This is a genomic window from Vibrio hepatarius, assembly GCF_011806575.1.
Taxonomy (GTDB): domain Bacteria; phylum Pseudomonadota; class Gammaproteobacteria; order Enterobacterales; family Vibrionaceae; genus Vibrio; species Vibrio hepatarius_A.
Window position 1 is genome coordinate 1 of record NZ_JAATOO010000003.1, and the last position, 115343, is coordinate 115343.

105 protein-coding genes (1 of these 105 running past the window's edge) are annotated in these 115343 nt (G+C 44.1%); 54 read left to right on the top strand and 51 right to left on the bottom strand.

All coding sequences use genetic code 11. The features are described 5' to 3' along the window. Nucleotides 1-843: iron-containing alcohol dehydrogenase (locus HCZ42_RS02695; RefSeq protein ID WP_167419229.1), on the bottom strand; the 843-nt coding region annotated here is incomplete at its 3' end. Nucleotides 844-1006: 163 nt separating this feature from the next. Here HCZ42_RS02695 and HCZ42_RS02700 point away from each other — a divergent pair. Then, complete coding sequence (locus tag HCZ42_RS02700) at nucleotides 1007-1894, top strand: AraC family transcriptional regulator (protein WP_167419230.1); 888 nt, start codon at nucleotides 1007-1009, stop codon at nucleotides 1892-1894. 200 nt (nucleotides 1895-2094) lie between these two features. On the opposite strand, the gene glgC is transcribed toward HCZ42_RS02700, so the two are convergent. From glgC to fruB, 5 genes are all read right to left on the bottom strand, one after another. Further along, on the bottom strand, nucleotides 2095-3330 hold the full coding sequence (glgC, locus tag HCZ42_RS02705) for a glucose-1-phosphate adenylyltransferase (protein WP_167419421.1): 1236 nt from the start codon (nucleotides 3328-3330) through the stop codon (nucleotides 2095-2097). Between the two features lie 136 nt (nucleotides 3331-3466). Next, nucleotides 3467-5368, bottom strand: a complete 1902-nt coding sequence (locus HCZ42_RS02710) for a sensor domain-containing diguanylate cyclase (protein WP_167419231.1) — start codon at nucleotides 5366-5368, stop codon at nucleotides 3467-3469. A gap of 313 nt (nucleotides 5369-5681) precedes the next feature. Beyond that, a complete protein-coding gene (gene fruA, locus HCZ42_RS02715) occupies nucleotides 5682-7418 on the bottom strand; it encodes a PTS fructose transporter subunit IIBC (RefSeq protein ID WP_167419232.1) in 1737 nt (578 codons plus the stop codon). 19 nt (nucleotides 7419-7437) lie between these two features. After that, a complete protein-coding gene (gene pfkB / locus HCZ42_RS02720; RefSeq protein WP_167419233.1) occupies nucleotides 7438-8412 on the bottom strand; it encodes a 1-phosphofructokinase in 975 nt (324 codons plus the stop codon). A 10-nt stretch (nucleotides 8413-8422) separates the two neighbouring features. Beyond that, on the bottom strand, nucleotides 8423-9556 hold the full coding sequence (fruB, locus tag HCZ42_RS02725; protein WP_167419234.1) for a fused PTS fructose transporter subunit IIA/HPr protein: 1134 nt from the start codon (nucleotides 9554-9556) through the stop codon (nucleotides 8423-8425). Between the two features lie 294 nt (nucleotides 9557-9850). On the opposite strand from fruB, the gene cra reads away from it, so the two are divergent. Beyond that, entirely contained in the window at nucleotides 9851-10831 is a 981-nt protein-coding gene (cra, locus tag HCZ42_RS02730) for a catabolite repressor/activator (RefSeq protein ID WP_167419235.1), read from the top strand. Between the two features lie 31 nt (nucleotides 10832-10862). Here cra and HCZ42_RS02735 read toward each other — a convergent pair whose 3' ends face one another. Together HCZ42_RS02735 and HCZ42_RS02740 are read right to left on the bottom strand one after the other, a co-directional pair. Then, nucleotides 10863-11381, bottom strand: coding sequence for a hypothetical protein (locus HCZ42_RS02735; RefSeq protein ID WP_167419236.1), 519 nt, complete (start codon nucleotides 11379-11381; stop codon nucleotides 10863-10865). Nucleotides 11382-11474: 93 nt separating this feature from the next. Then, complete coding sequence (locus HCZ42_RS02740; protein WP_167419237.1) at nucleotides 11475-11837, bottom strand: YgiW/YdeI family stress tolerance OB fold protein; 363 nt, start codon at nucleotides 11835-11837, stop codon at nucleotides 11475-11477. Nucleotides 11838-12007: 170 nt separating this feature from the next. On the opposite strand from HCZ42_RS02740, the gene HCZ42_RS02745 reads away from it, so the two are divergent. The 4 genes from HCZ42_RS02745 to modC are packed head-to-tail and all read left to right on the top strand — an operon-like array spanning nucleotide 12008 to nucleotide 16024. After that, nucleotides 12008-13468, top strand: coding sequence for a cobyric acid synthase (locus HCZ42_RS02745; RefSeq protein WP_175579379.1), 1461 nt, complete (start codon nucleotides 12008-12010; stop codon nucleotides 13466-13468). A gap of 7 nt (nucleotides 13469-13475) precedes the next feature. Continuing rightward, on the top strand, nucleotides 13476-14222 hold the full coding sequence (gene modA, locus HCZ42_RS02750; RefSeq protein WP_167419238.1) for a molybdate ABC transporter substrate-binding protein: 747 nt from the start codon (nucleotides 13476-13478) through the stop codon (nucleotides 14220-14222). A gap of 1 nt (nucleotide 14223) precedes the next feature. Beyond that, nucleotides 14224-14919 (top strand): molybdate ABC transporter permease subunit, encoded by a 696-nt coding sequence (gene modB, locus HCZ42_RS02755; RefSeq protein ID WP_167419239.1) that lies wholly within the window; start codon nucleotides 14224-14226, stop codon nucleotides 14917-14919. A 1-nt stretch (nucleotide 14920) separates the two neighbouring features. Continuing rightward, complete coding sequence (modC, locus tag HCZ42_RS02760; protein WP_167419240.1) at nucleotides 14921-16024, top strand: molybdenum ABC transporter ATP-binding protein ModC; 1104 nt, start codon at nucleotides 14921-14923, stop codon at nucleotides 16022-16024. 38 nt (nucleotides 16025-16062) lie between these two features. Here the strand turns inward: modC and HCZ42_RS02765 are convergent, their stop codons facing one another. Then, nucleotides 16063-16500 (bottom strand): DUF3069 domain-containing protein, encoded by a 438-nt coding sequence (locus HCZ42_RS02765; RefSeq protein ID WP_053407632.1) that lies wholly within the window; start codon nucleotides 16498-16500, stop codon nucleotides 16063-16065. Between the two features lie 145 nt (nucleotides 16501-16645). Between HCZ42_RS02765 and HCZ42_RS02770 the strand changes: the two genes are divergently transcribed. Both HCZ42_RS02770 and HCZ42_RS02775 read left to right on the top strand, forming a co-directional pair. Next, complete coding sequence (locus HCZ42_RS02770) at nucleotides 16646-17599, top strand: GGDEF domain-containing response regulator (protein WP_167419423.1); 954 nt, start codon at nucleotides 16646-16648, stop codon at nucleotides 17597-17599. Between the two features lie 45 nt (nucleotides 17600-17644). Next, a complete protein-coding gene (locus tag HCZ42_RS02775; RefSeq protein WP_167419241.1) occupies nucleotides 17645-18634 on the top strand; it encodes a Solitary outer membrane autotransporter beta-barrel domain in 990 nt (329 codons plus the stop codon). Here HCZ42_RS02775 and HCZ42_RS02780 read toward each other — a convergent pair. Continuing rightward, complete coding sequence (locus tag HCZ42_RS02780; RefSeq protein ID WP_167419242.1) at nucleotides 18631-19866, bottom strand: GGDEF domain-containing protein; 1236 nt, start codon at nucleotides 19864-19866, stop codon at nucleotides 18631-18633. The two genes, HCZ42_RS02775 and HCZ42_RS02780, sit on opposite strands and share 4 nt — an antisense overlap. A 196-nt stretch (nucleotides 19867-20062) precedes the next feature. Here HCZ42_RS02780 and HCZ42_RS02785 point away from each other — a divergent pair, with 196 nt between their 5' ends. The 10 genes from HCZ42_RS02785 (at nucleotide 20063) to HCZ42_RS02830 (ending at nucleotide 30728) form a co-directional block, all read left to right on the top strand. Next, a complete protein-coding gene (locus HCZ42_RS02785) occupies nucleotides 20063-20431 on the top strand; it encodes a late competence development ComFB family protein (RefSeq protein ID WP_167419424.1) in 369 nt (122 codons plus the stop codon). Nucleotides 20432-20440: 9 nt separating this feature from the next. After that, a complete protein-coding gene (locus tag HCZ42_RS02790) occupies nucleotides 20441-20722 on the top strand; it encodes an HlyU family transcriptional regulator (RefSeq protein ID WP_167419243.1) in 282 nt (93 codons plus the stop codon). 300 nt (nucleotides 20723-21022) lie between these two features. After that, nucleotides 21023-22570: a Re/Si-specific NAD(P)(+) transhydrogenase subunit alpha gene (locus tag HCZ42_RS02795; RefSeq protein ID WP_167419244.1), complete on the top strand. Its 1548-nt coding sequence runs from the start codon at nucleotides 21023-21025 to the stop codon at nucleotides 22568-22570. 11 nt (nucleotides 22571-22581) lie between these two features. Next, nucleotides 22582-23958, top strand: coding sequence for a Re/Si-specific NAD(P)(+) transhydrogenase subunit beta (pntB, locus tag HCZ42_RS02800; RefSeq protein ID WP_167419245.1), 1377 nt, complete (start codon nucleotides 22582-22584; stop codon nucleotides 23956-23958). A gap of 186 nt (nucleotides 23959-24144) precedes the next feature. After that, nucleotides 24145-25557, top strand: a complete 1413-nt coding sequence (gene vxrA, locus HCZ42_RS02805) for a sensor histidine kinase VxrA (protein ID WP_167419246.1) — start codon at nucleotides 24145-24147, stop codon at nucleotides 25555-25557. Beyond that, nucleotides 25532-26191 (top strand): response regulator transcription factor VxrB, encoded by a 660-nt coding sequence (gene vxrB / locus HCZ42_RS02810; protein WP_053407639.1) that lies wholly within the window; start codon nucleotides 25532-25534, stop codon nucleotides 26189-26191. The genes vxrA and vxrB overlap by 26 nt, the downstream gene beginning before the upstream one ends. Next, a complete protein-coding gene (locus HCZ42_RS02815; RefSeq protein WP_167419247.1) occupies nucleotides 26191-27063 on the top strand; it encodes a DUF2861 family protein in 873 nt (290 codons plus the stop codon). The genes vxrB and HCZ42_RS02815 overlap by 1 nt, the downstream gene beginning before the upstream one ends. A 59-nt stretch (nucleotides 27064-27122) precedes the next feature. Then, nucleotides 27123-28262 (top strand): conjugal transfer protein TraF, encoded by a 1140-nt coding sequence (locus HCZ42_RS02820; RefSeq protein WP_167419248.1) that lies wholly within the window; start codon nucleotides 27123-27125, stop codon nucleotides 28260-28262. 68 nt (nucleotides 28263-28330) lie between these two features. Continuing rightward, nucleotides 28331-28483 carry a YoaH family protein gene (locus HCZ42_RS02825; protein WP_167419249.1) on the top strand — a complete coding sequence of 51 codons (153 nt, stop codon included), beginning with the start codon at nucleotides 28331-28333 and terminating at the stop codon, nucleotides 28481-28483. Between the two features lie 1528 nt (nucleotides 28484-30011). Next, the gene (locus tag HCZ42_RS02830; protein WP_167419250.1) at nucleotides 30012-30728 is read left to right on the top strand and encodes a hypothetical protein; all 717 of its coding nucleotides are present in this window, start codon (nucleotides 30012-30014) and stop codon (nucleotides 30726-30728) included. Between the two features lie 664 nt (nucleotides 30729-31392). Here HCZ42_RS02830 and yciH read toward each other — a convergent pair. Beyond that, nucleotides 31393-31704 carry a stress response translation initiation inhibitor YciH gene (yciH, locus tag HCZ42_RS02835; protein WP_167419251.1) on the bottom strand — a complete coding sequence of 104 codons (312 nt, stop codon included), beginning with the start codon at nucleotides 31702-31704 and terminating at the stop codon, nucleotides 31393-31395. Between the two features lie 6 nt (nucleotides 31705-31710). Next, nucleotides 31711-32091 carry a DUF3319 domain-containing protein gene (locus tag HCZ42_RS02840; RefSeq protein WP_167419252.1) on the bottom strand — a complete coding sequence of 127 codons (381 nt, stop codon included), beginning with the start codon at nucleotides 32089-32091 and terminating at the stop codon, nucleotides 31711-31713. A gap of 98 nt (nucleotides 32092-32189) precedes the next feature. Here HCZ42_RS02840 and HCZ42_RS02845 point away from each other — a divergent pair, with 98 nt between their 5' ends. Further along, nucleotides 32190-33146, top strand: a complete 957-nt coding sequence (locus HCZ42_RS02845; RefSeq protein WP_167419253.1) for a tyrosine-type recombinase/integrase — start codon at nucleotides 32190-32192, stop codon at nucleotides 33144-33146. Here the strand turns inward: HCZ42_RS02845 and HCZ42_RS02850 are convergent. Together HCZ42_RS02850 and HCZ42_RS02855 are read right to left on the bottom strand one after the other, a co-directional pair. Continuing rightward, nucleotides 33143-34135: a D-alanine--D-alanine ligase gene (locus HCZ42_RS02850; RefSeq protein WP_167419254.1), complete on the bottom strand. Its 993-nt coding sequence runs from the start codon at nucleotides 34133-34135 to the stop codon at nucleotides 33143-33145. The two genes, HCZ42_RS02845 and HCZ42_RS02850, sit on opposite strands and share 4 nt — an antisense overlap. Before the next feature lie 154 nt (nucleotides 34136-34289). Beyond that, nucleotides 34290-34865, bottom strand: a complete 576-nt coding sequence (locus HCZ42_RS02855; protein WP_167419255.1) for an SPOR domain-containing protein — start codon at nucleotides 34863-34865, stop codon at nucleotides 34290-34292. Between the two features lie 217 nt (nucleotides 34866-35082). On the opposite strand from HCZ42_RS02855, the gene HCZ42_RS02860 reads away from it, so the two are divergent. Next, the gene (locus HCZ42_RS02860; RefSeq protein ID WP_167419256.1) at nucleotides 35083-37767 is read left to right on the top strand and encodes a bifunctional acetate--CoA ligase family protein/GNAT family N-acetyltransferase; all 2685 of its coding nucleotides are present in this window, start codon (nucleotides 35083-35085) and stop codon (nucleotides 37765-37767) included. Nucleotides 37768-37809: 42 nt separating this feature from the next. Here HCZ42_RS02860 and HCZ42_RS02865 read toward each other — a convergent pair whose 3' ends face one another. Then, nucleotides 37810-38706 carry a LysR family transcriptional regulator gene (locus HCZ42_RS02865; RefSeq protein WP_167419257.1) on the bottom strand — a complete coding sequence of 299 codons (897 nt, stop codon included), beginning with the start codon at nucleotides 38704-38706 and terminating at the stop codon, nucleotides 37810-37812. A 244-nt stretch (nucleotides 38707-38950) separates the two neighbouring features. Here HCZ42_RS02865 and HCZ42_RS02870 point away from each other — a divergent pair, with 244 nt between their 5' ends. Next, complete coding sequence (locus tag HCZ42_RS02870; RefSeq protein ID WP_167419258.1) at nucleotides 38951-41137, top strand: TonB-dependent hemoglobin/transferrin/lactoferrin family receptor; 2187 nt, start codon at nucleotides 38951-38953, stop codon at nucleotides 41135-41137. Nucleotides 41138-41551: 414 nt separating this feature from the next. Here HCZ42_RS02870 and HCZ42_RS02875 read toward each other — a convergent pair whose 3' ends face one another. From HCZ42_RS02875 to HCZ42_RS02890, 4 genes are all read right to left on the bottom strand, one after another. Further along, nucleotides 41552-41803, bottom strand: coding sequence for a hypothetical protein (locus tag HCZ42_RS02875; RefSeq protein ID WP_167419259.1), 252 nt, complete (start codon nucleotides 41801-41803; stop codon nucleotides 41552-41554). Between the two features lie 12 nt (nucleotides 41804-41815). Beyond that, nucleotides 41816-43513, bottom strand: a complete 1698-nt coding sequence (locus HCZ42_RS02880; RefSeq protein WP_167419260.1) for an SgrR family transcriptional regulator — start codon at nucleotides 43511-43513, stop codon at nucleotides 41816-41818. 65 nt (nucleotides 43514-43578) lie between these two features. Further along, nucleotides 43579-43812: a DUF3389 domain-containing protein gene (locus HCZ42_RS02885; RefSeq protein ID WP_167419261.1), complete on the bottom strand. Its 234-nt coding sequence runs from the start codon at nucleotides 43810-43812 to the stop codon at nucleotides 43579-43581. After that, nucleotides 43812-44264 carry a hotdog fold thioesterase gene (locus HCZ42_RS02890; RefSeq protein WP_167419262.1) on the bottom strand — a complete coding sequence of 151 codons (453 nt, stop codon included), beginning with the start codon at nucleotides 44262-44264 and terminating at the stop codon, nucleotides 43812-43814. Before HCZ42_RS02890 ends, HCZ42_RS02885 begins: the two co-directional genes overlap by 1 nt. A gap of 84 nt (nucleotides 44265-44348) precedes the next feature. Here HCZ42_RS02890 and HCZ42_RS02895 point away from each other — a divergent pair, with 84 nt between their 5' ends. Further along, nucleotides 44349-45137 (top strand): M48 family metallopeptidase, encoded by a 789-nt coding sequence (locus HCZ42_RS02895; RefSeq protein ID WP_167419263.1) that lies wholly within the window; start codon nucleotides 44349-44351, stop codon nucleotides 45135-45137. 36 nt (nucleotides 45138-45173) lie between these two features. Here the strand turns inward: HCZ42_RS02895 and HCZ42_RS02900 are convergent, their stop codons facing one another. After that, nucleotides 45174-46256: a site-2 protease family protein gene (locus HCZ42_RS02900; RefSeq protein ID WP_167419264.1), complete on the bottom strand. Its 1083-nt coding sequence runs from the start codon at nucleotides 46254-46256 to the stop codon at nucleotides 45174-45176. Nucleotides 46257-46517: 261 nt separating this feature from the next. Between HCZ42_RS02900 and HCZ42_RS02905 the strand changes: the two genes are divergently transcribed. After that, a complete protein-coding gene (locus HCZ42_RS02905; RefSeq protein WP_167419265.1) occupies nucleotides 46518-47075 on the top strand; it encodes a PhnA domain-containing protein in 558 nt (185 codons plus the stop codon). Nucleotides 47076-47237: 162 nt separating this feature from the next. Here HCZ42_RS02905 and HCZ42_RS02910 read toward each other — a convergent pair whose 3' ends face one another. From HCZ42_RS02910 to HCZ42_RS02920, 3 genes are all read right to left on the bottom strand, one after another. Further along, on the bottom strand, nucleotides 47238-47426 hold the full coding sequence (locus HCZ42_RS02910; protein ID WP_053407670.1) for a hypothetical protein: 189 nt from the start codon (nucleotides 47424-47426) through the stop codon (nucleotides 47238-47240). 277 nt (nucleotides 47427-47703) lie between these two features. Continuing rightward, nucleotides 47704-48672, bottom strand: coding sequence for a TerC/Alx family metal homeostasis membrane protein (locus HCZ42_RS02915; protein WP_167419266.1), 969 nt, complete (start codon nucleotides 48670-48672; stop codon nucleotides 47704-47706). Nucleotides 48673-49070: 398 nt separating this feature from the next. Beyond that, the gene (locus HCZ42_RS02920) at nucleotides 49071-50837 is read right to left on the bottom strand and encodes a bifunctional metallophosphatase/5'-nucleotidase (RefSeq protein WP_167419267.1); all 1767 of its coding nucleotides are present in this window, start codon (nucleotides 50835-50837) and stop codon (nucleotides 49071-49073) included. 230 nt (nucleotides 50838-51067) lie between these two features. Between HCZ42_RS02920 and HCZ42_RS02925 the strand changes: the two genes are divergently transcribed. Further along, the gene (locus HCZ42_RS02925) at nucleotides 51068-52699 is read left to right on the top strand and encodes an ATP-dependent endonuclease (RefSeq protein ID WP_167419268.1); all 1632 of its coding nucleotides are present in this window, start codon (nucleotides 51068-51070) and stop codon (nucleotides 52697-52699) included. 69 nt (nucleotides 52700-52768) lie between these two features. On the opposite strand, the gene HCZ42_RS02930 is transcribed toward HCZ42_RS02925, so the two are convergent. After that, complete coding sequence (locus tag HCZ42_RS02930) at nucleotides 52769-53254, bottom strand: DUF1097 domain-containing protein (protein WP_167419269.1); 486 nt, start codon at nucleotides 53252-53254, stop codon at nucleotides 52769-52771. 183 nt (nucleotides 53255-53437) lie between these two features. Further along, nucleotides 53438-54343 (bottom strand): LysR substrate-binding domain-containing protein, encoded by a 906-nt coding sequence (locus HCZ42_RS02935; RefSeq protein ID WP_167419270.1) that lies wholly within the window; start codon nucleotides 54341-54343, stop codon nucleotides 53438-53440. Nucleotides 54344-54596: 253 nt separating this feature from the next. Here HCZ42_RS02935 and focA point away from each other — a divergent pair, with 253 nt between their 5' ends. Then, a complete protein-coding gene (focA, locus tag HCZ42_RS02940; protein ID WP_167419271.1) occupies nucleotides 54597-56045 on the top strand; it encodes a formate transporter FocA in 1449 nt (482 codons plus the stop codon). Nucleotides 56046-56163: 118 nt separating this feature from the next. Here focA and HCZ42_RS02945 read toward each other — a convergent pair whose 3' ends face one another. The 3 genes from HCZ42_RS02945 to HCZ42_RS02955 all read right to left on the bottom strand — a co-directional run bounded on the left by HCZ42_RS02945 (nucleotide 56164) and on the right by HCZ42_RS02955 (nucleotide 57665). Then, a complete protein-coding gene (locus HCZ42_RS02945; RefSeq protein ID WP_167419272.1) occupies nucleotides 56164-56727 on the bottom strand; it encodes a YceI family protein in 564 nt (187 codons plus the stop codon). Next, nucleotides 56724-57263 (bottom strand): cytochrome b, encoded by a 540-nt coding sequence (locus HCZ42_RS02950; protein ID WP_167419273.1) that lies wholly within the window; start codon nucleotides 57261-57263, stop codon nucleotides 56724-56726. The genes HCZ42_RS02945 and HCZ42_RS02950 overlap by 4 nt, the downstream gene beginning before the upstream one ends. 153 nt (nucleotides 57264-57416) lie before the next feature. Continuing rightward, nucleotides 57417-57665, bottom strand: a complete 249-nt coding sequence (locus tag HCZ42_RS02955; protein ID WP_167419274.1) for a DUF2164 domain-containing protein — start codon at nucleotides 57663-57665, stop codon at nucleotides 57417-57419. A gap of 102 nt (nucleotides 57666-57767) precedes the next feature. On the opposite strand from HCZ42_RS02955, the gene HCZ42_RS02960 reads away from it, so the two are divergent. Beyond that, nucleotides 57768-58403 (top strand): hypothetical protein, encoded by a 636-nt coding sequence (locus HCZ42_RS02960; RefSeq protein ID WP_167419425.1) that lies wholly within the window; start codon nucleotides 57768-57770, stop codon nucleotides 58401-58403. A 30-nt stretch (nucleotides 58404-58433) separates the two neighbouring features. Here the strand turns inward: HCZ42_RS02960 and HCZ42_RS02965 are convergent, their stop codons facing one another. Further along, nucleotides 58434-59000: a pyridoxamine 5'-phosphate oxidase family protein gene (locus HCZ42_RS02965; RefSeq protein ID WP_167419275.1), complete on the bottom strand. Its 567-nt coding sequence runs from the start codon at nucleotides 58998-59000 to the stop codon at nucleotides 58434-58436. A gap of 413 nt (nucleotides 59001-59413) precedes the next feature. On the opposite strand from HCZ42_RS02965, the gene HCZ42_RS02970 reads away from it, so the two are divergent. The 3 genes from HCZ42_RS02970 (at nucleotide 59414) to dcuC (ending at nucleotide 62825) form a co-directional block, all read left to right on the top strand. Further along, nucleotides 59414-60202, top strand: a complete 789-nt coding sequence (locus HCZ42_RS02970; RefSeq protein ID WP_368484164.1) for a lipase family protein — start codon at nucleotides 59414-59416, stop codon at nucleotides 60200-60202. A gap of 215 nt (nucleotides 60203-60417) precedes the next feature. Further along, nucleotides 60418-61209 (top strand): EAL domain-containing protein, encoded by a 792-nt coding sequence (locus HCZ42_RS02975; RefSeq protein WP_167419277.1) that lies wholly within the window; start codon nucleotides 60418-60420, stop codon nucleotides 61207-61209. Nucleotides 61210-61457: 248 nt separating this feature from the next. Continuing rightward, nucleotides 61458-62825, top strand: coding sequence for an anaerobic C4-dicarboxylate transporter DcuC (gene dcuC, locus HCZ42_RS02980; protein ID WP_167419278.1), 1368 nt, complete (start codon nucleotides 61458-61460; stop codon nucleotides 62823-62825). Between the two features lie 80 nt (nucleotides 62826-62905). Here the strand turns inward: dcuC and HCZ42_RS02985 are convergent, their stop codons facing one another. Together HCZ42_RS02985 and narQ are read right to left on the bottom strand one after the other, a co-directional pair. Beyond that, a complete protein-coding gene (locus tag HCZ42_RS02985) occupies nucleotides 62906-63538 on the bottom strand; it encodes a response regulator (protein ID WP_167419279.1) in 633 nt (210 codons plus the stop codon). Further along, nucleotides 63525-65258 (bottom strand): nitrate/nitrite two-component system sensor histidine kinase NarQ, encoded by a 1734-nt coding sequence (narQ, locus tag HCZ42_RS02990; protein WP_167419280.1) that lies wholly within the window; start codon nucleotides 65256-65258, stop codon nucleotides 63525-63527. Before narQ ends, HCZ42_RS02985 begins: the two co-directional genes overlap by 14 nt. Before the next feature lie 241 nt (nucleotides 65259-65499). Between narQ and napF the strand changes: the two genes are divergently transcribed. The 6 genes from napF to HCZ42_RS03020 all read left to right on the top strand — a co-directional run bounded on the left by napF (nucleotide 65500) and on the right by HCZ42_RS03020 (nucleotide 70065). Next, on the top strand, nucleotides 65500-65994 hold the full coding sequence (gene napF / locus HCZ42_RS02995) for a ferredoxin-type protein NapF (RefSeq protein WP_167419281.1): 495 nt from the start codon (nucleotides 65500-65502) through the stop codon (nucleotides 65992-65994). A gap of 2 nt (nucleotides 65995-65996) precedes the next feature. Further along, nucleotides 65997-66308, top strand: a complete 312-nt coding sequence (locus HCZ42_RS03000) for a chaperone NapD (RefSeq protein ID WP_167419282.1) — start codon at nucleotides 65997-65999, stop codon at nucleotides 66306-66308. Continuing rightward, complete coding sequence (napA, locus tag HCZ42_RS03005; RefSeq protein ID WP_167419283.1) at nucleotides 66305-68794, top strand: periplasmic nitrate reductase subunit alpha; 2490 nt, start codon at nucleotides 66305-66307, stop codon at nucleotides 68792-68794. The genes HCZ42_RS03000 and napA overlap by 4 nt, the downstream gene beginning before the upstream one ends. 71 nt (nucleotides 68795-68865) lie before the next feature. Beyond that, on the top strand, nucleotides 68866-69321 hold the full coding sequence (locus HCZ42_RS03010) for a nitrate reductase cytochrome c-type subunit (protein WP_167419284.1): 456 nt from the start codon (nucleotides 68866-68868) through the stop codon (nucleotides 69319-69321). A 20-nt stretch (nucleotides 69322-69341) separates the two neighbouring features. Then, complete coding sequence (locus HCZ42_RS03015) at nucleotides 69342-69917, top strand: NapC/NirT family cytochrome c (protein WP_167419285.1); 576 nt, start codon at nucleotides 69342-69344, stop codon at nucleotides 69915-69917. 10 nt (nucleotides 69918-69927) lie between these two features. Next, nucleotides 69928-70065 carry a TIGR02808 family protein gene (locus HCZ42_RS03020; RefSeq protein ID WP_167419286.1) on the top strand — a complete coding sequence of 46 codons (138 nt, stop codon included), beginning with the start codon at nucleotides 69928-69930 and terminating at the stop codon, nucleotides 70063-70065. Nucleotides 70066-70144: 79 nt separating this feature from the next. Here HCZ42_RS03020 and galE read toward each other — a convergent pair whose 3' ends face one another. The 4 genes from galE to HCZ42_RS03040 all read right to left on the bottom strand — a co-directional run bounded on the left by galE (nucleotide 70145) and on the right by HCZ42_RS03040 (nucleotide 75727). Further along, nucleotides 70145-71161, bottom strand: coding sequence for a UDP-glucose 4-epimerase GalE (galE, locus tag HCZ42_RS03025; RefSeq protein ID WP_167419287.1), 1017 nt, complete (start codon nucleotides 71159-71161; stop codon nucleotides 70145-70147). 85 nt (nucleotides 71162-71246) lie between these two features. Next, the gene (locus HCZ42_RS03030) at nucleotides 71247-73211 is read right to left on the bottom strand and encodes a sensor domain-containing diguanylate cyclase (protein WP_167419288.1); all 1965 of its coding nucleotides are present in this window, start codon (nucleotides 73209-73211) and stop codon (nucleotides 71247-71249) included. Beyond that, nucleotides 73195-73698 carry a YfiR family protein gene (locus tag HCZ42_RS03035; RefSeq protein WP_167419289.1) on the bottom strand — a complete coding sequence of 168 codons (504 nt, stop codon included), beginning with the start codon at nucleotides 73696-73698 and terminating at the stop codon, nucleotides 73195-73197. Before HCZ42_RS03035 ends, HCZ42_RS03030 begins: the two co-directional genes overlap by 17 nt. Then, nucleotides 73688-75727 carry a TonB-dependent receptor plug domain-containing protein gene (locus tag HCZ42_RS03040; protein WP_254868881.1) on the bottom strand — a complete coding sequence of 680 codons (2040 nt, stop codon included), beginning with the start codon at nucleotides 75725-75727 and terminating at the stop codon, nucleotides 73688-73690. Before HCZ42_RS03040 ends, HCZ42_RS03035 begins: the two co-directional genes overlap by 11 nt. A 170-nt stretch (nucleotides 75728-75897) precedes the next feature. On the opposite strand from HCZ42_RS03040, the gene HCZ42_RS03045 reads away from it, so the two are divergent. The 3 genes from HCZ42_RS03045 to HCZ42_RS03055 are packed head-to-tail and all read left to right on the top strand — an operon-like array spanning nucleotide 75898 to nucleotide 78283. Then, nucleotides 75898-76644, top strand: coding sequence for a 5-oxoprolinase subunit PxpA (locus tag HCZ42_RS03045; protein ID WP_167419290.1), 747 nt, complete (start codon nucleotides 75898-75900; stop codon nucleotides 76642-76644). A 2-nt stretch (nucleotides 76645-76646) separates the two neighbouring features. Beyond that, nucleotides 76647-77354 (top strand): 5-oxoprolinase subunit B family protein, encoded by a 708-nt coding sequence (locus HCZ42_RS03050; RefSeq protein WP_167419291.1) that lies wholly within the window; start codon nucleotides 76647-76649, stop codon nucleotides 77352-77354. After that, nucleotides 77351-78283 carry a biotin-dependent carboxyltransferase family protein gene (locus HCZ42_RS03055; RefSeq protein WP_167419292.1) on the top strand — a complete coding sequence of 311 codons (933 nt, stop codon included), beginning with the start codon at nucleotides 77351-77353 and terminating at the stop codon, nucleotides 78281-78283. The genes HCZ42_RS03050 and HCZ42_RS03055 overlap by 4 nt, the downstream gene beginning before the upstream one ends. 40 nt (nucleotides 78284-78323) lie before the next feature. Here HCZ42_RS03055 and HCZ42_RS03060 read toward each other — a convergent pair whose 3' ends face one another. The 3 genes from HCZ42_RS03060 to HCZ42_RS03070 all read right to left on the bottom strand — a co-directional run bounded on the left by HCZ42_RS03060 (nucleotide 78324) and on the right by HCZ42_RS03070 (nucleotide 83200). Beyond that, nucleotides 78324-79772, bottom strand: a complete 1449-nt coding sequence (locus tag HCZ42_RS03060; RefSeq protein WP_167419293.1) for an FAD-dependent oxidoreductase — start codon at nucleotides 79770-79772, stop codon at nucleotides 78324-78326. 288 nt (nucleotides 79773-80060) lie between these two features. Then, entirely contained in the window at nucleotides 80061-82502 is a 2442-nt protein-coding gene (locus tag HCZ42_RS03065; RefSeq protein WP_167419294.1) for an ABC transporter permease, read from the bottom strand. Further along, nucleotides 82502-83200, bottom strand: a complete 699-nt coding sequence (locus HCZ42_RS03070; protein ID WP_439848981.1) for an ABC transporter ATP-binding protein — start codon at nucleotides 83198-83200, stop codon at nucleotides 82502-82504. The genes HCZ42_RS03065 and HCZ42_RS03070 overlap by 1 nt, the downstream gene beginning before the upstream one ends. Between HCZ42_RS03070 and HCZ42_RS03075 the strand changes: the two genes are divergently transcribed. From HCZ42_RS03075 to HCZ42_RS03105, 7 genes are all read left to right on the top strand, one after another. Further along, complete coding sequence (locus tag HCZ42_RS03075; RefSeq protein ID WP_167419296.1) at nucleotides 83175-83774, top strand: arylesterase; 600 nt, start codon at nucleotides 83175-83177, stop codon at nucleotides 83772-83774. The two genes, HCZ42_RS03070 and HCZ42_RS03075, sit on opposite strands and share 26 nt — an antisense overlap. Nucleotides 83775-83848: 74 nt before the next feature. Then, nucleotides 83849-85051 carry an enoyl-ACP reductase FabV gene (gene fabV / locus HCZ42_RS03080; protein WP_167419297.1) on the top strand — a complete coding sequence of 401 codons (1203 nt, stop codon included), beginning with the start codon at nucleotides 83849-83851 and terminating at the stop codon, nucleotides 85049-85051. Nucleotides 85052-85249: 198 nt separating this feature from the next. Then, nucleotides 85250-87163 carry a sensor domain-containing phosphodiesterase gene (locus tag HCZ42_RS03085; protein WP_167419298.1) on the top strand — a complete coding sequence of 638 codons (1914 nt, stop codon included), beginning with the start codon at nucleotides 85250-85252 and terminating at the stop codon, nucleotides 87161-87163. Nucleotides 87164-87293: 130 nt separating this feature from the next. Next, nucleotides 87294-88949: an ABC-ATPase domain-containing protein gene (locus HCZ42_RS03090; RefSeq protein ID WP_167419299.1), complete on the top strand. Its 1656-nt coding sequence runs from the start codon at nucleotides 87294-87296 to the stop codon at nucleotides 88947-88949. 242 nt (nucleotides 88950-89191) lie between these two features. Beyond that, nucleotides 89192-89869 carry a MarR family transcriptional regulator gene (locus tag HCZ42_RS03095; RefSeq protein WP_167419300.1) on the top strand — a complete coding sequence of 226 codons (678 nt, stop codon included), beginning with the start codon at nucleotides 89192-89194 and terminating at the stop codon, nucleotides 89867-89869. A 5-nt stretch (nucleotides 89870-89874) separates the two neighbouring features. Continuing rightward, nucleotides 89875-90651, top strand: a complete 777-nt coding sequence (locus HCZ42_RS03100; RefSeq protein ID WP_167419301.1) for a DUF3307 domain-containing protein — start codon at nucleotides 89875-89877, stop codon at nucleotides 90649-90651. A gap of 241 nt (nucleotides 90652-90892) precedes the next feature. Next, nucleotides 90893-93229, top strand: coding sequence for a tetratricopeptide repeat protein (locus tag HCZ42_RS03105; RefSeq protein WP_167419302.1), 2337 nt, complete (start codon nucleotides 90893-90895; stop codon nucleotides 93227-93229). A 1183-nt stretch (nucleotides 93230-94412) separates the two neighbouring features. Here the strand turns inward: HCZ42_RS03105 and HCZ42_RS03110 are convergent. From HCZ42_RS03110 to HCZ42_RS03120, 3 genes are read right to left on the bottom strand one after another with little or no spacing between them, the layout of a single operon-like run. After that, the gene (locus HCZ42_RS03110; protein ID WP_167419303.1) at nucleotides 94413-95210 is read right to left on the bottom strand and encodes a hypothetical protein; all 798 of its coding nucleotides are present in this window, start codon (nucleotides 95208-95210) and stop codon (nucleotides 94413-94415) included. A 3-nt stretch (nucleotides 95211-95213) separates the two neighbouring features. Next, on the bottom strand, nucleotides 95214-96425 hold the full coding sequence (locus tag HCZ42_RS03115; protein WP_167419304.1) for a hypothetical protein: 1212 nt from the start codon (nucleotides 96423-96425) through the stop codon (nucleotides 95214-95216). An 11-nt stretch (nucleotides 96426-96436) separates the two neighbouring features. Continuing rightward, entirely contained in the window at nucleotides 96437-97315 is an 879-nt protein-coding gene (locus HCZ42_RS03120; RefSeq protein WP_167419305.1) for a hypothetical protein, read from the bottom strand. Nucleotides 97316-98092: 777 nt separating this feature from the next. Here HCZ42_RS03120 and HCZ42_RS03125 point away from each other — a divergent pair. After that, complete coding sequence (locus HCZ42_RS03125) at nucleotides 98093-98464, top strand: hypothetical protein (RefSeq protein WP_167419306.1); 372 nt, start codon at nucleotides 98093-98095, stop codon at nucleotides 98462-98464. Nucleotides 98465-98663: 199 nt separating this feature from the next. Next, the gene (locus HCZ42_RS03130; protein ID WP_167419307.1) at nucleotides 98664-99617 is read left to right on the top strand and encodes a DMT family transporter; all 954 of its coding nucleotides are present in this window, start codon (nucleotides 98664-98666) and stop codon (nucleotides 99615-99617) included. 127 nt (nucleotides 99618-99744) lie between these two features. Here the strand turns inward: HCZ42_RS03130 and HCZ42_RS03135 are convergent, their stop codons facing one another. Beyond that, nucleotides 99745-100317 (bottom strand): DNA-J related domain-containing protein, encoded by a 573-nt coding sequence (locus tag HCZ42_RS03135; RefSeq protein WP_167419427.1) that lies wholly within the window; start codon nucleotides 100315-100317, stop codon nucleotides 99745-99747. A gap of 165 nt (nucleotides 100318-100482) precedes the next feature. Then, on the bottom strand, nucleotides 100483-101322 hold the full coding sequence (locus HCZ42_RS03140; RefSeq protein ID WP_167419308.1) for an isopenicillin N synthase family dioxygenase: 840 nt from the start codon (nucleotides 101320-101322) through the stop codon (nucleotides 100483-100485). Nucleotides 101323-101549: 227 nt separating this feature from the next. On the opposite strand from HCZ42_RS03140, the gene HCZ42_RS03145 reads away from it, so the two are divergent. Further along, on the top strand, nucleotides 101550-102161 hold the full coding sequence (locus tag HCZ42_RS03145) for a DUF2238 domain-containing protein (protein WP_167419309.1): 612 nt from the start codon (nucleotides 101550-101552) through the stop codon (nucleotides 102159-102161). On the opposite strand, the gene cutA is transcribed toward HCZ42_RS03145, so the two are convergent. Both cutA and helD read right to left on the bottom strand, forming a co-directional pair. Beyond that, nucleotides 102125-102445 carry a divalent-cation tolerance protein CutA gene (gene cutA, locus HCZ42_RS03150; RefSeq protein WP_167419310.1) on the bottom strand — a complete coding sequence of 107 codons (321 nt, stop codon included), beginning with the start codon at nucleotides 102443-102445 and terminating at the stop codon, nucleotides 102125-102127. The two genes, HCZ42_RS03145 and cutA, sit on opposite strands and share 37 nt — an antisense overlap. 13 nt (nucleotides 102446-102458) lie before the next feature. Then, entirely contained in the window at nucleotides 102459-104525 is a 2067-nt protein-coding gene (gene helD / locus HCZ42_RS03155) for a DNA helicase IV (RefSeq protein ID WP_167419311.1), read from the bottom strand. 199 nt (nucleotides 104526-104724) lie between these two features. Here helD and yccS point away from each other — a divergent pair, with 199 nt between their 5' ends. The 4 genes from yccS (at nucleotide 104725) to HCZ42_RS03175 (ending at nucleotide 108911) form a co-directional block, all read left to right on the top strand. Then, entirely contained in the window at nucleotides 104725-106887 is a 2163-nt protein-coding gene (yccS, locus tag HCZ42_RS03160; RefSeq protein ID WP_167419312.1) for a YccS family putative transporter, read from the top strand. 131 nt (nucleotides 106888-107018) lie between these two features. Next, nucleotides 107019-107228 (top strand): hypothetical protein, encoded by a 210-nt coding sequence (locus tag HCZ42_RS03165; RefSeq protein ID WP_167419228.1) that lies wholly within the window; start codon nucleotides 107019-107021, stop codon nucleotides 107226-107228. A gap of 55 nt (nucleotides 107229-107283) precedes the next feature. Continuing rightward, nucleotides 107284-107559, top strand: a complete 276-nt coding sequence (locus tag HCZ42_RS03170) for a hypothetical protein (protein ID WP_167419313.1) — start codon at nucleotides 107284-107286, stop codon at nucleotides 107557-107559. 92 nt (nucleotides 107560-107651) lie between these two features. Beyond that, a complete protein-coding gene (locus HCZ42_RS03175; RefSeq protein ID WP_167419314.1) occupies nucleotides 107652-108911 on the top strand; it encodes a hydroxymethylglutaryl-CoA reductase in 1260 nt (419 codons plus the stop codon). A 49-nt stretch (nucleotides 108912-108960) separates the two neighbouring features. Here HCZ42_RS03175 and luxQ read toward each other — a convergent pair whose 3' ends face one another. The 5 genes from luxQ to HCZ42_RS03200 form a co-directional block, all read right to left on the bottom strand. After that, complete coding sequence (gene luxQ / locus HCZ42_RS03180) at nucleotides 108961-111507, bottom strand: quorum-sensing autoinducer 2 sensor kinase/phosphatase LuxQ (protein ID WP_167419315.1); 2547 nt, start codon at nucleotides 111505-111507, stop codon at nucleotides 108961-108963. After that, a complete protein-coding gene (locus HCZ42_RS03185) occupies nucleotides 111507-112604 on the bottom strand; it encodes an autoinducer 2-binding periplasmic protein LuxP (protein WP_167419316.1) in 1098 nt (365 codons plus the stop codon). Before HCZ42_RS03185 ends, luxQ begins: the two co-directional genes overlap by 1 nt. Nucleotides 112605-112788: 184 nt before the next feature. After that, nucleotides 112789-113091, bottom strand: a complete 303-nt coding sequence (locus HCZ42_RS03190) for a GIY-YIG nuclease family protein (RefSeq protein ID WP_439848982.1) — start codon at nucleotides 113089-113091, stop codon at nucleotides 112789-112791. Further along, nucleotides 113091-113744: a YceH family protein gene (locus HCZ42_RS03195; protein ID WP_167419317.1), complete on the bottom strand. Its 654-nt coding sequence runs from the start codon at nucleotides 113742-113744 to the stop codon at nucleotides 113091-113093. The genes HCZ42_RS03190 and HCZ42_RS03195 overlap by 1 nt, the downstream gene beginning before the upstream one ends. 32 nt (nucleotides 113745-113776) lie before the next feature. Next, on the bottom strand, nucleotides 113777-113971 hold the full coding sequence (locus tag HCZ42_RS03200) for a hypothetical protein (protein ID WP_167419318.1): 195 nt from the start codon (nucleotides 113969-113971) through the stop codon (nucleotides 113777-113779). A gap of 189 nt (nucleotides 113972-114160) precedes the next feature. On the opposite strand from HCZ42_RS03200, the gene HCZ42_RS03205 reads away from it, so the two are divergent. Both HCZ42_RS03205 and HCZ42_RS03210 read left to right on the top strand, forming a co-directional pair. Next, entirely contained in the window at nucleotides 114161-114481 is a 321-nt protein-coding gene (locus HCZ42_RS03205) for a DUF496 family protein (protein ID WP_053407724.1), read from the top strand. 309 nt (nucleotides 114482-114790) lie between these two features. Continuing rightward, nucleotides 114791-115036 (top strand): YgjV family protein, encoded by a 246-nt coding sequence (locus HCZ42_RS03210; RefSeq protein ID WP_053407725.1) that lies wholly within the window; start codon nucleotides 114791-114793, stop codon nucleotides 115034-115036. Between the two features lie 86 nt (nucleotides 115037-115122). Here HCZ42_RS03210 and HCZ42_RS03215 read toward each other — a convergent pair whose 3' ends face one another. After that, nucleotides 115123-115343, bottom strand: the 3' portion of a protein-coding gene (locus HCZ42_RS03215; RefSeq protein ID WP_167419319.1) for an OmpA family protein. Its footprint extends 403 nt past the window's final position; 221 of the gene's 624 nt are visible here — the last part of the coding sequence; its start codon lies off the right edge, out of view — the gene reads right to left on this strand; it ends in the stop codon at nucleotides 115123-115125.

The window sequence follows — 115343 nt, forward strand, 5'->3', positions numbered from 1 at the left end:
AGCTAGCGAACGTGCGTGGTCAACGCCCCACAGTGCGGTAAACTCGTGACCGATCATGTGTGTTGCCCAGTCATGGGGTACGCCGCTACCAATCAAGCCATTTAGTGCTTGGTTAGCTGACCACATTAGGTTTGCACGCCATTCATCGCTATCACGTTCAGCAAAGGATTCGCCCAGTGTTTTTAGTGTACGAAGTAAGGTTTCAGCGTAGCCATCTTGAACCATTCCGCCATGCGGTAGGGTAATGTACTGCTCACACACGTGCACCCAAGCGTCGACAACGCCATTAAGTAACTGCTTTTCTGGTAGCGTTTTCATTACATCTGGGTCAAGTACCGCGAACTTAGGCTGTACGAACGGAGACATGAACGGAAGTTTGTCTTGAGTTTCCGCTTTTGTAATCACCGCACCCATGTTTGATTCTGAACCTGTCGCTGGCAGCGTAAGAATGGCGCCTAGTGCAACCGCATCGCTTACTTGGTGTGCGCCAGTGAGGATATCCCAGCCATCACCTTCGTATTTTGCTGCTGCGGCAACATACTTTGAACCGTCAATGACTGAACCTCCGCCAACAGCAAGAACAAAGTCAACATTCTGCTCTTTTACGATCGCAACCGCTTTGTCTAGCGTCTCTTTGGTTGGGTTTGGTTCAATACCACTGAATTCTACCCATTCTACACCTTCGAGTGCTTTTGCAACTTGGTCGTAAACGCCGTTTCGTTTGATAGAGCCACCGCCGTAGGTAACGAGTACTTTTTTAGCACCAGCAATAGCTTGAGTAATTGAAGAGATTTGACCTTGGCCAAAGAAGATCTGAGTAGGATTAACGTAAGTAAATTGCATTGTTGTTCCTCTTGCTTCCTAGTGCTGTTCACTAATACATGAACAGTGTTTATCTTATGGAGTGCATAATACTATCTAAAAATGCATAATCGAACGTCAATTCCTCCAATGTTATTGCCTATTTCTACAAATTTATTACTATTAGTGCACTAACGGAGGCAGTATGACCCTAGCGCAACTTTTACAACAGTACGTCGATTATCAGCAATTGCATCAGCTTGAAGGTATTTATCAAACGCCAATTGACGGCGTATGGTTCTATCGTAGTAGCCGTGGCAATGAGCGCAAACCTTTCATTTACCAATCAGGCATTATCCTGTTAGGTCAGGGCAGTAAAAATATCTACATTGGTAATCAACCTGTCCACTACGGCCCGAATGATTACCTAGTTGTGGGGGTGCCGATGCCTTTGGAATGTGAAGCGATCGCAGAAAATGGCGAACCATTGCTTGGACTGTCGATCGATATTGATCCACAGGTATTACATCGCCAAGTGCATAAACTCGAATCATTGGGTTACAAGCCAGATAAATCGAGCAATGAACAGCGATGCGGTTTGAAGTCAGTTCGCATGGAAGCAAGTGTGCTTGATGTGAGCAAGCGTTTGGTTCAGGCTTTGTGTAATCCTTACGAAACCGCATTGCTAGCTGATGCTCTCAAAGAGGAACTGGTTTACCGTGCTTTGACCAGTGATGAAGGGCATATCTTGTTCGATTTGGCGCACCATGAAGGCCATTATGCCCGCGTAGCGAAAGCGCTAGAAAAAGTACACCGAGAATACGCGGGGAACTTATCCGTTCAAGAGCTGGCCCAAGAAGCCAACATGAGTGCATCTGCATTCCACAATGCATTCAGAGAAGTGACGTTGGAATCACCGATCCAATACATCAAGAAAGTCAGGCTCAACAAAGCAAAAGAGTTGATCCATTTAGAAGGAAAGAAGGTCAACGATGCAGCGCGTTTGGTTGGCTATAACAGCTCCTCACAGTTCTCACGCGAGTACAAACGCCATTTCAATGAGACACCACGCGGCTTAAAGTTGGCGAGTTGATCGCGAAGGTAGGGAAAAGAGGAAAAATCGCTTTACAAAATTACTGTTTTATTCGGATGAAACCTCGTTCATACTGTCCGAGTAGTTAACCACTTAGAAGTCGAACCACTAATTTTGGTTACTATACCCCTATAGGAGATCTAGTCAGTCTCTTAAAAAAGCCTCTAAACAGCAATGTGTAGAGGCTTTTTATCTTTTATCTAGCTACATCCAAATTGATAGCTTTCCGGTACCACCACAACACCTTTTTCAGAAATGTGGAACCGTTTTGCATCAGCAACAAGATCAAGACCAATCTGTGTATGGGGCGGTATACGAACGTGTTTATCGATGATGCAGTTCACCAATTGAGAACCTTCACCAACATGAACATCGTCGAATAAGATACTGTCAACAATGGTTGCACCATCGTGGATCCTAACATTCGGTGATACGACCGAATGCTGCACTGAGCCTCCAGAATTCACCACGCCATCAGCGATAATAGAATTAATAAATATCCCTTCATTTCCCGTTTCAGAAGAGACAGTACGCGCTGGTGGACATTGATGCTCGTAAGTGCGAATCGCCCAGTCAGCCTGATATAAGTTCATTGGCGGAACAGGCTCCAGTAAGTCCATATTTGCATCGTAGAATGAATCAATCGTCCCCACATCACGCCAATAACAATCTTTCGCGACACGTCCTTTGTCGTTACAAAAATCGTATGCGTAGACTCCGTGAGATTTGATTAGCTCAGGAATGATGTCTTTACCAAAGTCATGTGAAGATTCGGGGTTGTTTGCATCATTATGGAGCGCTTCTTGGAGTACCTGACAACTGAATATGTAAATCCCCATGGAAGCTAAGCTACGGTCTGGTTGACCAGGGACAGAAGGTGGATCTTTGGGTTTTTCGATAAATGAGGTAATACGGCCAGTTTCATCGGTGTCGAGCACACCAAACTGTGTTGCTTCCTTTCGATCGACGTTCATGCAGGCGATCGTTAAATCGGCTTGATTGGCTTTGTGCTCCTGTAGCATTACCTCATAATCCATGCGATAGATATGGTCGCCAGACAATACAACCACGTATTCAGCATCACTTCGCGAAAGCAACCATAAATTATGATAGATGGCGTCAGCCGTACCTTCATACCATTTACCACCGCCACGCATTTGCGGCGGGACAACAGTAATAAATTCGCCGAGTTCAGGGTTGAAGATTGACCAACCATTACGCAAGTGTTTTTGTAGAGAGTGCGATTTGTATTGAGTCAACACTAAAATACGTCGAAGACCAGAGCGCAAGCAGTTGGTGAGAGTAAAGTCGATGATTCGGTATTTACCACCAAAGGGAACGGCAGGTTTGGCGCGGTCGTCAGTGAGTGGGCTAAGGCGAGATCCCATACCTCCGGCGAGAACTATGGTAAGGGTGTTTTGCATGCTAATCTCCATATGGTGCGGTTTGTCCATATCAGAGTAGTACAAGAATTACGCCATGTTGTAACCACACGGTTTTAAAGGGGTTGCACTGATTATGTGTAAAAGCAGGCTCAGTATTGGTGCATAACAAATTACATATGCACTAAAATCATGCAATCGAGTTTGCTTCCACTGATGCCATTACATTAACTTGGTTACGACCAAGTGTTTTGGACTCATATAGTGCGATGTCTGCACGCTTATAACTGTCACCCGGCTTGCTGCAAATATCCGTCACACCACCACTGACAGTGATCTTCAGATCGCTTTCGGCGTTCACTGCAATACGTAATCGGTTTACCACGATCTCCGCTTCATCTAACGGAGTATGAGGCATGATGATAGCGAACTCTTCACCACCAATTCGCGCAATAATATCGGTTTCACGCAGGTGAGTGGAGAGGGTTTGTGCAACTTCACCAATGACTTTGTCACCAATGTCGTGCCCATATTTGTCGTTGATACGCTTGAAGTGATCAATATCGATTAGAGCGAGCGAAACGTGTTCACTGTCTGGATAGCGTTTAATTCGTTGGCTATGAGCTACCATCTCAGTATCAAACTTGCGGCGGTTCCACAGGCCACTGAGTGGATCTTTTTCACTGAGCTCTCTCAGCTGATCTTCGAGCTCTTTACGGTGTGAAATGTCAATGAATGACGCAACGTAAAATTGAATAGTACCTTGTTTATCCGTTACCGTTTGGATACGAAGAATTTCTGTAATCAAGGAACCATCACGGCGCTTGTTTACCACTTCACCTTCCCATATTCCTTTTGTTTCCAACGCTTTCCACATATTCATATAGAATTCTTGGTTATGGCGTCCTGAAGAGAATATCGTAGGCTGCTTTCCTTTCACTTGATCGAGAGTGTAGCCGCTGGATTTAGTGAATTGTTCATTGACTTGAATGATACGGTTATTGTGGTCTGTAATCACAACCGCAGACATTCCGTTCATCGCTGCACGGGCAATTTTACTCGCCATGCTGTTTTTCTCGTGGTTGTAATTCCAAGTCACGAAAGAGAAGGTAATCAGAGCAATAATAATGAGCAGAAACACCGCTTGAGTATTGAGCTCGCTACGCTCTTCATCTGCGATTGGTCGGATATCGCTCAAATCCGATTCAAGTACAAAGATCAACGGTTCTTTCGTTGAAGTATGGGTGATATCAGTTTTGATAAACGAGTACCAAGAGCCACCTTCTTTTACCGTTCCCGAGCTAGCTAATTGGATTCTGCGCCATAGGTTAGGGTACTGTTTGTTTAGACTGTACTCTTTATGTTCATCAATAATATTGCCTAATATACGCGTACCGTCATTTGGTAAAATATAGTAACCGTTACCACTAAATATTGTCGGTAAGTTATTGGTATTGCGTTTGTAAGCGAGAGATTTATATATACGCTTTAAATCGAGATTAGCGACAAAGTAACCTTGTCGTTTGCCGTCCAATTCGATTGGAACAATAACGCGATAACCTAACGTTAACGGATAAACGATTTGTCCTCGTTCTGATTCTAAATCGATACCGTATGTGCCAACTTGGTTTCTTTTCAATGATTGCGCATAAGCAAAATACTTGCGATCCCCCTTGTATTGGAGGTCGAATGGGGCAACGATTTCGGAACGTAATTCACTAGTATTAACGCGAATCTTTTCCATACCTTGGCTGTCAATGAATCGCAATTGCGAATAAACACCTTGAGTCTTAGCAATAAGTAGCCAAAGGTAGCTTACATTTTGCAGGTTCTCTTGTGTTGGGTTGAGGATCGCTTGATGCAACAAACCATTATTGGACAAAGAGCTTGCGGCGGTAATTATCTGGTCCAGTGAGACTTGCAACTCGGCTTTAGCGTATTCGAGTTTATGGATATTGTTCTGCTCAACAGTCTGCAGCGCACGCTTATCTATCTTGGCGTGCTCGTTGAGGAAATATAGTGTAGGTACACACGCTAACACCGCGAAAGTAACAATAAACTGGAGACAAACTCTGTAGCGTGTTGAAGACATTGAGTGCAAGTTAAGCCTAAGTTGTAATAAGTTAAATGGTTAATGTTGTTGCGTTATTGTAGTTGTATGGGTCGATATTCATAGCGACCTCGAATTGTGCCGCTTACGGTAACCTAAACTTATGCATTGAATCCAGTACTTATCACGACAAACTTATATTTAATCTTCTTTACGTTGCCAAGGTATATATTCTGAATGAAAGTCACAAATTTAATTGCGTAAAAATATGCTTTACCTAACATCATTCGTCTACTTGCGTGAAACAAAAAAAGCACCTCAATGTTGAGGTGCTATTTTTGGATTTCAGTATGATTTACGCTTCCGTTTGCAACTGTTTTTGTTCGCTGCGTGATTTAAGGAATGCATAACCAAAGCCTGTCACAGCGGTACCTGCTGCAATTGCGACTAGGTACATGAGTACTGGTGTAATTGCGTTCGGGATAAGCAGTACAAACAAACCACCGTGTGGAGCCATCAATTTCGCGCCAAACAGCATAGATAATGCACCTGTTAGAGCACCACCTGCCATACATGCTGGAATCACACGCATTGGGTCTTTCGCCGCGAATGGGATAGCACCTTCAGAGATAAAGCATAAACCTAGCACAAATGACGCTTTACCTGCTTCACGTTCGCTTTGTTCAAACTTGTTCTTAGCAATAAAGGTCGCCAAACCCATACCTAGTGCCGGTACCATACCCGCCGCCATAATAGCTGCCATTGGTGCGTAGGTTTGTGAGGCCAGTAGACCAACACCAAATGCATACGCGGCTTTGTTCACTGGACCACCAAGGTCGAAACACATCATTGCGCCCAGTAGTACACCAAGCATTACCGCACTGTCAGAACCCATGTTGTTCAAGAAGTCAGTTAGACCGTTCATGATGCCAGAAACGGGGCCGCCAACGATGTAAATCATGACCAAGCCAGTAAATAGAGTGGCAACAAACGGAATGATCAAGATGGGTTTCAACGCTTCCATTGACTGTGGCAGCTGTACTTTGTCGGCGATAAGTTTGGCTGCGTAACCTGCGATGAAACCAGCAGCGATACCACCTAGGAAACCGGCACCTGTTGAACTCGCCAGCATGCCGCCGACTAAACCCGGAGCCAGACCCGGACGGTCAGCAATCGAAAAGGCAATGTAACCAGCGAGAACAGGAATCATAAGTGCAAAAGCAGAGCCACCACCGATGGTCATCAATGCCGCTGCCAATGTCCCTTCTTCTTTAAACGCTTCGATACCGAATACAAAGGATAGGGCGATGATCAAACCACCGGCAACCACTACTGGAAGCATGTGAGATACACCGGTCATCAAGTGTTTGTAAGCCCCTTTCTTCTCATCGTTGGCTGTTGAAGAGCTAGATCCGCCAGTGTGCTGATAAACGCTAGCTTGCTCGAATGCTTTGTCCATCTCTTCGGCCGTCTTTTTCAGTGCTGGGCCAGTTTTAGTACGGTACATCATTTTGCCGTTAAAGCGTTCAAGTGGTACTTCAATATCTGCTGCGATAATAACTAAGTCGGCTTCCGCAATTTCTTGGTCGGTCAGTTGGTTCTTCGCACCGACAGATCCACGAGTTTCAACTTTGATTTGATGACCACGACGTTTGCCTTCTTCTTCAAGAGCTTCAGCGGCCATAAACGTGTGAGCAACACCTGTAGGGCAGGCAGTAATCGCAACGATCTTTTTCGTCGCTGAGCCTTCCGCTGGTGCTTGCGCAACTTGCGTCGCTTCCGCCAATGTTTCCGCTTTCGCTGGTGCATTTTGTAGGAACGCGACAGCATCAGCAGTTACTTCAGAAATTGGGGCTTGGTAGACTTTCTTGCCGACAAAACGGGATGTATCAACCGGAGTATTTGTCGCAATAACAATACATTCAGCTTGTTCAATCTGGTCTTGAGTAAGAGCATTAGCGTTAACTACGCTAGATTGGCACTCAATAGATGCATTCCAACCAAGCTTGGCAGCTGCTTGTTCTAATAACCCCGCAGCGAGAATGCTGTTTGCTACGCCACTCGGGCAAGCGGTAATAATAGCGATATTCATAGTGATAACCTTCTGTTCCTTAGTTTGCTTTCACGTTCGTACTAGAGCAAATCTGTTTGACTTGAGTGTTTAGTTTGATCTCATCCAGCTCTTGTTGGCTGGTCAATCCAACGCCTACTTGGCTGACGGCCATTGCCGACAATGCCGTTGCAAAGCGTAATAAATCTGTTTTGGGTAGTGCTTGCATATGACCCCAACATAAACCTGCTACTAGGGTATCACCTGCGCCGACTGTACTAACCACGCTCATCTTTGGAGGCTGAGCTTGGAGCCATTCACCGTCGTTTAGCCACATCACTCCGTCAGCGCCCATTGAAACAACAATGTTCTCGATGCCATTTCCGGCTAAAGATTGAGCAGCGTCGCGACATGCTTCAAAAGAGCTGAGATCCTGACCGAGTAGATCACTCAGTTCTTCATCGTTGGGTTTAATCAACCAAGGTTGTGCTTCGATACCCGCTGCCAGAGCGGATTTGCTGCTATCAAATAAGACCTTTTTGCCTTGCTGGCGTAATTTACCGATCCACGAAGCGCAGAGCTCTGGTGTTACACCGTTTGGCAAGCTACCCGCGAGAACAAAATAATCGTGCTCTTCGGCTAGCTTAAAAAGCACTTTTTCGAAGCGCTCAACTTCTACAGGCGAGACCTGTACACCAGGGAAGTTGATATCACTAACCTGACCATCTTTCTCTACCAATTTGACATTGATTCGAGTTGCGCCTTCAACTTGAATGAATTCGTTGATTGCGCCAATTTCGTCAAATAGTTGATGAAATAGCTCTGGGTTGTCTTTACCTAGAAAACCAGTAACGGTAACTTGAGCACCCAAATCGCTGAGAACTTTAGCAACGTTAACGCCTTTACCGGCCGCATGTAGATTGCTGTTATTTACTAAGCTGACAGAGCCTACGTTGAGTTCGTCTAGGCTACCGGTCAGGTCAAGCGCCGGGTTCAGCGTGATGGTGACAACTTTGTTGGTTTTTACGCTTTGCATAACTTGCCCCTTAACCTTCACCGAGGCCAGATGCAATCGCATTACCGATTGATTCAAGCGCCAATGAGGCGTCTGGACCTTCGGCTGTGAATTGAAGCTGGTGACCATGTTTAACGCCTAATGCGATAACTTTCATTAAGCTCTTCGCATTCACGGTTTTACCGTCACCATCTAAGTTGGCAACACGAATGTTGGATTCAAACTTCTTCGCTTCTGCAACCAGCATTGCACCTGGGCGAGCGTGCAAGCCATGCGCATTTTTAATTTTAAATACCGCTTGGTTGCCAGTTTCTGAGTCTTGAGTTTCGACCTCTTCACCTTTCAATAGCGCCAGAAGCTGCTTTGTGTCTGCGCTAAGTAGTTTGTCTTGTTGGTTATCAAAAACAATTTTAGATAGTGTATTTAGCAAGACTTGGTGAGAACCATTACACGCTGCGAATGCAAATAGGGCACGTACAGGCTGCTGCTCATACGTGAACTCATCGACGCTTGAAACAAACGCAGCGCCACTACGAGAAACACTTTGATCGCTACCAACTAACCAAATACCTTTGCCTAGATGCGTCGGCGCTTTAGCAACCACATCGGCAACAAATGCACTGTCAACACAACCTGCGTTTTTCAACAAGCCAGATGCGACTGCGCTAAGTTGAACCATGTCGTTGGCAGGGAAGTTTAGCTGAACTAATGAAGCATCGAATTCCGCTTCGAGTTGTACGTCACCATTAAGCAGAGCAATGATCTCTTCAGCAGATTTAGAGTTACGTAGACGCTCTTCGACGCCATCAGCACCAAGAACTTTAGTCAATTGCTTCAGGATGCTTAAATGTTCATCTGATTTTGCAGCAATACCAATGGCGAGATAAACAACATTGCCATCACCCCAATCGACACCAGCAGGGAAGTGATGCACGGCTACGCCCGTTGTTTTCACCATTGAGCGCGTATCAGTTGTTCCGTGAGGAATAGCGATACCGTTACCCAAAAATGTAGAGTTTTGGTTTTCGCGATCTAACATGCCAGTGACATAAGCGTCTTCCACCAGCCCTTTTGAGCTAAGGCTTTTAGCAACGTTCTTAATTGCTTCGGTCTTATCGTTCGCAGATTGCGACAGAGTAATATCGTTTGTATTCAGCTTAAGCATGGTTCTTCTCCAGCTTTAGTTATTGGGTTGTTCTTTATTTAGTCTTAACAACTGAATCGATTCAGCAGTTAAGCAAATTAAAAGAATTCAGCGAAACCTTGACGAAAAATCCATATCTTAACGATTGGTTTTTAGCATAGTCCGAAATGGCGTATTAAGGTGACCTCGTTCAATTTTTCAGGTTTTGCTGAATCCTTTCAGCTTTAATACTGAATCGGTTCAGCATATAATTCAATTCAAGGTCGGATCTTTAATTGGTAATTATGATCCCGCGCACAGAACAAGGTTAATGATATGACACTAGACGAAGTGGCAAAGTTGGCTGGGGTTTCTAAAACCACTGCGAGCTATGTGATAAATGGGAAAGCGCAGAAGTACCGCATTAGCGAGCAAACACAGCGTAAAGTAATGGCCGTGGTGGACGAATATAACTACCGACCAGACTTAGCGGCTAGCACGTTAAGAGCAGGGCAGAGTCGTTCGTTTGGTTTGATTATTCCCGATTTGGAAAACACCAGTTACGCGCGTTTAGCCAAACTACTCGAACAAAACTCACGCTCCGCGGGCTACCAAATCCTGATTGGTTGCTCCGACGACAATCCAGATACGGAAAGAAGCGTCGTACAGGCATTAGTTAGCCGAAAAGTCGACGCTTTGTTTGTCGCCAGCGTGATCCCAGAAGCAAGCGACTTTTACTTGGAACTGCAAAAAAGCGGAACGCCAGTAATTGCTCTCGACCGTCCTTTAGACGATGAACACTTTTCTTGTGTTATTAGCGAAGACTTTGGTGCAGCGTACGATTTAACGCAATCATTATTGGGTGACAGCGTCACTAAAATTGGTCTGATCGGTGCGCTACCTAACCTAAATATATCGCGTGAACGCGAACTAGGCTTCAATTCAGCAGCGAATAAAGCGAATGTCGAAACAGTAATTGGCTATGGGAAGCACTTTAACCGCGAAGATGGCAAAGCGGTACTCGAGCGTTGGATTGAAGAGCAAACCGTACCAGATGCCATCGTTACGACCTCGTACACCTTGTTAGAAGGGGTGCTCGATGTGTTGTTAGAACAGCCTCAGCTGGTCAAAAAGCTTAAAATTGCTACTTTTGGTGACAATCGCTTACTCGATTTTCTACCCGTGAAAATTAACTCTTTACCGCAGCAGTTCGAATTGATTGCAGACAGTGCAATGGCGTTAGCGTTAAATGCAGCGTCAAAACGTTACCAGCCTGGCATCGAGCTAGTACCAAGGAAGATAGTTGTACGTCGTTAAGATAATAAAAAAGCGCCAAACGGCGCTTTTTTTAGTACTGGAATCGAACGGACATGGTTGCTTGCGGACCGTACAAACCGTTGTTTCGCATTTCTGCGGACAGTGATAACTGTTCGGTAGAATGGAAACGTACACCAGCGTGAACCACCGATGCATCGTCATTACGGCCAAGACGCCCGGTTGCTTCGATTTGGTCTGTTAACCATAAACGGACACCGATATTCATCTCTATCTGAGTATCGTTATCACGTTGTGAATCATCCGGAAAATCAACGTAGTGAAGCAGTAACTGCCCATAAACATCAGCAAACTGGTTTACAGGTCCATTAAAGCCGATGCCTGCAGCGATGTCTGAGTCGTCTTCAAACTGAGTGTCTATACGTGCGACTAGGTGAGAGTTCTGAGTAAGAAACATGCTGCCTTCAACACCGACCATTTCAGGGTTTACAGAGGTGCGGACTTCCATGAAGTTGTAGTTGAAGTTATTAGCGTTTGCGATTCCAGTGAAGCCAGCGCATGCAATAGCGCTGGCTATGATTAACTTTTTCAAAGCAGTCTCCGACTTGCATCAATTTTTTGACTGTTGGTTACAATGCAATATGCAAGCCAGAATACTAACGTAATATCAGATAATGAAACAGTTTTACAGGATTTGGATGTGCTCAACCTCAATTTCTGGCGTATTGCCGCCTTCATACTCACCAAATAGGCGTAATTTCTGCTTTTCGTCTAATGGTGCTTCAAGTTTGATGTCATCGTCTAACTCGACTTGGATCTCAGATTTACCGTCGCTCAGTATGAACGTATCGGCACTAATTTGACGGATTAGACGACCTTCCACAACAACGTCTTTTTCTGCGAAGTAGCTCGTGTCTTGGAGTAACGAATCAATGGTATCTAAGCTGACAGGTCCTTGATACTTAACCACATCTGACTGTTTGTCTGACGCATTTGCCAATGCCGATACCGAAATTAATGTTGCAGCAATAATTGGAAGCATTTTCATAAATTCACCTTTGCCTTTACTTACGTGTTGTTAGTTAGTGTCAGTGCTATTAAACAGCTTGCGCCTTGAACCCACAGTGAGTGAACTATTCATCTTCGATTCATTGTTGTGTATTGCACGTAACACGCTATCATCGGTCGTTATTCTCTTCTTAGATCATAAAGTTAATTATGCAGCCAACGACAAAAGCACTGATGGTGCAGGGAACGACCTCAGATGCCGGAAAAAGTGTATTAGTGGCAGCTTTATGCCGCGTGTTAGCACGTAAAGGTGTCAACGTGGCGCCGTTCAAACCTCAGAATATGGCTTTGAACAGTGCGGTGACTGCGGATGGTGGTGAAATTGGGCGCGCACAATATGTACAAGCGATGGCAGCAAACATTGAAGCCAGTGTCGATATGAACCCTGTTTTGTTGAAGCCAAACACCGATATGGGCGCCCAAGTGATTGTCCAAGGTAAAGCGGTGGCAGATATGAATGCGATTGGCTACCAAAGCTACAAAGAGTTTGCTTTACCTTTTGTTATGGACTCATTCCACAAGCTGCAGAACCAGTTTGATACCATTGTGATAGAAGGTGCTGGGAGCCCCGCAGAAGTCAACCTACGTGAAAACGATATCGCCAACATGGGATTTGCCGAAGAGGCGGATATTCCGGTGATCATAATTGCTGATATTGACAAAGGTGGCGTGTTTGCCCATTTGTACGGCACACTGGCACTACTATCTGAAAGTGAACAGAAACGTGTAATTGGTTTTGTGATCAACCGTTTTCGGGGTGATTTGAGCCTTCTCCAACCAGGCTTAGATTGGTTGGAACAAAAGACAAACAAACCGGTGATTGGCGTGCTGCCGTACCTACACGGGTTTGATCTAGAGGCGGAAGACGCCATCAATAGCTCACAAGTTACTCTAGGTGAAGCGAAGCTAAACGTCGTTGTTCCAGTTTTTCCGCGAATCAGCAACCACACCGATTTTGATATCTTGCGAAGCAATCCAGATATAAACCTGCGTTATGTTGGACCAGGAGAGCGTCTAGACCGTGCGGACCTGATCGTATTACCCGGTTCAAAATCGGTACGTAACGATCTCGCTCATTTGAGAGAACAAGGCTGGGATAAAGATGTCGCTCGCCATATCCGTTTAGGTGGAAAAGTCATGGGGATTTGTGGTGGATACCAAATGTTGGGTAAATCCATTTCCGATCCATTGGGTATTGAAGGTGAAGCAGGCCGCTCTGACGGGCTCGGCTACTTAGATTTAGTGACAGAACTTGCACCAGACAAAACGTTGACTAATGTTACCGGCACCATGATGTTGGCAGGCCAAGAAACCGAGGTCAAAGGCTATGAGATTCACGCTGGCGTAACACAAGTAAATGAACAGCCGTTAATAACATTGTGCAATGGTCAAACTGATGGCGCGATCAGTGATTGCAATCAAGTGATAGGGACCTATTTACATGGTATCTTTGATGCATCAGGTGTTCTGAACACGGTCGCTAACTGGGTGGTAGGTGACACTGTCACTAGTGCTAATCATGCGCAAAATCAGGAAGATGCGATTAATCGAATTGCAGATGCGGTCGAAGAACACCTCAACTTAAAACTGCTATGGCCTGAAATGGACTAACCACTTAATGAAAATACACAAATCGATACTCATCCCTGTATTGCTCGGTATCAGTTTCGCGTCAAACGCAAAAGAGAAACTCACTATTTACGCAGCGTCATCAATGACCAACGTAATAGCAGAGCTTGTTGAACAGTTTGAAAAACAGCAGGATGTGGATGTGACGACGGTGTTTGCTGGAAGTTCTTCGTTGGCTAGACAACTTGCACATGGCGCACCTGCCGATATATTCATTTCAGCCAATCGTAAATGGGTACAATACCTTGTTGAACAAGGTATTACCAAGAGTGACAATGTCACTAATATAGCATCAAATAGTTTAGTTGTGATCACAGCAAAACAGAATACAGAGCGTTTAAACCAAACCAATGCAGACTCATGGTTAAAGCTACTAGGTGACAGCCGACTAGCCATTGGTCAACCTGACGCGGTTCCTGCAGGAATGTACGCAAAAGAATCGCTGCAGAACATGAAACTGTGGGATACATTGAGTAAAAAATTGGCACCAACAAACAACGTACGTATTGCTTTGGCGCTTGTAGAACGACAAGAAGCAACCTTAGGTATCGTGTATCGAACTGATGCGCTGCTTAGCGACAACGTTGCTATCCTTACGACATTACCGGAATCGTCCTATCAGAAGATCTCTTATCCAATGGCGACTCTAAATGACAGAGAATTAACAAAAGCTTTCAACCAGTTTGTTGTTAGCCAAGCCGGTAAAGAAACTTTAGCTAAGTTTGGTTTTAACTAATATGTTCGATTTTCTAACAGACTATGAAACACAAGCTCTTTTACTGAGTTTGCGCGTCGCAACATACGCCATAGTTTGGCTCATTCCTTTGGGCGTCGGTATCGCTTGGGTGTTAGCGAAAAAAGAATTCATCGGTAAAAACCTGCTCGATAGCGTGATTCATTTGCCATTGGTACTGCCGCCCGTTGTGATTGGTTATTTGTTATTGATCTCAATGGGACGACAAGGCGTTTTAGGTAAATGGTTATACGACAGCTTAGGGATTGTATTCTCGTTCAATTGGAAAGGCGCGGTACTGGCTTGTATCGTCGTCGCATTGCCATTAATGGTTCGTTCCATTCGCCTGAGCCTTGAAAGTGTTGACCACAAACTCGAACAAGCGGCAGCAACACTTGGTGCCTCGCCAGTTAAAGTGTTTTTTACCATCACATTGCCTCTTGTTGTACCGGGTATCATCACCGGCACTATGTTGTCGTTTGCTCGCAGCCTTGGAGAGTTTGGTGCAACCATCAGTTTTGTTTCCAATATTCCAGGAGAAACGCAAACCATTCCTTTAGCAATGTACAGTTTTATCGAAACTCCAGGCTCGGAAACCGAAGCGATGCGTTTGTGCATCATATCGATTGTGATTGCATTAGCGTCGATGATGCTCTCTGAGTCGATGTCACGCTATACGCTCAAGCGTTTAAGAGGCTGATATGGCAGGAATACAAATACGTTACCAGCAGCAGCTAGGCACGCAATTCTTTGATATCGATCTAAAGCTACCAGCTAAAGGTATTTCAGCGATCTTTGGGCGCTCTGGTGCAGGAAAAACATCACTGATCAATGTTATCGCGGGTCTAAAAACGCCATCCAGTGGTGTTATCGATATCAATGGCCGCCATTTATTCGACTCTCAGGCTGGCATTGATGTTCCGGTCCATAAGCGAAACGTCGGTTATGTGTTCCAAGACGCCCGCTTGTTTCCCCATTTTAAGGTTAAAGGGAATCTGTTGTATGGTGCCGCTAAACTGGACCAAGCTTATTATCAACGGATCATTGAACTGTTGGCACTTGAACCATTGCTAAATCGCTACCCACATCAACTGTCTGGTGGAGAAAAGCAACGTGTGGCGATTGGCCGAGCTTTGCTATCTAAACCCGATATTTTATTGATGGACGAGCCACTCGCGTCATTAGATCTACCACGAAAAAGAGAAGTGTTGCCGTTTCTTGAGCAACTCGCACATAGCATTGAAGTGCCAATTATTTACGTATCTCATAGCCTCAATGAAGTGTTACGTTTGGCGCAGAACTTAGTCGTGATTGATAACGGTAAGGTAGCGGCCTGCGGAACACTGGAAGAAGTGTGGGCGTCGAATGAAATGAAGCCTTGGCAATCTTTCTCTGAGCGAAGCTCGCTGTTTGAAGCCCATGTTGTAAAGCACAATCACGAATACGCGCTTTCTCAAGTTCAATTGGCGCCAGAGGTAAACTTGTGGGTACAGAAGATTGAAGGGGAGCCGGGCAGCAGTGTGCGTTTGCAAGTTCGAGCCAATGACGTATCTTTAGTGCTTGATCCACCAAGCAGAACATCCATACGTAACGTGCTAAAAGGCGTGATATCCAATATAGAGGCACATAGCCACGGTGAGGATAAAAAGAGCGTCTCAGTAACCATTAAGCTCGCTGAAGGCTGTTTGCTTGTCGCGACCATAACTGGCTGGGCGTGTGACGACTTAGATCTTAAAGTCGGAATGGATGTGTTCACGCAAATTAAAGGCGTCAGTGTGACGCAAAAAGATATAGTCTTGTCTTAATAAAAAACGCCGCATCTCTGCGGCGTTTATCTTATTAGTTACTTCGCGAACACGTCAGTGAAGTCACGTTTTAAGATAGGATCACGGCGCGCTTTCTTGATTTGCTTAACCATGTCTTTCACACAGTTGTGAAGAACTTGGTCTAATAGCTGCGCACGGTACTCTTCTTTCTCTTCATCTGTCATGCCTTCTGGTAATTTTAGAGTTGGGAACTCTTCCATCACGTTGATGCCTGCAAATGCCTGACTTACTGAAATAAGTGCATGGAACTGCTCGAAGTTATCTAGAACGTTTTGAGCACTATTAGGTAGCTCTTCCCATGCTTCACGAACCGCTTCTTCTGAAACTTCGTGGATTGACGTTACCATGTAGTGCATCGCTTCCGGCACTTCATCAAATTCAATTACTTGGCGAAGTTCAGCAGAAACCGTAGCGAGGTCGACTGTTGGTTGTTCTGGTTGATTAACGTCAGACATTATCTATTTCTCTTAAAAGTTTGTATGTGTCGGCGCTATCGTAAAAAAATGGCGATAAATGTCAACCATGATTGGCTGATTCTACGGTGGTAGAGTATTATCCGACATATGCATTCAATTTAACAGAGAATAAATAAACAGTATGATGCAAGCGTCTGGATCATCGATGAAAATACTGCTAGTGGACGATGTCCAGCTAGAACGTATGCAGTTGGCTATTCGCCTAAAACAACTAGGTCATATTGTTGAGACTGCCTGTTCAGGCCATGAAGCACTGGCAATTTACTCTAAATTCGAGCCTGAAGTCATTCTTTTGGACGTTTCAATGCCAAATATGGATGGCTTTGAGTTGTCGGCTAGAATTCGTGCTATGTACCCAGAATGGGTTCCGATTATCTTCCTAAGTAGTCATCATGAACCGATGATGATCGCCAGTGCGATCGAGGCGGGTGGGGATGACTACCTAGTCAAGCCAGTGGATAAAATCGTTCTGAGATCAAAACTTATCGCGATGCAACGCATCGCGTTTATGCGGCGTGAGCTAAAGCAAAAAACACGGGCACTCGCTAAAGCAAATGAAGAGCTGGCTCGCTTGGCGCAAGAGGACGGATTAACTAAAGTAGCAAACCGTCGTTACATCGACCAAAAACTCCATGAGATGATCGCCACCAATGGGCGATATGGCCTACCGCTTAGTGTAATCCTACTCGATGTCGACCACTTCAAAGCGTACAACGATAACTACGGGCATATCGAAGGTGATAAGTGTTTGGTTTCAATTTCCAAAACGCTATCCGAACTGTTTGTACGTAGCAGTGAAGTAGTGGGACGGTATGGCGGTGAAGAGTTTATTATTTTGCTTAGCCACCCAAACCGAGAAAAACTAATAGAAGATGCGCAACGAGTAAAAGGAGCGCTTGAAGGACTTGCAATACCGCATAACTTCAGTGAAACTTCTTATTTAGTTACCGTGTCACAAGGGCTTCTCTTTATTGAGCCAACTGGTCATGAAACTACCGATGATATCTATTCTCGTGTAGATAAAGCACTGTATCGTGCTAAATTAGCAGGCAGGGACTGCTACGAGTTGGCAGACTAACGCCAATCGGTCTTATTTTTACGCTGACAATTACAAAAAACTTATATGAAGAAGCTTTTTCCTTCACGCTATATTGTTGTTTTATATTGCGGTTTGCCTGTTGTTGCTTTGGCAAAAGGGTATGACTCAGTTAGAACCTATGTAGAACAAACATTCGCTACCTCTATTGTCTTAACCGATAGTGACGTGTTTACTGTCGGCATTCATGATTTTGATCCAAATGAATGGTTCAGTCTGGAAAACGAAGCCATCGGTTCTGACGAATCGGTGTCTTTGCGCCAGCAAGTCGCTGTATCCACTTTGCCGTATTCATTTGAACTGAGTGACGAAAACGACCCACATAAGCACTCGATCTTTACTCGCTTCTCCGTTATCCGCTCGGAACAAGACTTTAGTTTAAGAGCACAAGACCCAGCGGATTATAACGACCAATACGTATTTGGCGCATTCGCCGCTTACCGATACCGCTATCAACTTACCGATGAATGGACATTAACCCCGGGCATTGGTCTGCATTTGCAATACTTCCGAAACGAACACGATTACAAAAGCGAATTTTCCCGCCAAGTCGCACGGCCTGTATTGGATGACGTGCTATTCAATACCGATGCATGGGCGCTGAGCTATGAGCCTCATATTGAAGCAAAATACACGAAGCCAACAAAATGGGGCAGTTGGAACTTTTCATCTGCGTTCCACTACTTTTATGGCACAGGTTGGGGGGAAGCGAACTTCGGTGATATTGGCAACCCAGAAGGCTGGTACACCGCCAATGGCATTGAAATGTACTACAACGTGACTCGTTGGGGACCAAGTGTACAGTCGGTTTACGCCAGCTTGAGAAGAATCGACTTGGGCGGCGACACGGACGAACCGTTGGATACGCCTCACTATTACGAAGGGTCAATCGGTTGGTTACTGACACCGCCGTTTGAATCGTCTTGGATAGACAACGTCGGCTTAGGGTTGAGTATCAACTACGGAAGCGCATTTAAAGGTGGCAGTATTGTTTTCTTCTTTAACCAAATCGATTAAGTAAAACAAACTTGGTTGCGTCCTTTTTGCTTGGCCAAATATAGCGCCACATCGGCACTCTTCATCGCTTGGTAAACATCTTTAGCTTTAGTGCTATCACAAACGCCAATACTGATCGTAATGTTGGTCACTTCACCTTTGCGTTGACCACTGCGCTTTTTCGCCCCCGCTTTCTCATCTTTAGGGCGATTGTCTACATCACGCAATACTAGATCATAGGCTTCAACGGACGCTCGAAGGTTTTCAAGATGTACTTTGGCTTGCTCCGCCGTTTTTCCTTTGAACAGAACCGTAAATTCCTCACCGCCGTATCGATAAATACGCGCACCACCGCCAACACGTTCCATTTGACTCGCGACCAAACGTAACACGTCATCACCTGTGTCATGCCCATAGGTATCATTAAACGACTTAAAGTGGTCAATATCGATCATCGCGATAGTGTAACGTTTACCTAAGTGACGGAGATCCGACTCCAACGCTAACCGTCCAGGTATATTGGTCAATTGGTCTTTAAACGCCAGTTCATGACTTGCAGAGAGCAAATAGGTAAGCATCAATACACCAGATAGTGAAAACATCATGCTGGAGATATGAGGAATGTTGAAAAAAATGAATGTCACTGAAGACAATAAACACGCGGAGTAGATGACAACGTCTGATATACGGTTTAAGCTCATAACAAACATAGCAAAAACCAACACCATAATTGATGAATACAACACGAGAATCAGTGGCAATTTCGAGACTGGTGGTACGACGAATAAGAATGTGTCGTTGATGTACTCAAAGCCACCCTCATAAAAGTGGGTCAAGATTAAGTAACACCACATTACGATACAGCCTAGTGTCATCAAATAAAGCACTAGGGACTTAATAAAAGTCGAATTGCGCTTGAAAACAAAGACTAATACTAAGGTAACAGGCAGCAATGCGGCCAATAACGACAGTTCTAAGATCGTCGTTCCAGTTGAAAGAGGTGATTGTAGTCTTTCTTGAATAAACCAGTAGGCTGTGAGCATTGCGCACGAGACCATAGCGATGTGGTTTTGTTTAAATGCATAAGAAAGCGCTAAGCAACAGAAAAACAGGACAAACGGCAAATTCGACAGAATACCAAAGTTAGACTTAGTAAAATCGATGATGGAATCAAGTCCAAGATAGACGAGCGCCAACAACAATAACGGTAACGTCAAACGAAACCAATTTGATGTGACGACAGAGAAAGACATTAGAATTAGCCTGAGAGTACTAGTAAATCGTTAATGTTAAGTTGTCTAGAATACTTTGATTTATTGAATTTCCAAGCTTTTTACTAAACTAACAATATAAATTTGAGTGTATGAATAATTTATGAACAAAATATGCTCAATGCCGATACTTACGTTCGTTTGTTTTTAGAATACTCTTGATAGGAACTATATGCGTATGCAAATTAGCGAAGATGTACATAACTACATGGAAACTTTGGTCGGTCAAGCACTTGCACAACCAGAGTTTAGTGATAGATTTGGCGATGAGCAGCTAGCAGACATGGCATGTATTGCATTAAATCAATTGAAGCCAGTTTACATTCGGCATGATGTTGATTTTCTTTCTTCGCTTCCTGAAAGCCGTTTAGTCGCCTTAAAGAATTCGGCTTTAACGGCGTTAGATGTCGCAAAAGAAATGATCATTAATGATTCGCGCAGTAATCGCGCCGACGTTCCGGCTGTTTTTACCAAACCTGAATTTGATGAAGATAAAGAGTTGGAATGGTACGAAACGCCGATTATACCGCGCACGACGAAACGATAAGGAGATATTGTGGGACTGTTTTCTCGCTTGTTTGGTAACAAAAACACTCAACCAGCCCAACTAGAGGCAGAGCCGATCGAATACAAAGGTTTCTTAATTTACCAAGAAGCCATTGGGGAAGGTGGGCAATTTCGAATCGCAGGGCGAATTACCAAAGAAATTGATGGGGAAGTAAAAACCCACAAATTTATACGCTCTGATCTGTTGCCAACACAAAGTGACGCAAACGAATTTATGCTGAAAAAAGCACAAATGTTCATCGATCAAATGGGCGATAGTATTTTTCAATAAGATACCTGACAAAGTTGACAAACATCATAATTTTAAGAGTCATTAGTCGTTATGCTGGTGGCTCTTTTTTCATGCGCGATGAGATAATCTATTGTTTTGATAACCGTTTGCTTTACTGGTTTGACCTCCGCGTAGTTCGTTAGGTCTTGTTTAAAACAGTTCTATAAGCAGAATGGTTCATTACCAACAGTTATATGTAATGATGATTTACCTATTTTTATATAGGTTGGTTTAAGTGTATAAAATTGTTTGGATAAAAAATCAAAATAATCATTGTTGCCAATAGTCAAGGAATAGCTAATGCAAATTGGTGTGCCAAAAGAAATACTCGCAGGTGAGACGCGAGTGGCTGCATCGCCAAAGTCGGTCGAGCAGTTATTGAAATTGGGTTTCGAGGTAAATATCGAAACCGGAGCGGGGGAATTAGCGAGTTTTGATGATGCGGCTTTTGAAGCTGCTGGTGCAAAAGTCGTGTCTAAAGATGAAGTCTGGGGTTCGGACCTGATTTTAAAAGTGAATGCCCCTTTAACTGAACCCGTAGACGAAATTGCACTACTCAAGGAAGGCGCGACATTAATCAGCTTTATCTGGCCAGCTCAGAATCCTGAATTAATGGAAAAACTGTCTAGCAAAAACATTAACGTGCTTGCGATGGACTCTGTACCGCGTATTTCTCGCGCGCAATCACTTGATGCTCTATCGTCAATGGCGAACATCGCGGGTTACCGCGCAGTTGTTGAAGCTGCACACGAATTCGGTCGCTTCTTTACTGGTCAAATCACGGCGGCAGGTAAAGTGCCACCAGCAAAAGTACTTATAGCGGGTGCTGGTGTGGCTGGTTTGGCTGCTATCGGTGCTGCTGGTAGCCTTGGTGCAATCGTTCGTGCGTTCGACGTTCGCCCTGAAGTAAAAGAGCAAGTTCAGTCGATGGGTGCTGAGTTTCTTGAAGTTGACTTCAAAGAAGACTCAGGCGCTGGCGATGGCTACGCAAAAGAAATGTCAGATGAATTCAACAAAAAAGCAGCTGAGCTTTATGCTGAGCAAGCAAAAGATGTTGATATCATCATTACCACCGCACTGATCCCTGGTCGTCCTGCGCCTAAATTGATCACAAAAGAAATGGTCGATTCAATGAAAGCGGGTAGCGTTATCGTTGATTTGGCTGCGGCTAACGGCGGTAACTGCGAATATACAGTAGCGGATAAAGTGATCACGACCGCCAACGGCGTTAAGATCATTGGCTACACCGATATGGTTGGTCGTCTACCAACACAATCATCTCAGCTATACGCAACTAACATCGTTAACTTGCTGAAACTACTTAGCAAAGAAAAAGATGGCAACATCAACATCGACTTTGAAGATGTGGTTCTACGTGGCGTAACTGTGGTTAAAGAAGGCGAGGTAACATGGCCGGCTCCACCGATTCAGGTATCTGCTCAACCAGAGCAAAAACCAGCTCAAGCGCAAGTTAAACCAGAGCCAAAAGTAGAAGAACCGACATCGCCAGCTAAGAAGATCGCAGCATTGGTTGTCGCTGTTGGTGCATTTGCATGGGTTGCGTCTGTTGCTCCGGCAGCGTTCTTGTCGCACTTCACTGTTTTTGTGCTCGCTTGTGTTGTTGGCTACTACGTGGTTTGGAACGTTACTCACGCTCTCCATACACCACTGATGTCTGTTACGAATGCGATTTCGGGCATTATCGTTGTTGGTGCGTTACTGCAAATTGGTCAAGGAAATGGCGTCGTGTCCTTCTTGTCTTTTATTGCCGTACTTATCGCAAGTATCAACATATTTGGTGGTTTCACCGTAACCAAGCGCATGCTTGAAATGTTCCGTAAAGATTAAGGAGTAACAAGATGTCTGCAGGATTAGTACAAGCAGCTTATATTGTTGCTGCATTATTCTTTATTTTAAGTCTGGCGGGATTATCAAAACAGGAATCTGCAAGGTCAGGTAACTATTATGGTATCGCGGGTATGGCGATCGCGTTGATCGCGACGATCTTTGGCCCAGATTCTCAAGGCTTAGTTTGGATCATCATTGCTATGGTGATCGGTGGTGGTATCGGTATCCATTTTGCGAAAAAAGTGGAAATGACCGAGATGCCTGAGCTTGTTGCAATTCTACACAGCTTTGTAGGTATGGCAGCGGTATTAGTTGGTTACAACAGCTACTTAGATGCGCCAGAAGTGGCTACACACGCAGAGCACGTTATCCACATGGTTGAAGTGTTCTTGGGTGTATTCATCGGTGCGGTGACCTTTACAGGTTCGGTAGTAGCGTTTGGTAAGCTGCGCGGCATTATTTCTTCGTCGCCGCTTAACCTTCCGCACAAACACAAAATGAACTTGGCTGCGATTGTCGTTTCAACACTGCTAATGATCTACTTCGTAAAAGCAGATGGCAGCATGTTTGCTCTGATCGTAATGACCTTGATTGCGTTTGCATTTGGTTACCATCTGGTTGCATCCATCGGCGGTGCAGATATGCCAGTTGTAGTTTCAATGCTTAACTCGTACTCAGGTTGGGCAGCAGCAGCAGCAGGTTTCATGTTGGCAAACGACCTACTGATTGTCACTGGTGCTCTAGTAGGCTCATCAGGTGCGATTCTTTCTTACATTATGTGTAAAGCAATGAACCGTTCATTTGTGAGTGTTATTGCTGGCGGTTTTGGCCAAGAAGTTGTGATTTCGGGCGACGTTGACCACGGTGAACACCGTGAAGCGTCTGCGGAAGAAGTCGCAGAAATGCTGAAGAACTCTAAATCAGTCATCATCACTCCGGGATACGGCATGGCAGTAGCGCAAGCTCAGTACCCAGTTCACGAGATCACTGAAAAGCTACGTGCTCAAGGCATCAATGTGCGCTTTGGTATCCACCCAGTAGCGGGTCGCTTACCAGGTCACATGAACGTACTGCTAGCTGAAGCGAAGGTACCGTACGATATCGTACTGGAAATGGACGAGATCAATGACGACTTCAGCGAAACCGACACTGTATTGGTTATCGGTGCTAATGACACTGTTAACCCAGCGGCGCAAGAAGACCCGAACAGCCCAATCGCAGGCATGCCTGTATTAGAAGTTTGGAACGCGAAAAACGTTATTGTCTTCAAGCGCTCAATGAATACAGGCTACGCCGGCGTACAAAACCCATTGTTCTTCAAAGAGAATACCCAAATGCTATTTGGGGATGCGAAGGATAGTGTAGACGCAATATCGAAAGCTCTGTAAACTCATTAATCTAACTTGAAGCCAGCATTTAGCTGGCTTCTTTTTTGTTAAAACATTATTGACACAGATATCACATTATAAATTTATATTTTTGGCATAATGTTTCGACTTTTACCTAACTCACTGATTTAGCGAATATTTGCATTGATTAAGGCTGCACTTAAATTAGTTTTCGTATGTTTCTCTATGGGAGTGGCTAGCGCGCATGCTGACTCTCTACCAGAACGCATCGACACGTTTATGGATTCATTTGATGAATCAGACTCGATCGTGTCATACGATATCCGAAACTTGCAGTCTGACTATCCAACGCGTTTGTTAACGCCAGAGTCAATGCTACCGCAAACTTCTGTCTACCCATTGCGCGATATTCAGAGGTTATATTCGCTAGCTCAGAGCTGTACTGGAAAATTACCGCTTAGTCCGTTGGTTACCGAACCGCTCGTGTTTACCCGAGCAATGTGTAACGGAAACAAACTAAGCGAAAAATGGTTTGCGAGAAGTGCACTTATCCACCCGGGTGGTGGTACATACGCTAGTCGTTATGCTGCGGTTCATCCCGACAGAAGCGAGCAGCTCACACAATACATGCACATCAAAGAGCGGCCAATGGCGACTGAAAATAGCCTATTAGGGCGACTTCAACGCATGAATGAAGAGACAGTTCTCGCGTTGATCGCTGGATCCAGCATGTTTTTGGAACGTAATGAACTGTGGCTACGGCAAAATGATAGCTACCTCATATATCCAGCTAAAGTTTGGTCTAAAAATGTCGATGAAGCTGGACTTCAGTTCACGTTGAGGAACGAATCCAATAGTTGCTTTGTCCAACGGGGAAATCTTTGTTGGGACGTAAAAGACAGTTCAGATATTCTGCGCGTGACCATGGTCGCGCTGGTGATTGCCAATATATTGTTGGTGATCGGATGGTCTGCTTATCGCTGGAATACCAAACGACAAGAGATGAGAAGTCGAATGCTCATCTTACAAATTCTCACGCACGAACTGCGTACGCCAATCGCCAGTTTGTCGTTGACCGTGGAAGGATTCAGAAGAGAATTCGAGAAACTACCCGAATCAGTATATGATGAGTTCCGTCGTCTATGTGAAGATTCACGTAGATTGCGACAACTGGCAGAAGCAAGTAAAGATTATTTGCAGTCAGATAGCAAACCCCTTGCCACAGAGTGGGTACCATCGGTGCAAGAGTGGTTGGAGTATAAAGTCGAGGAAGAGTTTTCTAACGACATCGACTTCATTATTAATAACGATATCGCTGCCAAGCTGAATGTATACTGGCTTGGTACCTGTATCGACAACTTGATACGCAACGCAGTGAAATACGGTGTGGCACCCGTGACGTTAGAAGTTATCACTTCTAATCAGATGATCACTGTAAAAGTTATTGACCAAGGCCACTTAACAAAGAAAGACTGGCGACAATTACGTAAGCCTTTCGTAAGTAAGAGTGGATTAGGATTAGGTTTAACAATCGTTGAATCGATGGTGACTCGCATGGGCGGTAAAATGTCGCTCATAGGACCACCAACAACGTTTATTTTGGAGATACCTTGTGAAACAGACACTGCTTCTCGTTGAAGATGATAAAAACTTAGCTGATGGCCTATTGGTCAGCCTTGAACAAGCGGGATACGAGTGCTTTCATTCAGAAACTATCGCGGATGTTGCCCAGTATTGGGACAAAGCAGATCTCGTTATTCTAGACCGTCAATTACCAGATGGTGATTCAGTTCAACACCTTCCAGAATGGAAAAAGCTAAAAGACGTTCCTGTTATTTTGCTGACTGCACTTGTGACAGTAAAAGACAAAGTAATGGGCTTAGATGCTGGTGCGAATGACTACTTAACTAAACCATTTGCAGAGGCAGAGCTGTTTGCTCGCGTCCGTGCACAACTACGTGCGCCAGAAAGCGAACTACAAGACGATTCAAAAGTGAAAACAGAGCATCTTGTGATCGACAAAGCAACACGCGAAGTTTTCTATAAAGAAGAATCAATCACGCTAACACGTACCGAATTCGATCTACTGTTGTTCCTAGCCAGCAACCTTGGTCGCGTATTTACTCGTGACGAACTATTGGATCATGTTTGGGGTTACAACCATTTCCCAACAACACGTACTGTTGATACCCACGTATTGCAGTTGCGTCAGAAGCTTCCTGGCTTAGAGATTGAAACTCTACGCGGTGTTGGCTACAAAATGAAAGCGTAATGGTAAAGAAGTACGTATTACTAGGTGCACTCGCAATGAGTGCACCTATATCAGCTCAAGATAGTCCTTGGTTTCAGAGTAATACACCTCTAACGCAAGCGCATAAGCACCTTCTCAATAATGATTTGCCGGCGATGTTTTCTTCGCTCGTCGAAGTGTGGCAGTTAGAGAAGAATCAAACTCTCGCTCCACATCTCAATGAGCTTTTTCTTCAGTCTTTACAAGTGGATTGCGGGAAGGGTTTAGATACTAAACCGTTGCCAAGCTGGCTCGATAGCGTCACTGTTCGTCGAACCGACATCCAAAGCCCGGGGCGAGATTCTTATCGCGCGACGATTAAAGTCGAGTCGCAAAAAGAACTGTCTGATGTCACCTTGACCAAATGGGTATCACGTTCCATTTCTTCTGATAATACGCTAACCTCAAATGCAATTGGTGACACCGTCACTGAGTATACTAAGCGTTACAACCTCAATAGTCGTTTGAAGATGGGGCTATATAGAATAGACGTCACCGCCGCAGACCAAACCTCTTGGAGTTCTTGGTTGGTATTAGGGGACCCTCAAGCAAAAGTCTCTGTAAGATGGCAATCCAAAGATAAATGGAAAGTGGAGAGAAACGCATTACTAAATCCACACTGTCCATTACCTAAGCTTGATACCTCTATTTATGACTACGTCGATGGGAAATACAATCGAGTTTGGAACAGCACTTACGAATCTGACTATCCAAACGCGATCGCTGCAAATACAGTCCCACCTGGACGCTATGTTTTAGCCGTTGCAGTGAACCATGTTCGGTGGCAAGGACCAATAATTGTTGAGCAATCCCAAATGATTAGCAAAACGTACGACGTTTCTCTAGAGGATTAACTAAATTTATTGGAGAATATGCCGATATAACTAAAAAATAACGCAAATTTGATATCGGCATGAAAAACTCAATTAAATTACTTCCAATCGCGCTGGCAATTACCGCATCGTCAGCAACCGCTGCAAACTACGCAGTTGAAGCCCGTGGTGACGCTATGGGTGGCGTAGGGGTTGTATCAGCAAACTTTCTCACCGCTCCTTTTTACAACCCAGCTCTCACTGCAATTTACCGTCGCAATGATGACATTGGCATGCTCTTACCAAGTATTGGTGGATCTTACACCGACGATGGTGAGCTAATTGATGGCATCGACGATGCGAGTGATTTGATCAAAGGGGCATCATCAGATCCATCGAAAGCCTCTCAACTGCAAACTACGCTAGATAATATGCGTGGTGACCAATTGAAAGTTGAGTTAGGCGCTGCCGCTGCATTTGCATTGCCAAACCGTTTTGTCGCTGCAAACTTGTTTGGTAAAGCGTATACAGAATCATTTGTTAGCCCGGAGATCCCAGATACCGGAGATACAATAGCAGACGCGAACAACAGCCGAGTTAGAGCAGTATCAGTTGGTGTTGCTGAAGTAGGCTTAGCGTTAGCCAAGTATCAAACCTTCCTTGGTCAACATATCGCGTTTGGCGTATCACCTAAAATCCAGCGTGTATACACTTATGTTTATGAAGCAAGTCTTGAAAGTTACGACATCAAAGACATTCGTGAAAATGACACGGGTGAAACGGTATTTAACTTAGACGCTGGTTTCGTTTGGTTCTACGGCCCATTGCGCGCAGGTATCTCTGCAACTAACCTAGTTGGTCGTGACATTGAAACTGAATCATTGCCATCAAATCCTACGAAAACGTACGCTTATGAATTGAGACCATCTTACACAGTTGGTTTTGGCTTAGTCGGTGATTACGCGACACTTAGCGTCGACTATGACCTTAATGAAGCGGAGCGCTATACAGATTTCGATGACAATACACAAATGATTCGAATCGGTGGTGAAATTGATATTCTACGTCAGTTGAAACTACGTGCCGGTTGGAAACGTAACCTCGCATATGATGATCTAGACGATACGTTGACCGCTGGTATCGGTTTGTCACCACTTAACTTATTCCAGTTAGATGTCGGTGCAAGTTATACCAACGAAAACTCAGCGGGTTTATACGTAAACTTCTTAACCAGCTATTAGAGCTGCGTCTAGCATTCAACTCTGTTTCGTACTATAGTCGGCTCCTAATTTGATTAGGAGCCTTTTTAATGTTTGACGATTTACCAACACTGAGCCATGAAGAGCAGCAGAAAGCTGTTGAGAAAATCCAGCAATTGATGTCGGAAGGGATCAGCACTGCGCAAGCAATAAAAATGGTCGCTGAAGAAATTCGAGCAAAAGCGGCTAGCAAACCAGAGTAGGGTAGCTAACCTCAGTTTCTTTTCTCCCAGTTTAAGGCGGGCAGTTGTGAAAACAACTGTCCGCTTTTTTGTCTTTTGAATTTGTTCTTAGAACGGCGCAGCTCTTATCTCTTTATGCATTATAACCATAATTCATCCTGTCATTAGTAGCAGAATGCACTAGTCCTAAAACTTAACAATCAACAAATCTAGGCGTTTTATACATTTCTGAAAGTTTTATGTAACCCAAAATTACCCATCACCGGAAAGGAAGAAACCCTTACTAAACAACTAGTTATGGTAGAGTTTTATGCTGACGAGGTTCTTGAATTGCCATCCGTTGTAATAAAATTACAAAACTGTAGTTCATGTCTGCAAGCGCTTACTTTCGTCTGGAGTATTATTCTGTGGTGTTGCAGTGTAACAATACAGGTTGAGTTTATACTTGGTGACTGCATGGCGTGAAGCTAATCGATCAAAAATGTATCTATGAAATTTAAGGCGGCTATATTGGTAGAAATGATGTAGTGACAATGTCACTTAATGAGTATTCTAAGGATTTTGCTAGATTCGAAATGCGACACTTATTAGTAGCCCAGATTCAACGAACAAATTTGAACCGCATAACTATTGGTGCTTGATTGTCCATACGAATCCACAAAAGTTAACCATGGCAATCGAAAGACTGAGACTAGTAAGTATTATTAAAGATTCTTATGCACCTGACCAATTAGGCATGGTTAACCAATGGAATTCACCAGATGAGGTCGCGGGAATCTAGGGGTCGAACCGTTTTATTGTCCAGTTAGAGGGGACTACAAAAACAGGGTATCTACCTGCAACCAAAACAAGCAAAAGTGGTATCACTATTGATTAGTGATTTGTTAGGTGCAAGATCATTGAAAGACTAAAAAGCTTTAGGCTTCGCTCAAGAACTAACTTATAAGCTCAGACCTTATTGTAGGAAAAGGCTTTCTATAAATTAGGCTGCTTTACAGCCTTAGCCACGTACCAAGCGTTCTTTTATGAACCGGTCTTAAACGCTTGTTACGTTGTTTTCTTAAGAAAAAGATAGCTTCATAATTTTTAGCCTTATCGTTATTTTCAAGTAAGTGGTTTTTAATTTTACAAATAATGTTTCTAAGATCATCAGAACCTATTTGATGTGATATTTTATCCGATAAATTATTCATTAATGCAGCAGGCTTTAATTATCCCCCTTTAAATGTAAGGGTAAACAGTACAATATATTAAATCAGACTCATAACCATCAATGCTTAACACAAGTAACAGGTATGTCGAATTGTTCTTAAACAATTGAATCGTCAAAATCTGCACAAATTCTTATTTCATATTTATCTTTAGTTTAGATTGAAAAATTATCGTAATCCTCAGAAAACCAACAGACATAGAGTTTGATACTTAAATCAGTTTTGAGTAGAACAATTATGATAATGCCCACAAATTCAATATGTAAGCACAAGAAAACTTGGGAAAAAAAGCAAACAAATTATACTAGTAAATATAAAGTATAGAATGAGGGAATGTTATGATTCTAAGGTTATTAACCACTCTGCCATTATTAGTGCTACTAGCAGGCTGTCCAATTGACGATGATAAAAGTTCGGGGATTAATTGTTGGGACATTAATATGAATCATGCAAATGATTTGGACGAAGATAAAAATGGTGACGGAGTATATGATACACAAGACTGTATTTCTCAACAAAGTGCGGTTTTTCAGAATCAAGATGCATTTTTTAATCACCAACATTTTTGTGAGGCATTTGCTGCTTTAGGTCAGTATCCAGACGGTTGTCCATCGATCACACATACGACACCAACTGGGACACTTACTATGATTACTACCGCTGTGCTATTTGACGATTCAAATAATGGGTATACCTCCTGTAACTACTCCCCGAGTAATGGGCCTCTAAGTCTTGAATATCGTCCAGACACTGGCTTAGCTTACTGGGTTCTGGAAGGTGGGTATACTGCAAATCGCGTGGTTTTATCCAGACAGGATGTGATAGAGAACAACAGTTGCGTCGATCTTTGTTCAAGTGATAATAAGTGTATAGCTTCATTTGCTCGCACTCACACCAATGAGTCGTTTGATTGTTTTACAATGTATCATTCCGATACTGTATCCGATTTTGAATCCTTGTGTGCTATAGATGAAGCAGGGAAACCAGGTACTGCGGCTCAATATTGCTTGTCTGGTTTGGGAGTTAATTCAAGGTGGAATTCAATATGCCCATAAGACGAATATGATTGAAAAAGAGTAGGAGAGTTAGCTCCTACTCCTAGATATCACTGTAGAGTCCGATCGATTTGCCATGACGACTCAAATGTTCTCGCGTTACCACCACTTGGTCAAAGATGGATTCGGTCTCGCTAAAGCGGAGATTGATTAATCGACCACTCTCATCGTCTATGAAGACCAGTAGGTATCATCAGGCTACATCCTTCTAACCAATCGTGGTGAGAGCCGTCAACTTTTATGAGTTCACCCAGGCAATCACAACGGTAACGAGGCTTATGAAGTTCGATAGCTTTTCTAATGCAAACATTTTGACTAAGTCGATGTTCATGTACGTCTGCTAAAACTTTAAATCGTTGAACGTCTCGGTCACTTATTGAAATTAGCATCGGTTTTGGTCCTCAAGCTAATGGAAATCCATTGAGCATAAGAGGACATTTCTAAGTTACCCAAACCGGACATTGCTAAATTTCCCTATCACCCTTAGTACGTATTATGTACGTTATGTTAAATGTAGTTCATTAATAAATAGAGCACATCGGTGCTCTATTCTATTGTTTGGTAAGTGCTGCGTTTATATGGTAATTCATTCAACATAAAGATTTACCATAAAATACCTAATAATCAGTTTGATAATCAGAGATTAACAAACCAATTGTTAGGTTTAGCCACCTGCAAGTTTTACTGTGAAACCTTTCTTTTCTAGGTGCGCTTTGATTTTCTCACGTGCATCACCTTGTATTTCAATGTTACCGTCTTTAACTGAACCACCGCAGCCACAAACTTTCTTCAATTCTGCCGCCATGAGTTTAAGCGGTGCGTCATCCAAATCTAAACCAGTGACTATACAAACGCCTTTGCCTTTACGGCCTTTGGTCTGACGCTGTATACGCACAATGCCATCGCCTTTAGGACGCTGTTGCTTTTCTTCTTCTGGTTTAATGCGACCCACATCGGTCGAATATACAAGACTCATATTAAATTACTTCTTTAGTTGCTGTTGTTCAGCTTTCTGCTTTGCGACTAAGTATGCCTCGATATGCTTTTGGATGGCAAGCTTGCCACCTTTAATTAACTTGCCGTTAAACATACAGTACCAACCGTTAGCTTCTCCAGTATCGTTCCTTATCGTAAAGCCGTTAAAGGTTTCCTGGGATCCCTTTGAAGCTTGTTGCCTCGATGCTTCTAAGGCACTGAACTCCTTTGGGTCGATCAGCGTCGCAGTATCACAAAACCAATCGATACTCTTCTTAACGGCTGCCAGACTCCCTGACAACACGTGTTGTTTTATTTGCACCTGCCAGATATCCGTTGAATTTCCAGCCGTTTTGAGGGTAAAACCTCTATAAGAAGCAGCAGCCATAATCGTTATTCTATTGGTATTATTTCTCTTAATAATAATTGTATCTAACTCATTATCAAGTATATTTGTACACGATAAGGTTGTTATAGTGCACTAAAATGCAAAAAAAGATACGTTTGATAACCAACGAAGCCGAAAAGAGTCAATATCTGAATCTATTTTCTAAAGAGATATCTGTCGAACAAATGGATGTTCTTACTGATGGACAGTATTCACGAAACTCTTTATTGGCAATGACAAAAGATTGGAATTTATTTGTTGAATTCTGTCAGAAAAAGTCTGTGCGCCCTCTTCCTGCCGCTGCGACAGCGATGCGCTTGTTTATCGAAAAAGAGTCTATATCAAGAAAGTACGCAACCATAAAGCGTTACGCGGTCACTATTGGTTTAATCCATCGTATACTCCAATTGGTTGACCCCAGCGCAAGCTCTTCTGTAAAGCTCGCTATATCAAAACTTAGGTTGGATAAAGCGGGAGACGCTAAGGCGACAGACGCTTTTGAAAAACAGCACCTTGAGCAGTTAACTAAACTACTTTCTGGTTCTGAACACCCGAGAGATATACGTAACTTAGCCATTTATCATCTTATGTTTGAGTGCCTTCTTAAGCGCGGTGAGCTTCGAGATCTAACTGAAGATAATTTATTGTTCGATGCTGAAGGTATTCAAGTGATGTTGGGTAGTCAAACCTATCCATTGTGTAAAACTGCCGAGCTCTGTTTGCGTAAATGGCTTGCACTTCGAAACCCTAATAGCCGCGTACTGTTCACTGCAATAAGCAAGTATGGCAATGTCGATGATCGTCGACTTGATGATTCTTCCATTTATCGAATTCTACGCAATGCGAGCGATAAACTTGGCTTAGATTTGAAGTTTTCTGGTCAATCACTGCGCGTAGGTGCCGCAAGAGAGTTGGCCAAACAAGGAACTAGAGTGAAGGATATTCAGCAGCAAGGCCGTTGGTTAAGCGCGGCAATGCCCTATTACTATGTCGGTAATAAGGCGTTAGCCAGCGCTGAACGTATGGTGTTTAAACGATTTAAACCCTGGAATTAAAGCGAGTTTCGTACACAGTCGGCCAAGAACTCAGAGAACTTATGTCCATTGTGCTCAAGCATTTTCGGGAACATTGAAATTGGCGTCATTCCCGGGAAGGTATTGACTTCGTTCAGGTAGATCTTTCCATCAGGCGTCAGGAAGAAGTCGATACGAGACAAATGACGCAAACGCATTTGCGTAAAGACTTTTTCCGAACTGGCACGAATAATCTCTTGCTGTTCTTCCGTCAGGTTCGTGGCTTCAACATCTGTTGTTGAATGGCTGGCTTCGCTGTATTTTTCTTCGTACGTGTAGAATGCGTCTTCAGGGGCTTTTATCTCGCCAGGCTTAGTAATGAACAGCTCGCCATTCAGTTGGTATGCTGCCACCTCAAGTTCACGAGGTTTTACCGCCTGTTCAACCAGCACTTGGTCTGAATAACTGAATGCATCATCAAGTGCTTTTTGAAGCAACGCTTCTTCAGATACCTTATAACAACCTACCGATGAGCCTTGTCGCGCAGCTTTAACAAATACGGTGCCCCATTTATCAAGCGCTTGCTTGCTACTTTCGAATGACTGCTGATTGTTTTCTGATAGAAAAATATAGGGCGTATTTGGGATGCCTAATGCGTCATACCAAAGTTTTGAAGTGATTTTGTTGAAGCTGTTGGTGCTTGCTTCTGGTCCACAGCCCAAATAAGGAATACCTGATAGCTCCAGCATCGATTGGATGTCACCCGTTTCACCTGGGTAACCGTGAATACAAGGTACAACAAAATCCAATTTGATCGACTCTTGTTCTGTGTTCAATGTACCACTGTTGGTATCTAGGTAGACAAGTTTACCTTCATTGGTATACCAGCCATCTTTCTTCATAGTCACTCGAACCACACTAAACTCTGGGGTCAGCTCGAGTTGTTGTTGAAGAAAATTAGCAGAAATTAGTGACACTTCGTGCTCAGCTGAGCCGCCACCACAAAGTAGTAAGATTGTCGTATTAGTCATTAAAAGATCTTTCCGTGATACAACAGGTGCATTGGTGCGGTTATGATAATAGAAAGCGGCGAAAGTTACACGGGTTTAGCGTGTTTACTCGTACAGGATCCTAATTAACCGGCCAATAAACAGACACTAAAAAGGGGCAAACGCCCCTTTTTAATTAATTGAGTTTGTTTAGCGATGGGTAGTCAGAGTTTTTGATCGTATCGATACTCTTAACAAATGGTTTCAAAGATTGGAAATCTTGTGGAAGTGAACCAATAGCTGCTTTCGCGTCTGCAGGTGTTGCGTAATCACCGTAAAGAACTGTGTACCACTTAGTCCCGTTTACGACTTTATAGTTTTCCCAAATTGGCTGTTCGTTTTGAGGCAGTTTACGTGCAAACTGCTCCACTTTAGCTTGTGAACCAACAGCAACGACTTGAATCGTGTAACCAAAGCGCGCGTTTGCTGACTTCTGTTTTTCTGTCGGAGGCGTGATTGCAACCGTCGGTTTCTTGCTAGGCGTCATCTTCACAACCTGTTTTTCAGGTTTTGGTGACATCTTAACGACTGTTGGCTGAACGTTGGTTTCAGTAATACCTTCCGAAACACCCTCTTGAGTAACAACAGGCTCAACAACTTTAGGTGCTTGGTAATCTTCGCGATAACTCTCAGAGCTAACATCTGTTACGTAATCACTTGAAACACAAGCGCTCAACAGGGCAGATAAGCCAACAATTGCTATTTTTTTCATGAAATCTTCGAATGCCTTAACTAGAAATTACTGTAAATCATGCCGTTAGACACGAGCAGAATCAACCCACCATTTTATAAATGTTCGGATACTCTGTGACACATAACACAAACTCGGCGTGTTCACTCGTGATCTGATTAAAACAACGTCAAATCTTTACAGCATTGTTGCCAGAGCTTAGTTACGATTGTGAGGTAAACCTCTCCGGAGCTCTTCTATGAATCAATTAGTCCAGTTACTAAAGCCTAAATCCGTCGCGGTTATCGGCGCATCATCAAAACCAATGCGAGCCGGTAATATCATTATGAAAAACTTACTGCACGGTGGATTTGAAGGTGTAATCATGCCCGTTACGCCCAATCATGAAGCAGTTTGTGGTGTACTCGCTTACCGCTCTGTTGCTGAGCTCCCTATCGTGCCTGATATTGCAATCATTTGTACTCACGCTAGCCGCAACGTTCAGATTTTTCATGACTTAGCGGCGAAGAAAGTCAAAGCCGCGATTGTTCTGTCTGCAGATATGCATTTCGCCATGGATAGCGGCGAAAGTATCCAAGACCATTGCCTTAAAATCGCTAAAGCCGCCAATATGAGAGTGCTTGGGCCAAATAGTCTTGGCATTGTGCTGCCTTGGGAAAACTTTAATGCCTCCTTTTCTCCCGTGACCGCACAGAAAGGCAAAATCGCTTTTATTTCACAGTCCGCGGCGATGTGTACCACCATTCTTGACTGGGCCAATGATAAAGATATTGGTTTTTCAGCGTTTGTTTCACTCGGCAATGCACTTGATATCGATTTTGCAGATTTACTTGATTACTTGAGTACTGATAGCCATACCTCTTCCCCCCTGCTTTACGTCGATACGATTACTGATGCAAGACGGTTTATGTCTGCTGCTCGCGCCGCATCTCGCAACCGACGTATTCTCGTGTTGAAAGGTGGCCGTACCGCAGCAGGTCGCAAAGCCGCGAAAGCACACACTGGTGGCAGTGACACACTGGACATCATTTACGACTCTGCGATTCGCCGAACTGGTATGTTAAGGGTAAAGAACTCTCACGAACTGTTTGCCGCGGTAGAAACACTCACCCACTCAGTACCACTGCGCGGTGAAAGATTAGCGATCATTACCAATGGCGGCGGCCCGGCGATCATGGCGGTGGATACTCTGCTAGAGCGCGGTGGCAAGCTCGCGACGCTTGCACCAGAAACGATTGACTCTTTGAGTGAAATACTGCCGAAAAGTTGGAGTCACAGCAACCCGATAGACATCGTTGGTGACGCCGACCATACGCGTTACATCAAAGCCCTGAATGCAGTTATGGATGCAGATTGTGCTGACGCGATCCTTATCATGCATAGCCCGTCTGCCGTCGCCCATTCAGAGCAGACCGCGCAAGCGATTGTCGATGCGATTAAGTCACACCCTAGATATAAACGCTTCAATATACTCACCAATTGGTCAGGTGAACAAACAGCCAAACCCGCACGACATATTCTTACTCAGGCAGGAATCCCAACCTATCGCACGCCAGAAAGTGCAGTTATCGCATTCATGCACTTGGTCGAGTATCGACGTAACCAAAAGCAGTTGATGGAAACACCAACAACCGCAGAACCAGTGCATATCGCTGAATTGAACGAAGCGAAAAAATGGATAGATGAAAAGCTACTGGACAAAGATACAGTATCGCTAGATACGCACCAAATTGGTCCATTCTTGAAGAACTTTAGCTTTAACGTTCTGCCCACTTGGATTGCGTCTGACGTCAGTGAAGCGGTACATGTTGCAGAGCAAATTGGCTATCCCGTTGCAGTAAAGCTGCGTTCACCAGACATTGCACACAAGTCTGATATTCAAGGTGTGATGCTGAATCTGCGTAATAGCGCAGAGGTGGCGAGTGCTGCCGAGTCTATTCTCGACCGAGCGAAGTTATTCTATCCTTCAGCAAACATCCACGGTCTGCTGGTTCAGGGGATGGCAAAACTTGCCGGTGGAGAAGAGCTGCGCATAAAGGTCAAAACGGATGAAACATTCGGTCCAGTCATCCTATTAGGACAAGGCGGCTCAGAGTGGGATGAATCGCTAGATGCAGCCTCAGCACTTCCACCACTCAATATGGCGCTTGCGCGCTATTTGATCGTCCGGGCTTTCAAGAAAGGCAAGATTCGACTGCAAAAACTACCCGTCCCGATGAACATTGATAGCCTGTCTGAGCTATTGGTACGCATTTCGCAGATGATAGTCGACTGTCCTCAAGTCCATGAACTGGATATTCATCCACTATTGGCAAATGGCAATGAATTTACCATCTTAGATGCAGATTTAATCCTCAAGCGTTATGAAGGTGATGCGCAAGAACGTCTCGCTATTCGCCCATACCCAGTCGAATACGAGCAGACTTTTACGTTAAAGACCGGCGACCAAGCGTTGCTACGCCCTATTCTTCCTGAAGATGAACCGTTACATGCAGAGTTTATTCGTAACGTTACCAAAGAAGATCTGTACAAACGCTTCTTTACCGACGTGGGGGAGTTTAACCATGAAGCGCTGGCCAATTTAACGCAGATCGATTATGACCGAGAAATGGCCTTTGTCGCGGTAATGCAGTCGCAACGAGGTACCGAAATCATAGGTGTCTCGCGCGCACTCATTAATCCAGAAAATACCGATGCGGAATTTGCAATTCTTATCCGTTCAGATTTAAAAGGCTACGGACTTGGTAAGATTTTGATGCAAAAGATCATCGACTACTGTCGTCAAAAAGGCACTAAGCAAATGTCAGGTATGACAATGCCGACGAACAGAGGCATGTTAACGCTGGCTCAAAAGATGGGCTTTAAGTTAGACGTGCAGTTTGAAGATGGTGTTGCTGATATGGTACTACCTCTCAACGAGTAAGCATAAACTGAACACAAATGGGGAGCCCAACGCTCCCCATTTTTATATCACTGAACTGTTCTTGAAGTTCTTTTTAAGATACTGAATACACCACGATTTCGCTTCACCAATCTTATTACGTTTCCAGGCGAGTATCACCTCTATCGGTTGCGCCTCTGATCCTGCGATTCGTTTGATTGTACCTTGTTCAATCAGTTTTTCTGCGCGCTCTCTTGGCAAGGTGCCGATTCCAAGCCCTTTTTCTAACGCGGCAACTTTGGCTGCGAAATTTGTCACAGTTAAACGTGGTTGCTTCTGTGTAATGTTCACGCTGATCGGCGGCTGCTCTCTAGCTGTATCTGCAATAGCGATAACTCGATATTTCGCTCTCGCGTCATCGTTAAATTCGCCAGAACGTTTATGAACGTAATGATCCGTTGCCGCGACCCAAACCATTTCCATAGAACCAATCGTTTCAGCTTTTACGTCATGCGGCAAAATATCCATCTTAGGGCAAATCAATAAGTCAGAACGTCCATCGTTTAATGACTCCCAGCAGCCTGCCAAAATTTCTTCTTGGAGCTTGATGCGTGTTGAGCTCAGTTTACCTAGTTCGTCCACCAAATTAAAAAAGTTCTCAATTGGAATGATGCCGTCAAACGCAAGCGTGATATCCAGCTCCCAACCGTTTGCCAGCAAACTGGCATCATTAACTAGCTTCTGTGTGGCGGAAAGAATGGTTCTTCCTCTTTCAAGGATTAGCTTTCCAGCATCCGTAAAATTAGCCTTATGACCAGAACGGTCGAAGATCATGATATCGAGATCTTGTTCTAGCTTCTGAATTTGATAACTCAGCGACGAAGGTGCCCTGTCTAGCTCGTTGGCAGCAGACGCGAAGCTGCCTCTTCTATCGATAGCATCGAGAATGTGTAATGCTTCTAATGTAATGGGGCTTTGCATATTTGCTCCTTATAGCCTCGACATCTATGTGACATTAATCACAAGAAAGAGAAATGCAGCAGTGCAATCAAGGCTACAAAACCATCATATATTTATGAATACTAAGGAAATTTCATCCTATCCTATATTTCTTAATATGTAAAAACACAACATCAACTCATGAGAATGATAGTAATTATCGTTTAGATCCAATAGAATCTGGGGCAAATGACAAGTCACCCTTTGGATTTAAGGTAATTATAAGATGTATAAACGCTCAATACTGTCCGCCTCAATCATTTTGGCTTTCGCACCCAACGCTCATGCTAAAGAGTATGCACTATTAGATGAAGTTGTGGTATCAGCTACACGTACTGAACAAAACAAGACTGATGTTTCAGCGTCGGTTGAATCAGTAACCTCGCAAGATATGGAAAAACGCCTTGCCAAAGGCTTGAAGGATGCCGTTCAATATACACCGGGTGTTCAAGCAACAAGCGCGGGACGCTTTGGCTTGTCCGGTTTCAACATTCGCGGCATGGATGGCGACCGTGTCCAAATTGTTGTCGATGGCGTAGCGCAGTCTACACCTTTTAATCCTGGCGGTGGCGGTACACAAGCCATTTATCCAAACATGGTTGAGATTGATACACTAAAAAGTATCGAAATCAATAAAGGTCCCTCCTCTACTCTTTATGGTTCAAATTCTCTAGGTGGAACTGTTGTCTTAACTACTAAAGATCCTGAAGATGTACTGAAAACTAATGGTGATGAACATCGTTTTGTTGTTAAAACTGGCTACACTTCTGAAGACGAGCAATTTAAGAACACCCTCACTTGGGCGATGCGCAAAGGCGACTTGGAAACGTTGCTTATCGGTACGTATGCCGACGGCAATGAAACCGAGACTTTTGGCGATGGCGACGATATTGAAGGTGACAATCGTGGACTAGAAAACCCAGCAGACAAGGACTTAAATAACGTACTCGCCAAAGCGTACTATCGAGTCAATGACGCACATCGCATCGGCTTGCTATTCGAACGTTACAACTACAAATACGATGAGAATCGGTTGAGCGCGAACTATATGCTCAGTATGGGACCGGCAGGCAGTTTTACATACGATGATGCTCAAAGCCATGACGAATCGAACCGCACACGTTACGGCATCAATCACGAATATCAGGCCAACAATGCTATATTCGATAAGCTTTTTTGGCAATTAAACTATCAGACCAGCGAAACCGTTAACAATAACACTTCTTACGTTGAAATTGTCGACCCGTTTAATCGCTTTGGTGGCAATTATATCGGAGACCGCTCTCGTTTACGCCAAGCGAAAGACGATAATGTCCAGCTAGATGTTCAGTTTGATAAGCTGCTTGATATATTAGGCTCGTCCCATGAACTAACCTATGGTGCGAACTACAAACATTCTGATTTTGAGCTGAATAACAAAGATATTTTCCACGATGACCCAAGCAAAAATAAGGCGGGCTCCACCACAATCCCTGACGCAAAAGTTGTCCAATGGGGCGTGTATCTACAAGACAATGCATTCTTGCTGAATGAAACGTTAGTCATTAATGCGGGTATCCGCTATGACAAGTTCGAAGCCGATCCATCAACAGATGAAGGTTTTACGTCTGAACACGTGAAGAACAACAATGATGCATTCACTGGTAAATTGGGTGCGGTCTATCATTTCAACAAAAACCTGAGTACTTTCGCGCAAGTAAGCCAAGGCTTTAAAGCGCCAACAGTTGAGCAGCTTTACTACGAATACGATACCGGAACTATTTTCGTACCGAACTCTGATTTAGAAGCGGAAAAGAGTACTTCTTATGAGATCGGTTTCCGTGGTCAAAATGAGCACGCCAAGTTTGAAGTAACGGGCTTTATCAACGATTACAAAGACTTCATCGATTCACAAGAGCTTGTCAGCAGCGATCCTAACAAAGATTCTGAAACACTAGTGAATAGAGACAAGGTTGAGATTCGCGGTGCTGAGTTCAGCTCCACTGTTTTACTTGATGGGGCTTTCGGCGCTCCAACAGGTACTTACACAAAACTGGCAGTGAGTTACGCAGAAGGTGAAGATAAGAAAACCGGTAAATATTTAGATTCAGTTGCGCCGCTAACCACAGTACTAGGTTTCGGTTACGACAACCTAGAGTACAACTTTGGTGGTTTGGCTAATGTTACATTGGTGGACAGCAAAGATAAGTGGTCAGACGACGATAATGTCTCAGCTAGCGGCTATGGCATCCTAGATTTAACTATGTATTACATGCCAGTAGAAGACTTAACCTTACGTGCTGGTCTATTTAACGCGTTCGACAGAAAATATTGGACATATAATGATTTAAGAAGCAAAGACAGCGATGACAACCTTGATTTCCATAGCCAACCAGGCAGAAATTGGGCAGTTACTGCTAGTTACGAATTCTAAGTCTATTAATCGAGAAGCCAGCGTCTAGCCGGCTTCTATTTTATTTGTCCAATCTCACGCAATAAAAAAGCTCCCATTCAAGGAGCTTTTAAGTCATTCATCAAAAAGAAAAGAAAAATTGGTATGAATGAGCGATTACTTAGCGCTTGCCATCTCTTTTTTAACCATTACGGCTGCAGCAACGATGAAAGCTACAATTAGAGCTAATTCCATGACGACCCTCAGTAAATTGTTGGAAAAACCGAATTGAAACTGCGGATATTCTAACACCTTTACAAAACAATGATAGCCGTTAACGAGATTTTTACGATTTTTATCGACTCAGATCAAAATCGCAGCTGTCACGTTCATTTTACACAAACTTCTTTAACCAACTTAGCGATAAATATATTAATAAGTTATGCTGTTTCACTATCACTTCATAGTGACTTTACCGCCAATGATTTTGTACGCTGGAGTACCACGAACTAAGGTGTCTCGAGCAAATTCTTGCCCACAGCTAGGGCACCTACAGCTTTCCGTGGTGTAATCTTCAACAATCCGTTCTTTAAAACATTTTACTAAGGCGCCTTTACCGCCCTTTCTGTACTTGAACAGTTGGCTTTTGCATTTAGCACAATAAATATCTACGGTCTTTGTAGGCTGCTTTTTGTTAGGTTTCGCCATGTTGTTACTTCCCTAACCTTCACTTTGGCTTGGCTTAACCCAAACCTGGCTGAAGTCAAACCAACCCAATGCATTACACTTGGCATTTTGCAACGATCCACATTGATCTTTGCTCACACCTAGCCAGCAATGGAACATAGGGATAATTTGCATCTTTTCAACTAGCGATTTACCCAAATCTTTCGCCGGAAAGTTGGAATTTTCTTCTGATTGCCACTGCTCGACCACTTTTGTCCAAAATTCGAAGTCTTCGTTCTTACTCAACAAAGAAATATCGCTGTAATTCAATAGCCAACCCGCAAGAGCATCGTCTCGGTTGTTAGCGATCCCCATCGGTTTTACCCAGATATCGATATCTTCAATATTTGGCGCTTCTAAGTCGTATTTGATTAGCTCAACCTCTAAATTGTCTTGCTTAAGCAACGTCTCGATGCACTTAACAAGCGTTGGAAACATTGGGTGTTGAGCGTGGTAAGCAACGGTCACTTTGCGGTAAGACGGCGGTGAGGTGTAACTCCCTTGACGAGTATGGTGATACCAACCCGGCTTCAAGCCATGCGCAGGTAACACACCAAGTTCGACAATTTTGTCTTGCGGTAGTTGCTGATAGAGGTTTAACGCCCCCAAACGTTGACTAAAGTAACTCGCCCAATCGTTAGATTTCGCCAAGCCACTCTTGCGGTTTAGCAATAGATACGTACAACCTGGGTCTAACTCGACATCGTCACTGAATGTGCCCGTCTTAGGCTTAATTGGATTCGAGATACTCGGAAACACCATGGATGAATGCACATCATCTATCACCCACACTTCGACACAATCCAGTAATGGTCTAAAGCCAAAGTAGTTATCAAATGCTCTTAATATCAGGCGTTTATCGTCATTTTGTGTAACTTTGTAAGGCCCAGTGCCAATAGGAAACTGATCATAATCGTCTCCACGTGCATTTTCAGGAAGCAGCACTTTAGCGCAAGATTCAGAAAGCAGCAGCGGCAGATGGAAATCCGAACGATCCAACAGAATATCAATTGTGTTGTGACCAGTGATTTGAATATCGTTGATGTGCGAAAACAACGGTTTCTGCTTGAGTTTAGACAAAGACGCAATCACGGTTTCTGGCGTGAGTAGATCGCCATTGTGGAATCGTACGGCTGGTCTTAGGTAGAAGCGCCAATGAGTAGCAGACAACCGATCCCAAGAATGCGCTAAATCGGGTTGGAGCTCCTCATTTTCATCCAAACGGGTTAAACCGCTGAATACTTGCCTAATGATGTGTTGCTCTGAACGTCGAACCAATTTAGTCGGATTTAACATGGAAAGCGGTCGATAGTAAGGCAAGCGAATCACTTGCAAACCTTCTTGATGCTGTACACCAAGATAGCTTTCAACAACTTGCGCCAGCTTTGCTGTGTCCTTATCTAACACTTTTAGCGCTTGACCAAGCTTCCCTTCTTCAAGGTATCGCCTTGCCAATGTTTCACTGACATCAGCGCGACTACGTTTAAAGATCAGCTCCGATAGTTTTCCTCGTCCTGGCGCGGGGTGCCATTCAATCCACCCTTCTTCTTCCATCTTGTTGAGTACGATGCGCGCATTACGTCGGGTACAAAACAGAATCTCGGTGATTTCTTCTAGCTGTACACCGCAATCTTGCCCTTGATAATGCTCAAACAAGGTTTCAAATTGAACACGAAGACGAGGACTACTCATAAAGGGGAAATCTCTTTAAATGGATATTTTGCTAAGTTTCCCTATTTAGAGCGGGGAATTCAAGGTTATTCCACTTTACAACCTATTTTCTGCGCAATTTCAGTTAATTGCTCAACATTGTCGAGTTTGATTGACCACTTAGTTTCGCTGCCGTTTGCCGCAATAACGTTTGCACCGCGACCAATCAGTTGTACTGCGTCAACCTGTGCTTGTAGCGTTACCATATGCTCACCCCTGAGTTTAATCACCACTTCATGGGGAGTGACAATGACTTTGCCAAACTTAAACTCGACCACCATTATTGAGTCGCCTTAAGTGATTGCTTGGCGTTGCGCTTCTTTTGTACAGAGATGGTTAAACGGCTGGTACAAACCAAACGTTCACGCTCATCAGTAATATTGATCTGCCAAACTTGCGTCGACACACCAAGATGGATTGGTGTTGCACGGCCAATCACTTTGCCCTCGCGCATTGAGCGCACATGGTTGGCGTTGATATCTAAGCCGACGCAATATGAATCTTCGTCCACACAGAAATTGGCCGCAACTGAACCTAATGTTTCAGCCAGCACAACCGATGCGCCACCATGAAGCATGCCCAGCGGTTGATGAGTAAAATGGCAAACTGGCATGGTTGCCTCAATGTAATTGTCACCAAAATCACTATAAATAATGTTTAAGTGTTCTATCAGCGTATTTTCAGAAGTGGCATTTAAGCGTCCTAAGTCGATTGATCGTTTCCAAATAGTCATCGTTATTCTCAATATGTTCGGGTACACCGCATTGTAACCTAATGCTATGATGAGAAAAATATCGAGGATGAAACGGAGAATTCGATGCGTAATTGGCTGAAATTGACAGTTGTAGCAGCTTCAATCGGTATTGCTGCTTGCAGCTCCTCTCCTACGGGTCGTAACCAATTACTGCTTTTCTCTGATCAAGACATGAGTAGTTTAGGCGCTCAATCTTTTGAACAGATGAAGCAAAAGCAGAAAGTAAATACAGACGCTAAGGTTAACGCGTATGTTCAGTGCGTAGCCAAGAGTGTGACTCAATACGTACCAGCACAGCCTGGCTTTACAAACTGGGAAGTGGTTGTGTTTGATAGTGACCAAGTCAACGCCTTCGCTCTCCCGGGTGGTAAGATTGGCGTATACACAGGTTTGCTCGAAGTAGCGAAGAACCAAGACCAACTCGCCACCGTTATTGGTCATGAGATTGCGCACGTGTTGGCAGATCACAGCAACGAGCGACTGTCTCAAACACAGCTTGCAAACACAGGTCTGCAAATCACCGGTGTGGTATTGGGTTCATCTGAATATGCGCAGTATCAAAGCGCGACAATGGCAGCACTTGGCTTAGGCATCCAATACGGCGTCTTACTTCCGTATGGTCGTACTCAGGAGTCCGAGGCGGACGTTGTTGGTTTGGAACTCATGGCGAAAGCTGGTTTCAATCCTAACGAAAGCATCAACTTGTGGAAAAACATGGCCGCGGCATCGGGTGGAAATAATCCTCCAGAGTTGCTATCGACTCACCCCTCTCACAGTACGCGCATTAAAGATCTTTCTGCCACAATCAGAAAGCTCCCAAATTACGGTACGCAGCGACCAAATTGCTCATAGCACATCAATAAGAAAGGGAGCTCATCGCTCCCTTTTTTATGTCCCTAGAATCAGTAACGGTAAACGCAGCAGTTGATCGCCAGTGCCCGCGAAATACCAAATGATACCAATCAACCCCGTTACCAACGCGATGTACCACACCGCAGATACAATCTGCCCATAACGGTCGAGTGGCAATAAGTGACTGTAATGACGTCCTCGCCATTCAAACACAATTTCTAATGTTCCCATGACTAACAAGAAACCAAACAGCGTCAGACCGAGTGAATAGCTAAGCGCGACACCACCGAGCGCAGCCAAAGTGCACAATACGATTCCGGCAACGCTGTTCATCGAGAAGCTGATGCTTTTCAACACATGCCCACCATCAAGTGGCAAAATTGGCAGCAAGTTGAAAAGATTGAGGAAAGCGTTAAACACCGCTAATCCAGCGAAAAACATCTCGCCAGTTACTAAGTAGGCGACCGTTAGAAGTAAAGACAATACGAAACCAAACATCGGCCCCATGATTGAAATGACCACATCTTGCCATCGGGTGTTGATTTTCTCATCACTTAGCGCGAGCCCACCTAAAAATGGTACTAAGTAAATGCCTTTGGTTTTCATCCCAAAGTACTTCATCGCTTTTACATGGCCATACTCATGAAAGATCAAACATGCCAATAAAGACAACGCAAACTGGAATGAGAACAACCAGGAATACGCCGCAAGGCTCGCCGATGCGAGTACCACTTTGATCAGCTTAGCGCTCTTGAGTGCTTTAAATCCTAGGGAGACGAGTCCGACAAGGCTAAAGCGTCGTTCTGTTGCAGGCGGTTGAAAAGGAACTTGTCGCTCGATATCTTTGCTATTGCGACTTCCCTGTTCAACCAATTGATCATTAAGCGTGGCTCGATATTCAATGAGAAACGGTTGCCAATCTAAGCTCGCCTCGAGTTTACAATGTAACTCTTCTTCTCCATTTAACAGCTTAAACTCATGAACGGAGTCTCTGCCGCGCTCTGAATCCGCATCAAGTTGCGAAACCAACTGATTATTCCAAAACAGTTGCTGCCAACCCGCCATCGAGGCCTCAAGCCTTAACGGTTTGCCCAAAAAATCAATAGACAGTAGTTCCAAGGTGTAACCTAAATATTTGTATTTCAATGTGTCAGATTATGCCGAGAGTACCGATTAAGGTAAAGAATTCTCTATTTAGTGACATTGTCACTCAGAGAAAACAAATCACGAAAATACAATATGTTACGTAGTTCAATGGCAGACAAACTCAAGCGCTAAGTTACCAGAAATCATGTTCTTAAGCCTCTACCCCCTTTATTTTTTGTGGATAAAGTGCATAATAGCGACCTTCATTTACACCCTATTATATGTGAGTCCTTTATGTCTTCTGAAGCTACAATGCTAGAACGCTGCGAATCTAAATGTGAACTATGTGCTGCTGATGCACCACTTACGGCATACGCAGTACCACCTCACAGCCACGTAACTGTTGATACAGCGATCATGGTCTGTGACAAGTGTCTAGGTGAAATCGAGGACCCGCAGGACATCAACCACTGGCGTTGCCTAAACGACAGCATGTGGAGCCAAGTACCAGCGGTACAAGTTACTGCATGGCGTCAGCTTACTCGTCTAAACAGCGAAAGCTGGGCTCAAGATTCTTTAGACATGATGTACATGGAAGAAGAGCAAATGAACTGGGCAATGCAAGGTATGTCTGCAGACGACAAACCATTCGATTGCAACGGCGTTGAACTGAAAAAAGGTGACGACGTAACGGTAATCAAAGACCTACCTGTTAAAGGCACTAACCAAGTGATTAAACAAGGTACCGTTATCCGTGGTATCAGCATTGGCAGCGATCCTAAGCTTGTTTCTGGTAAAGCAAACGGCGGCCAATCAATGTACGTAATCGCTGAGTACTGCCGTAAGAAGTAATCCTTACGTTTATCTTCCAAAAAGGGCACCATTTATTATGGTGCCCTTTTTGTTTGTATTGTATATCGCTTGGTTTTAGCTATTCTTGCCAACTTGCTGGTTAGCAGAGCAAAAAAAAGCGCCAACAACATTGTTAGCGCTTTTCAAAAATCAGTCTTTATATCAACGATATAGACCAATATCCTTTTGCATGTGACCAGACAAATCGTTCGCGTAGTACGCACGAGGTGTATTGTCAGTGAAAAGAATATCCAGTAGGTGTGCAATCAATCCTTTGAAAGAAACCGCGTAGGTTTTTTTATCCATAGAGATAGGAGTTTCGATAGCTCCCATTTGCATTACTTGCGCCATGATTGCCTCTCTATAAATCGCATGATTCGTTTCGATGGGCTAATAATAAGCAATATTTAATTGTGCAAAAAATGACAAAATTTGGTTATTCAGATTACTTTTTCTAATGAAACAATCAATTAACAACACCAAATTGCCATTATTCATTGAAACCGCAGTTTATTGACTAATTATCCAGAATGACTGAGATTAAATTTGATTTGAGGTAATCAACCCGATCTTGAGTCACATATTTTTTACAAAATTAGCACGTCAAAATCGGGTTGTTACTCGCAACTTAATTAGTTTGATTATCGCTACTTAGCGTGTCGACTTGTGTGATTCGACGTTGTTTTAGTATTGAAGCAATGACCGCGACAGTCATGGTAAGGATCAATACCGCTAATGAAACCAATGTAGGAATTTCCCACTCAGAACCGACTAGTAGCATCTTGATACCGATAAACACCATGATGAACGACAGCGCTGGTTTCAGATACAAAAACTTATCCATCATCCCTTGCAACACAAAGTACAGTGAACGCAAGCCCAACAACGCAAATACGTTTGCAGCTAACACGAGAAACGGCTCACGCGTAACTGCAAAAATTGCGGGGATAGAATCCAGAGCGAACATCACATCCATAAAAGCAATCACACCTATCACAATTGCCATTGGTGTCAGTAAGCGTTGGCCGCTTTGTACAACCATTAATGCGTTGCCACGGAAGTCGTCAGTTACGCTCGCCCACTTTCTGATGAGTTTTTCAGGTAATGGACTTACCTGTTCTTGCCCTTTATCAAGCGCTAAATGCACACCGGTCCAAATCAGAAACAGGGCAAATATGTACAACAACCAATGGTATTGAACCAATAGCTGCGCGCCCACTGCGATCAGAATCGCACGCAACACCAATGCGCCGATAACGCCTAATAGCAACGCTCTAGGACGCAAATGTTCAGGTACTGAGTATTGCGCGAAGATAATCGCGAATACAGATAAGTTATCGACGCTGAGTGACTTCTCGAGTAGATAACCTGTTAAGAACGATAAGGTCGCTTTCTCGGCGCTGTAACTGCTGTTTGGGGCATAGAAATCCCAATATAGATAGATAGTCGCAGCAAAACCGAACGCGAGTACAAACCAGAAGATACTCCATGCTGTCGCCCTTTTGAGCGTAATATTTCCGCCTCGGGTTTGCCAGATATCGATCAAAACCAAAGAAACGGTCAGCATAGCAAAACCAATGTAAGTAGTTAGGGTCATAATTCCTCCAAAGCAGAGGGATCGATAAGGAATGATAAGAACGATCCCGCCGCAAACAACACTGACTGCGTTCAAATGAACACAGACAAATTGATTACGTTGGTCTCGTCGAAGTACTGAAAACAGTGTCAGGACTTATACTTACCGGATAGATGAATATCTAACGAGATGACGATAAGTAAACCAGAGGCGACTACTCCCCAAACGATCCGCATCGTATTACTCTTAAGTAATTTCGTCCATAGAAAAATCAGAAAAGGAGCAACATTGCTCCTTTTCGTTATATGCCACTGATGGGAATCAAGTAGACCAGTGCGGACCACGCACCTATCCAACTGACTATCATGGCAATATCTGTCCAATCTTTACCCATACTTCCCCCATAACAATAAATACTGTTATTTCGAAGAAGAACCAGCAATCTTTGTGCCGTGTTGGCGTACTGAATCGTCTTCGCGGCGATTGAGTATATTTGGGTTGTCTTTGAGAAAATCAATAAAGCAATCGGCCATAGAAGCACAGGTAACAATACCTTCCCCTTTCATGTTGGTCATCGCTTCATAACCTTCTTTACCTTTCATGGTATACGCCGATGAGGTACCAACATAAAAGTGCGATTCTTCAACGGGTTGCCAACCTAAATCTGAGTCAAAGATCTGGAGATTGGTAATGCGCTTTCCAAGTGGCGCATCGTAGTTGTAGTCATAACTTAAGTTATAGGTATACGGATATGATCCATCACCTGTACCTTCTACACCGTTGTTCAGCGCATTATTAATCGCACCTTCTATTGATGCGGCAATGTCCTTACCCTGAAGTTCGTAGACGCCAATCGGTACTGCAAACGGCAGTAACTTACCGGCAATGTCCGCGACCGATACGTCACCAGCATTGAGTGAATTACGCACCCCACCTGCGTTATGAATAGCAAACTCAACTGGGTGACCATCTTTACGCATTCGGTAAGCAAACGACTCCGCGACTAAAGGTGCAAGTTCACTGCCCCCTTGTTCGTCCGGCACTCGCACATGCCGCAGCTTGCTATTCACTTCGGCAATTATGTCACGTTGTAACTTTCTAACTTGATTGGTGTACTTGTCGAGCAGTAACTGTTGCAGTTCTGGGTCTTTTTTACACACCAATACGTTCGGGTGTTGGTCGACGTATTCACGTGCAATCTTGTACGGGTTTTCATCACAAGATTCACTCATGCTAGCATGCAAGAAGATACGACGGCCAAGCAACAGCTCGTTCTTTCCGTTAAAGGAAATCACTTCGCCATCGGCAGAGAACTCAATATCACAATGCCCCATGCTCAACGCATGATAGCCCGCTTGCACAACATACGTACCGTTAATATGTACACCGTATGGGTCGTCTTTCGTCAACCCAAGGCCACTGAAATCACCTTGTAGTCTGTGGCTATGACCGCCAACAATCACACCTATACCAGCGACTTTTTCTGCAAACTCTAAGTCCGCTTCATAACCCATATGGCTGAGTAAGATAATTTTGTTTATCCCGGACTGGCGAATTGCGGCAACAGTTGATTTCGCGGTTGCTAATGCGTTGACAAATGGCGTATCAAAATCCGGATTGGAAATGTCCGCCATTTTATCGAGCGCTAAAGAGAAGATAGCAACCTCTTCACCGTCAACATTTTTCGTTATCCAACGAGCTGCTCGTCTCTCTGGCTCGTAGGAGTAAACCTTGGGGTTATCGCCTAGCTTGCATGTTTTGCGCTTATCTTCATTCGACAAGTCCCAGTTTCCGGCAAGCAAAGGGAAATTAATTCGTTTCGCAAACTGAGCGACAGGCAAATTGCCCATATCCAGTTCGTGGTTTCCAAGTGCCATCGCATCAATGCCAAGTTCATTTAGCATCACGGCATTCGCCTCGCCTTTAAACAAGGAAAAGTAAAGCGTGCCTTGGAAACAATCCCCAGCGTGTAAAAATAGAAACTCACTTCCTTGTTTTTGTGCGAGCTGCTTGAGTTGTTTCGTGCGGGTCGCAATGCGTGCAAAACCGCCCGCACTGACGTAAGGAGTCAATTCTTGATCGTGGACATGTAATGTCAGTTGAAGTGACGTTGGCTCGAAGTACGAGTGTGTGTCGTTAATGTGCGCCAGTTTGATTTTGACTGGCTTATTATTTTTATCTTTCATATTTTTTTCTCTCATCATTCGCACATCCTATCGCATCATGCATGACAAATTCATTAAATTTCACAAAATTGTTGTAACTCCAAATCTGTATACATAGATGAACATGACGTAAATCATATGCTTGGGCGTTTCACACCTGAGTAGCACAATGAGTTTGTGATGTAACCTTCTGCTTATTCGAGAGTTTTCTATTATGCTTAAAATTGAAGTAGTTCATTTGGAATCTTTATATGCTGTTAGAACGGATCGAAATTTCCGGTTTCCGCGGAATCAAAAGACTGTCAATTGCGTTCGACGAACTCACTACCCTGATTGGTGAAAACACCTGGGGTAAATCGTCATTGTTGGACGCACTATCCGTCGCGTTACCGGCCGAGGGCATTCCGTATCAATTTGAAATGACAGATTTTCACGTTGATTACTCGATATCACATCCGCAAACCCAACACCTTCAAATCGTTTTGAGTTTTCTTTCTACCGATAAACAAGAAATGCATTCGGGCAGATATCGGCGGATTAAACCTATCTGGACCAAAGATGACCAAAACGTTAGCCGCATTATTTATCGCTTAAGCGCAACTCGAACCGATTACGATATAGAAACCCACTACACATTTCTCGATAAAGACGGAAACCCACTCAGATTGCATCACTCGGAGAAGCTGGCACAAGAGTTGATCAGCTTGCACCCTGTCATTCGCTTGAAGGATTCTAGGCGTTTCGACCGCCCGTTTATCGATGACAACTCGGCCAATACTCGCATTGAGAAACGCATCAACAATACCTGCCGCCGTTTAATGGCCGTTCCGGGACACGTAAACAAAGGAGAAATGAAGAGCAGCCTAAACTCGATGGTGACGCTGGTGGATCACTATTTTTCATTCAAATCCAGCGCAAGAAAGAACCCACGTAAACAGCGTGACGGCATTTTTTACAACAGCGCTTCAAGCAACAAGAGCTTGTCTCAGGTATTTGCCGAAACCAACGACAAACAGACTCGCTTGCTGTTTATGGGGTTACTGAATGCCTATTTGCAGGCCAAAGGTCCGAATAAGCTTCGTCGTTGCGCACGCCCTATTTTGATCATTGAAGATCCTGAAGGACGTTTGCACCCAACCCACCTTGCCCGCGCCTGGAGTTTGTTGCAACTGCTACCGATGCAGAAAATACTTACGACCAACAGTGGACACTTGTTAAGTCAAGTACCGTTAAACTCCGTGCGTCGTTTAGTGCGTCAATCTGACCGTACAATTACGACTTATCTACCATCGCAAAAGTTCAGTCGTGATGAGCTTAGAAGAATTGGGTTCCATATTCGCTTCCACCGTTCTGGCGCTCTATTTGCCCGTTGTTGGCTACTCGTAGAAGGTGAAACCGAAGTGTGGTTGTTCAATGAGTTGGCCAACCAGTGTGGATATAACCTTGCCGCAGAAGGTGTTCAAATAATTGAGTTTGCCCAATCAGGACTGAAATCGTTAATCAAAGTAGCCAAAGCTTTTGGCATTGACTGGCACGTAGTGACCGATGGCGATGCTGCAGGGAAGAAATACGCAACCACAGTAAGAGGTCAGCTAGGACACGATCAAGAGCGTCATCGATTGACTGAGCTGCCTGATCACGATATTGAGCACTTTCTGTATAACCACGGTTTTGAACCTTTCTTTAAAGATATGGTTAAAGTCCCACTCGAGCACCCAATTCCGGCGAAAAAAGTCGTCGCTCGTGTACTTAAAAAGTTTGCTAAGCCAGACCTAGCACTCGCGATCGTATCTCACTGTGAGACAAAAGGCATGGATTGTATTCCAATCCTACTACGTTGGACACTCAAACGCGTCGTTACCATGGCTAATGGCAACACATAAAAAAGCGGCATTGACCATCAACGTCAATGCCGCGTATCAAACAGATACAAATCAATCGGGGGTTCACAATTAAGTACGAGTAGGAAGCTCACTACTTGATTGCGTTTGATTTGACTTTTGATGTAGCCATAAACCACTTGCTTTCATCGTGTAACCGAACACGCCACCCAAGATTAATGAAGGGATAACAAGTTGCCAGTTACCATCGGCAGCAAAAGTTGCACAACAGCCGATGAAAGTACCAGGAATGTAGCCAAGCCACGCTTTCTTAGCTTGAATACACATCATGAAAGAAACGATAGCAGTGATAACGTAACCCATGATTTCCAAAGAAACGAAACTCGATGCTTTGATGATCACCATTGCCCAGAACACACCAGTCATGTTGGTCATCAAACTTTCAGCTAGCCCTTTCAAACCACTGTTAGGTGATGCAAAGTAACTTGTGCATCCTAAGAATCCTGCCCAAGATAGCAATCCAAGTGAGATGGCAATCCATCCCCAAAGACCGGACAAAATACCTGTTGTGAGTGAAATAGCGACTAGTGTGCTCATAGTGTTACGCCTCATGTGATTCATACACATCGAAAGTACAAGGACGCATCATAGTGCTAAACGCAGCAAAGATCACAACTCAGATCACATAAAATAAGCAAAAACCCCATCAACAGTCACAAATTACGTGATGCAATCGATGTTTCAACAGATTTAGTTACTGAAGGTTTTCTAGATTGGTGATCAAAGTACCGTTGGCTTACCTTTCATCATCCGTAGCCCTTCTCGTTTAATGCATTCGATTAACGGGTTTTCGACCATGTCTGCGCGCCAGATGAATGACAGCGTACGTTCCATATTGAGATCTGGAACATTCAACGCCACCAATTGCCCGCTATCGATAAACCTTTCTACATCAAGATACGGCAAGCAAGTGAGATACTGACCATTGGCAACCATGCTCCTGATCACAGGTACGTGCTCGTATTCTCGCCACACATCTAGGTCTTCTATTAAATGATGAATGGAGCTATCAAAAATCTTGCGAGTGCCACTGCCGTGCTCTCTCAACACCCAGCGCGCTTGCTCAAGCTGCGCGAGACTAACCGTATTGTGCTTTGCAAACGGGTGGTGAGCTGCAGCAACCACCGTTAAATGGTCACGACACCAGACCTCTTGTTCGATTCGGTTATCGTCACAACGCCCTTCGATAATGCCGAGGTCGTATTTGTAATCAAGCACGCCCTGAATGACACTATCGGTACTTTTTACATTCAGCAGAATACGCAATTCTGGAAATGAATTATCAATAATACTGATAAGGTCTGGAACTAAATGTTCAGCTGGTGTTTGGCTAGCGCCAAGCTTTACGTTACCACTTAATAAATGCTGCTCGTAGAACCCCATTTCGATCTGTTGAGCGTCTTGTAACAGACGTTTCGCTTTTGGCCTGAGCCACATCCCCCAATGGGTAAGCGCCATCTGCTTACCTTGTCTCTCAAATAACGGTCGACCCAACATTTTTTCTAATTGTGCCAACGACATACTGGTTGCTGATTGAGTCAACGCCAGTTTATCCGCCGCCAAGCTAACACTGCCTGTATCCGCCACTGCGTCGAATACAGCTAATTGTTTTAGTGAGTATCTCATTCCACTTCAATCCTTGTTTTCGGACTTATTTTTCTTCTTGGGACTTGTTGTCGAATGTTTCGAATATAACCGACAAATACGCAAACCGTTTCATTTTAACGAGTGACATTGTTATATCAATATTTTTGATAAGGTTTTTAAAAATTATCAATTTTACCTGTAGCAACACGCGCCCTAATCTGGATTGGCAACGAGGGATTTCTTCTTGCAAACATAAGGAGGTAACTATGCATTTTCAGACCCGGGAGCATTTATGACTCAGGCTCAAGCGAACATTCAATATTTCTCACCAATGGAAATGATGGCTGAAGCAGAAAAGTTTGCGCTTAGTAAAGCGAAGAAAACAAGCTCGATGACTTTAAGCCTTGCTGTAATGGCTGGCGCATTCATTGGCCTAGCTTTTCTTTTCTACATTACCGTTACAACTGGCAGCGCAAACGCTGGATGGGGATTAAGCCGATTTGCAGGTGGCTTAGCATTCAGTATGGGCTTAATTCTCATCGTTATATGCGGTGGCGAGCTGTTTACAAGCTCCGTGTTAACCAGTATTGCCTGGGCAAACAAGCAGATCACTTTCGGCAAAATGCTCAAAACATGGGGCAAAGTTTACGTTGGTAACTTTATTGGCGCGATGTTATTGCTGGCCATTGTCACCGCTGCAGGTTTATACCAAATGGATAACGGGCAATGGGGTCTTAACGCGCTGAATATTGCACAGCACAAGCTCCACCACTCTGTCATTCAAGCGTTTGCTTTGGGCATTTTATGTAACCTTTTGGTTTGTCTAGCTATTTGGCTAACTTTCAGCAGCGCAAATGCAATGACCAAAGCGGTAATGACCATCCTACCCGTTGCGATGTTCGTATCCAGTGGATTTGAACACTGCGTAGCAAACATGTTCATGGTGCCACTAGGTATCGTCATTCAGACCTTTGCACCTGAAAGCTTTTGGAGTCAGGTTGGCGTCACCCAAGCGCAATACGCTGACCTCAATATTACGCAATTTGTTACCGCTAACTTAATACCGGTAACGCTAGGAAACATCGTCGGAGGCTCAGTACTGGTTGGCTTGGCTAACTGGAGCATCTACCGCCGTCCACAACTTAAAGCAGCATCACTTTCAACGATCACTACGACTACAAAATTAGCGTCAGTTAAGGAAACCACTATGAGCACTAACATTCTTGTTCAAGACATCATGAACCCAAATCCAATCACTCTAAGTGCAGACGTTCATACTCCTGCTGCGATTGATACATTGCTAGACAATCACATCATCAGCGCCCCCGTCGTTGACGTGGAAGGTCGCTTGGTGGGTTTCTTCTCGGCTCACGACGTGATGGTCGATTTGTGGTGCCAAGATTACTTGCCAGTAGCAGGACAGAAAGTGGTCGACTTAATGTCTCGTGACGTGGTGGCGATCGATGTCGCAGATAAGCTTATCGACGTCGCTGAGTTCTTATGCATCGATAAAGACCAGCTCTACCCAACAACCAGCGTTGGCATCGCAACACGCTTCAGCACTCTATCTTTAGAAGAAAGAGCTAAATCAATGCGCGTTAGCAAACCACATGTACTTCCAGTGCTAGATAACGGCAAATTGGTTGGGATTGTGACTCGTGAAAACGTATTAGCGGCACTAAGAACGGTTTACGGCGAACGTGTGTCTTTGGTTGAAGAAAAAGCACTAGAAACAGCGTAAACCGCACTCAACGACCGACGTAGTGTTTCACTCAGAATTTGGTCAGGAAATAAGTCGCTTGATCAAAAAAGCCCTCAACATCTGTTGAGGGCTTCTCTATATTTAGCAGTAACTTGTGTTACTTTTGCACGCCTTCTACGTGTAGTTCCATATCAACATAGCTAGATGAACCCATGACTGCGATGTTGAAGTCAGCAAGCTCTAGACGAGTTGTACCGTAGAAACCAGCACGTTGACCACCCCAAGGGTCTTGACCAGCACCGATGAACTCAGCATCGATAGTCACTGGCTTAGTCACGCCGTGTAGGTTCAAATCACCCATCACTTCAAGTTTACCGTCACCTTTATCTACAACTTTAGTGCTGGTAAACGTTGCTTTAGAGTACTTAGATGCATCAATAAAATCTGAGCTACGAATGTGCTTGTCACGCTCTGCATGGTTTGAGTCTAAGCTTGTAGTGTCTACATTTACTGTCACTTTAGAAGCCTCAACGTTTGCAGGATCGTAAGAAAACTCACCATCAAATTTGTTAAAGCGACCTTTGATAAAGCTGTAACCTAAGTGGCTTACTTTAAAGTTAACCGATGCGTGTGCACCTTTTGTATCAATCACGTAATCCGCTGCGCTTGCACCAAATGGCAGTGTCATTGCCAATGCTAGTCCAATTAACGTCTTTTTCATTTTGAAGCTCCTATCATTTTGCGTAGCGTGTTGTCTTTATTAATAAAGTGGTGTTTTAACGCAGCCAATGCATGTGCTGCCGCAATTAAAATCAATGCCCATGCAACGTAGAAATGTATTTCACCCGCTAAGTCAGCTTGGCCCTCAAAGAAAGCGCCTGCCCCCGGTACGGTAAACCACGTAAATACATCAATTCCACGACCATCTTCCGTTGAGATCAGGTAACCAGATACAAACAGAGCAACTAAAAGTAGATACATCAAAATGTGTGCAATCTTAGCGCCAGTTACTTCGTAAGGTTGGCCTTCAATCTTTGGTGACGGCGTCACATGTTTCCACACTATTCTGAACACGGTCAGAATAGCTAATAGAATTCCTATAGACTTATGCCAATGAGGTGCGGTGCGATACCATTCGCTGTAGTAGGACAAGTCCACCATCCACAATCCAACACCAAACATACCTATTACAACAACAGCAGATAACCAATGTATCGCTCGAGCAATAGGGTTATAGTTTTTTACTTCAGGTTTCATCGCAAGCTTTCCACAAATAAATGATTCTTCTTATCACTAAAGAATACCTAACACCCCATAGGTTTAACAGATTATTTACCAATCTTTACAAGGGTGACACTGCCGCAACCTGATGAAGTCGTTCAAAATTTTCGAAGGAACTTATATAAGAAGCTAAAAATCACTAATCTGTTCTATCTCATACAATTCATCTGCAATATCCATCATTTTACGTTGCATAACAATTTGAGCGTCGCTCAATCCCTTGTTATAAAAGGCGGGGGCAAATTTATCGACGATGAAATCAAGCAGAAAATCTGCGTCAAATTGACCAATTTCAACGTCTAATTCGTCTTCTAAATAGCCCTTTAACGCGTTGGACATCGCTTGTTTTTGTTGTGATGTAAATTCAATCTTGGACATAAACCATTAACTCTACGTGAATTTTCGGCAATTAAGTGTAACTGAACTTTACACTAGCATGATAACCTAAGCCTGCTTTATGCAGTCATGGAGATAATGAGATTGTTATTGGATGTGCTAATTCAAAGTGTGAATGAGTTTCAGGCAGATTGCATGAAACTGTGCGAAAAGCACTACCCAACCATACATAACAGAGGAATGAGCGAACACCATTTGGGTTTAGCGTTTGCTCGTCGTTTATCGCGCACGTTGAATGAATTTGGCCACGCCTACGAATACAAGCCTCTGGAAAGCATAAGCAGCGCCGAATACCCACATCACTATCGAGTAAGTTCTGAAATCGGTTCGGTTTGGATTCTTACTTCACATCTTGTTAGTGCGGGGTCTTCTTGTCGAAAAAAGCAGCTTAAAACGATTGCTCAATGGAAAGAAGAATATGGATTCGCTGTGCAACCGAATGATTTACTTTTAATGCTGACTGACCATTGGATTACCCGCAGTAAACAAAGCCGCGAGTTACTCCACTGGTGGACGGGACAACTGCCCGATGAAATTGATGACTACCGCACGCAAGGAATAAGCCTGTACGAAAGTGAGTCTCAGTTAGCGCTCTCGCTAGAACAACACTTTAACTTAAGTCCCTACTACGTAAAGTTTACTCATCCGCTTAAACGTGCGACCGACCAGCAAATGGTAAGAAAGTACATTCAGTTATTTTCAGTAGTACAACTCAGCTGATTGATTAAATCAAACCAATCAGCTTTGTGCTTACTTGGTTGATGCAAGCCCAGTGCGTTCAACGATTTCAGTGTCAAAGCCATCTAAGCTCTTTTGATTCCGTGTTTCCCAATACTCTTTAACACCGTCACGTCCGCGTTTATCTGCCCACTTAATGAGATCATCGCGTTCACCTTCATAGGCAAAATACGGAACAGACATACCGCATGATGCCTGCACTAACTCGATATCTAATATGAAGATCTGACGAGCGCCAGTATACGTTGGAAAGAGTTCAACATAGCGTTGCCATTCTGAATCACCTTCGTGTAACACCGTCGCATTGCCGTAGGCACGTAAAATCAACGGTGCACCTTCGAAGGCGCAAAACATGATCGTCATGCGAGCATTTCTAAGTACATGCGCAGCAGATTCATTGCCGCTGCCCGTTAAGTTAAGCCAGGCTATTTTCTTTGAATCAATGACTCTTAATGAATCACCACCTTTCGGGGATAAGTTTACTTTCCCACTTTCCGCTGCCGTCGCAACAAAATAGATATTTTGTTTATCGATAAACTCAATCTGTTTGTTAGTTAATTCTTCAAACGTTTTGCCCATGGTTGCTCTCCTTAGCCAAGATATATTATCCAAACAAAGCTACGTTCCAGTATCCTGCTTGATCGCATTCATTATATAACGCCAACTTGATTGAAATTGATACCGAGCTGATTAAAACCCCTGCGTTTTCTGAAAGAAATCGTAAATATTTCAGTTTTAACTAACAATTATATTCATTATCAGAAAGTAAGCATTCTCTTATGTGCCGTGCTAAGCACAAGTGAAAACAGGCGAGATGTTGTTATGTATCTAGGATAAAGTAATCAAATCATACAAAATAGAATTAGTTATAGTGCGCAAATGTCTAACTGGAGTGTGGAAATTATGCCTAGATAAATGGTGCTTGGATGTCATAGTGCTTTCATTTAACTGAGACATACTCGCTCAAATTAAGAGTAATGACCGTCGGTTCAGTGAAAAAACTAAAACGCTATCAATACGAAAGATATGCCGTTCTGTGCAATTTGGCTTATTCCCGTGTGTTAAAACAAACCCGTTACGGTTTCGCCCCCAATGGCCAACGCGTCATCCATAATCGCTATGGTAAACCGATGATTCGAGTCCTTTGGAGTAATGATAATGATGAAGTCATTGTTGTGATTAAGGGCTCTCATAACCCTGTCGATTGGTTACTCAATCTCGCGATGTGGCAGAAAAAATGTCACCAATTTGGCTTAAATTATTCAATTCACGCCGGTTTTCATTACTTACTTACCCAAGAGAGTATGCCGAGTCATAAGAGTGACCACTTAGGGCTCTCTGTTTATGAGCGTTTGCAAACCATACTGCTCACTCACATTGAACAAGGTAAAAGAATCACTTTTACTGGACACTCTTCCGGTGGTGCACTAGGCTGCGTACTTGCCGACGCACTTGAGAATAAATACCCCAAATCCATCAAACGCGTGGTGACCTTTGGACAACCCGCGTTTGGCGGTTTATCGCTGAGAAAACACTATCAACTGGCGCATAAAACCTTTCGAATATGCTGTGACCTCGACATCGTCACATTTTTGCCCCCTCTTGCAGGATTGTACCTACATACAGGAAAAATGCTTTGGCTATACAATGGACGAATATATGAAAACACTCCTACTCTTATTCGTCTAGGGCGATCATTAGCTTCATGGTTGATGAGGCCTTTCTCGTATCATTTGATGGAGAAATACATTAGAAATAAAGATTTTTTTGATGAACGCTAAATGACAATTATGGGACATTACTTCAGAAAATATTCCTTAGATCTAAGGCATTCTTAAATTACTCTATAAAACACATTGCAGTAGATAGTTGAAATATAACAACTCCTACACCAAATATGCCCTAGGCCATTTACGTATCTTATGTGAACACATCAGTTGATTCATATAATTATCAAATTGGGTTCCCAAATTTTCAGGAAGGTGTACCAACTAAGATGATTCTCAATACCCAAAGTCAGTTTGAAAGTTGTCTGTCCATCAACGACCAACAGCAGTACATTGCCGTCTACAATGGCCTCACGTTGAACAGCGTATTTCAACCCATACACGATACTCAACAAAGTATCGTCGGTGTTGAAGCGCTAGTACGTATATTCGATAGTAATCAACAACCTATCCGCCCAGACCTATTTTTTGGCTCTACTGAAGTGAGTGACAATGACAAAGTGAATGTCGAACGTCTAAGCCGCGTTATTCACATGCGCAACTTCGCCCGCTCAGTGCTTAGAGACAAGACATTGTTTTTGAATGTACTGCCTATTGCAGCAGAGAAATTGGCAATGGGTGATATTAAAAGCGGTTTACTTGTTCGTCGAGTGGAAGAGTTAAAACTCACACACTCTCAAATCGTTCTCGAGCTCATCGAGTTAGATACGCAAAACCCTGAGGTTCTCAACCGCGTTATGCACCAGTTCAAGCAACACGGTTTCAAAATTGCTGTTGATGACTTTGGTGTCAATGCCTCAACGATTGAGCGCGTTAAAGACATCACGCCGAATATCATTAAGTTTGATCGCTCGATGTTACTGGAATACTGCGATGGGATTACTAAACCTCTAAAATTCGCAATTGACCTCGCTAAAAGCATCGGGGCAAAAACTGTTATCGAAGGTTTGGAGACCGAGAAACAGCTTAGGGCGATCCAGCATCTCGATATCGATATGTACCAAGGATTTTACTTTGCGATGCCTACTCCACTCTCTGTAGATGTTGCATATATCAACTAGCGTAATCCTTTGGTTGTGCTCACTTCTACTGCTCCCAGTTAGCAGTTCCGTAAACACCTGTCGACATATTATTAACATCCACTTCGTGATTAAAATTCAACATTTATAACCACATTTCTTATTTAAACTAATTTATTGCTCTAGATCAGCAGAAGCTAATTTAGCACTCGTGCTACAAGACCATTTTTTGTAAATTCCTTTTCATACTTTGAAATACTTTTTACGAAATGTAACTTTTAGGACTTTATATGCTTGAGCTATTCATTGGTTTGGCCGTCACCATTGCTGTCGGCTATTTTATCGTTAAGGGTTATAAACCCGCTGGTGTGCTGTTGACCGCGGGTCTGATTCTATTAATTTTGACCGGTATTCTCGGTCACACCGTCCTACCTTCAAAAGTCGCGTCAACAGGTAACATGGTGACTGACTCCCTTGAGTACGTGAAATACATGCTTCAGTACCGTGGCGGCGGCTTGGGTATGCAGATCATGTTGCTATGTGGTTTTGCTTCGTACATGACACATATCGGCGCTAACAATGTTGTAGTTAAACAGTTTTCTAAACCCCTTTCCGTGATTAAATCGCCATACGTACTACTAGTTGCGGCATACATCGTTGCATGTTTGATGTCTTTGGCAGTTAGCTCGGCAACAGGTCTAGGCGTACTTTTGATGGCAACCTTGTTCCCAATGATGACTGCAATGGGTATCTCTCGCCCTGCTGCTGTTGCTGTGTGTGCTTCACCAGCGGCAATCATTCTGTCTCCAACTTCTGGCGACGTGGTAATCGCTGCTGAAAAATCAGGTATGGCGCTCGACGTTTTCGCCGTTCAAACCGTACTGCCTGTATCAATCTGCGCAATCGTTGTGATGTCTGCGGCGGCATTCTTCTGGAATAAGTACCTAGATAAGAAAGAAAACTCTCCAATGGAACGCATCGACGTTTCAGAGATTGAAGTAAAAGCGCCTGCGTACTACGCGGTTCTACCTTTCCTTCCAATCATCGGTGTTTTCCTATTTAACGGCCGTACTATTCCTGGCCTTTCACTAGATATCTACACCATCGTTGTACTGTCTATTGTACTAGGCGCACTAGTGGATTTCGTGACTAAACGCTTTAAAGGTAAAGAGACACTGGAAGACCTAGAATCTTGCTACGCGGGTATGGCTGACGCATTTAAAGGCGTGGTAATGCTATTGGTTGCGGCAGGTGTATTTGCTCAAGGTCTGATGTCTATCGGCGCGATTGATAACCTACTGCATTTAGCGGAAACAGCAGGCGCAGGCGGTATTGCTCTGATGCTTATCCTAACGGGCTTAACGGTTGCAGCAGCAATTGCGACGGGCTCAGGTAACGCACCATTCTACGCGTTCGTTGAACTGGCGCCTTCGTTGGCTGCGAAAATGGGATTAAACCCTGCGTTCCTAATCATCCCAATGCTTCAAGCATCTAACCTTGGCCGTACAGTATCACCGGTATCTGGTGTGATTGTGGCAACGTCTGGTATGGCTAAGATCAGCCCATTTGAAGTGGTTAAGCGTACATCAGTTCCCGTACTTTGTGGCTTGATTACCGTTATCTTCGGTACACTGGTACTGGTACCAATGACAGCGTAATCGACCGCGAAACAGAAAGGGCGCAACGTGCGCCCTTTTTTATTGTGTGCTGTTTATTGTTTTCTGAGTATACAGAACTGTTATTTCATATCGCCATAGCGTTCTAAGTACATCACTGTTGCTACCGTGCGAGATGGTACTTTGAGCTTTTTCAATAAGCTTTTCATATGTACCTTAACGGTCGATTCCGAGATAAACAGCGCATCTGCGATCTGTCTATTTCGATAGCCTTTCGCCACCTCACGTAAGATCTGCATTTCTCTATCAGTCAGTTCATCAAATACGTCGGTCGAATGTTCTCTCATTTCCAAGTATTTCTGCACTTCCTGACTGTAAGACTTGGTGCCTGTCAGCGATTGTTTTAATAGATCCACCAGCTCATCAGGCTCTGTATCTTTCAGTAAGTATCCGTCAGCCCCTGCTTTAACGATGGCTTCAATATCCGCCGGACTGTCAGAGACCGTTAGAATAACAATCGAAGCATCACAACCATCTGCGCGTAACGCGTTAAGTGTATCGAGTCCGGACATGCCTTTCATATTAAGATCAAGCAGGATCAAATCTGGTTGCAACTCGTGGTTCAACGCAACGGCGTCTGCGCCATTACTTGCTTCTGCAACCACTTCAAATTCGTCTTCGAAACTGAGTAGTTGATTGATTCCCCGTCTCATCAATGGATGATCATCCACCAGCAGTACTTTATATTCGCTCAACGTTTACTTCCTTAGTCTTCGGGTATTCTAATAGTACTTGGCAACCTTCACCCGTTTGGCTCGTTACACTTAGGTTGCCGTTTAATCTAGATGCGCGCTCTTGCATGATGCTCAACCCATAATGGTTGAGTTTCTCGTTTTGTTTATCAAAGCCAACACCATCATCAATCACAGAGACAGTAACCTTATCTTCGGTCTCTTGGCATCGAATCGCTATCTTTGTCGCGTTGGCGTGTTTAATCGCATTAATGGTCGCCTCTCTAATTAACTGTAGTAGATGCACTTGTTGGTTGGCATCTAACTCAATCGACGAGAGCTCATTATTCAGTTCAATCTTCGCTTCAGTTTGTTCGCCCAATTGCTCAGTCATTTCATTCAAAGCAGAACCAAAACTGCCTTCAGTAATCGACAAACGGAAAGTTGTTAGCAGCTCACGCAACTGAGTATATGCAGAAGACAACCCTGTATCTAATTCCGCGAGAATCGGCGTTGTCTTTTCCAATTGATTGGATTCCGGCAGTTTAGCCATTCCTCTTTTAAGCAGTGAAACCTGAATCTTTAGATAAGACAACGATTGAGCGAGAGAATCATGCAATTCTCGAGCGATCGTCGCCCTTTCTTCCATCAGCAGCAACTGCTCGGCCTGACGCTGTGCTTGATTGTAATACACGGCGCGAGACAATATTTGAACGAAGTTATCAATCAAGGCTTGGTCTGGGCACGGCAAATTCACTTTCCAATAAAGCGTACCGAGCTCTATCCCATCAAGTGACAAAGCTTTACTTTGGCAGTTATCACCGCATTTAGTGCACTGACCGCCTTCAGTAAGAATCAGTGGTTTTTCGCCCTCGGCAGTGATTTCCAGTTTGGCCGCCACAATACCTTCTAAGCTCACAATATGTTTCAGGATGGCTTCAAAGTTGTCGTGGGTGATTCGAGAAACAGTCAACTCTTGCGAAGATTTGTAAAGCACCTTCAACGAATCATTCGCGTGCTGGAGCTTCTGTGTTTTCTCGTTAACGGCCTTTTCCAATCCGCGATACAGTTTGCCAAGTTCCGCAGCCATGTCGTTAAATGTTTGTGTCAGTATGCCCATTTCATTTTCTGAGGACACATTCAATTCAACATCAAAAGAGCGTGATTGGATCTGTTGACTCGCTGAAACCAACGAGTTAAGCGGCTTAACGATCTGCTTACGAATATAATGAACGACGAACATGCTGACAATCAGGATGCCACCTAAACCAAGACCACCCACCCAAGCGAGTTTAATGAGCTTCTGCTCTGAAAAGTTCTGTAACTTAAACACAAACGCATCGATTTGCTGAACGAATTCTGCCACCAGCTCAAGGTACATTTCTCGGTCTTGGCTTTTTAAAACGTGTTTTAGCTCATGCCAACGGATAATCAGCATGTAGTAATCATTCGTAATGTCTTTTGGTACGGTCCAACTTTGCAATGCTTTCATCGACGGCGAATAAATCGAGCGTTCAAACATCACAATATGGTCGGTGTAATCGGCCGACGAAGACTGAATATCGTGCGCCAATCGATAGCTTTGCATACGCATCGAACCGGCTACGTTGACTGCCTCTGCATCGTTTAAGCTTGAAGCCAAAGTAATGATCGCGAAGCTTGTTGTCGCCAACGACAAAGCGAGGATTAAACCCATCGCCTTTGCCACTGTACTTGTGACCGATCTCTTAACAAACTTTAACACTGCTTCACCATGCTTAACCGCTTCTTCGCCTTTATTAATACTCTTATTAACCGGCTGGCACAATATGTGATCAAACCATCCGGAATTTATTGATCTAAAACAAGAACTACTGGTAATTAACCCCTAAGGGGTATTTATACAAATATGTCAAAACTTACAATTTATATGAGCTTAAATGACAGTTTATTAATAGGAACTGTGAACTATGCTTAGTTCAGGTTCTTAAAATTTGGATTACACAGTGATCGACATATCCAGACGGCGTTTTTTTTCGCGTACTCGAGTAGACGAATCGGCAGTCCGATTGCCTTGGTTAGCTAACCCTGCGCAGTTTACTGACTTATGTACCCGATGCGGAAAATGTGCCGACAAATGTGAAACGAAGATAATCACAAAAGGCGATGGGGGCTTCCCTAGCGTCGATTTTAATATTGATGAATGCACCTTTTGTTATCAGTGCGCAGATGTTTGTCCTGAGTCACTGTTTCTTGCTAAAGCAGACGCACCATGGCATGCAAAAGCGACGATTAATGATAGCTGCTTAGCGAAACAAAATGTTGAATGCCGCAGTTGTGGTGACGCCTGCGAAGCAATGGCGATTCGATTCAAATTAGAAATAGGTAAAGTCGCCCAACCAGATTTAGACCTTGATGAATGTAATGGCTGTGGCGCATGCGTTTCGGTATGCCCAACTTCATCCATCAATGTGAGCAATTTAAACAATAACGGAAGATAACTATGTCACTTAACGAAGTGCATATTTCTAGCTTAGTGGTTCATGTTTCACCTGAGCACTTAGACGAAATTAAACCTCAAATTGAAGCATTCGAAAATGCAGAGATTTATGGCGATAGCCCAGAGGGAAAAATTGTCGTGGTTCTGGAAACAGAAAATCAGGGATTCATTACCGATACCATTGACGCGATTAACAATTTACCGAACGTTTTGAGCACAGTTCTGGTTTACCACCAAATCGAAACTGAGCTGAATGACGAATCGAACAATAAAGACACTGGAACCGAACATTCCCAAACCGAGGGTGAAGTATGAAGATGACAAGACGAGCGTTTGTGAAAGCAAACGCAGCAGCATCAGCTGCGGCAGTAGCGGGCGTTACCCTGCCAGCTTCTGCAGCGAACCTGATCGCGAGCTCAGACCAAACTAAAATTACATGGGACAAAGCGCCTTGTCGTTTCTGTGGTACAGGGTGTTCTGTTCTTGTTGGTACACAAAATGGCAAAGTGGTTGCGACTCAAGGCGACCCAGAAGCTCCAGTAAACAAAGGCCTTAACTGTATCAAAGGCTACTTCTTATCTAAGATCATGTACGGTCAAGACCGTTTGACTCAGCCACTGCTTCGTATGCGTGATGGTCAGTACGACAAAGAAGGCGACTTCACTCCAGTTTCTTGGGATGTAGCTTTCGATACTATGGCTGAAAAATGGAAAGAAGCACTGAAGAAGAAAGGCCCGACTAGCGTTGGTATGTTCGGCTCTGGTCAATGGACCGTAATGGAAGGTTACGCTGCGGCTAAAATGATGAAAGCGGGTTTCCGCTCGAACAACATCGACCCTAACGCACGTCACTGTATGGCATCTGCGGTAGGCGCATTCATGCGTACTTTCGGTATCGATGAACCAATGGGTTGTTATGACGACTTCGAGAACGCAGATTCATTCGTTCTTTGGGGTTCGAACATGGCAGAAATGCACCCTGTTCTTTGGACTCGTATTACTGACCGTCGCCTAAGTCACCCACATGTTAAAGTTAACGTGCTGTCGACTTACTACCACCGTTCTTTTGAGTTAGCGGATTCTGGCTACATCTTCACTCCGCAAACTGACTTGGCGATCGCGAACTTCATTGCAAACTACATCATCCAAAACGATGCAGTTAACTGGGACTTCGTTAACAAACACACTAACTTCAAGCAAGCGACAACCGATATCGGTTACGGTCTGCGTGATGACGATCCCCTACAAAAAGCAGCAGCTAACCCTAACTCGGGTGCGATGTCTGACATCAGCTTTGAGCAATACAAAGCATCTGTTGCGCCTTACACGGTAGAAAAAGCGTCAGAGATGTCGGGGGTTTCTCAAGAGAAGCTCATCGAACTCGCGAAACAGTACGCTGATCCAGACAGAAAAGTGATGTCACTTTGGACTATGGGTATGAACCAACATACTCGTGGTGTTTGGATGAACAGCTTGATTTACAACATCCACTTGTTAACTGGTAAAATCGCAACTCCAGGTAACAGCCCGTTCTCACTAACAGGCCAACCTTCAGCTTGTGGTACTGCACGTGAAGTCGGTACATTCTCACACCGTCTACCAGCAGATATGGTTGTTGCTAACCCTAAACACCGTAAGATCGCAGAAGGCATCTGGAACATTCCTGACGGCGTAATTCCGCCGAAGCCGGGCTTCCACGCTGTTGTTCAAGACCGTATGTTGAAAGACGGTAAGCTAAACGCTTACTGGGTAATGTGTAACAACAACATGCAAGCGGGTCCAAACATCAATACGGAACGTCTACCTGGTTACCGTAACCCAGAGAACTTTATCGTATGTTCTGACCCATACCCTACTGCGACTGCACAAGCCGCGGATCTTATTCTTCCAACAGCAATGTGGATTGAAAAAGAAGGTGCTTACGGTAACGCAGAACGTCGTACTCAAGCTTGGTATCAACAAGTAGGAACGGTTGGCGAGTCGAAGTCAGACCTTTGGCAGATTATGGAGTTCTCTAAACGCTTCAAGATGGAAGAAGTGTGGACAGAAGAACAACTTGCTGCAGCGCCTCAATACCGCGGCAAAACTATGTATGACATGCTGTTTGCTAACGGCACAATCAACAAGTTCCCAGTTGAAGAAGCGCGTGATTTGAATGATGACTCACACCACTTCGGCTACTACGTACAAAAAGGTATTTTCGAAGAGTATGCACAGTTTGGTCGCGGTCACGGTCACGACTTAGCACCGTACGATCGTTACCACGAAGTGCGCGGTTTACGTTGGCCAGTTGTTGAGGGCAAAGAAACATTATGGCGCTTTAAAGAAGGCTCTGACCCGTACGCGAAGAAAGGTTCAGGTTGGGACTTCTACGGTAAACCAGATGGTAAAGCACTGATCATCTCAGCACCATACGAAGCACCACCAGAATCTCCAGATTCAGAGTTCGATCTATGGCTATGTACAGGTCGTGTTCTTGAGCACTGGCACACAGGTACTATGACTCGTCGTGTACCAGAACTATACAAAGCGGTTCCTGATGCAGTGTGTTACATGCACCCTGCTGACGCGAAAGCGCGTGGCGTTCGCCGTGGCGAAGAGGTTGTTATTGCTAACAAACGTGGTGAAGTCCGAGTTCGTGTTGAAACTCGTGGCCGTAACCGTCCACCTCAAGGCTTGGTATTCGTACCATTCTTTGACGCACGCATCTTGATCAACAAATTGATCCTCGACGCTACTGACCCGCTGTCTAAACAGACAGACTTCAAGAAGTGTCCAGTTAAGATCACCAAAGTTGCTTAATGAGAATGCGATGGTCGCCTGAAATATGGCGACCAATCAAAAGAATTTAGCCATAAGGCGGAGAATGTAAAATGAAAAAATTACTTGTTGCACTATTATCTGTTGGTGCGCTGTTAAGTGGTAGTGTACTGGCTGAACTAGACAACCCAGGTGGCACAGGTGGATTAGAATCTCTACGTGGTGCGACTGAGCTTGAAGATACTCGCCCTGCTGATGACTTCAAGAAGTACCCACGCGAACAAGTGTTAGATACAAGCTTTGTATACCAACCACCTCTTATCCCGCATAACATCCGCGGCTACGAAGTGTCGTTGAACGCGAACAAATGTCTGTCTTGCCACAGCTGGAAAAATGCGAAAGAAATGGGCGCAACTAAAATCAGTGTGACTCACTACGTTAACCGTGAAGATGCGGTATTGTCAGACGTATCACCACGTCGTTACTTCTGTTTACAGTGCCATGTTCCACAAGCAAACGCTAAGCCGCTTATTAAGAACAACTTTGAAGCTGTTGACTCACTTAAATAACCGTTTGTAAGAGGCTAACTATGAAACTATTAAAAGCGTTTTGGAAGCGGCTGACGAGTCCGAGTAAAGCAGCGGTCGGTGTTGTACTCTTTATGGGCTTTGCTGGTGGTCTTCTATTCTGGGGCGCATTTAACACGGGTATGGAAGCAACCAACACCGAAGAATTCTGTTCTGGTTGTCACGCACCTATTGTTGCCGAGATCCAAGAGACGATTCACTACTCTAACCGCTCAGGTGTTCGCGCAATTTGTTCAGATTGTCACGTTCCTCATGAATGGACAGATAAGATCGTTCGTAAAGTTCAGGCTTCGAAAGAGCTGTTTGCCCACTTTATCGGTACTATCGATACGCAAGAGAAGTTCCAAGCACGTCGTGCTCACCTTGCCGAGCGGGAATGGTCTCGATTGAAGAAGAACGATTCACTGGAATGTCGTAACTGTCACCAGTTTGAGTACATGGACTTCTCCGAGCAAGGTGAACGTAGTGCAAAACAACACTCAACTGCCCTAGCATCTGGTGAGAAAACCTGTGTAGACTGTCACAAAGGCATCGCACATAAACTGCCAGATATGCAAGGCGTTGAAGGCTGGCAATAAGGAGCTATAGATGAGTACATTAGAATCGATCATTTGGCACGTACTCGGCTACAGTGCTATGCCAATTATTATTCTATCTGGTTTCGCGGTAGTTGCAGTATTCTCACTGTGGATTCTGTCTCTGGGTAAAGACAAAGAAGTTAAGTAATTCTCCCTTTACTTAGAGCTGCACCGTTTTAACGACTAAAAAGCCACCGAAGATTCGGTGGCTTTTTGTTTAAGCTCGTTTAGGCTTCTGGATAACCTTGCGGGTTGTTTGACTGCCAACGCCAAGTATCTTCCGTCATTTGTTCAAGAGTGCGCTCCGCTCGCCATTCTAGCTCTTTCATCGCTTTTGCTGGATCGGCCCAACACTCCGCAATATCACCAGGACGACGATCAACGATTTGGTATGGCACTTGTTTACCTGACGCAGATTCAAACGCTTTAACCATCTCTAGAACACTGTATCCATTACCTGTACCCAAGTTATAAACGTGCAAACCGTCCTTACGCCCTACTTTCTGTAACGCCGCAACGTGACCATCAGACAAGTCCATCACATGGATGTAATCACGCACACCAGTACCGTCTTTTGTTGGGTAATCACTACCAAACACAGACAGGAACTCACGACGACCAACTGCAACCTGTGACACAAATGGCATCAAGTTGTTTGGAATGCCTTGCGGATCTTCACCAAGCTCGCCAGACGGATGAGAGCCAACAGGGTTGAAGTAGCGCAGCAGCGTAATGCTCCACTCAGGGTTCGCTTTATGGAAGTCAGTCAGACACTCTTCAACCATCAGTTTGCTACGACCGTAAGGGTTAGTTGCGCTGGTTGGGAAGTCTTCTGTAATTGGCACTGAAGCAGGATCGCCATAAACCGTCGCCGATGATGAGAAAACAAGAGTTTTAACGCCCACTTCACGCATTGCATCCACAAGTACTAAAGTGCCGTGAACGTTATTGTCGTAGTATTCCAATGGTTTCGCTACCGACTCACCTACCGCTTTGAGACCAGCAAAGTGAATCACAGCTTCGATGTTGTGTTGTTTCAGTACTTCAACCAGCACCGCTTTATCGCGAATATCACCTTGGATAAAAGTCGGTCTTACACCTGATACTTTTTCAATTCGGTCAAGAACCGTTTTCTTGCTGTTGTATAGATTGTCAAAAATTACAGGAGTCATTCCCGCTTGAATCATTTGAATGGAAGTATGACTACCAATGTAACCCATACCGCCAGTAACCAAGACGTTCATTTGTTATAACCTTTTGAATAAATTGATTTAATGTTAGCGAACCTAGCGCGAGAAATATAGCGCAAAAGTGAGACAATACCAAACGTCATCGTTTAATCACAAAACGACTCTTACCATCATTCTTCGCCTGATACATCGCCAGATCCGCTCGCTTAATGATCGTTTCCATCGATTGCTCTGGCTCATCTACATAGGTTACACCAACACTGACACCCACATTCAAAATTTGGTTGCGGTATACGATATCTTCTCTGATCACTTTCACTATGCGTTCAGACAATGGGGTCAGCGCCTCTTTATCTATCGATCTAACAAACACGACGAACTCATCGCCTGAAAGACGAGCGACCAAATCTTGGTTTCCAACCTGAGCCACCAAACGCTGCGCCACTTGCTTGAGGACTTCGTCTCCCGCGTCATGACCAAAACTGTCATTCACTTGTTTAAAGCCATCAAGGTCTAAGTAGAACAGTGCCCAGCCAGACGCGTCGTCTTGGTCCTGCTTTAACGTTTCGTCTAACACTCGATATAACTGAGCACGGTTTGCGACCCCAGTTAACGAGTCATGGTGCGCCAAGTACTCGAGTCGCTCCATTTCTTTGATGCTAGATAGGTCAGACAGGATAAAAACATAATCATATTGATTGTCAGACTGCGCGGTTTTGATGCGAGAAACCTTGGCGAACATTGGTACTTTCTTTCCGTTGCAGTCTTTCTCCCACACCTCACCTTGCCATTGTCCAAACTGGATAACGGATTCTTTAATCGCAGGCATCAGAGAACGGAACTGCTGCCAGTCAAACACTTGTTCGGGCATTTTACCTAACAAGCTTTCTTGAGGGTAACCGAGAAGCTCTGTGAGCGCTGGGTTTACCATAGTGATGACGTCAGATTCGTTAGTCACCATCAAGCCGTCTTGGCTATTTTCAAATACGCCAGCGGCCAATCTTTGGCGACTTAATGCTGCCTCCACTTCGGTAATATCTTGTATCGCAAAAAGGAACTGTTCACGCTTGGTGAGCTTAGTACAAGTAATTTGCAGCAATTGAGGTTGGTCGAAGATATCTTTTGTCCAAATCTGTTCATCAGTAAATTCTAAGTTATTCTCCAACGCATTCTTAATAAAACGGCGGTTATCGTCATACATCAAATCAACCAAATTCGCTCCCTGACAAATGACACTTGAGCATTTGAACACGCTACATACAGCCGCATTATAAAGCCTCACTTCCCCGCTTGGCTCTACAACGATAAGCGCATGTTTAACCATTTCTACCACTTCATTCGCAAATGACTTTTCTGCCTCTAATTTATCTAGCGTATACGCCACCTGCTGGTCACGTTGGTTTAGTCTCTGCAACATAGTGTTAAACGCTCGAACCAAATCGCCAATTTCATCGTTAGCTGAACTTTCAATACTCACGCCCTTTTGTTGGCGATTGATATAATTGCGCATGCCCAGATTTAAGCTGTGCAGCGGCCGTACGATGAACTTATCAACGGCTAAATACAATACGCTGCAACCAATGATGAGTAAGAACAGAAAGATCACCCCATTCGTCAGCGCTGAATTGTACAACTGCTGGAATGAGTCTTTTGATACGGTGATGCTCATTTCCGCGATAGTTTCTTGTTCGACTTGTACAGGGACGACCAAGAAGATGAAGTCTTCACCGACCGCAAAGTGTTGTTTCGCGATGACTTTACGTTGAGATTCCGTTGGTGTCGGTATTGCATTGCCTTGCTGCTGGTATTCAGCAAATAACTGCTTGTCTGACGAATACAGTTTTACAGAAACAATATCGTTGTCTGCAGAGAATGCATCTAACACTTCAGCTGCGCTCAGACGGTCATCAAACAAAATGGCGGCTTGTAGGTTGTAAGCAACACCTTTAGCCAGCACGCTGACACGATCGATTAAGTTATCTTTCTGCGTCTCGTAAGTGCTGAAAAACGCGTACCCCTGCGACGTAAAAAAGATCATCGCTGCAAACATGATGATTGGCAGGATCAGTTTGCTTTTTAGCGGCATATTACTGAGAAGCTTCATTGTCGCCTCCCTCAATATTTGAAACACGTAAAAAGTTAGATGAAATCGAGTAAGCACCGATGTTATCTAGGTTGACTCTTGGTTTAATTCGCCCATTACTTATGTTCAGTTCGATAGCACCGCCATAGTTGGTAAAATTATCCATATCACTAATAGATACCGTTCTTCGATGTGAGTCTGAATCGGTAGGTAAGTTATCCAATTGCGATATAAACAAGATATGGCAGTCTTCGTCGGCAACCCTGATTGGCTTATTGCGGACCTGTTTGTCTTGAGTTATCTCAGTAAGGATCTGTCTAATTGGCTGATTGTCGGGTACACAGATGTTCACTTGCGTCATCAGTGAATCCTGTTCCCAGTGGATAAAGTTGGCAATACGATAGATATAGACGGCTTTAACTTGCTCAGGAGTAAATTTCGCCAACGCTTGGAACGATATACCTGCCAAAATCAGAAATGTACCGGCGATCGTTAGCTTAAAACTCATGAGACAACCTTACGAAATAAAGTTGTTCGTTCGGATATAGGCTCCAAGAGTCATACAGTTCTTCAGCAAATACCTTCTGCGCAATAATTTCTATGGTCGGCGATTGCTCATTCATCTGCCAACCTAAGCGCGTATCTACCGTGAAATGTGGCTTTAGCTCATCCAATACGTCATTAATTGGGTCGTCTAAGTACTCAATATCGTTGTAACGCACAATGAAGTCCCATTGCCATGAACGGCTAATGTCCCAAACACTCTGGAGACTTGCCATATGCTGCTTAGGTAACGACAAATAGCTTTCGGCTTCTCCATTGGACAAGCTACCACCTTGCCATTTTGCATCGACGGTTAGATAACTGTAGGTTGCGTACAAACTCAGATGATCATTAAATGCATAACGCGATGCTAGCTCCACACCTTTCGTACTCGCGTCATAGTCGTCATTGGTGAAGCAGAACCTCAGATGCTCATAGCCAACAATTGTGAAAGACGTATTGCAGTCTTGAGCGCGTATATTTTTATGGCGACTGTAAAATGCGGTCACATCCAGTTCAAACGATGGAGATGGCTGGAATCGATACCCAGCTTCGTAAGTCCAAACCGACTCAGTATCCAACTCACGGTTGGGCATAGTAAGAAAAGTTAAGCCATAAAGCTCTCCGCCAATTTCCTCGGTGCCTACCCACTGTTGGATTGCGTTTGAGTTCATATAGGATGGTGAAACCACTCCACGACCAACACCTACCCATCCGCTATGTTCAGGTGTAAATTGATAAAGCATACGCGCTTGTGGTGCTAGTTCGGTCTCGCCGTTCTGTTCGAAGTGTTCTGCTTTTAGTCCCAACACCGAACTGAGTTTATCTGTCCATTGGTAATCAGATTGAACAAACACGTTGGCGATATAGTCATCTGCTCCGTCGATATCGTACATACGCAGATACATTGAAGGTTTATAGAGATCAGTATCCAACCAGTGCGAGCCAAACTCCATATCGACATACCGGTAGCCAGCCCCAAGCAACAGCTCATGGCGCTCACTCAACTTAGCAAGATAATTAACCTCAATATCAAGCGTGGTGTACTTGCCAGGCGCTTCTAACGACTCATCATCAACATGGTCGACCCAAAGGCTGGTATTGAGCTTATCGCCCGATTCAAGTGTCTTAGAATAAGTAAACTGTGCATAAGCACTCGACGTTTTGTAGTCGCGCGTTCCGGCGTCAAATTCGATTGGCGAGTAGTACGGATCATTTGGATCGTATTCGACCAAATTGAAATACTCTTTAGTGCTGGTTTTTGTTCCGCCAGCGCGTACCGCCCACGAATCATTTTCAACCACAATTCCTGCGGAATCGGTACGCCAATGATCGGCATGGTGCGACAAATAATTGGGATTATTGCGGGTTTTGAAGAAAGCGCGTGCTGAAACACCACTTTCGGTTTGGAAACCTTGTCGTATCGAAACATCGTACGCGTCATAACGCCCACCAGTCGCAGACAAGTAAGTGCCTTGTGTTTCAGATGCGGGTTTGGTGATGATGTTGATAACGCCATTGGCAGCATTGCCACCCCATACCGCCCCACTTGGTCCTCGCAGTACTTCAATTCGGTCTATATCTGCCAAGATATAGTCTAGAGTGCTCCAGTACACGCCGCCATAGATTGGACTATAAACACTGCGACCATCGACCATGACCAACATCTTGTTGTACAGACCATCATGGAAACCACGAGATGAAACATGGAAAGAGTTTTCATTCCATTTAGAAAAGTAAATGCCAGGCACTAGCGACAATGCTTCCGCTATTGTTGACGCCCCGCTACGTAAGATGCGCTCTCCACTTAGTACATATACCGACGCAGGGATATCTGAAAGTTTTTGTTCAAACTTTGAAGCGGTTTCCATCGTGATGTCTAACATCGACAGCTCTTCTAAGCTCATCGACATTAATTCATCTAGACTATCATTGGCAGATGCAATGAATCCCGTTAAGCAAAGGGACGAAAACAGTATGGAGTGCCTAAACATTCATATTCCTAGCTATATTAGCAGCTGCTATTATTCCACTTATCAATAAAAATAGATATATGGAACGGCATATTTTTATTGAATTCTTAATCAAATAATGAAACCGATCACTGTTTGATTTTGCCTTTTGAAACATCTTAATAACATGATGATTAAAGAGTTTTCATTTAATGAAAAAGAATCGAATCAATTTAAATTGTGATATGGGTGAGAGCTTTGGTCATTGGAAAATGGGTAACGACGCCGCGGTCATGCCTTACGTTGATCAAGCCAGCATCGCGTGTGGGTTTCACGCCTCAGACCCTGTCATCATGGTCAAAACCATAAAAATGGCGCTCAAGCACGACGTTCAAATTGGTGCTCACCCAAGCTATCCAGACTTGCAAGGTTTCGGCCGCCGTAGCATCCCGCTCACAGCGGAAGAAATCTGCAATATGGTGATTTACCAAGTCGGTGCATTGAAGGCGCTGTGTGAGAGCGTTAATGCTGAGCTGAGCTACATTAAACCTCACGGCGCACTGTACAACGATATGCTCAAAGACCTTAATATCTTTGAAGCCGTTGTCGATGCCGTATCTTGCTTTAATGTTCCGTTAATGATGCTGGCAATTGCAGATAAGCAGGAATGGTTAGATATCGCCGACAACTACGATGTACCGCTACTTTATGAAGCGTTTGCCGATCGCCGCTATTTGAGTTCGGGACAACTCGCTCCACGTAACCTACCCGGCTCAGTGATCACCGACGAAGATGATATCTTGGATCAAATCACCCAAATTGCGAAATACGGAAAAGTTCGCACGCTCGACGGTTATACCGTATCACTCGAAGCCGATACCATTTGTGTGCATGGCGACAACGAAGACGCCATACAAATGATTGAACGCATACGCGAGACATTAAACAGGGAGGAATAACTTTGGATATAGAGACAACGATCGATCCCGTCGCCGAGTGTTCAGTACTCATACGATTTGAAGCTGAACCTAGCCCCCGACTATCTTGGGTAATTGGCGAAATAAGCCTCTATCTAAGGAATCAACTTGGCTCTTGGATAATGAATGTTACCCCCTCATTCAATTCTATTCTGATTGACTACCTTCCGCACCGAGTCTCTATTTTCGAATTTGTTCCTTATCTAGAAAAGATCGTCACAGAGGCGCTTGAACATCTGCCCAACCAACCTGAATGCGAGCACATTGAATTGCCCGTTTATTATCATCAAGACGTCGGCCCTGACTTAGAAACTTACCTAGCCAAAGGTTTAAGCCTTGAAGATGTCATTGCTCTACACAGCGAGCAAGAATATACCGTTGGCGCGATTGGATTCACGGCTGGGTTTGCTTTCCTGACTAATGTAAAAGATAAACTCAGATTACCTCGCAAATCATCACCACGGTTAAAGGTACAAAAAGGCAGCGTTGCGATCGCGAATCACCAGACAGCAATATACCCGAGTGAGTCTCCCGGCGGTTGGAACATTATTGGTAACTGTCCAGTCACCATATACAACCCAAACGGCTCTCCTGTCTTGCCTTTCTCTATCGGTACTAAGGTCAAATTCAAACCGATTGATAGAACAACTTTCCTTGAGTTGGGCGGCGAAATTTCGGAGGGATGGCAATGAGCAACATCGCGAGTATTACTGTGGTCAAACCCGGCCAACAAACTCTGTTACAAGATTTCGGCCGTTTCGGTTTGGCGCATCTTGGTATTACGCAAGGCGGTCCTGTCGATGACTACGCTTATAGTTGGGCTAATCATTTGTTGGGTAACTCGACCAGTTGCCCTTGTTTAGAAATCACTTTAGGCCAGGCTGAGTTTGCGATTAATGATGATTGTGAACTGGCAATCGCTGGTGGCGACCTCAACGCAAAATTGGACGGTGTTGCGCTGACAAACTGGTGTACATTCGCAGCAAGAAAAGGACAGACACTGACGTTTGGCTTACCCAAAAACGGCCTGCGTAGTTATCTGGCGATTAAACATGGTTTTCAGGCCAATTATCAACTTGGCAGTTGTTCTGCAGTGACTCGCGATCAATTGGGTGGTCTGCATAAAGGCGAACCATTAAAAGCAAAAGATGAGCTGTTCTTTTCTGCTCATGAGGTGAGAGAAAAGCCAATACAAATGACCTTTCGCTTTAAACCGGATTACAACCTCACGCTCGAACTCAGAGTGATCGAAGGCTATCAGGTTGAAGATTTTTCGCCTGCGCAGCTTGAGCGCTTTTATCAGCAAGAGTTCGAAGTCAGTCAGTTTGTCGATCGTATGGGTTATCGCTTGTGTGGTGGGAAAGTCGCTCCACCTAACAAAGAGTACTTGAGTGAGGGTATTGCTCTCGGTTCAATTCAAGTGCCTCCCAATGGAGAACCGATCGTATTGCTTAACGATCGTCAGACTATTGGTGGGTACCCAAAACTGGGTTGCGTCGCGCGTATTGATCTACCGAGACTGGCGCAAGCAAAACCCGGTCAGAAAGTACGATTTGTTCGTGGCGACCTGCTCGGACTGCAAGACGTTTGGTGCCAATGGGCAAAATACTTTGGTTACTAGGGTTTAGCGATTAGAAAAATGGCCCTGCATGGGCCATTTTTTATTGATGTACTTCACCGTAATATTGTGCAAGTTCTGGCGGGTAACTGCGTTCAACGGCGATTTCCGTCGCTTTCTCTTCGATGCTTTGTTCACTCAGCGACATACTCACTGGATGTAAGCTTTCTATTGATTCTTGGTGGTATTGGTGTAGATGCCATTGTGTGACGATCTTCATCGCGGCTTCAAGGGCAGACGAACCTTTAACCACTTCAATTCGAGCGTAGTGCTCGCCTTCAAAGGTAACGTCTGCGGCGCGAAGCGTTTCATCACTGCCCGGTATTTGCTGCGCACCAAACAGAGGTGTACCGTACTCAACCGCGTGTTGATAATCAGGAACAAAACGCGCCATATGTTCAATTGCGCGTCGGGAACGTTCTACCGCCACCTGATGGTCCCAGCCAGAGGTAATCTTACCTTCCAGTTTAACTGGCAACTTAGGTTGAGATGAATGCTGCGATGAAGCCACCAAACCATCGTCAAACAAAGTAATGTCTTTTGTCATACCGTGGAGTTGGAATACACCATTTGCATACGGAGTTAACTGCGCCATACCATTCGGTGTACCGCGCGGGCCGTGGAAAATCACTTCAGGCCACAGCTCGTTGTACCCCGTCCATTTGGTTACGTATGCCGCTTTAAACTCGACTAAACGACTACGTGGTTTTTCAGCTAAATCATCAATATTGCCGGTTTCGTAGCCACAGGCGTTAACAAGATAGTCGGCGTTAACTTCAACACTCTCGCCTTGTTGATTGACACAAGTGAGTTTCCAACCGCCCTCTTGTTCAACCAGATCGGTTAATTGAGTATTAAGCAGAAGATTGCAGTTTGGCATTTGCTCCAATGCCAACGCTGCAGAAGCTCCGATCCGGAACACGCTCCAGCCCGGTTCTTGAACCACTGCAATTGGGAATCGCAGCATTTCCAGATTGGTATGTTTCGCGAATGGGATCAACCAATCATCAAACGACTTTGGCTGCTCTGGCTGAACTTTATCTTTTAAAGCTTCGATTTCATCTTTGGAATAAAAACGGTAGTAGTCTTCTGGCTCGCCCAACACCTTGTTAGCCGGATCTTGTTCTACCAGCTCTTTGTAGGCGCTCTGAATCGCGATTAGGCGTTCGTATAGCTCTTCAGGTGTCCCACCGTCCAAATAAGGGACCGCAATAATGGTTGGGCGGTTGTTTACCGTATGAGGATACAGGCGAGCAGTATCGATGGACTGCTTTAATAGCTCCAAACATTGCTCGGTTGAGATCTCTCTGTACAAATTTCCACCAGCGTGCAAATGACAGATCGGTGGCCCCGAGACCAAGCTGCTCTTTTTTTCGATAAGAGTGACGTTAAGACCTAGCTCTGTGAAATGGACAGCTGCGGTAGCACCGGCTATACCTCCACCAATGACGGCTATGGAAGATGCTGTGGTTTGACGATTTTCAGACTGCATTTATATGGTTAATCCATTCATTCTAAGTGCATTTTACTGTCTATGGGCTAAGAAGAAAAACACAATTTTTGCAAGGAAAATTAATTGCGTTTTTATGATAAAAAAATGAAAAAAACACTTGACTCAAAAATCGAGATTTCCAGATTTTTACCCAGTGTGAATAAGAAAATTGCTCCACACGTTCACAACACAAGGCTTGTGCCGATTTGTGAGTTATCTACAGGCTGAGTTATCCCAAACTTTATCCACCGATTTTGTGGATAACTGAATAACCCAGCCTAAGTAACATCAGCTAAATGCTTTATTTATAGGGACTAATAGGCCTCTAATCATGCTGTTAACAACTAACGCCAATGTGAAAAACGTGACAATAGGTAACGCAAACCATAACGTGATATGCAACGAGGGTGATAAGTCAAAACCATACACCATCAGGGCTCCAACCACGAGTTCTGCACCGATTGCGGCTATCACACCAGCGATAAGTGACATCAATCCATACTCCGCCCAAATGGTCTGTGTAACACGTTTTTTACTCGCCCCTAGCGTACGGTAAAGTTGTATTTCTGACTGTCTTTGTCCCAAACTTAAGCGTAACAGAGTAAATATCAACATTACTCCCGCAATAACACCTAATCCTGCCAATACAGTTATTGACCAAACAATCTGCGTCAGTAGCTGTTGGATTTTTGCTCCCATACTGCGAATGTCCATCAAACTTACGGTTGGGTGCTCTCTTGATAGCTGGTTGATCAAACTGTCATCTTGCTCTTTGAGCCTAAAGCTGACCAAATACGTCGCAGGGATATCAGCCAAGACATCCGACGTAAAAATGAAGTAAAAGTTAGGCTTCATATCACGCCACTCAACGTGACGAATTGAATTGACCTTCGCACTCACTTCCTGACTATTGATAACGAACGTCAGCTCGTCGCCAATACTGAGACCTAGGTCGGCAGCTACATCCGATTCAACCGACACACCCCCAGTATTAGTCCATTGCCCTTCAAGTACTTCGTTGTGATCCGGAATACCATCAGCAAACGTAAAGTTGATTTCGCGTCTTAACGCATCGGTGCCTTCACCGCCCTGAGCATATTCTTTGGCATTCTCACCGTTAATTTGAGATAAACGGCCACGAATGATCGGATAATCCTGCGAACGTTCGATTTGGTTATCGTCTAACACCTTCAAATAGGCTTCGCGCTCATAAGGGGCAATATTAAGTGCAAACGCATTGGGTGCATCTTCAGGTAACGTGCGTTGCCAATCTGTCAGTAGATCGGTTCGAACCAACCACATCACCGCGAGCAGCATCAATGAGAGCGCCAATGCGCCGAATTGGATCCCGGTAGAAACACTCGAACGGTTGATTCGACTAAGCGCTAACTTAATCGCCGGTGTAAGCGGCATTTTCGCTATGCTTTTAGTGACCACCAAACTCAACACCGCTAACACTACAAACAAAGCAATCATGCCGCCAAAGACAATCCACACCATAGTGTTGTCATAATACGCGACTAACATAGGTACAAGCGGCACTAATACTAGCCAGCGGTATGACTTACCCTTCTCATAGCTGAGCGAATCCTGCATCACATTGGCTGCGCTCACGTTCAACAAGCTCATGAGTGGAATACCTAACGCTGGCACAGCAATCAGGATGCTGGTCATAATAGCAATCAGTGCAGGACCAATTCCGTAACTAGGTAATGGGTCAGGCAACAGATCGACGAGCGGAATACGCAGCAACACTTCAAGCACGACGCCAATCGCGACACCTAATACCGCGGCGGTAACCAATAAAATCAACACCTGAATAGACAACCAGCGGCCGATCCAAGAACGACTCGCACCTAAGCTTTTCAGCATCGCGATGGTCTTTTTCCGAGTTGTCACATAGTGTTGGCAAGTGAGCACCAAAGTTGTCGCAGCCATGATCACCACTATCGCGACGGTCAGTGATAGATACTGTTCAGTACGTTGGAACACTTCATTAGTTCGGCTGGCATTATTTTGGTCACGCCAGCGATCACTTGGTGTTAACGTGATAACGTCTTTCACCTTCTCTATTTGTTTTTCGTCACCATTGACATACAAACTAAAGCGCACGCGACTACCCAACTGCACGGCTCCGGTCTTGTCTAAGTCGGATTCATGGATAAACGCAGATGGCATTTGACGGAAAGGATTAAAACTTAAACCCGGCTCTTCAACAATGTGGCCTGAAATGATAAAGTCCGCATCGCCAACCGTGACACTGTCACCCACCTTAACATCTAACTGAGAGAATAGACGTTCATCTAGCCAGAGTTCGCCCGGTTTGATATTGGAATACGTTGCGTTCCCATCCGATAACACCATTTCACCGCGCAGCGGATAAGCGCTATCGATTGACTTCACCGTAATCAACTTCATCGCGTTATCACTGAACACCATTGTGGCAAATCGGGTTTGCAGCGAAGTGGTTAAGCCTTGTTGCTGAGTGGCGGCGATCAATTGTTCAGGAACGGGATTCGACGATGTATATACCGTGTCAGCCGTTAACGCATCCTTGCCCTGCTTTACCACTACCTGTTCCATACGCTCGGCAAGTGCGGTTAAAGCAAAAATACACGCGATGATCAGCGTTAACGCGATTGAGACGGGCCAAAGTTGTCCGTGGCGAATCTCGCCTAAACTCCAGCTAAATAAACGGCGGTTAAGATTTTTTGATACTTGTGCTGTCATCACGACTCCTCAAGCTGACCCGCGTGCATTCGAATACGTCGCTCGCACAGCTCAGCCAATGTCATATCGTGAGTCACCAGCACAAGAGTTGTGCCGTGTTGCTTGTTCAATTCAAACAGCAGCTCAATCACCTTTTCTGCCGTTTGCTGATCCAAGTTGCCAGTCGGTTCATCGGCAAACAACACTTTAGGTTGGATCATAAATGCACGAGCTAGCGCGACGCGTTGTTGCTCCCCGCCCGAAAGCTGCGCTGGTGAATGATGCATACGATGCTCGAGCCCCACAGAGCTTAGCAGCTGTTTTGCGCGTTCCACGTCTTCGTCTTCACCTTTCAATAAACAAGGCAGTGTAACGTTTTCTAGCGCGCTTAAACTTGGGATAAGAAGGAAGCTTTGAAATACGAAGCCGACAAACTCACTACGAATTGCAGCGCGTGCTTCATCATCCAGAGCGGTAATATCTTGATCCAATAATTCGATACTACCGGTTGTAGGTGTGTCCAACCCTGCGAGCAGCGTCATTAAGGTTGATTTGCCCGCACCTGAGCTGCCAACAATGGCGACGCTTTCGCCAGTTTTGATATCAAGGTTTATACCATCAAGGATTGTTAATTGTTCCTGATTAGTAGACACTACTTTGGACAGTGAGTTTGCTTTAATTACGGATGTTTGCATGTTTCGTCTATTTTCCCTTGCCATTATTCTTGTTTTTACCAATCCAGCTAGTGCGAGCAAATTATTGATTTTGGGCGATAGCCTTAGTGCAGGCTATCAAATGCCAATTGAAAAAGCATGGCCAACTTTATTACCAGATGTGTTATCTAACAAAGGTAAACCTGTTGAAGTCGTCAACGCGAGTATCTCCGGTGACACCACAGGAAATGGTATTGCTCGCCTACCTCAACTGCTTTCCCAACATCAACCCGATTACGTGTTGATCGAGTTAGGCGCCAACGACGGTTTACGTGGTTTCCCACCAAAACTCATCCAAAGCAACCTCGGCAAATTGATCGATATGGTGCGCCAATCAGAGTCAACGCCTCTACTGATGCAAATTCGTGTTCTGCCTAATTACGGTAAACGCTATACCGAAGCATTCGCCGAACTCTATCCCAAAACGGCTCAACAACACCAAGTCACGCTGCTTCCATTCTTTCTTGAAGGCGTGATCACTAAACCAGATTGGATGATGGCCGATGGTCTACACCCTAAGCCTGAAGCCCAGCCTTGGATTGCAGAATTCGTTGCCAATGAGTTAATTAATCACCTCTAGTTGGTCTAGCTCAATAAACTTTACTCAGTTTTACGCTAACTTAATCTAATCCCTTTAGGTAAAGGACGGAAAAGATGATTATTGAGCCCGTTATCAACGGCGTTGTGGCGCGTACCGCCCACCCACTTGGATGTGAGCAAGCAGTTCTCCAACAAATTAATTACGTAAAACAAGCAAAACCGATCACCGATGGCCCCAAACGTGTATTAATTATCGGTGGTTCGTCTGGTTTTGGCTTAGCTGCGCGTACCGCACTGACTTTTGGTGGTGCAAAAGCCGACACGATTTCAGTCTCTTATGAACGAGGGCCGTCAGATAAAGGCACAGGCTCTGCGGGTTATTACAACAATCTATTCTTTAAAAAGTACGCTGAAGAAGAAGGCCGAATTGCGGTTAATATTCAAGGCGATGCGTTTTCTCGTCAGATAAAAGAAGAAGTGGTCGAAGCGATCGAGACTTACTTTGAAGGTGAAGTTGATCTGATTATCTACAGTGTCGCAAGTGGCGTAAGACCGAACCCAGAGACTGGAGACTTATGGCGTTCTGCGATTAAACCAATTGGTCAAGATGTCTCAGGCGCAACCATTTTGCTCGAAAACGACCATTGGCTCGATACCACGATCACCTCGGCGACCGAAGCTGAAGCACAAGACACCATCAAAGTCATGGGTGGCGAAGATTGGGAATCTTGGGTTGATACACTGATCAACTCAGACTCTATCGCACAAGGCTGTAACACTATCGCATTCTCGTACATGGGGCCTGAAGTTACTCACCCTATTTACTTAGATGGCACATTAGGTCGTGCGAAGATAGACCTTCATCAGACCAGCCATTCACTAAACCTGAAGTTGGCGTGTTATGACGGTGGGGCTTACGCGACGGTATGCAAAGCTCTGGTGACGAAAGCGAGTGTGTTTATACCTGGTTTAAGCCCTTACATCATTTCACTATACAAGGTGATGAAAGAACAAGACACGCATGAAGGTTGTATTGAACAGATGCAACGTCTATTCAGTAGCAAACTGTACGGCACAGACAAAGTGCCAGTCGATTGTGAACGCCTAGTTAGAATGGATGATTGGGAGCTGAATCCAGCAACACAGCAAAAAGTTACTCAGCTCATGTCTTCACTTAACAGTGAGAACTTTAAACAGTTGGCTGACTATGCTGGCTTCAAACAAGAATTCATGCAGTTGAATGGTTTTGGTTTCGACAACATCGACTATGCACAACCTGTTGATCTTAAAGTGTTCTCAGAAGCAGATACCGAATAGCGTTTGCGATCTTTAAGCGAATCCTTCGAACTTGCGTGAGCCCTCAAATTTGATTGAGGGCTCTTTTGTTTCTGTCGCACAGCGCACAGAGATAAAGGCTAAAACCACGAAATGAGTAATGTTTACTCAATAAAGGCTATGATTAGTTAAGAGCCAAGGAATGCTCTTACTCAAGAAGAAAGCACATAGGGATAGTGTATGTTAAAGATCAATTGTGCCGACATCAGCATTCCCCGTGAAATGCTAGATGGTTGGCAAACCATCGTCAATTTACTCGCAGAAGTAACCAACGTCCCTGCGGCACTCATCATGCGCGTTCATCCAGAGCGTATCGAAGTCTTCGCCGCAAATACTAATACTAGTCATCCCTACTCTGTTGGCGACAACGAACTGCTCGATCAAGGCTTGTATTGTGAAACCGTCATTAATGAGAAGCACCAGCTATTAGTTCCAAACGCTAGCAACGATCCTGTTTGGAAAGACAACCCAGATATGAAGTTTGGATTGCTTGCTTACTGTGGATTTCCTTTGATCTGGCCAAACGGTGAAGTGTTTGGCACGATTTGCATTCTTGATGACAAAGAAAACCATTTTTCTCAGACTTACCGAACCTTACTTGAGTCGTTTAAAGATTCGATTGAGGCGCACCTAAAGACGCTATATCAAAACACGCGCTTACAAGAGCTCAATTATATTTTGAAATCCCGCGTACAGAATCGCACGCAAGACTTGGTCGACCTCAATTACTCGCTGAATGTAGAAATTGATAAGCGCCGCGCCGCCGAACAAAAAGTGCACTATCAACAAAGACACGATTTAGCCACAGGTTTCTTAAACCGCACTGCGCTTGAAACCGAAACCGAGACTCTACTCAGACAAGCCTCAAGAGATGAAAATGAGCACGTTGTCGTCGTTCATGTTGGGTTCGCTAATGGTAGACGTATCCAGTCCAAGTACGGCTATAAGGTTTGGGATCAAGTCCTAACCCAATATCATCATCGCGCTGGCGATTTAAGTGAATACAACTTGCTGACCGCTCGACCAACGTCAACTGACTTGGCGTTTATTTTCTCATCTAAGCACCTTGAGCAAGACATTCACACGCTGTGTAGCCGTTTGTTGGACGTCAGCCAACTTGAGTTCAACATCGAAGGTGAACAGCTCCATTTGCATGGCTACATTGGTATCGCTACCTCTAAAGATACCACCAGCAGTACTTGTCTGTTGAAGTACGCGTTTGAGGCCATGCTTTCCTGTAAAGACTCAGGACATAAGTTCAGTTTCTACTCTCAGGATTTGTCGGATATTCAAAAAAACATCAACAAGCTAGAGAGCTACTTACTGCAAGCGGTAAGAAACGACGACCTGTTACTCTACTTTCAACCTAAAGTGTCTCCCGCAACTCGAAAATGGATTGGTGCGGAAGCTTTACTCCGTTGGCGGCACCCAATCTTAGGTGACATATCAAACGAACCGCTTATTCACTTAGCCGAGCAAAATGGCTTGATATTCGAAGTAGGTAATTTCGTTTTGCGATCTGCGATTCAGAAGGCAGGAGAATGGGTCGGTCAAATCGAAGATTTCAAACTCAGTGTCAACGTATCTGCGGTTCAACTTCAGAATCCACATTTCGTAGAAACCGTGCAGGATTTACTGACAACCTATCAGTTACCCGCGAGATTCCTTGAACTCGAAGTCACCGAAAGTTGTTTGATTGCGGACGAGGTAAAAGCACTTAACTCCTTGAATAGTCTATCCTCACTTGGAGTGACACTGTCACTTGATGACTTTGGTACTGGCTACGCATCGTTCAATTATTTGAAGAAATTCCCGTTCGATGCGCTCAAAATCGACAAGAGCTTTATCCAACATTTGGAGAGCAATTCTGAAGACCGAGAAATCGTCCGCTCCATTATTAACATTGCTAAAAAGCTCGGTTATCAGGTAACGATTGAAGGGGTTGAAACACTCAAACACGAAACCTTCATCATTTCTGAAGAGTGCGAAGTCGGACAAGGCTATCTTTACGGTAGACCTATGCCGTGCGACGAGTTTGAATCAATCCTGCTGCAACAATCTGATACGCCGAATGCGCACGCCAGTGGATTGTAATAGAGCGACTCAAGCTAGTTTGAACAAATAACTGCCCTACACTCACTATCAGAGTGCTTATCCGCTCGCTTATTGGGTGTAGATAGGTTTATAATTCTGCCCCAAATTTTATCTGACTTGTGAACGTCGTATGGACCAGTTAACCGCAAAACTAAAAAAAATCGAAAAACAAAACTATCGTGCTTACCAGCAAATTAAAGGTCAGTACGACTTTAGCGATTACACTTTCTATATTGATTATGTTCAAGCAGATCCTTATGCGTCTGCATCTCGCGTTCGTGCGGTAAGACCTTGGTCAGTCACTGGCCTACAATGGCTGCGTGACAAATCAGAAGCTTACCAAATTGCCGCGCGTGACTTTATCGCACGTAGCTTTGCTGAGTTCGCCAAACAAGACAACTCGATTGATATTGCGCTATCAGGTCAAACCGTGCTTGATAGCACCGCTGTGTTGTTCACTGAAGAAGGCATTGAGTTACGTTTTCGCATCAACTTACCAGCAGAAGGACGCTCTGCACTTGGCAAGAAAGCCGATAACCTACTGACCTTCCACTTGCCTAAATACATTCGCCGTTCAACATTAGAGCGCGAAATAGATAAAGAAGCCCTGATTCACCACTGTGAAATCATCGAAGATCAAGAGTTCATGCGCGCTCAACTTGACGAGCTTGGTTTGATTGCATTTGTCGGTAATGGCTCAGTGCTACCTCGCGTTGCGGGTAACTGCGATTTACCGATGCAAGACGCGGTTGCGATTACTTCTCCAGAATCCTTTGAAATCACTATCAATACGCCAAACCAAGGCCCAATCAAAGGCATGGCGATTCGCAAAGGTATTACCTTGATCGTTGGTGGCGGTTTCCACGGGAAATCGACGCTATTGAACGCTATCGAGCGCTCGATCTACAACCATATTCCAGGTGATGGCCGTGAACGTATTGTAACCAGTCAAAACGCGATGAAGATTCGCGCCGAAGATGGTCGCTGCGTACACAACCTCAGCTTGTCTAACTACATTAACCATCTGCCAATGGGTAAAGACACGTTAGACTTTTCGACTCAAGACGCATCAGGCTCAACTTCACAAGCGGCTTGGTTGCAAGAGTCTGTTGAAGCCGGCGCAAATGGGCTATTGATTGACGAAGATACTTCTGCAACTAACTTTATGATCCGTGACGAACGTATGCAGGCGTTGGTAAGCAAAGGTGACGAGCCAATCACACCGTTAGTTGACCGCATTGGTCAGCTGCGCGACGAAATCGGTATCTCGACTATCATCGTTATGGGCGGTTCTGGTGACTACCTAGATGTGGCCGATACGGTTATCCAAATGCATGACTACCAAGCAGTCGACGTATCAGAAAAAGCCAAGCAAGTTATTGCGCAGCACCCAAGTGAGCGTCATAACGAGTGTGAATCTCCTTTAGAGACCTTCCGCCCTCGTTCACTTAACCGCGCAGCGCTACAAAAGATTTTGGCTGACGGTAAGTTCCGCGTTTCTGCGAAAGGCAATGATTCGCTACGCTTTGGTAAAGAGTTCACCGACTTAAGTGCGTTAGAGCAATTGGAATCAAGCAGCGAAATCAACGCGATTGGCTGGTTGTGGTTCCAGCTTGCACAATTACCAGGTTGGTCAAACAACCCTGCAAAAGAGATCGCTCAGATGCTTGAAGGCGATTGGTTTAAGACCATGCCTAATCAAGGCGACCTAGCCAAGCCAAGAACGTTAGACGTAATGGCAGCGTTGAACCGTATGCGTAAAGCGCAGTTTAAAGCGTCTCGCTAACTTCGACTAAACACTCGTACATAGAAAGCGCCTCTTACATAGGCGCTTTTTTGTTGTCTAAATGACCGGACTCTCAAGCATCGCACTTAGATTGGCCCCCACTTTGACACTTTCGTCAAATCACCAGAACTTTGACGATAATATCAAACTTAGACATTAAGCGCTCAAAGCCATGCTGTTAAGTTTGACGAAAACGTCAAATTAAACTAAATTTGATAAAAACGTCAAAGTGAGTTTCTTTCATGGCACAGTCTTCCACATCCACACAACAAGGCTCTACACAGTCACCTACGTCTATTGCCGTGATTACTGGTGATATTGTTGACTCAACCAAACTCTCAAGAGAAGAGTTCGATATGATCATGTATGGCTTACAGTCGGCCTTAGCAACGATAAAAAGTGGCAATGATCAGAACGATTTTTACAACAAACGAGGCGATGCGTTTCAAGTCGTTATTCACGATTATCATAACGTTCTGCGTTACGCTTTGTATCTGCGCACCTACCTGAAATCGATAAAGAAACACTTCGATTGCCGCTTGAGTATTGCCATCGCAAGCGAGCCGAATCTGCGTTTTCATGTTGAGAGCTCAATGGGTGAGGCTTTTACCCTCTCCGGTCGTGGCATTGAAAGCATGAATGACGAGAGATTGCTGATTCAAACAGACCAAGACACCAACATTGCCAATCGTAGCCTTGAGCTGATCGTTAAGTTTATCGATAAACAAATCACTGGCTTAACCACAAGACAATGTGAGGTGCTTGTTCCATTGTTAGCAAGCCAAGCAAAGATCCAACAAAAAGAACTGGCTAAAATGCTTAACATTACCGAAGGCACGATAAGTAGCTCGCTAAAACGTTCCGAATGGGGACTGATTTCCGAATCTTTAGAGCTGTTCGAACACATGATGCAAGGTTAGCCGCAATGACTGAACTGATATTCTTAATCTTCGCCCTACTCACTGTTCATATCATTGGTGATTTCTGGCTCCAACCGAATCAATGGGTCGAGTGCAAAAATCAGCACAAACATCGTTCTCCGGCTTTATTCTTCCACGCGCTGATTCAAGGTTCACTCGCTGTCTTACCTATCCTATTTATCACCACAGACTTTAGAAACTTGCTAAGCGTCTTTTTGATTGTTGCTGTCTCACATTGGCTGATTGATCTATGGAAAACGCACCAAAATATACGTTCGCGCTTTTTTATCCTCGACCAATTGCTGCACAGCCTAGTGCTGTTGTTGATCGCCATTCACGCCACCGGCATCAGCGCAAAAGAACTCTTTGCCCTACTGACTATCAACAATAACTCTGCACAGATCATCACCGTTCTATTTGCCTACTTGCTCATCACCAAGCCATCCTCTATCGCGATTGGTTTGGTGTTAAGCAAATATTCGAAGCGTCTGAAACAAGCCGAAAACGATGCTAATACAGACAATGGCGTTAAAGACTTATTAGAGGGCGGCCAGTTAATCGGCTATCTAGAAAGGTTATTGATTCTGACGTTCACGCTACAAGGCAGCTTCGCCGCTGTAGGGTTTGTTCTGGCGTCCAAATCGGTATTTCGATTTGGAGAACTAAGAAATGTAAATGACAGAGCCGCCACGGAATACGTGCTCATTGGCTCAATGCTATCGGTGACGCTAACGGTGCTGTTGGGGATTATTGCAACGTCAGCGATTAAGTTGATTGGGTGAAAAGGCTTGTCTTACGTTAAGTTTGAGGAAGGATCTAGTTAGTAAGTTTGCTGTCGTCGGCTATTTCTTGAACACATAAGTAAAATGCAACAAGTTCTCATTCTCCACCGTACTCTTATAAAACAAGCTTTATAAACCGAAAAATGAGTTCGCTATCACAGCAAACTTTACCCTATGTTGTCGCATTATGCACCATTGAGCATAATAGGAACAAATTTAATGATTGTGGGTTGGGAATTTAGTGGCATTTAACTTAACTAGGATGACTGTCTATGCGTTGATTAGCGCTATTGAGCAGGATTTGCGAGATATGGTTACAAACCATATGACTGACAAAAGTTCACTAAACGAAAGTCTTGCTGAAAGAGCAAGCTTGCGTTTTATGAAAGATAATGAGCTGAATCTTACAGATACAGAAGAAATTGGCTTAGAAGACTTAGTCGGTTACTTTGATTTAGGTGATACTTTCCAAGTAATTAATGGAAATAAAGACTTATTCCCCACGCAGCTCATTTCGCATATAAAGGAACATACTAAACAGCTAGAACTTTTAGTTCCTGTCCGAAATAGAGTTATGCACATTCGCCCTCTCGATTTCGAAGACCTACCCTGCACATCATCTTTGTGTCAAAAGCTGGTAAAAGAAGCACCAGGTTTCTGGAGAAACACCACAGATACTATCCAAAGGCTAGATGCTGAACCAAGTTTTGTTTTGTCATTAGAAATACCATCACTTGATGAAATTACAGGTGTTAAACACAACTTACCACTACCGGATTTCGATGAGACAGGGCTTATTGGTCGAGATGAAGATGTAGCAAAAATTAAACGCCTATGCCTTGGTGGGTTCCCAGTTATTTCGATTGTAGGAGAAGGGGGAGTTGGAAAAACTGCTTTGGCGTTAAAAGTTGCTTACGAATTACTGGAAGATCCCAACTCTCCATTTGACGCAGTAATTTGGGTATCATCAAAAACATCACAAATAACAGTGAATGAAATAGTCGAGTTTAAAGGTGCAATAAGTGACTCGTTAGGTATGTTTAATGAAATTGAATCAGAGTTAATAGGTGAAGGTATTTCGAAGAAGGAAAGCTTCGATGAAATTATTGACTATCTCGCTACATTTAAAATTGCCTTGTTTATAGATAACTTAGAAACCATTCTAGATGACAACATTAGAGAATTCATCGGCTCGTTACCAAATGGGAGCAAAATCATAATAACATCTAGAATTGGGTTAGGTGCCTTTGAATATCCAGTTAAGCTTCAAGGTATTGAGGAAGGATATGCGTCTCAACTACTCCGTACTTTATCAAAATTAAGAAATATAGACACGTTAGCTACGTTACCACAAAAAACTTTACTTAAATATGTAAACAGGATGCATCGAAACCCAAGTTACATTAAGTGGTTTGTAAGTTCAGTTCAAACCGGATTAGCTCCAGAAGTAGTTCTGCAACATTCTGACCTATTCCTAGAATTCTGTATGTCTAACGTCTATAAATACTTATCACCGGACGCTAGAACTTTAACTGATGCCATGCAGTGTGCACATGGCTTGAAAGATTTGCCAGAATTAGCGTATTTAACTGAGTTTGATGCGCTGACAGTGCAAAAAGCCACCCAAGAGCTTATGGCTACTAACATGATGACTCAATCCTCCGATTCAAAAGGAGCAAGTGTAAAAACTCGTTATCAATTGTCTGAGTTAGCAAGAGCTTACTTAAGCAAACATCACAAACCATCACAAACAATTCAAAAACAAATTAGGGCTAAGCAAAATCAGCTCAACTCAGTTTTTGAGCGCCAAATGAAACAACGTTCAAGCAATAAGTATCAAAAGAAAAATATAAAATTCCGTGACAAATCAGACCGCGTCGTAGCAAAAATGCTAACTGATGCTTTGACTAACCTTAACAATAATCAATATGGATTAGCGTACGACCTTTTAGATGAAGCGCATCGAATGGCTCCTGATTACTTTGAAGTTCCTCGAGTGTTTGCGCAGTATTATGAGATTATTGGAAACATAGCCGATGCTAGAGAACAATATGAACTAGCGATAGTTTTAGAGCCTGACGCCCCACAATTGCACTACTGGTTTGGAAAGTTCCTATTGCAGAAAGACGACAACGTAGATGATGCCATCGTTCAGTTTCAACGGGCTCACAAACTAGATCCTAGTTCTTTCGACACCGCATTATCACTAGCAAGGTGTTACATGTTTGCAAGTAGTTATGACGAAACAGAGAAGTTACTGGATAAGCTAAAAGAGCAATTTGAGCGTAGCCCTGAACACTTGCAGAAAATCTACTTAGACACAGAAATTCAGATCAGTTATCGACTCGCAGATGATTTTTGCCGAGATGGCAATATCAAGGCTTCTCTAAAACATTTAGAACGAATGAAAGAACTATTTGATGCCCTACCAGATCACTTTAAAGACAAGTACATGAGAAAGAAACTAGCAAAAGCTAAATATACCTTTAATCACGTTCAGAAAAGTACAGACTTGGAATTACAATCCAGAATAACGCAGTTCGGAGTATGGTTAAACGAGCACGCTATCGACAACTAATGTGTAATAGGAGGTTTACCCATCCTCACTTGCAACACTACTAATATGGGTTGGTTTGGACTCAGGCTTTCAGTTCCCAAATCTTGATACAATCAGATCGTACAGATATGTGTATCTCGCTTATGCTCCGAAACGTTCTAGCAACAGGTAAGATATCCTTACCTGTTTGCTCCAAGAAGTGCCAGCTCGATCCAGAGCCGATATATTTAATCCCTACCTTCTCGACGTCCTTACCTGAAAGTAAGCCGAGGTGTGGGTGGAAGGTTTCTCCCAAAAACTATGACTTTTGACAAATTTAGCTAAAAGTTACGTTTGCATAATCATGCAGTCTTGCTCAAAATGATATATCGCTACTGGCGGCTATAAAGTTAGCAATATTTGGGTAACGCTCTCATTTTCGCCTGATATTGAATGCAGCAAAAAAACAGTCCGACAAAATGCGCTTGTTATGTTTATGTCATTCACCTAGAAATGTTCTCAGATTTTTGACATACACAGATAATGATAAAGTAAATGCTTTATCAAGCAAGAAAGCCGATGAAACCAAGCACAACCACTAGTCCGCTAGGCTCAAATATAAAGTTCAATAATCTTTTGTAAGGAAATCGATATAGTCCCGCAAATATTCTGAGTGCGCCATGACCAGCCAATAGAATAAATGCTGACAGAGGCCCAAGATCTATCAAGAATACGAATACCCCAAACATTAGTATCACAAATGTTATTATTAACTCGAATGATTGGAGTCTTGGCCTAAACGGCCATCCAAAAAAATGTTTATCCTTAATTAATTTTATCCCACAACATCCTAATTTTGCACATCCAATTTTCGCGCCGAAGTACGCTAAGTTTATGAATATACCGAAGGAGACAAACTGATTTGAGTTTATCGACTCTTCCATTATTGCCGTTAGAAAAGAGTAAACTATAAAGCTTAACAATAATCCATTCGTCCATTTTGGCCTGCGAAAGACAAAATCTTGAATATCAAACTTTGAGCCTAAATACAAAGATAGAGCTGTAGAGCATGATACTAAGATAGCAGTAAAGGACGTATATCCTAGACTTAGATATAAATTCCAAAATATTAAAAAAAGTGTCGCGATCGCCACGAAAACTAACCTTGGAATAAATGCACCTCTGTACCAAAGCCTAAGTAAATGACGGTCTATCACGCTGTTTGTCAGCATAATGAGGTATCGTCACAATTATTGTTTACCCAATTATTACATGCGGCCCTGGTGTTTGGCCCATAAACAACTGTATAACCATTGCTACCGTACATTGTTCCATGATGCACAATACAAAGCTGTCCGCGTTTATAAACATACCACTCGGGTTCATTTGGGTCAGTTCCACAATTTGATTCATTTTCGCCGTTAGCAAAGGCAAAAAGAGGATTGACCATTCTTGCACCAAAACTCTCTGTGTCTTTCCCTACAGCATGGAGATCAAAAGTTGCTAGATCTACCTCCTCTAATTCACCAAATTCTGCGAGTATCCATGTTTCTTTATCTTCATCATTAGAGTCTACAAATTTTGAAATTGATGCAACTGTCGAAATTTGAATACTTTTTAACAATTGATATGCTGACCTATCAACGCCTAGCTGTGTAACTTTCGGGAGCTCCAACTCCAGGGGTTCGTCAAATAATATTGTAATTATGTTGTTTTCATTTTTTAAAGTTCCTTTCCAGAGCGCGGGTATGGTTGCAAAAAAATCTTCAATAACGGGATCATAGAACTCCATCCATAGCTCGTCGTCAGCTTCATTTATAAATTCATCTTGGGTAATTGTAAAACTTCCTCGTGTAATCACTTCTTCCGATTGATTTGTTTGTAGAGGCAATAAGTCGACAATGAGGCTTATTGGGAACTGGGCCTGGCCACTATGAGCGTCAACTATCTCTTTTTGTAGCGCAATTATTGAGTCTTTATGTGGTCTAGCACTCATTTTCCATTGATAAATATCAGTAGTCATAGATCACCTCGTTCTCATGTCAAGTTGTAGTCCATATGGTGTGATCCGAGTTCGTATGCGTGAAGCTGTAGCCCCAAAACTGCCAACATACTCGGTAAAGTACTTATTCCTATTAATTTCTTTTTTGACGATTAGCCCCGCCGCACTAATGACTTCGTCGCACACAGGCCAACACCTTTTTGCCTTGATCCTGTAATCCCATTCAGCCCACCTTGCATCAAGTGATAATTCGGTTAGGTTGGAAACAGTAAAGTAAATCCGATAGTCCATACGCACCCATGTTTTAACGGCGATGTGTAAAATATCTCTGGAATCAGACCTGTTTGTAGAAATTCTAATAAATCCATTTTTAAAACTGATGCTATTTAAGGATGCTCTGCCAGCAACATGCCTTCTAATTTCTTTTTCGATTATTTTGTCTTTAACTTTGGCGGCCTGCGTATATCCCCTATTGATATAAGAAATTAATGGTTCAGGTAATTTCCTCTTTGGCAAGGCCTTTGAGACAAATAACAAATAACCCCGACTTAAAATGAAGGTAGATGGCTTTCCACCTAACCGAATATCACCGAATCTCAAGGGTTCAAATTTAACAGAGTTATTGATTAACGCCTGTAGTATTTCAGTTTTCACCGTCTGCAGTACATTCGCTTGATGCTTTACGGGAATCTTTGTATAAGGGTTGTGGGGTGCGTTCTCCTTAATGAATCGAGGGCTTAAAATAATAATCGGAGTTATTCTTCCGTCATCATCCAACGAAAATCTGATACGTAAGCTCATGGTCATCAGGCTTTCATTCTGATTTGAAATTAAGACGGCCATATCAACGAGCATTTCTACAGAATAACTGTATTGGTTGATCTGGCGTGGGAGAATGATTCGTGGCTTATTTTTTGGTGTTATTAGGACTGAAACTCCATCCCCTTCGAATGATATGGGATTAAGATTACTGTTTGCGAATACTTCAGAGGCACGTGCCTCGGTTATCGCAATTTCAAAGTCATTAATTCTTTGAGATATTTGGACGTTTAGATTTTCGAACGATGACTGCTTAAGCCCAACTGCTCCACTATCATCTATCATACTGGATAGAAGCGACACGAGAGAATCGTCAATTTCGTCAAGAAAGTCATTGTCGAAGTCAAGACCATTTTCCAGCCCTTCAATATGAAAGTCTATCTCGTCCAGAATGGCAAGAGTATTGTCCTTGTTCATCGTGGGGTTCCTCAGCCTATTTTCTTGACCGCTTCAGTAAGACGATCAAGCGATTTCTTAGAGTCTTCATTGCCCAATTCAATATCGTGAACTGCTGTCTCAGTATTCGTTTTTATGGGTGTCAAATAGTCGACTCGTTGCAACTCCATTTGGCGGCTGATGGTTTTGAGTCTGGATGCTATTTGCCTTAGCCGAGGCTCAAGAGGATTTTTGTGCAGAGATTCGACCTGGTAAACCAATCTACCGCTAGGTAAGGTTTCAGTAGGATCAAAAATATCGAATGAAGGTGCACCTCCTTCGGAAAATGTTAGTACTAGATTCGGTAAGCTAGATATTTCCTCAGGCTCATTGATATTGAAAGTATTTACATGCCTCTTCCAAATAGCTTGTAACGACATTGGTTTTATAGGCATAAATCGATATAAATAATTCAGGCAATGCAGATTTCCAGACCACCCTATACTTCGATCTCCTAGCTTGGTTAATTTGGCTGCCCAGTTATCATCCTCCGCATAGGCCTGCGCAAATGCCCAGTCAGAGTCCAACTGATCTTCAGGCAAATTCATTGCCTTGCCTAAGCTTATATAAGCTTTCGCGCCTTTAAGGTATCCCATTTTTAACGTGTCATGAGTGTTTTCATCCAGAGATATTACCAACTCCTGAATGAGCGAAGCGGTAACATTATGTTCATTGACATATAGACGAAAGTCTTCCCCTCCAGTCAATTGCGCCGAATTGATGAGCGGCATGACAGATGGCGCCGAATAAAATTGAAGTTCGACATCAGTTAATTCTGAAACCCTAGTAATATCAAATGGAAGCACTAACTCTCTATTTAATGCTGAAAACTCTATACTGCCACTCATTACAGCCCTAACTTCAGCAGACATAACTCCTCCTAAGTTCGATAACTAATGCAAAACGGATTTTGGATTTTATAGGCACTCTTTATATTTACTATTCATCTAAATTACTGGTTTTGGTGCCTTAGGATTGTTCACCTACACCTCTAGGCACATAACACTCTTAATATAAGCATGTTCACCACACTTGTTTTCACCTATCACAACAACCTGTAAAAGATAGAATATAAAGCAGATACTGTCTCTGTCATTTAAATAAAAATGAGCATCTCTAGACATCAAAGCAAGCCATTTTTCATACTTTGCATGTTCTACTAAAAGTTCTGCATAGAGTTAATCTGGTGTGACGAGTTGGAGATGAAACAAATTGTCAAAAAAGCTTTTACGGAAGACTCCTCTTGAAGTGGTGCCGTTCTGCTGATTGGGAGATGGTACACTCTTTGATAGGTAGGTTTCGTCCTAAGCTTCAAACTCACTTCTGTCCAGAAACAACTTTGGTAGTGCTGAGTGTAGATTGTACAGTTAAGTTGCGCTTCACCACCAAAGGTGTCAGATCGTGTATGAGTCAGTACAACTAATAGTCCTCTGATATTAATTACTTGAGCTAGGCTTTCTGTAAGTTTAGTTCATTTACCTAGTTCCAAATTAGCAGTCATTTTAGATGAATACCTCGAAACAATAAATCCAACTCATTCCACATACTAAAGGTACCTAAGTAAAAAAACGTAAAGCCATCTTGTTTTTCGCTAACCTGATGAGTATCTTGACAGTAACCATTTCTAGTCAGTTTGATGAGATATTGTGATGTTGAGTAAAGCCACATCGACAACTTACTTTCTGTTGAGCATCTTGATGGCTCTAGTGCTTTCAAGTGGCTTTGCTCGTGCAGATCTCTCGCCAAACCAAGACCATGTTGCTGAAAATGCAGAAACACACCTCAACTATTGCAACTTGCCGGACGAATCCACAACAAAGGTAGAATTTGGCTGCAGCGACCTGTGTGGAAGCTGTTTCGAAAAACAGTGTTGTTCTCATGGACACGCTTCAGGTAACGCGGTTGTTGAAACTCAGCAACGCTCTTATAACGCACCATTCCGCTATGAGTTGGTGACAAGCAGAGCCATTCATTACACCAGTGCCGATTCGCGCTCCCTCTATCGCCCTCCAATAGCCTAGTTCCTATCTCGCAGCACGTTGCTGCAAACAACTTCACTGCACGAGCTAACGTGCGAATTTGTTACGCGTGTAAATAGCACTCTGTTTGCACCATCCTGTGATAGGAAAACCACCATGAAAACGATTTGCTTTGCTCATCAAGAGCACTTTTTCACATGCCCTGCCCATCTTGTAATTACGGCACTAACAGGAGGCAGTTATGACGTATAAACACCTACCTGCTATCTTGTTCGTTTCAGTGTGCTTGATTTGGGGCACCACCTGGTTCGCGATGGAAGTTGCGGTGCAAACCATCCCACCAATATTTGCCACTGGATTGCGCTTTTTTATTGCCGCACCTTTGTTGGTGATACTCGCGAAACACTTCAAACAGCCATTATTGTTCCCGAAGCGGAAAAGGCACTGGATGTTCATCGTCGCAATCTTTTACTTTGCGATCCCATTTACGCTGATGATTTTTGGTGAGCAGTACATCTCATCAGGGTTGGCTTCGATCATCTTTGCCAACATGCCCATCGCGGTCATGATCACGTCGAGTTTGTTTCTCGGTTTGAGGCTGCGTAAGTTGCAAATGTTTGGGCTTTTCATCGCAGTACTTAGCTTGATACTGATCCTTGCTACAGAAATGAGTCTAGGCGGGAATGATTACTTATTAGGTTTTATTGCTTTAGGCGGCGCGGTTGCGATTCACGCCGTGATGTACGTGTGTGTCGAGAAATACTGTAAAGGCATTTCCGTGCTCAGCTACAACGCATTGCCTAGTTTTATTGCCTCGGTAATGTTGTTTGTAACGTCACTAGCGGTTGAGCAACCGGATGTTAGTCAGTTCTCGATGGACTCGATGACGGCGGTTATATACCTCGGCTTGTTTGCCAGCGTGGGTGGCATCGTCGCCTACTTTAAACTTGGCCAAGTCTCAACGCCGTTTACCGCATCGATTTGCTTTCTGTTCTTCCCGCTGATTGCGTTAAGCATTTCAACTTGGATTGCAGGCAGCAGCTTCTCATCAGTTTCATTGGCGCTCTTAGTACCATTATTGGGTGGTATCTTCGTTACCAAAGCAGAGCCGGAGTTTTGGGCGCGATTTCGATTCGGGCCAAAAGCATCAGAACAGAGTTTGTGTGAGCGTTGTATAAAAGAATTGAACGCATAAAACGCACTCAACAACTAAATAAAAAGTAAGTAAAAAGCCCCAAATTCTGGGGGCTTTAAATCATATAAAATAGTAACGCTAAACTGATACCTCAGCACATTCGTATCCAGCTCCAATAGAGCCTCTGTTATCTCAATACGTTCCACGCTTCGCAGAGGATTCTAAAACGTTCGCTGTTGCCGTTCTCTCGATCAGGGTGCCATTTAAGCGCCAATTTTCGCCATGTTTTACGGATTTCTTGCGCGCTGGCATCATGTGGTAGGTCGAAGAGTTTTAACGCCTTAGCGCGGTCGAGGTCTAACGCGCTGGTGCTACCTACAAACTCTCGGTATCTCGTCCAGAATTCATTGAGCAGACGTTTTACTTCGCCTTCTTCCGCTTCATAGTTGTGCCAGTCAAGATAGTATTCGCGCAGAGGATCGTCGATGTCGATCGCTTGTCCAGCAGCCACATAATGAGACAACAAGGCAATTTCCATCGCTTGAACTTGCACCCAATGGTCAGGATAGAGCGTCTCTTGCAGCTGATAGAGCGCATTCATGATCAAGAAGTTGCGTTTGAACAGGTCTTTGTCTGGACTGGCATCAAGAATCGGCATCAGGCCAAGATCATTCAAATGCGCGGCAAGCGTATGTACCTTCCAATCCGATGGCTTTTTACGTAGTACTTCTAAAATCGGCCACAGTAATGGGTTTTCCATGTACTGTTGAAACTGCGCCCTAACCTCTTGATTCACTCTGCCTTCTACCCTCTTATGCAACTTGTTTATAAAACGTTAAAAATCGGACTTTGTCGAGTGAGTATTGGTTTTTTATATTAAAAAAGCCAGCGAGCGCTGGCTTTCTTGAACAAAGTTAACGTTAGTTTAGATAACGCCAAGTTCGCGTAGACGTTCCATTAGGTAGCTGTCTGCTGTGTAACGCTCTGACAATACCACCTCTGGTTTCGGGTGTAGGAACAGTGGCAGAGAAATACGAGAGTGCTCCTGACGTCCGCCCGTTGGGTTAATCACGCGGTGGGTTGTTGATGGGAAGTAACCACCTGACGCTTCTTGTAGCATGTCACCAATGTTGATGATTAGGTTGCCAAAGTCACAAGGCACATCAATCCAGTTGCCATCTTTGGCCATTACTTGAAGACCAGGCTCATTGGCTGCTGGCAAAACCGTTAGCAAGTTGATATCTTCGTGTGCTGCCGCTCGGATCGCACCCGGCTCTTCTTCACCCGTCATTGGTGGGTAGTGAAGAATTCGCAGCAATGTCTTTTGGCTACCATTGATCATTTCAGATAGCGCCACTGAAAACTTCTCTTGAACTTCTTTCGGCGCGTGAGCTTCAACCCAACCTAACAGCTCTTGAGCGAACGCGTTAGCGCGCTCATAGTAATCTAGGATTTGCTCTTTTAGCTCTTCAGGGATTTGGCCCCAAGGGTAAACGTGGAAGTACTCTTTAATGTCTTTAACAGTGTGACCTTTCGCTACTTCAGAGACAGAAGGCGGGAAGTAACCATCTTGAGTTTCAACGTTAAAGGTGAATTCGTTTTTACGCTCAGAGGTAAAAAACTTGTACCAGTTTTCGTAAATTGACTCGACAAGCTCTTTAGGGATTGGGTGATTTTTAAGAACACCAAAACCCGTTTCGCGAAGCGATGTAACAAATTTTTCAGCAGCGTCCTCTGCAAGATAATCCACAGTTTCCAGTTTCATGACTTTTACTTTTCGTTATTGCTATTAGAGTCGCGATTCTATGTGTGAAGTATAGGTAAATCAAACTTTGATGAAATGCTGCGATTAGTTTGTTGTTTTAATGTGCACCTGAGAGATTTTCCAACACATTTTGTTAATCATGGAGTTTCTTAGCCCAAAAATTGCAATTGAACGGCGTTTTATTCAATGGCATGATAGCCACTCACCCGCTATTAAAAAGGTTTTATATGCCGTCAAACAAATCCCCTGTTCTTTACTGGCTCACTGCGCTCTATTCGATTGTATTTATCTTTTCAGCAATCGAGCCTTCATCTAGAGCGGTGTGGATAGCAGAGATTATCCCAGCAGTTGGCGTACTCGCGGTTATTTGGTGGGTATCGCGCTCTTATCGCTTCTCCAATACTGCGTATGTATTGATGTTTGTTTGGTTGGTTCTGCACACCATAGGTTCTAAATACACCTTCGCAGAAGTGCCGTTCGACTGGTTTAATCAATTGATTGGATCCGAACGAAATCAATTTGACCGAGTAGCACATTACTCTATTGGACTTTATGCCTACCCAATTGCGGAGTACTTAATTAGAAAGAATCTGGTGAGTGCCGGGATTGCGATATTCTTTGCGCTGTTTGCGATCATGTCGCTTGCGGCTGGTTACGAGATCATTGAATGGTGGTATGCCGCCCTCGCCGGTGGTGACGAAGGCATTGCATTTTTAGGTTCACAGGGTGACGTGTGGGACGCGCAAAAAGATATGATGATGGATACGCTGGGCGCGTTAACGTCACTAGTGTTACTGGTTATTCAGCAGCGTGTGTTTTCTTCAATCCAAGATAAGTAAGGGTTGAAGCCTTCTGTAAACGGAATTTGAACAACTTGTGGAGTCTCATACTCATGATGCTCCACAATCACCTGCTCTAGTTCTGCATAACACGCTTTCTTGGTCTTCATGATAAGCAGTGTTTCATCATCGCAGCACACTTCACCTTTCCATACGTAATGGCTTTGAATTGGCATCGTCTGAATGCAAGCAGCCAGTCCCTTATTTAACACTGCCTCTATGATTTGCTTGGTGTTGGCTGCGTTATTGGTTGTGGTCAGCGTAATACAAAATTGTCCACTCATGTTGTTCTAATCCTTACTTCTGAACCGTCACTGGGTAGTCTTGTTCGGTCAATTCTTTGATAAAGCTCGAACCCGCCCCTTTGTAGGTGATCCACACTTTTTTCTTCGCTCGTGTCATGGCGACATAAAACAGCCTGCGCTCTTCTGCGTGCGGGTAGCTATCGCCCGACTGAGTCAGAACATTGTCTAAATGCAGCGTCTTCACCCGCGCTGGGAACTGTCCCTCATCTACCGATAAGATAATCACAAAGTCGGCTTCTTTGCCTTTACTCGCGTGACACGTCATAAACTCAATCGATAATAAACCAAAGCGTTTCTGCCAATCGGAAAGTAATTCCGGCTTGTGGTAGTGGTTGCGCCCAAGCAGCAGCACAGACATGGTGCTTTTTGCTTTGCGGTTAAGATCGTCAAGGATCTTTTCTACATTAGCACTTGGTGCCAGCGTGACCGCTTTGGCTTTTTGCTCTTTATGACTCTGAAGCGTTTTCTCGATCTGCGCTGGGTTTTGCTGCACAAATCGGTTAGCCACTTCACCAATTTGATTGTTGAAGCGATACGTCGTATCAAGGTTGTGTACCGTCGAACGCGGGAAACGTTCGGTGAATCCTGTAGTGAGGTCAACATCAGAACCCGCGAACTCATAAATGGATTGCCAATCATCACCAACGGCAAACAACACACAAGATTGGTGCTCACTTTGCTGACATAGCGCTTCAATCAACGCTAAACGTTGCGGTGAAATGTCCTGATACTCGTCAATCATGACGTATTTCCAAGGCGCGCGGAACTTGCGTTTTTCGACCAGTTTCGTCGCCTGAGTGATCATCATATTGAAGTCGATATGCCCTTCGTTTTTGAGCATTTCTTGCCACGCGGTGTAACACGGCCAAGCAAGCGAAAGTTCACTGTTGAGGCGTGTATATTCTTCGTGGTCCACCAGCTGTTGCTGAATCTCTTTTTTGCTCGGTCCCATCGCAGACAACTGCGCCAACTGTTTTGCCAACCAAGCGATCAGTTTCGGGTTTTCAACGTGGCTACCAAGCTCGTCATCACCAGCAAGATACGCGATTGGCCATTTTTGTAGATGCTTTTGCCAACGTTTGAAGTTGGTTGGTGTCATCCAGTGTTTTTTCAGCCAGTCGATACACCACGCGTTACGCAAGTTGTCGTCCACAGCAAGGGGCGAGATCACCACGTCTTTATCGTCAACTTGATTAAGGATCATCAAACCAAGTTGATGGAAAGTGTTTACTTTAACGTTCTCTGCGCTTAAACCAATCTTGTCATCCAGACGCAGTTTCATCTCTTTCGCGGCATCTTTACCAAATGCCAGCATTAGGATCTCTTCCGCTTGTGCCAAATGACTCTGTAGCAAATAAGCGACGCGCGCAGTCAATACGCTGGTTTTGCCAGAGCCCGCGCCAGCAAGCACCAAGTTGTTATCGTCATTCAATAACACGGCTTGTTGCTGAGTCAGGTTAAGAGGCGATGATTCAATACGCGAGAACAGCACTTTCCAGTTCTCAAGCTCTGTCACCATCCAGTCTTCATTACGCTGTGCAAGTTTGGCATCGGTTTCGACAATCCACGGCATTAACTCTTGCATGCGCTCTGGCATTCGAAGTTGTGCATCTTCCAAATCCATTTCCATTTTTTGGAAGTCTTGTTCAAGCTCAACTAACCAGCTTTCTACTTTGGAGTGAGTTAAGAATGCAGGTTGACGAATAAAGCCCTGTACGGTGGATTCCCACTTCGGCAGATACTGATTTAACTGCTCGCACTGATGGTGGTGCCACTTTTGATAACTGACGATGGCATGGCGGGCGAAATCACGACATTTTTCCCAATCTAATCCTTGAACAAGCCATGACTGTTCTTTTCCATTTTCCGTATGTGCATAAAACTGTAGTCCGCCCCAGAATAGTCCCCTTCTGAGCTTGATCTTTCCGCTCCATACATTGAAAGGGATGCGCTCTTCACTTCGGTCAGAGCTTAATATGAGAAAATCTGGTTCAAGCGAAACTTGATGGTATTCGTTTTGGATAAAAAACTGTGCAGTCTTGTTTGCGATTAGCTGCATTCTTGTAATGTCCTTGGAATTCGTGGCCGTTATCATAACTCAACACAAAACGAGTTTGAAAAAATCATGTCAATATCCGCCAACAAGTTCACGCTGTATATTGATTAATCAAATGAACTTGTTTCTTTATTTTCATCAGAAGTTTACCATTGACTATCTATTAGAATGGTCGTTACCCAAAACAGAAAGTTGAAATCACGTGCAATTTCTCAGTCAGTTACGCCTTTATTGGGCCAACAAAACCATTAACTACAGTCTGCTGATCCTCGTCACCTTACTTGGTGTCGTTATTCCCGCTTGGTACTACGAACTTAACTCTCTGATCATTCCTTTAATTCTCGGCGTTATTGCCGCTGCACTTGCTGAAAGTGATGACAAATTTACCGGCAGGCTTAAGTCCGTCACCTTAACGCTGATTTGTTTCGCCGTGGCGACCTTTTCCATTGAGGCGCTGTTTAACTCACCAATTTTCTTTGCCATCGGCCTGTTCACATCCACATTTGGATTTATCATGCTTGGTGCAGTTGGACCTCGATATGCCAGTATCGCGTTTGGTTCACTACTGATCGCGATTTACACCATGCTTGGTGCGCACGAAAGCACTAATTTATGGCTACAACCGGTATTGTTGCTCACTGGCGCTGCTTGGTATTTTTTGATGTCGATGATTTGGTCGGCGTTTTGGCCGATGCAACCCGTACAACAAAGCTTGGCGAATGTTTTCTTACAGCTTGCTAACTATCTAGATACCAAGAGTCAGTTGTTCCACCCAGTAACGAACTTAGTACCACAGCCGCACAGGATAGAAGAGGCGCGCCTCAACGCAGCAACCGTTACGGCGCTAAACCAATGTAAAGCGACATTACTAAGCCGTTCTAAACGTGGACACGTCGACGGCGCGAGTGACCGATTCTTAAATACGTACTTTCTCGCACAAGATATTCACGAGCGTATTAGCTCCAGTCACTATCGCTATCAAGAGTTAGCAGAGCATTTTGGTCACTATGACATTCTATTCCGCTTTAAATACCTGCTTGAGACGCAAGCTAAAGCGTGTCGTGAGATAGCCAATTCAATTCGCTTGGGTAAAGAGTATCAACACGCGGGTGATTCTATTCTTGCGCTAGACGAGCTAGTGAACTCGCTGAGCTATCTACAAAGCCAGGAAAATCCACAGTGGCGCTCACTACTGAATCAACTTAACTACCTGTTCAATAACCTTTCAACGGTCGAAAAACAGCTCAGCAACGTTAATAACCCTGATGCCAACAGACTTGAAGAAGGCGTACTAGATGATACCGAAGCGCACACATTAAAAGCGATGTGGCACCGTATCCGCTCTAACTTTGATAAACGTTCAATGCTGTTCAGACATGCGATCAGAATGTCGGTTGCACTCACTCTGGGTTACGGGATCATTCAATTTTTCGATATTGAGCGCGGATACTGGATATTGTTGACCACCCTATTTGTCTGTCAGCCAAACTACAGTGCCACACGGCAGAAACTGGTGTCGCGGATAATAGGTACATTGGCGGGCTTGTTAGGCGGCGTGTTCTTGTTAACGCTGTTCCCAACCGAAGAAAGCCAGTTGTTCTTTATCGTCGTGTCGGGCGTATTCTTCTTTGCCTTCAGGCAAGGCAACTACAGCTACGCAACCGGGTTTATCACGCTGCTGGTGCTGTTCTGCTTTAACCAACTCGGTGAAGGCTACGCAGTAGTGTTGCCACGTTTGGCGGATACTTTGATCGGCTGCGCTTTAGCGGTATCAGCGGTTGTTCTTATCTTCCCAGACTGGCAATCCCGTCGTTTACACAAAGTGATGGCTGATGCGATTCTGGCGAACAAGAATTATCTGGCGCAGATCATCGGGCAATATCGAATCGGTAAAAAAGACAACTTGTCTTACCGAATTGCCCGCCGCGATGCACACAACCAAGATGCAAACTTGACCAATGCTGTCAGCTCAATGCTGGCGGAGCCAGGGAAATATCGCTCGGCAACCGATGAGAGCTTTCGCTTTCTGACGCTCAGCCATGCATTACTCAGCTACATCTCTGCGTTAGGTGCGCACAGAACCCGTATCGATAATGAAGATACCCACCAACTGGTGTTGGACGCACACCGAGCGATCCACAAACATTTGGAAGTGCTGTTTAACCAACTCAACGACCATTGCGAAAACTGCGATACATCGGAAATTGACGACCCACACCTAGAAGCGCGACTATCAGAATGGCGTGAAGAGGACGAGAATTCAGTACGCATGGTGTTGCAACAACTCTATCTGATTTATCGCATGCTGCCCGAATTGCATTCACTCGCCAATAAGTTTGCGGCACGAATCACTAACCACTCATAAGCAACTCTGTTAGAGGGAGGCCACATAAGGCTTCCCTTGCTTATCTTTAAAAATACCCTGACAAAACTCGGACATTAATTAACCAATCAGACGTAAGCTTAATCCTACATAAGTAAGAAAAGGTAATGGAGATGAGAACTAGCATCTTTCATACGTCAGGAAAGCGCACACGAAACATTCACAACCAGTTGTCTTTTGACATGGTTCGTGAGCAAGTAAAAGCCCTAACCCCTCAACAGCTTCGCCAACTGCGTGGTGACATAGATAACAAACTCGAGCGCGAAAATAACGTCGTGATTACCGACGAAGAAGCGCAATTGATTTCTAGCTTATTTTCTTAATGAACTTGAAAAAGCAGTGGTACATCATAAGCTATAAGTATCAAAGGAGAGAGTTATGTCAGTGTCAGCCGTTCAACCTAGCTACCAGTTGCTAGAACAGTCATCAAAGATGGCTCACGAAGCTGCGCTCGAAATTAATACTCGTTCCCAAATGCCGATAGATAAAGCATCCTCACTCGATTTCAACAAAGTTGAATTTAAGGCACCTAATGTTTCTGATATCGAGCCCTTAATTAAACTCAATCAAGCTAGCCAATACAGCCGCATCGGTACTAACGTGCTGCAACGCGACCAAGATATGATCGGTTCGTTGCTCGACATTCATATATAACCCTCACTAAGTTGTAGCAAACTATAAACAGCTATTGTTATCCTCAGCCGAGCCGTTAGAATCCTCCGATAACTTTTTGCATCATTTTCGCTATGCCCAAATTAAACTTGTCTCAAAACAGTACTTCCTCGATCTTTGAACAAGGCCCTGACACGAATAAGTTAGAACAATTACTCGAACCTCACTTTGAACGCCCTTCCCTGCGCCTGACACCAAGCCCGTACATTTCAGAGAAGAACCTAACGAAACGCTGGCAAAAACTGGACTCATTAACTGACCAAGATGCTCTGCTCGATAAGCAATCGAAAACCAACGCCGAGCTATACAATAAGAACATCGAACATTTCATCGGCACCGTTAAGTTACCCGTCGGCATTGCTGGACCACTTCGCATCAACGGCTTGTATGCCAACAAAGATTATTTGGTACCACTCGCGACGACCGAAGCGGCGCTTGTTGCTTCGTACAATCGCGGTGCTCAACTGATTACTGCCGCGGGTGGTGCAAGTGCAATGTTGTTAAACGAAGGCGTCACTCGCACGCCCGTGTTTGCCTTTGAGCGCTTAGCAGAAGCCGGACAGTTCGTGGCATGGGTGGTCACTCAGTACGACCACTTTAAACAGGTCGCAGAATCGACAACATCACACGGCAAGTTGCACGACATCAACGTCAATATCGACGGCAACCAAGTTTATCTGGTGTTTGAATTTCACACAGGCGATGCGTCTGGTCAAAACATGGTGACCATCGCGACGCACAAAGTGTTTCAATACATTCTTGAGCATGCACCTATCGAACCGAATGAAGCGTTTTTGGATGGCAATCTCTCAGGAGATAAAAAGCCTAATGCTCATACTTTGCGCCACGTGCGCGGAAAGAAAGTATCTGCCGATGTTCATTTGTCTCGAGAGTTAGTCAACAAGTATCTCCACACCACCCCGGAGAAGATGGTTAAGTTCGGCCAAATGACAACGACAGGTTCAGCACTTAGCGGTGGAATTGGTGTGAATGCACATTATGCCAATGCGCTTGCAGCGTTATACATCGCGTGTGGACAAGACGCGGCGTGCGTAGCGGAATCTGCAATTGGTATGACGCGTATGGAGGTCAACGAGCAAGGTGGTTTGTATGCGTGTGTTACCCTGCCAAATCTGATGCTTGGCACTGTAGGCGGCGGAACTGGATTACCGAGTCAAAAAGCGTGCTTGGATATTCTAGGCTTACACGGAAATGGCAATGCAAAAGCACTGGCGGAAGTGGCCGCGAGCCTCTGTTTAGCGGGTGAGCTTTCAATTGTCGGCGCGTTCTGTGCGGATCATTTCACCCGAGCCCATCAAAAGCTCGCAAGATAAAAAATGGAGAGCTAAGCTCTCCATTTTTTTCTTTATCTGTCCGCTACCGTTAAGACTGATGGTAAAAATTCTCTTTAAAGTGAATCATCGCTTTGTTCAGGGCGAGCTCTTTTATCGGTTTAACCAACACATAATCCGCGCCACTGGTGATAAACGCCTGCTTGGTGTCTTGCATCCCATCGGCAGTACAGGCGTATATCGGTGTTGATAGACGCAGTTCATCACGTATGATTCGTGTCGCTTCGATACCACCCAAGTTGGGTAACTGATTGTCCATCATGATCAGTGCGACATCGTCATTCTCTTTCAAATATTCAATCGCGTTACGCCCATCCTGAACCCAGGTGACTGTCATGCCATATTTCTCACAGAAGGCCTTGGCAATAAACGCGTTGGTGTGGTTATCTTCAACAAGTAGCACGTGTAGTGACTCATCAAACATTTCAGACGGTTCAATCAATAGCGTACGTTGCTCTTGGTCACGCTCACCATTAATAATATCAATCGGCAGCGTGATAAATACGCGTGTACCTTGTTCAACTTGGCTGATGATATCGATCTGGCCGTTCATCAACTCCACTAAGCTATGCACGATAGCCAAACCCAGGCCACTGCCGCCGTACTCACGAGTGGTGGTTGATTCTGCTTGAGTAAATGGCTCAAAGATCGCGGTCAACTGGCTCTCGTCGATACCAATACCGGTATCCTCAACTTCCATTTCCAGCAGATGTTGGTTCTCTTTCTCAACACAACGGATCACTACGTTTACTTCACCTTGATGAGTAAACTTAATCGCGTTGCTGACCAGATTAAATAGAATCTGATTCAGTCGTACCAAGTCGCTGTCTGCCCACGTGTCTTCACTAAACTCACGAGTCATGTTGAGTGTAATGCCTTTTTCACAGCAGAGCGGACGGAAGATATTTTCTGCGGTATTCACCAGCTCGACTAAACGGAAATCACTGTGCTGAATATGGAACTTACCTTGTTCGATCTTCGAGAAATCCAGAATGTCGTTGGCTCCCGCTCTCAGATGTTCGCCACTATTACAAAGCACATCGACATGCTCTAGCGCGTGCTTATCTTGCAATTGATGTTTCAGCAGTTGTGACACGCCCAGAATGCCGTTAAGTGGCGTTCTTAGTTCGTGGCTCATCTTCGCGAGGAAATCTGCACGTACTCTAGCTGATTCTTCTGCTTCTTCTTTGGCCGCTTGACTCTGCTTTTCCGCTTCAACAAAACTGGTTATGTCCTGCCCCAACGCCATCACTTGGTTGGTGGAATCGTCACTGATGATTGGCGACAGGTTCCAACGGAAAGTTTTGCCGTTGATAGTAGTGTTTACACCCGTCAGTGTCGCGCCTTGAGCACACATGCGGATGTGGTGACGCAGCTCAGCCAGCAGACAGCGTTTGACTTCCTCGTCTTTAAAACTGCGCTCCGCCGCTGGGTTATAACGAATGAGCTCGCCTTCTTTGTTCCAAAGCGTGATTGGTGAAAGCGAAAAATTAAAGAGATCAGCGAACTGCTTGTCACGTTCATCAAGACGCTTAAATGACAGCTCAAAGCTCTCACCAATACGATGAAACTCCTCAATTGCCGAACCTTCAAAGTTAACCGCGTGCTGGCTTTTAAGCGTCGACTTGATATAGAGCATCAGTTTTTCAAGCTCCACAGAAACACGCTTGCCTAACCAAAGTCGGGTATAGACAGCAAAGAAAGCAATTAGCACGCCTGTGAAGACCATCCATAGATATTGGTTCTGAACAAAGCTATCAATGTGTTCATTACTTTGGATGTTATAGACAGAAAGAAACGTTGGCGTGTTTGACATGGCCAAATCTGTGCGTGAAACCAAATAACGACTCGCGTTAATCGATTTAAGCGACTGCTCTAGCCATTCGATGTGGCGGGGATCTTCAGGTTTGGTGCTCGATGCAATAATTTCAGAGCCAACCGCAAGAAAAAGCTCGTCAGCGTTACTGCCCGAAGCCAGCACATTAACCAACGAATAGTTGTTGTTTAGCACAACGCCGATATAGAGGTGCGCAACGACCTCTCCGGTTTTCATGTCAACCACTGGCGTTCTGCGCACCATCAAGTAATGTGTTCCCATCGATGACGGTACTTGTGCGACATGCCAATCACTGCCAACCACAATATCTTTACTAATGACGGTTAAACGAGCGCTTTCAATACCATAGAATTGCGAGTTACCATCGTCCCAAACCATGCCGTCGCTGGTGGTCAGAAAGCGAAGATCAGGCGATAAGTTGGGTAAAACATGGTCTAAACCTGAGAAAAATCGGTCGACACCGACATTGTCTTTGGCGTGGATTGCGTCAACCAAAGGCTCGTTTCGGCTATAGCTATCCTGCTGTATTTCTAACGATTTGAGGTGAAAGTTGAAGATTTCCTGAACAAGGCTTTGCGTTTGGGTTTTGGTACGAGCGACCTCTTGAGCTACAACTTCTCGATTGACCTGATAGTTTTGCAGCATCATGACTAATATCAGCACGGCAATAGTCAAAAAAATCGAGTTAGTGAGAAGCGTAGCTAACTGATGTGAGTTCCTACGCTTAAATAATATTCTCATTATTGTTCAGAGTACCTGAATGCTCGTTGCTTGAGTTTCTCGATTGCTTGCGGTGTATCTTCTGAGGTCACCAATTCAAAATCTCCCGAGTAAATGTGTGGCACGCTCTTACCTTCAAGATCCCATTTGATCGCTTCTGCCATCGCTACGCCAGTATCATCATTCATACGCATAACCGTGACATCCAATTCACCTTTCGCAATGGCTTCAAGTTCTGCTGTACCACCGCCCCAGCCGTTTAAGATAATATCTTCTCGGCCAAGCTCTTTTAACGCATCTGCAGCGCCTAACGCGACATCCGTAGAGCAAGCGTAAATAAAGTGTAGTTCAGAGTCTTTCTTTAACGCGTTTATCGCTGCCTCACGGCCAGATTCTCTTGTTGCTGACGTGTAAAACGATGACGACAACTTGTACCCGTTGTGGTGGCTCATCTCTTCGATAAACGTATCACCTCGCGCATAACTGACGTAACCCTCTGAAAAATACAGTACCGAATAGCGGCTGTCTTCGTCCATACGTCCCTTGTAGTACTCCTCAAGCATTCTTGTGCCGTTAAGATGGTCGAAGCCCACATACATAAATGGTCGTTGCTCGGTCCAAGCTCTCACCGGTGTGGTGATATTCTGCAGAATAAGTTTGGTATCCGTCGAGCTCATCACGTGTTCAATGAATTTACGGTGACGTGTAGAATCAAGAGTGAAGATTAGGTAATCCGCATCGTTTTTAATTGCGGCAAGTAAAGACAAGCTTTGTTGTCTGACATCAATGCTTGGCCTAGTGAAAACTTGGTTGATCTCATACCGAATGCCGAGCTTTTCCATCCTCGCTTCAAAAGCGCGAATATTTCTGCTCCAGTAATCAGACACTTGATGCCCTGGATAGACAACTGCAATAGATATTGGTTTATCTTGTTTGAGGGATATCGGCGTCGGAGGCTGTCTGACAGCGCTGGCCAATTCATCGGTTAATGCTTTTTGTGCCGGATAGGCTTCCAGATACTCATCGTATTGCCAATAACCATTCAATACTTGAGTGGTATGAGCGTATGACGTCAAAGTAAAAAGGGAAAGAAGAGAGAACTGCAATGCTTTGAACATTAGGATATTATCCACCCCCGCTATGAGAATAGAGTCAGTATAATAAATCAGACCAATGATGGTAGCGGTAAAGTACGAGAATGCTGCTGAATGTTCAATTTACAGACAATATTGAATAGATTTAGGGACATTACGCCATATAACGACTATCCGCCTATTGAAAACAGGACGAAATCGCGCGCAACTACAGCGAAACTACCGCAATGAGTTCTAACTCTCCCCTCACTAAACGCTCTTTGGTTGCTTTAGGAAGCTTTTTGATTTGGTGTTCTACCTTGGATGCTTCGCTGCGTGACGTGCCCGCAGGGTTGTGCCACACAAGTTGCAAAGGTCCTTTGCCTTTCAGTGCCTTGGCGCCTTTACCACTGGTATGTTGCGAAAATCTGCGCTCTACGTCGGTCGTGATACCACAATAAAGCGCATTTGATCGAGTGCGGATCAAATAGACATGCCAATCCGCACTGTGTTGAGAAGTCATTTGAGACATTAATTTGTCAGTTGTTCCACTAGCGCGCGCAGTTCAGCTAACTCTTCTTTCAGTGTACTCACTTCCGCTTCAAGTGCGTCAATGCGTTCATTGTCGCCGCTTTGTACTGGTGCTGCTGCAGTTGCAAAAGACTCTATATCGACTTCGCCACTGAACAGGTGCATGTAGCGAGACTCACGTTTACCCGGCTCACGCGGTAATTTGACCACTAAAGCGCCCTCTTCACGGCTTGCCATTTTCTCTAATACCACTTCCACTTCTTTTACGTCAGAGAACTCAGCTAAGCGGTTTGTACGCGTACGAAGCTCACCCGGTGTTTGTGGCCCACGGAGAAGCAGACAACAAGTAATGCCTTTTTCTTGTTTTGATAGCTTGAGATCGCCAAATTCAGTATTGCAGAAACGATGTTGAAACTTGCTAGCGCGGCTGTTGAAACCACTCTCGTCACTCACTAATCTACGCGCAATCAAACCATCAACGGCTTGCTGGACGTCCGTATCACTTAGCGCCATAACAGGTTCACGGTTACTTTTTTGATTACATGCAGCAGTCAGGCTGTTTAGCGTCAGCGGATAATAATCAGGAGTGGTGACTTCTTTCTCGATCAGACAACCGATAACACGAGCTTCTACAGGGCTCAATTCAATATTCATTTTGCTTTCCTTATTATGTGCTTCCCAAGCGCCTAATGCTCAGAAAGTATAGCGACCCTTTTCATATTCCCGTTTTCATCAATCATAACGATTTTAGTACGGTTCAATTCAACTTCAGTGATTTCTTGTCTTTTACGTTCGTCACGATAAGCGGTCTCAAGTCGACTCGCAGGTTTTGGCGTTTGCTCGCTTTCTTCTTGATGAACAATGATATCAGACGTTCGCATCTTGTTGCGCAAATGGTTAATCAGAATGTACAAATCATATATCGATCATTGCTTGCTAACAATCACCTGACAAACGGTTGCCTATAAAAGCGTCAACATACTGGAATGATTGATCTAAAGGCTGTTATCAACCTGCATGTTGTGATTTAATCATGAGTAGTTAAGTGAAAAAAATTAGGAAAGGAACCTATGAGTGGTGTATTTGAGATCGTAGCTCAGGCTCGTCGTAAAAATAAACTCAAGCGTGAGCTGATCGATAACGAGAAAAAAGTCCGTGATAACCGCAAACGTGTTGACCTTCTTGAAAACCTGCTTGATTACATCAAGCCAGAAATGACGCACGACGAAATCGTTGGCATCGTTAAAAACATGAAGGCAGATTACGAAGATCGTGTTGATGACCACATCATCAAGAGCGCTGAGATTTCAAAAGAACGTCGTGAAATCAGCCGTCGCATCCGCGAACTGACTGAAGCAGACAAGCAAGTTCTACAAGGCAAACGTAAGTAGTCTTAGTTCAACTGATAATTAATAAAACCTGCACTCACCGTGCAGGTTTTTTCTTTTTTAAACCAGTCTGTTGGTTTTCGGAGATTCAACATTTTTAGTTATTACAATTCAGTTAATAGCGTTAAACGTTTGCGTAATCGCTAACCTTCTCCGTTAGAATATTTGGGGCTTTTATCACAGTTTTGCCCCTGATATATTTCACCACAGATAATCATTTAGACCATTCGAGGCACGGAGCTTCCTCATTAATCTCAAGAAGAGAAGAAATGGTACCGATAAACCATCGGCAAACTTTTAGAGGGTCAAATTATGGATATGGTTGAAATTTTAGGCTACGCAGCTTCTATCATGGTGGCTATTTCTCTAACCATGAAAGACATTGTTAAGCTACGTGTTCTTAACTTTATTGGCTGTGCACTATTTACTGCATATGGCCTAATGATTGATGCATGGCCAGTTGTAGTAACTAACGGCTTCATTGCATGCGTGAACGTATACTTCCTAGCAAAAATGCAAAGTGAAAAAAAAAGTAGTGAAGTGAAAAACGCCGCTTAAAACAGTTTTAAAACCAAAAGCCCCGGATAAACATCCGGGGCTTTTGGTATTTAGGGAATATGGATTGGTTTAACTGACGTATCCGATCAGTTATCTGCAACAATCAGTAGCAGCTCGACTCGGCGGTTGCACGCTTTACCCATTGACGTTACGTTAGAACATGCTGGAACGTACTCACCGTAACCACGGGTAAAAATCGACTGTTTTGCCACTCGATTTCTCACCAATTGCTGCTTAACTGCGTTGGCACGTCTTTCAGATAGGCCATCATTAAACTTAGCCGTGCCAGTACTATCCGAATGACCAT

Excerpts from the sequence above, each read along its gene's own strand:
- HCZ42_RS02700 (WP_167419230.1), top strand. The coding sequence starts at position 1,007 with ATGACCCTAGCGCAACTTTTACAACAGTACGTCGATTATCAGCAATTG.
- glgC (WP_167419421.1), bottom strand. The coding sequence starts at position 3,330 with ATGGAGATTAGCATGCAAAACACCCTTACCATAGTTCTCGCCGGAGGT.
- HCZ42_RS02710 (WP_167419231.1), bottom strand. The coding sequence starts at position 5,368 with ATGTCTTCAACACGCTACAGAGTTTGTCTCCAGTTTATTGTTACTTTC.
- fruA (WP_167419232.1), bottom strand. The coding sequence starts at position 7,418 with ATGAATATCGCTATTATTACCGCTTGCCCGAGTGGCGTAGCAAACAGC.
- pfkB (WP_167419233.1), bottom strand. The coding sequence starts at position 8,412 with ATGCAAAGCGTAAAAACCAACAAAGTTGTCACCATCACGCTGAACCCG.
- fruB (WP_167419234.1), bottom strand. The coding sequence starts at position 9,556 with ATGCTTAAGCTGAATACAAACGATATTACTCTGTCGCAATCTGCGAAC.
- cra (WP_167419235.1), top strand. The coding sequence starts at position 9,851 with ATGACACTAGACGAAGTGGCAAAGTTGGCTGGGGTTTCTAAAACCACT.
- HCZ42_RS02740 (WP_167419237.1), bottom strand. The coding sequence starts at position 11,837 with ATGAAAATGCTTCCAATTATTGCTGCAACATTAATTTCGGTATCGGCA.
- HCZ42_RS02745 (WP_175579379.1), top strand. The coding sequence starts at position 12,008 with ATGCAGCCAACGACAAAAGCACTGATGGTGCAGGGAACGACCTCAGAT.
- modA (WP_167419238.1), top strand. The coding sequence starts at position 13,476 with ATGAAAATACACAAATCGATACTCATCCCTGTATTGCTCGGTATCAGT.
- modB (WP_167419239.1), top strand. The coding sequence starts at position 14,224 with ATGTTCGATTTTCTAACAGACTATGAAACACAAGCTCTTTTACTGAGT.
- modC (WP_167419240.1), top strand. The coding sequence starts at position 14,921 with ATGGCAGGAATACAAATACGTTACCAGCAGCAGCTAGGCACGCAATTC.
- HCZ42_RS02765 (WP_053407632.1), bottom strand. The coding sequence starts at position 16,500 with ATGTCTGACGTTAATCAACCAGAACAACCAACAGTCGACCTCGCTACG.
- HCZ42_RS02770 (WP_167419423.1), top strand. The coding sequence starts at position 16,646 with ATGCAAGCGTCTGGATCATCGATGAAAATACTGCTAGTGGACGATGTC.
- HCZ42_RS02775 (WP_167419241.1), top strand. The coding sequence starts at position 17,645 with ATGAAGAAGCTTTTTCCTTCACGCTATATTGTTGTTTTATATTGCGGT.
- HCZ42_RS02780 (WP_167419242.1), bottom strand. The coding sequence starts at position 19,866 with ATGTCTTTCTCTGTCGTCACATCAAATTGGTTTCGTTTGACGTTACCG.
- HCZ42_RS02785 (WP_167419424.1), top strand. The coding sequence starts at position 20,063 with ATGCAAATTAGCGAAGATGTACATAACTACATGGAAACTTTGGTCGGT.
- HCZ42_RS02795 (WP_167419244.1), top strand. The coding sequence starts at position 21,023 with ATGCAAATTGGTGTGCCAAAAGAAATACTCGCAGGTGAGACGCGAGTG.
- pntB (WP_167419245.1), top strand. The coding sequence starts at position 22,582 with ATGTCTGCAGGATTAGTACAAGCAGCTTATATTGTTGCTGCATTATTC.
- vxrA (WP_167419246.1), top strand. The coding sequence starts at position 24,145 with ATGGGAGTGGCTAGCGCGCATGCTGACTCTCTACCAGAACGCATCGAC.
- HCZ42_RS02815 (WP_167419247.1), top strand. The coding sequence starts at position 26,191 with ATGGTAAAGAAGTACGTATTACTAGGTGCACTCGCAATGAGTGCACCT.
- HCZ42_RS02820 (WP_167419248.1), top strand. The coding sequence starts at position 27,123 with ATGAAAAACTCAATTAAATTACTTCCAATCGCGCTGGCAATTACCGCA.
- HCZ42_RS02825 (WP_167419249.1), top strand. The coding sequence starts at position 28,331 with ATGTTTGACGATTTACCAACACTGAGCCATGAAGAGCAGCAGAAAGCT.
- HCZ42_RS02830 (WP_167419250.1), top strand. The coding sequence starts at position 30,012 with ATGATTCTAAGGTTATTAACCACTCTGCCATTATTAGTGCTACTAGCA.
- yciH (WP_167419251.1), bottom strand. The coding sequence starts at position 31,704 with ATGAGTCTTGTATATTCGACCGATGTGGGTCGCATTAAACCAGAAGAA.
- HCZ42_RS02840 (WP_167419252.1), bottom strand. The coding sequence starts at position 32,091 with ATGGCTGCTGCTTCTTATAGAGGTTTTACCCTCAAAACGGCTGGAAAT.
- HCZ42_RS02845 (WP_167419253.1), top strand. The coding sequence starts at position 32,190 with ATGCAAAAAAAGATACGTTTGATAACCAACGAAGCCGAAAAGAGTCAA.
- HCZ42_RS02850 (WP_167419254.1), bottom strand. The coding sequence starts at position 34,135 with ATGACTAATACGACAATCTTACTACTTTGTGGTGGCGGCTCAGCTGAG.
- HCZ42_RS02855 (WP_167419255.1), bottom strand. The coding sequence starts at position 34,865 with ATGAAAAAAATAGCAATTGTTGGCTTATCTGCCCTGTTGAGCGCTTGT.
- HCZ42_RS02860 (WP_167419256.1), top strand. The coding sequence starts at position 35,083 with ATGAATCAATTAGTCCAGTTACTAAAGCCTAAATCCGTCGCGGTTATC.
- HCZ42_RS02865 (WP_167419257.1), bottom strand. The coding sequence starts at position 38,706 with ATGCAAAGCCCCATTACATTAGAAGCATTACACATTCTCGATGCTATC.
- HCZ42_RS02870 (WP_167419258.1), top strand. The coding sequence starts at position 38,951 with ATGTATAAACGCTCAATACTGTCCGCCTCAATCATTTTGGCTTTCGCA.
- HCZ42_RS02875 (WP_167419259.1), bottom strand. The coding sequence starts at position 41,803 with ATGGCGAAACCTAACAAAAAGCAGCCTACAAAGACCGTAGATATTTAT.
- HCZ42_RS02880 (WP_167419260.1), bottom strand. The coding sequence starts at position 43,513 with ATGAGTAGTCCTCGTCTTCGTGTTCAATTTGAAACCTTGTTTGAGCAT.
- HCZ42_RS02885 (WP_167419261.1), bottom strand. The coding sequence starts at position 43,812 with ATGGTGGTCGAGTTTAAGTTTGGCAAAGTCATTGTCACTCCCCATGAA.
- HCZ42_RS02890 (WP_167419262.1), bottom strand. The coding sequence starts at position 44,264 with ATGACTATTTGGAAACGATCAATCGACTTAGGACGCTTAAATGCCACT.
- HCZ42_RS02895 (WP_167419263.1), top strand. The coding sequence starts at position 44,349 with ATGCGTAATTGGCTGAAATTGACAGTTGTAGCAGCTTCAATCGGTATT.
- HCZ42_RS02905 (WP_167419265.1), top strand. The coding sequence starts at position 46,518 with ATGTCTTCTGAAGCTACAATGCTAGAACGCTGCGAATCTAAATGTGAA.
- HCZ42_RS02910 (WP_053407670.1), bottom strand. The coding sequence starts at position 47,426 with ATGGCGCAAGTAATGCAAATGGGAGCTATCGAAACTCCTATCTCTATG.
- HCZ42_RS02915 (WP_167419266.1), bottom strand. The coding sequence starts at position 48,672 with ATGACCCTAACTACTTACATTGGTTTTGCTATGCTGACCGTTTCTTTG.
- HCZ42_RS02920 (WP_167419267.1), bottom strand. The coding sequence starts at position 50,837 with ATGAAAGATAAAAATAATAAGCCAGTCAAAATCAAACTGGCGCACATT.
- HCZ42_RS02925 (WP_167419268.1), top strand. The coding sequence starts at position 51,068 with ATGCTGTTAGAACGGATCGAAATTTCCGGTTTCCGCGGAATCAAAAGA.
- HCZ42_RS02930 (WP_167419269.1), bottom strand. The coding sequence starts at position 53,254 with ATGAGCACACTAGTCGCTATTTCACTCACAACAGGTATTTTGTCCGGT.
- HCZ42_RS02935 (WP_167419270.1), bottom strand. The coding sequence starts at position 54,343 with ATGAGATACTCACTAAAACAATTAGCTGTATTCGACGCAGTGGCGGAT.
- focA (WP_167419271.1), top strand. The coding sequence starts at position 54,597 with ATGACTCAGGCTCAAGCGAACATTCAATATTTCTCACCAATGGAAATG.
- HCZ42_RS02945 (WP_167419272.1), bottom strand. The coding sequence starts at position 56,727 with ATGAAAAAGACGTTAATTGGACTAGCATTGGCAATGACACTGCCATTT.
- HCZ42_RS02950 (WP_167419273.1), bottom strand. The coding sequence starts at position 57,263 with ATGAAACCTGAAGTAAAAAACTATAACCCTATTGCTCGAGCGATACAT.
- HCZ42_RS02955 (WP_167419274.1), bottom strand. The coding sequence starts at position 57,665 with ATGTCCAAGATTGAATTTACATCACAACAAAAACAAGCGATGTCCAAC.
- HCZ42_RS02965 (WP_167419275.1), bottom strand. The coding sequence starts at position 59,000 with ATGGGCAAAACGTTTGAAGAATTAACTAACAAACAGATTGAGTTTATC.
- HCZ42_RS02975 (WP_167419277.1), top strand. The coding sequence starts at position 60,418 with ATGATTCTCAATACCCAAAGTCAGTTTGAAAGTTGTCTGTCCATCAAC.
- dcuC (WP_167419278.1), top strand. The coding sequence starts at position 61,458 with ATGCTTGAGCTATTCATTGGTTTGGCCGTCACCATTGCTGTCGGCTAT.
- HCZ42_RS03000 (WP_167419282.1), top strand. The coding sequence starts at position 65,997 with ATGTCACTTAACGAAGTGCATATTTCTAGCTTAGTGGTTCATGTTTCA.
- napA (WP_167419283.1), top strand. The coding sequence starts at position 66,305 with ATGAAGATGACAAGACGAGCGTTTGTGAAAGCAAACGCAGCAGCATCA.
- HCZ42_RS03010 (WP_167419284.1), top strand. The coding sequence starts at position 68,866 with ATGAAAAAATTACTTGTTGCACTATTATCTGTTGGTGCGCTGTTAAGT.
- HCZ42_RS03015 (WP_167419285.1), top strand. The coding sequence starts at position 69,342 with ATGAAACTATTAAAAGCGTTTTGGAAGCGGCTGACGAGTCCGAGTAAA.
- HCZ42_RS03020 (WP_167419286.1), top strand. The coding sequence starts at position 69,928 with ATGAGTACATTAGAATCGATCATTTGGCACGTACTCGGCTACAGTGCT.
- galE (WP_167419287.1), bottom strand. The coding sequence starts at position 71,161 with ATGAACGTCTTGGTTACTGGCGGTATGGGTTACATTGGTAGTCATACT.
- HCZ42_RS03030 (WP_167419288.1), bottom strand. The coding sequence starts at position 73,211 with ATGAAGCTTCTCAGTAATATGCCGCTAAAAAGCAAACTGATCCTGCCA.
- HCZ42_RS03035 (WP_167419289.1), bottom strand. The coding sequence starts at position 73,698 with ATGAGTTTTAAGCTAACGATCGCCGGTACATTTCTGATTTTGGCAGGT.
- HCZ42_RS03040 (WP_254868881.1), bottom strand. The coding sequence starts at position 75,727 with ATGTTTAGGCACTCCATACTGTTTTCGTCCCTTTGCTTAACGGGATTC.
- HCZ42_RS03045 (WP_167419290.1), top strand. The coding sequence starts at position 75,898 with ATGAAAAAGAATCGAATCAATTTAAATTGTGATATGGGTGAGAGCTTT.
- HCZ42_RS03055 (WP_167419292.1), top strand. The coding sequence starts at position 77,351 with ATGAGCAACATCGCGAGTATTACTGTGGTCAAACCCGGCCAACAAACT.
- HCZ42_RS03060 (WP_167419293.1), bottom strand. The coding sequence starts at position 79,772 with ATGCAGTCTGAAAATCGTCAAACCACAGCATCTTCCATAGCCGTCATT.
- HCZ42_RS03065 (WP_167419294.1), bottom strand. The coding sequence starts at position 82,502 with ATGACAGCACAAGTATCAAAAAATCTTAACCGCCGTTTATTTAGCTGG.
- HCZ42_RS03075 (WP_167419296.1), top strand. The coding sequence starts at position 83,175 with ATGTTTCGTCTATTTTCCCTTGCCATTATTCTTGTTTTTACCAATCCA.
- HCZ42_RS03070 (WP_439848981.1), bottom strand. The coding sequence starts at position 83,200 with ATGGCAAGGGAAAATAGACGAAACATGCAAACATCCGTAATTAAAGCA.
- fabV (WP_167419297.1), top strand. The coding sequence starts at position 83,849 with ATGATTATTGAGCCCGTTATCAACGGCGTTGTGGCGCGTACCGCCCAC.
- HCZ42_RS03085 (WP_167419298.1), top strand. The coding sequence starts at position 85,250 with ATGTTAAAGATCAATTGTGCCGACATCAGCATTCCCCGTGAAATGCTA.
- HCZ42_RS03090 (WP_167419299.1), top strand. The coding sequence starts at position 87,294 with ATGGACCAGTTAACCGCAAAACTAAAAAAAATCGAAAAACAAAACTAT.
- HCZ42_RS03095 (WP_167419300.1), top strand. The coding sequence starts at position 89,192 with ATGGCACAGTCTTCCACATCCACACAACAAGGCTCTACACAGTCACCT.
- HCZ42_RS03100 (WP_167419301.1), top strand. The coding sequence starts at position 89,875 with ATGACTGAACTGATATTCTTAATCTTCGCCCTACTCACTGTTCATATC.
- HCZ42_RS03110 (WP_167419303.1), bottom strand. The coding sequence starts at position 95,210 with ATGACTACTGATATTTATCAATGGAAAATGAGTGCTAGACCACATAAA.
- HCZ42_RS03115 (WP_167419304.1), bottom strand. The coding sequence starts at position 96,425 with ATGAACAAGGACAATACTCTTGCCATTCTGGACGAGATAGACTTTCAT.
- HCZ42_RS03120 (WP_167419305.1), bottom strand. The coding sequence starts at position 97,315 with ATGTCTGCTGAAGTTAGGGCTGTAATGAGTGGCAGTATAGAGTTTTCA.
- HCZ42_RS03125 (WP_167419306.1), top strand. The coding sequence starts at position 98,093 with ATGTTGAGTAAAGCCACATCGACAACTTACTTTCTGTTGAGCATCTTG.
- HCZ42_RS03130 (WP_167419307.1), top strand. The coding sequence starts at position 98,664 with ATGACGTATAAACACCTACCTGCTATCTTGTTCGTTTCAGTGTGCTTG.
- HCZ42_RS03135 (WP_167419427.1), bottom strand. The coding sequence starts at position 100,317 with ATGGAAAACCCATTACTGTGGCCGATTTTAGAAGTACTACGTAAAAAG.
- HCZ42_RS03140 (WP_167419308.1), bottom strand. The coding sequence starts at position 101,322 with ATGAAACTGGAAACTGTGGATTATCTTGCAGAGGACGCTGCTGAAAAA.
- HCZ42_RS03145 (WP_167419309.1), top strand. The coding sequence starts at position 101,550 with ATGCCGTCAAACAAATCCCCTGTTCTTTACTGGCTCACTGCGCTCTAT.
- cutA (WP_167419310.1), bottom strand. The coding sequence starts at position 102,445 with ATGAGTGGACAATTTTGTATTACGCTGACCACAACCAATAACGCAGCC.
- helD (WP_167419311.1), bottom strand. The coding sequence starts at position 104,525 with ATGCAGCTAATCGCAAACAAGACTGCACAGTTTTTTATCCAAAACGAA.
- HCZ42_RS03165 (WP_167419228.1), top strand. The coding sequence starts at position 107,019 with ATGAGAACTAGCATCTTTCATACGTCAGGAAAGCGCACACGAAACATT.
- HCZ42_RS03170 (WP_167419313.1), top strand. The coding sequence starts at position 107,284 with ATGTCAGTGTCAGCCGTTCAACCTAGCTACCAGTTGCTAGAACAGTCA.
- HCZ42_RS03175 (WP_167419314.1), top strand. The coding sequence starts at position 107,652 with ATGCCCAAATTAAACTTGTCTCAAAACAGTACTTCCTCGATCTTTGAA.
- luxQ (WP_167419315.1), bottom strand. The coding sequence starts at position 111,507 with ATGAGAATATTATTTAAGCGTAGGAACTCACATCAGTTAGCTACGCTT.
- HCZ42_RS03185 (WP_167419316.1), bottom strand. The coding sequence starts at position 112,604 with ATGTTCAAAGCATTGCAGTTCTCTCTTCTTTCCCTTTTTACTTTGACG.
- HCZ42_RS03190 (WP_439848982.1), bottom strand. The coding sequence starts at position 113,091 with ATGTCTCAAATGACTTCTCAACACAGTGCGGATTGGCATGTCTATTTG.
- HCZ42_RS03195 (WP_167419317.1), bottom strand. The coding sequence starts at position 113,744 with ATGAATATTGAATTGAGCCCTGTAGAAGCTCGTGTTATCGGTTGTCTG.
- HCZ42_RS03200 (WP_167419318.1), bottom strand. The coding sequence starts at position 113,971 with ATGCGAACGTCTGATATCATTGTTCATCAAGAAGAAAGCGAGCAAACG.
- HCZ42_RS03205 (WP_053407724.1), top strand. The coding sequence starts at position 114,161 with ATGAGTGGTGTATTTGAGATCGTAGCTCAGGCTCGTCGTAAAAATAAA.
- HCZ42_RS03210 (WP_053407725.1), top strand. The coding sequence starts at position 114,791 with ATGGATATGGTTGAAATTTTAGGCTACGCAGCTTCTATCATGGTGGCT.